The organism is Bacteroides sp. D55t1_190419_B8, assembly GCF_015558905.1.
Classification (GTDB): Bacteria; Bacteroidota; Bacteroidia; order Bacteroidales; family Bacteroidaceae; genus Bacteroides; species Bacteroides vicugnae.
Genome location: NZ_JADMOU010000001.1, coordinates 1 through 115,343 on the forward strand (window position 1 = coordinate 1; position 115,343 = coordinate 115,343).

Genomic DNA, 115,343 nt, shown 5'->3' on the forward strand with positions numbered 1-115,343 from the left:
AGATACAACGATAGATGGCTGCTTACCAGGAAAGGAGATACAGCCATTTTTTATAGTGTACTTTATCGGATGCTTACATTTAATATGATTGATCAATAAGAAGTAAATCCCAATTAGGCACCTGTATAACCCATGAATTGCTATAGTCTTGTTGAATTACTATAGCAATCAAGGGCTATCGGAGTGTTTTGGGAATTTACAATGATATTAGCCATACTAATTTTAGAAATAGAGCCCTGATATAAAAAAATCAATTGGTTCACTCATTTGTTGGCTTTTTACTTCTTGTGTTGCTTGATTTGATTGTTCACTTATTTGACTCGTTTGTTGTCCTGTAATAAACGTTTCATTTTTCTGTCCCTCTTTAGAGATATATGTTTTTAGCTGTTTTGTCGTTTTATAGAATTCTATATCTTTATCTTTTAGTATTTTAAAAAATAGATTCTTATCGAGCAAATCCATTTCAATAGGAGTTAACCAACCTTTTTTTACTCCTTCGTATGCTAATAACCAATTTTCAGACATTAAAATATCATCTTTTAATTCTGCTTCAATGTCACTTATTCTTGGACGTCCTTTTACTAAAGTTGAATTATTGATTAAATCTAAAAGAATTAAGTTTGAGACACTATCTCTTGTTTCAATGATACTATTAGCTGATTGTTCTTCAATCTCGATTTCAAATGTTTTTGCAATCCATAAAGCCCAGCTAATTTCAAAACTATGTTTAACAGGGCAGTGACTTCTGATAATTGCATTTATGAGCCTTTTTATTTTTTCTTTAGAGTCGATACTAATATAAGCTTTGTATGTAATAAATATTCGGGTAAAGATGTCTAAAATGGCAGGCTCGATTAAAGCTGTTTTGATCATTAAGTTCTCAAATGTTTCCCAACATTTTTTCTGAATTACAATAGCTGAGAACTCGAAAACTTTTAAAGCATATTTGAAGATCCAATCTGTTTTTTTAGGATTTTGTTCCGCAAATGCCCAAATTAAACTAAAATAGTGTTTTATATTATTTGATTGATTTGTTTTTTTAAAGTCAAAGGTATGTAGTATAGTAGTAAACTCATCTTCAAATGCAAATGGAAATTCACGTATCTTAATCTTGCTTTCATTTATTTCTAGCTGAAAATCTGATAAAATAAGTTGCAGACATTTTAAAACTAAATCTGCTTCGTCTTTCGATGAAACATATATATAATAATCATCATAATATCTACAGGCTTTCAGATCAATAGAACTTAGTTTACATTTTAAAATACTATCTATACGACAAGCAACTATTTCAGCTATTATATGTGAAGTGTCAGGACCTATTGGTATTCCAATTGATTGTCTTTCTTGACAAGCTCTTATGGCATTATCAACACTTTCTGCATATTTATAGAGGGCTGCATCTGCATCACCTCTTGCAATTAATGCTTCAATATTATCTTTCTGTTTGAAATAATATTTAGCTTTTTCTTTACCCAATAATGCCCAAGAGACAGAATGAGTATAAATTGACGGGTAAAATTTTGATATATCAACTCGAACCTCTATTAATTTATCAATGGATGCTTTGAGTAATGAATTCTTAAAATCAGCAACATTCCTACTGTTTGTTGAGACTGATCTTTTATCTGCTGCAATTTCAACAACTGGATAACTTTTAGAATAGTCCGAAAGTTTAAATACAGCCTCATAATTAGCCCAATAGGAAGTTATTTTCTCTGATAAAATAGAAAAATGTTTCGGATTGGGTATCTGAAGAAAACGCCTTGATAATTTCCCTTTTGAAATAGAATATATAGCAGCTCTAGAAGAACCATATTGTGACATGAAGTCATCTCTATGCTTCTTTTTCCTCTCTTTATATTGAGCTTTGCTTTCTTCAAGTAATTTAGCTACGGGAAAAGTTGGACTATTGATATTGGTGTTTAATTCAAATATTGTATTCCAGTCTGAAAGAATAGAAGTCGAATTATTTGCTAAATCTGATGTGTCAAATGATGGGGGTAATTCTTTTGGGAAATACCCTCTTCCAATTAAGTCTTTTAATACCATCTTATTTCCTTATAGTTTTTATAATATGAATTAAGCGCAAAGTATGGGTAACTTTGGCAGTTGGTGAATTTAGCTGTTATTTAACAAATAGCCAAATTATGTGTAGTGTTTTTGGCTAATAGCTAATATATGTAGTGGAAATGGTGTGATTTATTTTTTTCTTTTACTATATGTTGAATTCTAACTATAAAGTGTATAGAACTTTAAATATTAATGATTTGCATAGTATGAATTATTATACTTTTCTTCTTTCGTCTACGCTTTTGTATTTCTTTCTCAGGGTAAACATTGAGGTTCGTTCCTGATGAAATAAAAGATATAGATAAACCTGATATTTGATGTTTCTGTAGTTTAAGCTGTTTGAATGTGGAACCGTTCTTCATCGTATTGTGGTAATCAAATGATTCAGTTTGCTGCAATTGTTATTAAACAGCTTATCAAAGCCCTCTTCCGCTTGTTGGAATAAGTTAACGCGATCAAAACCTCCCGTTATCATTCCTTTTTTGGTGTTTTGTGATTGGTAAGTGGTGACAGCTTCTTTTATTTGTTTGATCTTTCCGACTCACAATCAAATGACAGTGCATATTCAGTTCGTTGCCGGAATGGCTATGGCTTATTCCTATTCTGTATTCCCCATTGCCCAAAGTTCACTTTCCGATGGGCTGATGTGGATAGCGTAAAACTTAGCATCCATTTTTATTTTTAGTAGAGTATCTTTATTGAGGATGGTATTGTAGAAAGGAGGAGAAATGTGGTATGTTCCCATTTTATCTCTATATCGATTGAAAATACGATTTTATGATACTAGTAAACTAATCGATAAGTTAAAGTAGTATAAAGTCTAGGCTCTTTTAATGGGGAATAGAATGGGGGAATAAAGAGATAAGAAAAAAGAAAAAACTCTGATAATCAGAGCTTTCATTTGTTTTTTAAGTGGAGCTGGAGGGAATCGAACCCTCGTCCAAACGAGGAAATCATAAGCTTTCTACATGCTTATCTTTGCCTAAATTTTCGTGCAGGAACAGAACCAAAGCCATCAATTCCTGCCTTATCCTCTTAAGTTTCATCAAAGGTGCGAGGCCGCCTTTGACTATCCCCGATGTAACTGCACCACTGAACCGAAATGCTTCGGAGCAACAGCTTCCGAGTGATGTCTCGTCCTGACACCTAGTGCCTGGATTAAGCTAATCTACTGTGATTCGATTAAGCAGCAAGAGCGTAATTAGTTTCGCCAGATAAAATTTTGATAACTGATATTTAAGTGGAAATTACCGACCCACTGCATGCTTACCTACCATTTCTGCCCGCTGTCAAATCCAGTCAACCCCAAATTCTTATTCGTACAGAATAGCGATTATTTAGAACGCTTTCCAAGGGTACAAAGATAGGAAATGTTTTCTAAATTACGAGAAGACGTTAGCAAATATTATATCAAAGCATTATCTTTACAGAGCTATTTTATACTTAAAATGAAAAAGCATCATGAAGAACCAACCAATAACATGCTACTTATGAAGAAGAGATTTTTATCTAAAGCATTTATATTCAAGTCATTCGCTGCTATTTGTCTATTCGGAATCAGTATCAGTAGCTGCACATCTAAAAAAAAGACTCATATGGAAACAACCGATACTACGGAAAATGAATTAACGATGTTAGTAGGTACTTACACTTCAGGAACCAGTAAAGGTATCTATAGCTTCCGCTTTAATGAAAAAGACGGAACTGCTGTCCCGTTGAGTGAAGTAGAAATAGAGAATCCTTCTTATCTTGTTCCATCCACTGACGGAAAATTCGTTTATGCAGTCAGTGAATTTAATGATGAGCGGGCTGCTGCCAATGCATTGGCTTTCGATAAAGAGAAAGGCACTTTCCAACTATTAAATTCACAAAAGACCGGAGGCGAAGACCCTTGCTATATTATCACTAATGGTAAGAATGTAGTGACTGCCAATTACAGCGGAGGCAGTATTTCTGTTTTTCCTATTGCCAAGGATGGCTCTCTCCTTCCTGCTTCCGATATCCTGAAGTTTGAAGGTTCGGGAGTAGACAAGGAACGGCAGGAAAAATCTCATTTGCACTGTATACGGATTACTCCGGATGGAAAATACCTGTTTGCTGATAATTTAGGAACAGACCAAATACATAAATATGTCATCAACCCGGATGCAGATATTACCAACCAAGAGAGCTTCCTTAAAGAAGGACAACCAGCGGCCTACAAAGTAAAAGCCGGTTCAGGCCCCCGCCATCTGACATTTGCCCCGAACGGTAACTATGCTTATCTGATAAATGAGTTATCGGGCACAGTCATTGCTTTTGAATATAAAGACGGAAACCTGAAAGAGATTCAAACGATAGCTGCTGATACTGTGGGAGCCAAAGGAAGTGCAGACATTCATATCAGCCCGGATGGAAAATTCTTATATGCCAGTAATCGCTTGAAAGCAGATGGCATCGCTATCTTCCGGATTCATCCGGATAACGGAATGTTAACGAAAACAGGCTATCAACTTACAGGGATTCATCCGCGTAATTTCATCATCACGCCTAATGGTAAATATCTGTTAGTCGCTTGCAGGGATAGCAATGTGATACAAGTTTATGAAAGAGATGCAGACACGGGATTGCTAACGGACGTGCACCGGGATATTAAAATAGACAAACCTGTTTGCATACGGTTTGTACCATAATAGTTTACTTCTTATTCTGCGCAACCCGACTATCAGGAGTGTGAGTCTTCACAACGATTTTACCCCCATTCTTGGTACACTTGATACATTCTTTCCGCAATGTTCTCTCTTTCAGGTTGAAAATCAGATTCGGATTGAAGTGCTCTCCGTTGATACGGGTTTCGAAATGCACATGTTCGGTAGTGGCACGGCCAGTACGCCCGGTTAGTGCGATAGGCTGTCCGGCTTTTACGATATCACCGCTTTTAACCAGATTCTTGAAATTGTGGCTATAAAGAGTTTCCAATCCGTTAGCGTGACGGATAACGACTAGATTCCCGTAGGCATAATATGGTTTCGACATACGTACCACTCCATCAAAAGCAGCACGAATCGTATCTTTTGCACAAGTTTTAATGTCTGTTCCCGAATGTCCTCCACGAGTTCCATAGGCGGAGATTACTTTTCCTCCGGGTAATGGAAAAGCATATTCATGGTCTTTCAAGGAGTCCAAATGCAGATAGATGTGATTTCCTTTAGCAAATAGTCCGGGAGTAGCTACCCGGACATCGCTCACTTCCCGGGCAGAGAATGAAGGTTTATTCTGTCCGTTGACAGCCAGTGGCAATAATAAAACAGTCAGTAAAATAAGTATGTTTTTCATGTGTTTTTTCTTTTTCAAGCCGGAAAAAGGAGCCGCATTATTCAAAGAACATGATTTCGCCTCCATCCGATTCTGCATAGTTTCTTAATAAAGTCTGAATCATTTCAGCAGCTTCTTTCAAGCCTTCTTTCCCGTTATAACCGTTGACTATCGCTAAAATATGAGTAGTTCCGAGATCCATTTTCGTACGTTCGTGATCGCTTGTCGGGGTTCCGATTCCTCCGAATGAATCGCGATATACGGGTAATCCTTCAATATTCAACACACCGCGCCCGATGCCTTCAAACGGTTCTCCAGCTTTACCGATACCGAGTTCAAGGTGTGTACCTTGTATTTTATCCGCATCGAAGCCACCGATAGAATGTCCCGTACGAAGAGACACGAGGTTAATCAGGTCTACCAACGTATCAATCTGATATAAAGGGATTCCGCGCATCAGGCGGCGACGCAAAGCTTCGGCTGACGGACGATAACGTCCGGGGTCTTTGCCACAACGTTTATAAGCCTCACGGGTAGCAAAGATAACAGGTTGATGTTTGATGTCTTCCATCTGTGTTGTGGAAGTCAGTTGTTCGGTGAAAGCATTGATTTCGTGCCAAAGACCTTCGCTGTAAGCAGTATTCTTCACTGCAGCATACACGGCGGCTCCGGCGAAAACCGGGCATGCGTCTTTTATTTCTTTAGATACTTTTATTTCAAACATAACTTATCATAAACTAATCATCAGTGCTATACGGTTATAGGTACTGATTATTACTTTCTAATCATTATTCCCGACAAGATACGGCCGGAGTCTATACCCAGTCTACGTGCAGAGAAGAATTCATCATGATGAATATAGGTACAGATGCCAGCTACTTCTATCTGTTCTGCAGGCACTCCGGCATTCAGTAATTCAATCCGGTTTGCTTCCCACAGGTCGATATGATACTTTCCGGTTTTCCTCTTTTTAACAGAAATAAGGGACATATCGAAACCACTTTCTTTAAAAGCTTCGTAGACCTCATCGCCTACTTCAAATGATTCGAGCGAAATACTCGGTCCGATGCAAGCTACCACATCTTCGCCTTGCGTTCCGAACATCTCATTCATGTGTTCGAGTACATTGCTGACAATATGCTCCACCGTTCCTTTCCATCCGGCATGAATGGCAGCTACCACTTGCAACTTCTTGTCATACAACAATACGGGTACACAATCCGCAGTCATGACGCAAACGCAATACCCCGGTATATTGGTAATTAAAGCATCGGCACCTCTCAAAACATCCTGCCTCATTCCTTCCGGAGCATCAAAGTACCATTTATCAATCACTATGCTCACGGCACCGTGTCGCTGCTCTGCAAAGAATAATTCTTGTATTTCCCACTTCATCAATTGAAGCAACCGATGCCGGTTACGGACAAGATTCATACACGTGTCATTCGTATAAGGCGAGCAGTTGAAAGAGGCATAAGTCCCGGTACTAACACCTCCGTGACGTGTAGTTACGAAATGAGCTACTTCGGGATATGACATGAGTGACTTATATCCCTTCAACTCTTTATTTTTTGTAAGTGAAATCATTTTTCTTCCCAATCTTCTTCCTCATATTCATAGTCGATATCATCGTCGTCATCATCAACATTGTCATCATATTCATAAACGATGTCTTCATCTTCGCCCATGTCTTTGAGCTCCTGTTGCAGACGGGTCACGTCCTTCGGACGGTGAACGATGTTCTCTATCTTATTACTTTCCTTATTCAGTTCTTCCCAAAGAATGTCTTTCAACACCGAGATACCCAAACCGGAAACAGAAGATATGAATACGTGGGGAATGCCTTCCGGCAATGTAGGTTCTATTTCGTCCATCAATTCCTGATCGAGCATATCGCTCTTGGTGACAGCCAACACACGTTGCTTGTCCAACATTTCAGGATTGAAAGTACGCAGTTCGTTCAGCAAGACTTCGTATTCCTTACGAATGTCGTCACTGTCTGCCGGAACCATAAACAGCAGCAATGAATTGCGCTCGATATGACGCAGAAAACGCAGTCCCAAGCCTTTACCCTGACTGGCTCCCTCGATAATACCCGGTATGTCCGCCATCACGAAAGACTTTCCACCGTGATAGGAAACGATACCCAGATTGGGTTCGAGCGTAGTAAACGGGTAATCTGCAATTTTCGGTTTGGCAGCCGAAATAGAAGAAAGCAAAGTTGACTTACCCGCATTCGGGAAACCTACCAGACCAACATCGGCAAGCAGTTTCAGCTCCATGATAACGGTCATTTCCTGCATCGGTTCTCCCGGCTGCGCAAAACGCGGAGCCTGACGGGTTGCCGTCTTGAAATGCCAGTTACCCTGACCACCGCGACCGCCTTTGAGCAAAATCACTTCCTGTCCGTCTTCTGTTACGTCACAAAGATATTCCCCGGTTTCGGCATTATAAACGACCGTTCCACAGGGTACTTCTATTACTTTATCCGCACCGTCTTTTCCGAAACTACGTCCTTTGCTCCCCGATTCACCATGACCGGCCATTGCATGACGGTCATACTTCAAGTGCAACAATGTCCAGTAATTACGGTTACCGCGCAAGATGATATGACCTCCTCTTCCACCATCGCCCCCATCGGGACCTCCGTTAGGACAATATTTCTCGCGCCTCATGTGCGTAGAGCCTCTTCCGCCCTTACCCGAGCGACAGTATATCTTTACGTAATCAACAAAATTCGATTCAGCCATATTCTTTTTAAGTAGTTAAAGTAGTCAGTAGTTAGAGTAGTTAAGTAGAATACTCCGGCTACTGACTGACTTATTCATTTATAATAGTGTATTGATAATTAGTAAGATTACTAAATTACAATTTATCTACTGCTTCGCAGATTTCAGCAAAGATACCTTCCATAGTACCTAAGCCGTTGATGTGTTGGTATTTCTTTTCATTCTTGTACCAGTCGATCAGTGGGGCAGTCTGTGAATGATATACGTGCAGACGTTTTTTGATAGTCTCTTCATTATCATCAGCACGACCGGAATCCTTACCACGTTTAATCAGACGTACCATCAGTTCTTCTTCCGGAACATCCAGGTCAACCATTACAGAAACATCCTGTCCTCTTTCTGCCAACATTTTCTTTAATGCTTCAGCTTGTGCAATTGTTCTTGGGAAACCGTCGAAAATTACACCTTTGCTATCTTCGAAGCTGTCGAATACGCTTGCCAGAATATCAATCATTAATTCATCAGGAATCAATTGACCTTGGTCGATGTAACCTTTAGCTGTTTTACCCAGTTCTGTGCCATTCTTGATTTCAGCACGCAATACATCTCCTGTTGAGATGTGATTGATTCCATACTTTTCTACAATACGTTCGCTCTGTGTTCCTTTTCCTGAACCCGGAGCACCGAAAATTACGATGTTCAACATTTTGTTATTTACAATTTAACGATTTACTATTTACCATTTAAACTGGTACCTATTTAATATTAACTGTTTAATCTACTACTGTATAAATATCGGGATAGTTGCGTCCGAAACCATCATAATCCAATCCGTAACCTACGATAAAGTCGTTCGGGATTTCCATTGCTACGTATTCGATGTTCAGATTGACCTTGAGTTTTTCAGGCTTCACTAGCAGAGAAGCAATATGGATTGCTTCAGGGTTGCGTGTACCCAGTGTATCCAACAGGCGTTGCATGGTCAGCCCGGTATCCACAATATCTTCCACAATAACTACTGTGCGTCCGGCAATGTCTTCATTCAGTCCGATCACTTCCTTAATCACTCCCGAGGAAGTCACTCCCTGATAAGAAGCCAGTTTCACAAACGAAATCTCGCAAGGGATGGTGATATGCTTCAACAAGTCGGCGGTAAACATAAATGAACCGTTCAACACACTAAGGAAGAGCGGATTCTTACCTGCCAAGTCGCGGTTGATTTCGTTCGCTACGCGAATCACTTCTTTCTGAATATCCTGTTCCTTAATAGAAACAGTGAACTGTTTGTCTTTTATCTGAATGGTATCCATAACCGGTAATTTTAAAAATAACCTTGCAAAAATACGATTTTTTATTCTACCCCGTGCATCATCTTCTGTAATTTCTTCGAGAGAAGGAACAGAATCAATGAAGCAACACCGGACATGACAACGAATACCATAAAGAAATCGTACATGGTAGCAATCTGATAACCAAAGATTGATTTCACTTTTCCGGCTTCCGGATAAAGTCCGCTCAACATGCCTGCAAATTTATTGGCTGTGGCAGTAGACAGATACCAGATTCCCATCATCAAAGAGGCGAAGCGTAGCGGACTCAACTTATTTACCATTGAAAGTCCGATAGGTGACAAGGCTATTTCACCCATTGTATGAATAAAGTAAAGTCCTGTCAGCCAAATCATACTTACCTTCACTCCGGGGATGGCATCTTTCACTCCGAAACAGATGAAAAGATAACCTAAAGAAAGAAGTAGCAAGCCAATCGCTTGTTTGGTAGGAGAAGCAGGTTCCATCTTTCGTTTGTTAAGGAAGCTCCACACACCCGGCATTATATATGCCAGAACAACAACAAACAGAGGATTGAAGGATTGAAACCACGAAGCCGGCATTTCCCAACCTAAAATATCGCGGTTGGTCTGTTCGGAGGCAAAAAGGGTTAAAGAGGCTCCTGCCTGTTCGTAAGCCGCCCAGAAGAAAATGACAAAGAAAGCTACTATATAGATAACAAAAATACGGCTACGTTCGATCTTAGTTAATGATCCGTCCAGCAGGATGAGGACAGGGAAAACAATGCAGGCGGTAAAAATACCGATGCTCACCCAATCACCCTCAAAAGCATAATTAAAGAAGGCTATTAAAGCAACTGTAAGAATAGTGATTACAAGGGTATTACGTATCTTGGTACGCTTATCCATCTTCGGGTGTGAGATATGCTCGGCTATCTCCTCTTTCTTTTCACGTTTGGCATCGGGAATAATACCGATTGGTTCTCCGGAGGGAGAGAAAAGATATTTATTCTTTTGAGTTTCAAAAAGTACAACGGTGAACAGTGTCATGATTCCGGCTGCAAGAAATCCCCATTTAAAGTCGTGCGGATCACCGGTATCACCCAGATAACCACAAATCAAAGGGGCGGCAAAGGAACCGACATTCACTCCCATATAGAAAATGGTATATGCAGCATCCAGCCGTCTGTCTCCCGGTTCGTAAAGTTGCCCCACGAGAGAAGAAACGGTAGGTTTGAAACAACCATTTCCCAAGATCAGGAATCCGAGTCCGCCATACATCATCCAGTGAGCAAGTTCCGTATTATCCAAAGTAGAGGCACTCATGAACATCAGGAATTGTCCGACTGCCATCATCACTGCTCCCCAAAACACAGAGCAACGGATTCCCCAATATTTATCAGCAATGTATCCGCCAATCAAAGGAGTTAAATAGACTAATCCGGTATAGCTACCGTAAATGGATGCTGCCGCTTCTTTGTCAAACAATAATGCCTGCGTCAGGAAAAGAATAAAGATCGCGCGCATACCGTAGTAACTGAAACGCTCTGCCGTGCTTGTCGCGAAAATCAGATAAAGACCTTTCGGATGCCCTTTCAATGCACTCATAAATTTATGTGTTTAGTAGTTTATGGGGTGCAAAGGTACGAAAAATAGATTAAATGCTTTAAAAAAAGAAAGTTCTTATCAAACAGGAATACAGGGGGAATAATAAAAATGAGCATAAAAAATCCTACCGGTCCACTTCATTATTTTTTTAGCTGTATAAATAACAAAATGGAGATCCATCTTACATGCAGGTTACTTACCACTTTAGCCAAAAGTAAATTCGACATTTTCGACACTGGCAAAAAGCATTCCTTCCCTCTTCCTCAAAAAGACTTTGCTTTCTCTAGCCAGCCAACCAATAGCAAGAGCTACGTCTTCGAACGTCAAACCTAATTCACGGCACAAATCGAACATGGAAAGTTCACCTTTTTCATTTAAGATGCGCCATACTTTCCCGGCATTCAAGCCAATCTTTGTCTTTTCCATCATGCAAACTTTAAAAGATTAAACAATCTATTATTTATAATCTTATTCATTGTGAGCATAGGAAAATGATGCAATACACATCACCTACCCCAAAGATAGTATTTTTATTGGAAACCGCAAATAATCAAACACTTAAATTGTTCAAAAGCAGATTTTTCCCAAAACCAAACAGACTATGTCCGATACATTTACAGATCATTCCCAATCTATTCATAACAAAGTTACTCTCTATCAATGATAAACTTACTAATGACTCATTGAAAAGTTCCCTTTCACTAACTAAAATCTATAAATGCAACTTGCATTTATAAAAACAAAGCTTGCGTTTATATAAATGAAAGCTTCATTTATATAATCAAAAGTTGCAATTATAGTTTTCTTCCTATACTCAAAAACTTTGCAACCTATAGAAAAGAACTTTGCTATGGGTCACGGACAACTTACTTCCCTATTCCCTGCAGCTCATCTCCTTATAATTAATAAGTTTTCTTCCCACAACAAACGGGAAAAGTCAGAAGAATCATGTACATTTGTAATCCGAAAACTAAAAGAACATCGCAATGAAAATATTTCCAAGCAGCAGTATCAAGAAATTGGACGCTTATACCATTGAGAACGAACCTATTGCATCAATCGACCTGATGGAACGTGCAGCAACTGCATTAACTAAAGCCATCACAGACAGATGGAATACGGAAACACCGGTCACCATCTTTGCCGGACCGGGAAATAATGGCGGAGACGCCCTTGCCGTAGCCCGCATGATGGCTGAAAAAGGGTATAAGCTCGAAGTATATCTCTTCAACCCAAAGGGAGAACTTTCACCTGACTGCCAGACCAACAAAGAACTGGTAGAAATGATGGAAGAAGTGGCATTCCATGAAATTAGTACCCAATTCGTCCCTCCTGTCCTGACACCCGATCATCTGGTTATTGATGGATTGTTCGGTTCCGGCCTGAACAAACCATTGAGCGGAGGATTCGCTGCCGTAGTGAAATACATTAATTCTTCCCCTGCCATGGTAGTAGCCATCGACATTCCTTCGGGATTAATGGGAGAAGAAAACACATTCAACGTAAAAACCAATATAATCCGTGCCGACGTTACTTTCAGTCTGCAACTGCCGAAGCTCGCCTTTTTGTTCGCAGAAAACACTGAATTTGTAGGAGAATGGGAATTACTGGATATCCAATTGAGCGAGGACGGCATTGAAGAAACGGAAACAAACTACGAGATGTTGGAAATAGAGGAGATCCGTTCACTCATCAAACCACGCAAACAGTTTGCCCACAAGGGAAACTTTGGTCATGCACTATTGATAGCCGGTTCAAAAGGAATGGCAGGAGCTTGTGCTCTCGCCGCCCGTGCCTGCCTCCGTTCGGGAGTAGGGCTGCTGACCGTTCATGCACCAATGTGTAACAACGACATCTTGCAGACTTCCATACCTGAAGCAATCGTAGAAACCGACGCCAACGAGACCTGTTTTGCCGTACCCACCGCCACAGATGATTATCAAGCAGTCGGCATCGGTCCGGGACTGGGACGAAATGAAGAAACGGAAGCTGCCCTACTGGAGCAACTGGAACACTGCCAAGCCCCTGTTGTAGTAGACGCCGATGCACTTAATATCCTTGCCAACCACCGCCACGCACTTACACATCTGCCGAAAGGCTCCATCCTCACCCCGCATCCGAAGGAGCTGGAACGTCTGACCGGCAAATGTCAGGATTCCTACGAACGTCTGATGAAGGCTTGCGAGTTGGCTCATGCCGCTCATGTCCACATTGTTTTAAAAGGAGCCTATTCCGCCATCATCACCCCCGAAGGCAAATGTTTCTTCAATCCGACCGGGAATCCAGGAATGGCAACCGGAGGTAGTGGTGACGTATTGACCGGAGTAATCCTGGCACTGCTCGCCCAAGGTTATCCAACCGAAGAAGCCGCTAAAATCGGCACTTACATTCACGGATTGGCGGGCGATGTCGCTCAAAAGAAGCAGGGAATGATCGGAATGATCGCAAGCGATATTATCACCTGTCTGCCGACAGCATGGCGACTTGTAAGCGAATAAAAGTTAAGAACTTACAGTTTTTTCAATAACTTCATTAACTTTGTTTTCAAAACCAGTTAAAAAGAACCGAATATGAAAAAGTTGATTATAGCAGCGGGACTACTGATGGCAACGTCCGCCTATGCACAAACCGAAGTACTGACGGGAGTTACCCGGGGAAAAGATTACGGAGTAGTCTACAGCCTTCCCAAAACCCAAATAGAGCTTGAAATAAAAGCCAACAAAGTCAACTATACTCCAGGAGAATTCAGCAAATACGCTGATCGTTACTTGCGATTGGCCAACGTCTCCACCGAACCCGAAGAGTATTGGGAACTGGCTAGTGTGAAAGTGAAATCCATAGGAGTACCCAACAGCGAAACTACTTACTTCGTAAAATTGAAGGATAAAACAGTAGCACCGCTTATGGAACTGACAGAGGACGGCATCGTGAAAACCATCAATGTGCCTTACAGCAAAAGCAGTTCAGACAAGAAAACAGCTCCTGCTCCCACTGTCCTCTCAAAAATAGCGAATCCCCGCGAATTCCTGACCGAAGAAATCCTGATGGCCAGCTCTACCGCGAAGATGGCTGAACTGGTAGCTAAAGAGATCTATAACATCCGCGAAAGCAAGAATGCCTTATTGCGCGGACAAGCTGACAATATGCCTTCAGACGGAGCACAGCTTAAAATTATGCTCGATAATCTGAATGCACAGGAAGAAGCCATGACTCAAATGTTCTCCGGCACTCGTGATAAGGAAGAGAAGACATTCACCGTCCGTCTTACTCCGGACAAGGAATTCAACAACGAAGTTGCTTTCCGCTTCTCCAAGAAGCTAGGCGTAGTTGCTAATAATGACCTGGCAGGAACTCCGTTTTATATCAGCTTGAAAGACCTGAAATCTGTCAAGATCCCACAGGAAGACGGTAAAAAGAAGAAAGATTTGGATGGAATCGCCTACAACGTGCCCGGACAAGCAATGATTACATTGACCGACGGTAAAAAGAAACTTTACGAAGGTGAACTTCCTATAACTCAATTCGGTGTGATAGAATATCTGGCTCCTGTCTTATTCAATAAGAATTCTACAATCAAAGTTTATTTTGATCCGAATACGGGAGGATTGTTAAAAGTGGATAGAGAAGAAGGTAAATAGTAAAATTCTAAAAGACAAAGAATATGGGTGGTGAAGGACATATGCTCGACATGATACGCCGGCTTAGCGAAGGACGGGAGGCTTCCCGTCTACGCCGTGAACGTGCCAACAACAAACTGAAGCACTTAAACCGCACCAACGAGCCTTATCCACTGCCCAACACCACTCCCGAGGAAATGGGACGTATCATCCACGACTCGGAAAAAAAGAAAGAAAAGGACAGTAATTATTTCGTTTGGGGGACGCTTATTATCATGGGAGCCCTCATAGCAACTGCTGTCATATTCTGGGCAATCTTCCTTAATTAGATAATTTATGATGATAGATGATAGATGATAGGTGATAAATGATAGATGGGAGATGGGAGATGTTTCCTAAATGATAAGGGATATTTAGTAAATAAGAAATATAAGTAACTAAAGATATTCTCAAAATATTAAAAAGGCAACTAATTCGTAATGAATCAGTTGCCTTTTTTCATGTCTTTAAACGAGATATTTAATAAACCTCCTTAGGAGGGCTGTACTACGCATATAACCAGCTATTATGCCACATAGTAACTATCATTTATCATCTATCAACTATCATTTATCAACTATCTATCACCTATCATCTAATTAAGAAAAGTTTTATAAATCCATCTTTCTGCATTTGAGAAAGATAAGCCGATACACGAGACTCGTATCCCACTTCATTTTGAAAATGCTCTGCGAGTTCTTCTATGATCTCACGAACAGTACGTTTTCCATCTATCAGTTCCCATACAGCCGTACCGTGTTCTTCCAATCGTACATGAAGTTCTTTCGACATTCCTGCCGGTACAAGGAAGCGTTGCATCCACGGATATTTAAAACGGGGAAAGGAGAGCACAATCGTCTCCCCTTCCCTTTCTGCTGTAATATGTTCACTGCGACAGGGAATAACCTCTAACAGGTTGGTTTTCTCTTTGGCAGCCATAGTTCTTATTTCTTATTTCAAAGCATTAATACTGATTCTCTTTTATTTCCGAACCTTATACTTTCGGATTTATAGCGTTACTTTGAATCACAACAGTTACTTCGAATTGTAGCAACTGTTACTTCTGGATATTTGCCTCTTCCAAACCGTATCCTTTCTTCTTGTTCTCTGCTTTCAACATCAAAGCAACAACCAGAGCAAGTACACCAAAGAGAGCAAAAATAGTCATCGGCAATGTGTAATCATAAGTCTGTGCACCGTCTACCACCGGACCTTTACAATAAGTATTCAATACCCATCCGATTAACAAAGGAACACCCATCAATCCCCAGTTCTGTACCCAGAAAATCAAAGCGTAAGCAGTACCCAACTGTTTTTCCGGAATAATCTTCGGAACAGAAGGCCACATAGCCGAAGGCACCAGTGAGAAAGCAAATCCCAATATAATCATTATAATAGTAGCAAACCACCATATATTCAATATAGGCAGGGCAAACATGGTATGTACAAAAATCAACATCAATGATCCGATCACCATCAATGTGGCTCCCTTACCGATACGGTCATATAACGAACCGAACAACGGAGTCAGGATAATAGCACCAATCGGCAATAATCCGGGAATCGTTCCCGCCAGTTTCGGATCCACATTATATTTCTGCACCATCAAGTCGGCAGCATATTTGATAAAGGGGAACACGGCCGAGTAGAACAATACACACAATAATGCGATCAACCAGAATCCTTTATTTGTGATGATATACACAATGTCTTTCATGCGGAACGGCTCTTCCGGTTCCAAGCCTTCTGCATCCAAAGAAGCATCCAATTTCTTATCGTAGAAAGTATAAAGGAAGAAAGCGATGGTACCTACACACAACATAATCAGACAAAACAGAATAGGAGCAGGAATATTGGTATGGAATGCACCACTCTCATCCGTATATCCGAAGAAGTCTGCCAAAGGAACTGTCAACACCATCGCCAGAGTTGTTCCGATACGTGCCGTAGCCATTTCAAGTCCCATAGCCAATGCCATTTCCTTGCCCTTGAACCATTTCACTATAATCTTGGAAACAGTGATACCGGCAATCTCCACACCTACACCAAAAATAGCATATCCCAATGCAGCCAAAGTCACCTGTGTTTTGAATCCGAAGAGCATGGCACCTTCCGGAAAAGTAGTAGAAATCGCATAGTATTTCAATCCACAACCAAACACCATCAATAAACAAGCTCCCATTCCAGTGAAACGAACTCCCATCTTATCCAAAATGATACCACCGAAGATCAGCATCAACAAGAATACGTTAAACCAACCGTAAGCGCTTGTGAAGAATCCATAATCAAGACTATCCCATAGTAGTTCTTTCTCAAGCATGGGTTTTAGAGGAGACATTACGTCGGTGAGGAAATAGCCGCATAACATAGTAAATGCGACCAATGCTAGAACACTCCATCGGAGTACGGCGGAGTCATTCAATTTCTGTTTCAAATGTTCTGTCATTGTTATATTCAAAAAGTAGTTAATAATCTTATACAGCCCACAAAGGTAGTTAAATCTCGTTTGTTTCTATCACAAAGAGATTGTTTTTACAAGAAAAAGTTAAGTGCGGATTACACTGACCACTCGGAACATTGAAAATCCGTGTAATCTGCGTAATCCGCACTTAAATATCAAAGAAATGCAGCATCCGTCTGCACCTTCCCTTAAATGGTTTTATCCCAAAGCCTTACCTGACGGCGGAGCAAATTACTCTGCTTTAGGAGCAGGAGTTTCAGCCGGTGCCGGAGTTTCCGTTGCAGGTGCATTGGTAGCAGGAGCATCAGTTTGCGGCGCAGCCGTACCTGCGGGTAAGTTATACGGGTTAGTCTGTTGTTCTTTCTGTGCCTGTTCCAACACTGCGTCTTTAGCAACTGCAGAACGAGGAACTACATAAGCAGTAGCAATGCTCATTACAACCATAAAGATGGCCAGGCCCCATGTTGCTTTTTCCAGAAAGTCTGTAGTCTTGCGCACGCCCATGATGGCGTTAGATGAAGAGAAACCAGAAGCAAGTCCGCCTCCTTTTGAGTTCTGAATCAGCACGATGAAACACATCAACAAGGCTGCAATAACCATTAAGATAACGAATAATAAGTACATTTTTAGTTATTTTGAATTAGCGTTAATAATCAATTTCTCCAAAAATCTGATTTGGTCTGCAAAGTAAGCATTTTTTTTTGGATATTTCAAGCTTAATTTTTTAATTATTTCAAGAGCTTTTGAATATCGTTGCTGTTTAACATAGATTTTTGCTAAAGTTTCCGTGAAACAGCTGTCGTCTTCCTCTTCTTCCTCCATCATTTCTTCTTCGCATACCTCGTCCGAAGCAGCTGCGGAAAATACCGCTTCTTCTCTTAACGGCTTCATGCAGAGGGGGGAGTCACTCTCACTCTTTTCTATAAAATCGTCAATCAGTTCGTATCCTTTGAGTTTGGGCGTTTCTTCCGATGGCTGTTCCGTAGCCGGAGTCTCCTCCAAAAGATAGGAAGTATAATCCATCGAATAGTCGAAGCCGGTCTGGGCCGCTACTTCTTCGGGGACTGTGGACAAGAAAGCGTCAATCAATGCCAATGTGCGGTCTACAGACGGCTCGTCTTTCAGTACCTCCGTGAGAGGTACTCCTTTTTTCCGCGCCTGCACATCATAGCGGTCACCTTCAATCAACTGGAACAACTGTCGTCTGTCTGCGATGTAAAGAACCGCTTTTCGCAGTTCCCCACCAAAACTAATATCATGGAGAACATACAGGTTTTTCAAATACAGCAGACGGAGCGACTGAAAATACGGATATCTCGCAAGAAGATTGCGCAGTTCGTATAAAGTATCCCTATTCAGCATCTCGGGATGCTGTATCCATTGTTGAAAGTTAACAGAAGTCATTTATATTACCAGTTTGCTACAGTTGCATTAAAAATTTGGTCGGTGATCTCTTTAGACATTTCAGCAATCAATCCGTCCTGTACGGCAGTCAGCAACTGGGTAGAGTCGTAGGTACGGAAAGCAGAAAACTGTTGTTCAAAGTCTTCGGCATGATTGGTATTGTTGACAAAGCGTACATTGACGGTGATAGTCAATTTTGTTTCCGAAGAGTAACCGTCGGCAGATACTGCCTGGTTATACTGATTGTATCCTGTGATTTCTCCGTCAATCTGCAAGTCGGCATTCTGATTCGGCTTGAGCAGTTGCAGACGGGTTTGCCGGATGAAGATATCTTTCAGGTCTTCATTGAACTTGGTCGCCAACGGAGCATACACATACTCCGACTTGATCGGGAAATCTGCTATCGAAATAGTCTTTACCTTATCATAATTGATAGACGATCCGTTAAACTTATAGGAGACAGTGCACGCAATGACTACCACCGGTAAAACGAACAGTACCAAAGGGCGTATTATTTTCTTAATCCAATTCATATTCTTTTATTTTTCTATAAAGTGTACGCTCGGAAATATTCAAGTCCTTAGCCGCACTTTTCCGCTTTCCATGATGCCTTTCAAGTGCTTTGCGTATCATTTCTTTTTCCACTTCGTCCAGTGACAAAGGAGGTTCTTCTACATATTCTTCCGTGTCTTGTATGTCATCATCATCCTTGCAAACCGCAGGCTGCATGGTATGAATGATAGCAGGTACCGAAGGCTGGTGTGTCGTCACCACCGGGGTAGTAACCACCGTTCCCACTTGTCCTACCTGCCCCACCTGTCCGGCACGTTCAGCCATCAGGTTGTGTACCATCTTCTTCAACTCCGCTACCTCCTGGCGCATATCGAACAGAACGGAATAAAGAATCTCCCGTTCACTTTCAAAGCCTTTACTTTCGCGTGTTCCCATCAGTGCGGGAAGACGTTGTATATTTTGTGCGGGAAGATAATTCTGCAAGATGGCGGCAGTGATCTCCCTGTTTGTTTCAATGATGGATATTTGCTCGGTGATGTTCTTCAGCTGGCGCACGTTACCGGGCCACGGATAAGCCAGCAATTCTTTCTTGGCATCCTCCGTCAGCTGAATAGCGGGCATCCGGTATTTCTCTGCAAAGTCTGCGGAAAACTTACGGAACAACAGGAGCACATCGTCCCCACGTTCACGCAAAGGGGGAATCTGGATAGGTACCGTATTCAACCGGTAATATAAATCTTCACGGAAACGTCCTTCGGCAATCGCTTGTGTAAGATTGACATTGGTAGCTGCAACAATACGTACATCCGTCTTTTGTACTTTGGACGAACCTACTTTTATAAACTCGCCACTCTCCAACACACGAAGCAAACGTGCCTGGGTAGGCATCGGCAACTCCCCTACTTCGTCAAGGAAAATAGTACCACCGTCGGCTTCGCCAAAGTACCCTTTCCGTTCGCCAATCGCACCGGTAAACGCACCCTTCTCATGCCCGAACAGTTCGGAATCAATCGTACCTTCCGGAATAGCACCACAGTTGACAGCAATATACTGCCCGTGCTTCCTCCGGCTATATTGATGAATAATCTGCGGAAAACTTTCTTTTCCGACTCCACTTTCTCCGGTAATCAGCACAGACAAATCGGTAGGAGCTACCTGAATGGCAACATCTATGGCGCGCAACAATGCTTCGGTATTACCTATAATACCGAAACGTTGTTTCACTTGTTGTATCTCTGCTTTTGTCATCTATTTTAAGTATTAAGCCAGTATAAAGTATTAAGTATAAAGTATTAAGTATTAACCTTGCAAATGATCGACTGTGATAATACTTAATACTTTATACTTAATACTTATTCTTCGTCTACTGTATCCAGTTTCAGTTTATCACTATCATCACGTTTCTCGTAATACTGTTTACGCAACGGATTGGCACGAGCCACCTTTTCCCGCTGACGATTACGGAACACGTCGATGGCAACATAAATTGCCTGACGGAAAGAATCTTCACAAGCCACTCCCTTGCCTGCAATATCATAAGCAGTACCATGAGCCGGAGAAGTACGTACCACCGGCAGACCTGCCGTATAGTTCACTCCGTCTTCCATAGCCAATGCTTTGAACGGAGCCAGCCCCTGATCGTGATACATTGCCAGGATACCGTCAAAATGAGTATAATTGCCTGAACCCATAAAGCCATCGGCCGCATAAGGACCGTAACTAAGGATTCCTTTCTCTTCCATTTCTTTCATGGCAGGAATAATCACTTCCTGTTCTTCCATTCCCAACAAACCACCATCTCCGGCGTGAGGGTTGAGAGAGAGTACCGCGATACGCGGAGCACCAATGCCGAAATCCTGTTTCAAGCAACGATGGAATATCATCAGCTTCTCCTGAATCAGTTCCTTGGTAATCGTAGTGGCAATCTCTCTGACAGGGATATGCGTCGTAACCAAAGCTACCCGGAAGTCATTCTTCATCAAAATCATCAATGATTTATTACCGTTACCCAGACGTTCTTCGATATATTCCGTATGTCCGGGGAATGAAAATTCTTCCGACTGAATCGTATGTTTGTTGATCGGAGCTGTCACGATGACGTCGATCAAACCTTCGCGATATTCTTCAATGGCACGTTCCAAGGCTCCCAACGCAGCTTTACCCGCTTCGGGATCGGGTTTGGAAAATTCCACTTTCACCTCATCATCCGTGCAGTTCACCACACTCAAGCGGTTGTATCCCGCTTCGGTAGCAGAGTTGACAATACTGAAATTCGTCTGTATGTCCAACGCTTTACGATGATAAGCCGCTACTTTTGGTGAACCGTAAATGATCGGAGTACATAGTTCCAACATTGTAGGGTCGGAAAATGTCTTCAGAATCACCTCATAGCCCACCCCGTTAATATCTCCCTGGGTGATACCTATTCTTATCTTGTTATCTTCCATGTTTTTATTTTTTAGTTTGTTCCGCTGCCTCCTTGGATACACCTCCCAATGGAATTTGATTCTGCTGAACTTCATTCGGAAGTTTCAGTGTATAAAGAGATGCTTCCATCTGGCGTACCAGGTTGCGTTTCATTTTATCAGGTGAATAAACAAATATTTCTGCTGTAATAATTCGTTGGTTTTTCTCGTCCAGGCGAGTGTGGGAAACGTATGGGCCACCCATAAAATCACCCTTCATACGCCACAAGCCGCGTGCTTCCATCGTGTAGCTGTTCTGTACATTGATGGGACGAACGTCAGTCAGCAAACTGTCAGTCGACATATAAACGCCTTCTTTGAATCCGGGGATATTGGCTTGCATCACAGAGTCACGCTTATGCACAAAATATTCTTTCGTAAATGTATCCTTGTCAGTATAAGGATAAGAGTACATCACAAAATTACGGTCGGCAGTACCTGTGTTGGTAGAAGCCCAGAAAAAGTTCTCACCGGTTTTAGAATTGGTCAGTTCGGAAGGCAACCAGATATTGCAGCCGAACAGGCTATCCACTTTGTTGGAGATAAAGTTACTGTGTTTTTCTTCCAATAACGTAATCTGACGGTTCATTTCCGCACGGGTAAAGAAGTCGACAATCGTCTTTTTATTCTCTTCTACAAACTTTTCAAACTCTTCTTCGTTCGGAGCCTGGATAGTCAATATCATTTGCGGATTGGCATATACGTCTTTCGCATATTTGAAAGATGCTTTCGTATATATATCCTGTATATCTACAATAATAATGTTACGTATCAGCTTCAATGTAGAATCATAGTCTTTCGGTGAAGTATACATAATCCGGAAAGAAGGTTCCGACTGCGGCAAACCGGGCATATCGGAATCGAGCGCATCATGTAAAGCCCTTCCGGCAGCACGATCCCAAACACCGTGATCTACTACAACCAGAAGCTCATAGGCACGACCACTAGAGGTGTGATTTCCTTTCAGACCACAAGAAGCAACGACAAAGGCTACCAAAGCGATGCTTAAATAAAAAAAGTACTTTTTCATGATGTTCGGTTTTATATATTAACTCTCATTATTTTCTTCCTGTTTCGCTGTCGACAACATACCACAAGCTGCAAAAATATCTTCTCCTCTTGAAGAACGGATGGTGGTGAAAAGCCCGTGTGACGTCAGATAATTACGAAAACGGGTCATCGTTTCCATGTCCGCTCCTTCGAGGTCTACTCCCGGTATGGCATGAAAACGAATCAGATTCACCCTGCAATCCAGTCCGCGAAGAAGCTTCAGTAGCTCTTTGGCATAGACCTGCGAATCATTAAGCCCTTTAAAAACAATATATTCAAATGAAAGTCGACGTTGTTTGCTAAAATCATAGTTTTTTAACAGTTCCACCATCTCGGTGATCGAATATGCCCTTTCTGCCGGCATCAATTCGGAGCGTTGAGCTGTCAATGGAGAGTGAAGACTGATGGCGAGATGGCAATCGTTTTCTTCGATAAAACGCTGCAATCCTTTCCGTAGTCCGACTGTAGAAAGTGTGATACGCTTCGGGCTCCAAGCATAGCCATAGGTAGCGGTCAGTAGTTCCAATGCTTTCAGCACCTCATCCAAATTATCAAGCGGTTCGCCCATTCCCATCATCACGACATTGGTCAGTTTGTCGCGTTCCGGCAACGAATGAATCTGGTTGATGATCTGACTGGCGGTCAGGTTGGCGGTATAGCCTTGTTTACCCGTCATGCAGAACTTACAGTTCATCTTGCAACCTACTTGTGAAGACACACACAACGTTGCCCGGTCGTCATCCGGAATATAAACCGACTCAACAAAATGATTCTCACCAACTTTATAAAGATACTTCACCGTACCATCTACAGAGCGCATTTCATCTACCGGAGCAGCTGCTCCCACCTCATAGTTCTGCTTGAGCAACTCCCGGTGTTTCAACGACAAATTAGTCATTTCATCAATCGAGGCTACCTTCTTTTCGTAAAGCCATGATGCAATCTGTTTGGCAGCAAAGCCGGGCATACCCAGTCTTTTTGTCAATGATTGAAGCTCTACAAGAGTCATTCCTAAAAGGGGATATTTAGACATTCTTCTTTCTGTTGATGGTTTATATTTGCAAATGTAAGGAAATAAAGTCGATTTCTATATAGCGAGAATGCAAAAGTTAACAAAAAAGGGAAGTAGCCCCAAGTTATGAACGAACCACATCTATATATTGAAGCAGCTTTTTCGCCATTTCCGAGTCACTACCATTCCTTTTCACTTCATGATCGTACGCCTCACGAAAACAGGACAACGCATCTTCCCGTTCATTACAAAAACTGTGTAAAACCCCTAGATTTTGACAAGCCAGAATCGTATGATCATCCTCCCATCCCAAGTACTTCTTCCGTAGTTCAAACTCTTTTAAGAAAGCATCTTTCGCCATTGGATAATTTTCCATCTTTGCATAAGCTTGCGCTTCGTAGTAACAGACCTCACTAGAAACATCAGGATCAATATCCTCGTGAATATCTAAAGTCGTTGCAATACGAATTACGTTCCCATACTCCTTATTCTCGTAATATTGTCGCATAATATCACATCTCAATGCCTCGTAACGGACAGTTAATTCAGCCAGACGCGGCTTTTCACTGAAAAACTTTTCATGCAGAAGAGACTCACGAAAAAATAAAGTAGAACTTTGTTCATCTCCACGCTCCTTCATCACCCGTTTAAACTCTTTGCACAAATGATACAACTCTTTGTGACAAGCCACGATCTGTTTCCTATTATCTATCTGTATAGCAATACCCAACGCCTCATTCACCAAACTCCACGCTTCATCATATCGCTTAATATAATAAAGACATTTTCCCTGCATACGCAAACATTTAGCCACTCCACTCGACAGTCTGCCATTCAAAGATTCGTGCATTTCAGCCACTTTCCGGAATTTCTTGGCGGCACTCTCTTCCTCATCCCTATAATAATCACAATAAGCCAAAAATTCGGAAAGTTCAATAACTTCTGCCTGACTCTTCTCGTCAGTAGAAGCCGCATGATAATTAAGCGCCCTATTCAAATAAATCGCAGCTTCATTGTATTGCTCATTGTAGTAATATGCCAGAGCCAGATTCCGACAGGTATTGGCAATCTCCAATTCCGGAGTTGGTACAATACTTTCCTGCATCACCAATGCTTTCAAGAAACAGTCGCATGCCGTTTCGTATTCTTCATTGCGGGCGTACCGGCATCCTTCATTCATCTTTAATACCGACTTGGCAATTAACGGTATCGCTTCTCCTTCCATACTTTTCTCGCTCACCTCCATTGCCGCCTTCGTCAGATGGAAAGAGCTGCTTAAGAAAGTAGCCATGTCATTAGCAATGACAGGAATCAAAAAAGAGTCAATCTGACCAAAGTCCAATTCAGCATAGGCTGCAGGCGTAAGCGAAGGGTTATCGTTCATTATCGCCTTCCAACAATCTTCTAATAGAGAATAATTAGTGCGATACAGGATTTCGAAGGTTTCCGCATCACAAATCCAATCTCTTAAAAAGTCCCAATGTTGCATCTTATAACTTTGATAAGTAATTTCCACTTGATAGCGATAAGAATCATGGTAACAAAACTGCTTCATGCGATAGTTATAATCAGCAAAAGTCAAAGGATGCGAAAGAGTATCGCTATCATCCAGAAGAGCAACAATTATTTCCTTGCGACACTCGTCTATAGACACGTCATCTTGAGCAAAACACCGTTCAATCGCCTCTATCATTTGTGTATCACAAATGCAATATCGCCCCCCTTTGTTGGTGAGCCAACTACTCATTTCCACTCTCAACTGCGACCAAAGCAGCTGATTAATACCTGTCATACTCTTTACCTCATCTTCGGTAAATCCTTCTAAAGTAAGTGAAAGCATTAAAAGCGCTCTTCCAATCCTATCGAAACCATAATCAGACGACAAACGCCGGAGCACACTGTCGTAGAATTGGGCAATCTCGTTTATCTGACAATATCCACTCATATATTCACTAAGAGTATCATATTGACCAAACGAAACTAATTCATTGAGCAATACATTTAAGCAGCGCGGTTGTTTAGCCAGCCCCCATGAGCTAAGAATATCTTCTTGCTGTGCAGACAGAGCTTTAGAATAAGTAGACAAATATTGTTTTGAAAACGACTTTGCATCAGCCTGCGAAAAGCCATTCAACCGGTAATGAACGTACCCGTTCCGGACAAAAGGCAGATATGCAGTAGATGATGCAGCAAAACTTAACACGACCTTCACATTGGACGGTATAGATCCGAATAAAGAAAACAGAGATACTTCCGTTGAATTTAGATAACTGATATCATCAATCAATAAAATGATAGCATATTTTGATCTCCCCAGCGCAGCCCATAACTGACTGAACTTTTGAATAGAATTCAAATCTTCCTCAATTTCTTTAATGTTTCGAAGTGTGTTTTCTGAAAAACCGTCCAATACATTATTCCCAAACACCATTGATTCTCTCACAATATCCAGAATCGATCTGGCTGTACCTTGAGTTGAATCTGATTCCTTTGAAACTTCAGCGGTAAACAAATCTTCTTCACCTAAAGTCTGACATTTGAGTGCATTCTGACATTTGGCAGCTAATGCCCTCACCAAAGTCTCCGGATAAGAAGACAGCGTAGTATTGTCCAGTCGATGATATATGGGAATCATCTGCGTATCATTGTTCACCCAATCACTCCAATGAGCCAGCAGAGCACTCTTACCAAGACCACGATCACCCGTTACAACCAGACACCGTTGCTCATCCGCAGCTAAGAAATCGGAAAAAGCCTGATCCGCTTCAGGTATTGGATGATAATTAAATAAGAGTTCATTACGGGTTAACTGTTCTTGCAATGCCTGGTTATCTTCCACAGTCAATACACTAGGAAACTCTTGTTCGAGCAGTTCTGTGAAAGCAGATTCTACAAATTGGCATAGCTGCTCGGGCGAATCATACTCTTGCACAGGGTAGCGATCCTGCTGCAAAAGACACTCTTTAAGATGCTGCAGCTTATGAAACTCCTCTTTAGGACAAGAGGGATCAGTAGCAGACTGTTTGATATAAAAATAGGCATGCAACGGATCGGGATTGCGCAGTACTCCAAACTGCATTTCCATCTCTGTCACACTCAAGTGGTTATTCAAATCATCTTCCACCCAACTATATTCCAAGCTATCACTGAAAGTCTGCGATAAATCTTCATAACTGGGACACCATCCATAGCGTTCACCTACCATGCCAATGAAGAAAGGCCGGGAATGCACTATTTCTTTCAAACAGATTTCGACCACCTTGCCACTTTTTGCATCTTCTTCCGTGATGCCCCAACGCAGGTCGACCAATGAAATGGTAACACCACGACTGGCAGCCTTCACTTGCAAGCCCTTAAAAAGTTTGACTAATGCAGAGCGTTCCATCTCCATGTCTCTGAACGTTGACGAAAGGAATACACGAATGATACGTGAATTTTCAGTGGGAACTGAATACTGGGCTAGTTGTTTGGTCATAATATAGATTCATATTAGTTAATGAAGTATTTCACAAAGCCAATTAAAGATTGGCAAGGTATGGAAAATTTATCAGATAACAAAGATCGTAAACGAAAATGAGAATAAAAAAGGCACGGATTACACAGATTTCGCGGTTCTCTCATAAGTTAAAACCGTGTAAATCCGTGTAATCCGTGCCTGAATATCTATTCCTATTACTTCTTTAGAAGAACAGGAAGCGTGTATCTTTTACGTTTGCTTTCAGATACAAGTCGTTCATCAGACGGCTGGCAAAACGTGCGTGCATGTTAGTCAGCGTAGCTTCTTCAGCTTTTGCGTCGAATGTTTCGTTCAACTTGTCTTTACCGTATACTTGCAATACAAATACTCCGGCGTTACCTTTAATAGGAGCACTCAACTGATTTTCCGGAGCAACAGAAGCATAAGCACCTACCAGCGGCTCGCTGCTGCGCAATGCTGACACATAAGCAGGGGCTGCAAAAGTAACCATCTTCAAAGAGTCGCTGACTGCATTAGCCATATCTTTGTACTGGTTGAATGAAGTTGCATTGGCAGCTTTCATGTCAGCCATGATCTTTTCAGCTTTCTTGTCTTTCACGATTTCAGCTCTCAACTGATCCTGTACAGCTTTTAACGGACGGTATCCTTCCGGTTTAATGCTTACCAGACCTACCACCATCAGGTGATCGCTTTCGCCACATTCGTACAAGCCGGAAACATCACCCGGTTTCGCTTTATCAAATGTCCATCTCAAAGCCTCTTTTGTACCTCTCACGCCACCGATGTTATGTTCTGAGCTGCTCAAATCCATTCTGTCGAGCAATCTGTAACCAGCTTCTTCAGCGTTAGCCACCATCTTTTCTACACTAGGGTTAGCAGCGATAAACTGGCTGAAATCATTATAAGCACGGTTGTAAGTTTCTTTGCTGAACTCTACTTCACGCTTGATAACAGCTACTTTATATTTATCTTTCACAGATTTCTTGTTAGTCACCTGAAGGATTACATTTGCTTGTCCCATCGGCAAGTTCACCAGTTCGTTCACACCTGCATTGTTGATAGCAGAGATGAATTTTAGGTTGTCACCATCTAGCTGTGCACCTTCATACTGTGCAGAAGTGATCCAGTTAGCATCACCAGTCTGGCCATATTTCTTTGCAACATCTGCAAAGTTAGCACCACCTTTAATAGCGTTATAGATACTGTCAGCCAATGTCTTTGTCTTCACTGCATCTTCTGCGTATACCTGAATCTGGCGGAATTCCACAGAGTCGGCAGCAGCAGCCTTAGCAACTACTTTGAAAGAGTTGATTGTATTGTCGGCTCCATTATAATAAGGACCATAAATAGCACCAACAGAAGCAGAGTCCAAACGTGCAACTACATCTGACGGGAAAGCTGTCTTGTTATAGAACAAGTCTACATAAGGAGCTTCCGAGCCAACCGAACGGATAAAAGAAGTATAATCATCCGTAGTGGTAGCCAACTGTGCAGTAGCTTCGTCTACTTCTTTCTGGATAGCTGCTCTGTCTTCAGCACTTGCAGTTACCTGTACATCAATATATTTGACGTCACGAGTTTCCTGATATTGCTTGAATTGTTCTTTCTTCTTGTTATACAAATCTTTCAGTTCCGATTCTTTCACTACAATTGTAGAATCTACCACAGAAGAGTAAGGAATACCAGCCATCAACACATTGTACTGGTTTACTCTTGCGTCGAAAGCATCCTGTGCTTCCACCGGGTTAGAAAGAAGAGCTTTAGAAACCAATGCCTGGTATTTTTCAGCCAGACGGCTCTGAATCAACGTTTTCTGGATGAACGACCAGTATTTATACATATTGTTGTATTGTTCAGCATACTGTGCCGGCATCTGCGACTCGCTCATCTTGGCATATTCCACGAGGAACTTGTTCAACATATCCTTGTCGAAGTTGCCTGTTTGCGGATTCTGGAAAGGAGTTTGTCTCAACAAAGGATGAACGCCAGCTTTCAGGATGTCCTGAATTTCAGCAGCAGAAACAGTCAGTCCCAGTGCTTTTGCTTCTTTTTCAACCAGTTTATTGTTTACGTAGGAACGCCATACTTCATCGCGCACCTGATTGGTTTGTTCGTCATTCAAGGCGGTCACCCCACGCATGAGTTTCACCACTTCGGTATATTCTTCTACCAAATTCTGATACTCTTGAGCGGAAAGAGCGTCTCCGTTCACCTCACCTACGTCATGTGCCTGATGCGGCTGCATCACCTTCCATGCGTCACCCGCAATGAAAGCAAACAGCGCCAAGCCGATAACAATCACCAATAGAGGTCCTTTCGACCTAATGTTTTGTAACGTTGCCATTTTGATTAATACGATTTATGTTTATTATTATTTCTTTCTTTTGTCGTTTTAGCGCACGAAGATACAAAAAATGCTAATATGCATCTATTTATTGGCTAAAAATTTCTTGATTATCGTCATTATTCCAAGACTTTTAATCGCACGAGTTCTATTTTTGTCGCTGTGACCTTAATTATCTTGAATTGATAACGTCCTACCCGCACCACTTCATGCAGCTTCGGGAAGCTCTGATATTGGTTCAGAATCAGCCCTCCTACCGTCAGATAATCGTCCGATTCGGGCAAATCAAGTCCGAACGTCTCATTGACTTTTTCTATCTCCAAGCGGGCGGACAACACATACTCGCGTTCGTCGATCTGCTTGCTGATGTAGGAAGTATTATCGTGCTCATCCTCTATATCTCCAAAGATTTCTTCCACGAGGTCTTCCAGAGATACGATGCCGGATGTTCCGCCAAATTCATCCACCACTACGGCAATCGTTTTCTTTTGCTGCATGAAGAGTTTCATCAATTTATGGGCGGACATGGTTTCGGGTACAATCGGCACTTGCTTCACATTCTCATGCCAGTTTTTCGGAGCACGAAACATTTCTGACGAATGGATATAACCCACTACATTATCGATATTTCCATCATACACAATGATCTTGGAGATTCCGGATTCGATGAAGCGGCTTTTCAACTCGTCCAGTGAAGTTGTCAGATCAACGGCCACCACTTCAGTACGGGGAACGATACAGTCACGGATTTTTATGTTCGAGAAATCCAAAGCGTTCTGGAAGATTTTCACTTCCGTATCCAGTTCTTCCTCATTCTCGGCATTATCAATACTGCTTTGCACGAAGTAATCCAAGTCTACTTTCCCAAACGCTCTATCGGACGCATCCTTGTTGACCTTCATTCCAAAGACACGAAGAAATAAGCAGGACAAACCGGAAGCCAGTTTGGAAATAGGATATAGAATGACATAACAAACAATAAGTGGAATGGCAAAAATATTCAATACCAGATTGGGATTGATTTTGAAGATTGTTTTCGGCAGAAACTCTCCGGTCACCAGAATGATAAGGGTAGAAATTATAGTCTGCGCCAGCACCATCAGAAAATGATTGTCAATGAATCCTGCCAGCAAATTATCACCGATAATCTGTGCCATCAGGATACCATAGATGACCAGGGCGATGTTATTCCCCACCAACATGGTAGAGATAAATTCATTCGGGTTCTTGAAGAAGATGGAGAGGATGCGGGACGTAATTCCCCCCTTACGTTCCATCTCAAAACGCAGTTTGTCTACCGACACAAAGGCGATCTCCATTCCTGAAAAGAAGGCGGAGAAGACCATGGTGATAATTAGAGAGATATAAATATTCATAAGTTCTGATTTACGATTAGACGATTTACGATGTACGATTGATAGTACTTCGCCTATTTCGCTGAATCTTTTTTCACTGAATCCGGCAGTGCTTTCGTTTCCGGTTGGGGCGGACCACCCGCTTCCTCATCCACATAGAAAATGCCTTCGATATTATGGATGGTATATATGGTCATTTGCTGGTTCGAGTCGAATCCATGCCCTGTAATAATTCTGTCCGGTTGTTGAATACGTATAAACTTGTCAGAATACACCTTCTGGGTAGCTTCGTTCCAGTACAGCAGTTCCGTATTAAAACGCTCTCCTTTCCGGTTCTGTATATCTACGTTCCCTATCAGCTTCCAAAGCCTTTCTTTGTCATAATAGTAGGCAGTATCCGCTTTGATACTGGCTTCTATATGAAAGATAGAGTCGAACTGTTCCAGATATACGCCTTTCTCAAAGGCCCAATAGGATGGTTTCTTACGGTCGTACACCGACCATTCTTCCGTATTCACTCTGTAGCGTGTCACTCCGGAATCGGAGATAAGGGTGGTGACTCCCAATGTTGTCATCATCGGAAGGGAATCACGTTCAGTGATGGCCTCACCCATAGCTTTCTTCTTTCCGCCACAGGAAGATAATAAAAGAAGCATAACAATCACCCCGAAGGTGATTGTTATGCTCATGCTTTTATGCAATAAACGGTTTCTTCGTTTTCGCAACATACATTTATCTAATCGTTGTAGTCTCTCCTATCCAACCGCCGATAGTGATGCGGTCGCCTTGCTTGTAACCTAACATAAATAGGTCTTTAGCTTGCGGAGTATGACCTGAATATCTACCGATCAATTTGTTAGCTTCTTCAGCTACGCTCGGATCCACTTGTTTTGCACGTTGCAGTTTATCGATCACTGCAAAGTAAGTACACTTGTTCAGAGCAGATTCGTCGCTCCAGTTAGGACTCATTGCATAAAGGTTAGCAATCAGGATATAAGGAGCACCATAATTCTCGTTGAAACCAATTGCTTTCTGGCAATAAGCTCTTGCTTGAGACAGTTTCTTGGCAGAAGCCAGTACTGCTGCAGCAGCGTATGCTTTTTCAGCCTTCTTCATATTATCTGTTTCCAGATTCACTGCTTCATCGAAGAATTTCACCGCACCGTCAATATCACCTTTCTTAAATGCCTGATAAGCACATCCGGTAGCTGCTTCTGCAGTAGGTTCTATCTTATAAGAATAGAAAGAAGCCTGTTGATAAGCGTCACTTTCAGTACATTTCATCATTTTCATGATATCGATTACTTTCTTCAAGTAAGCCAAGTCTGTTTGGTTAGCTTCTACTTTCGGTCCATAGATGCTTTGCAATGATTCACAATCAGCTGTTCCACTGTTCACAAACAAAGCAACCAAGTTGTCTTTGATACCCAGCAAAGATTTCTTTTTAGCTTCACTAGCCTCGGCTGCAATAGCAGCATCTACATATTCAGAAGCAGCCAGATAATCCTGAATGAACTGTTCTTTATGATTCGGATCCGTTTTCAGTTTATCCAAAGACATTTGCAGGAAATAGAAGATAGTTGCACCTGCCGATTCACCTTTCACAGCGTTTACAGACTGGCTCAACCATTGATAGGCCTGATTCACATCAATCTTCGGAGCAAAAGCAATATAATCTACCGCTTTGATACCCAGAGCTTCATCAACAGAAGACACTTTTGTACCTTTAGACAAGAATTCATCCGTATATTTGATACGCAGGTCATGCGTATTCATCAGTTCATTAAAATATTTCTGATAATCCGCACTATTCCGGTCTTTAATTTGTCCCATCAAGCCTTTCAGAATTTTATATCCGTCAGTAAAGGTATAGAAACGAAGCGTCGGGCAGTTTTCCAACACAGCTTTCCAAGGAGTATACGCATCTTTAAAATTACCAGCACGCACAGCTTCATGCGAAATACTACTGTTAGAGTTACAGTTAGACGCATCCTGTGCTACCACAGTGGTTGCTCCTGCCGAAAGGAACAACATAGCCACAAGCGTTTTAATTTTCATTGTATCTAAATTTTAGTTGTTATTATATAGTCGTCTATTCTCTCTCACATCGATTCATCCCATTATTCCACTCTGCGTTTGAAGAACCAACGTTCGTTGAACGTCAATCCGATACTCACGCGGAAGATATTTTCATTTACAAAAGCCGCTTCCTGTCCACTGATGCGAACAAACTGCCCGCTAATGCTAAGAATGGAACGGGAACGGGGTACAGGCAGACCGAAACCAGCAGTTACGCCATATTCACGGGTAGCCTCTTTGCCGCCGACCTTATAATACGGAGTCGTATAATAAGCTCCCAAACGGTATTTTATATGGGATAAATAGGAACGTCCAATCAAATTAGGAATGTATTCCGCACCCACTGATATTTTATGACGGTCGCAATACGTGTATGTTTCTTTAAAGTCTTCACGTACAGCTTCATCTGGTGTATTTACGTCAAATTTCGTTTTTGACCATTGTTGCAAACTATAATCCAGACCAACTGTCAGGCGTTTGTCATAGTTATATGTAAATCCGACGCCAAATGTATTAGGAACTTCAAACGTTGCATCCGGTTTCAATGTTGTAGTAGAAACCGCTGTGCCCGTAGAATTTGAAACCATTTGTGTCGTTACACTATAGTCATTACCCAATTGCAACTTCGGAGAATATATAGCTCCAATTGTCACTGAATGTTTTTTATCAATATCCAATGTATATTGTGCTCCAAAATCTAGTTTATAACTCGATACTGATGCAACCGATTGGTGATTATAATTATAAGCACCTGATACACTGGGATAATAAACGACACGTGTACGGTTTATATCTCCCCAGAAATAAGACGCATTCACACCTACCGAAAGATTTTTAAGAACCTTCACACCCAAACCGGCATATAATTGATGCAAACCTCCATCGCCAGTATAACTTCTGGCATAATCAGCCGTAGCACCGGTACTCGGATCTGTTGCAGTCTGTGTATCCGACACAGAATACCCCACATTGGAGAACGGCAGCAATCCGACACTCATCGCTATCCTAGGATGCAAACGAAATTGCATAGCCAGATAGTCAAAGCTGGAGTTTTTAGCGTTCAGTTTCACACCGCTACCGCTAATATTCATATTTTGCAGACTGACACCTCCTTCAAAGAGGAATGTCAATGAGTCAATGGCTGTATACGAAGCAGGATTCAGCGGATTGATCTGTGCTCCATCCCGAAGTCCAAAAGCAATTCCCCCCATCGCCTTGCTGTTACCGAAACTCTGATCGGACAAGTCGCCATAGCCATATCGTGTATAAGGAGAGTTTGTATTATTTTGAGCGATTGCCATTCCGGTAACCATCGTGAGCAAAAGCGCACAAAGTGTGTGTTTAAATCCTACCATTATTATAGTTTAAAATTCTATTTAATCCTTTCAACACTAAAAATCTATCTGCAAAGATGACACTTTTTACGCTGCTATCAAAAGAAAAATCATCTCCGCCCGTTAAAAAAACCAAAAGTTCAGGATATTTATGCTTCATAGACTCAATATAACCTGAAATTTCGTATTCCATCCCTTTCATCACTCCGGCACGTATAGCCGTTTCGGTGTCCCGTCCCATCGGGAGTTTGCGCCCGTTGGTATCTACCAGAGGCAAACGTCCTGTAAACTGATGAAGTGCTTTGAAACGCATTTGCATACCGGGAGAAATATTACCGCCATGATACTGACCTTTTGAGTCAATAAACTCATAAGTAATGCAAGTTCCCGCATCAATCACCAATATATCCCGATGAGGAAACTGCTCATTAGCACCCACTACGGCAGCCATACGGTCATATCCCAATGTTTCGGGAGTTTCGTACAGGTTGACAACCGGAAGCGGAGTCTGATGATTGAGCCAAAGCAAAGGAAACGGCAAAGCTGCCAAATCAGCTAATACCTTTTCGCTTAAATCAATGACAGTAGCCACAATCCCCTGTTCAACCGGATATTGGGAACAAAAAGCCTTCAAGCAACCCAACGACTGATTGGATTCAGCTACTACATCCACGATTTCTCCGCCGTCGAAGAAAGCAATCTTTGCCTTTGTATTTCCTATGTCGATTATTAAATTCAAATCTTTTGATTCTTTAGTGGGCGCAAAGGTAAAGTAAAAAAAGAAAAGTTGAAGCATAGAAGAGGAATTATCTTCTTTTTTCATTTTAGAAATCCCCAAAAACAAAAAAATCGAACTATCTATTTTTAAATAGATCAATTATCTTTTATTGTTTATTATGTATTCCACTTTGCGTTCGGCAGTCTTTTTTTATTACATCATAAACAGCTAATAAGCAATAGATTACAAGAGAAAAACAGTGTTCCAAAAAGTGTTCCACTATTTTGTAATCAATTTTCCGTTCAAGCAGAAACATTATTTCACCCCAACAGAGGCTCCATTTAAAGAAAACAGAGCCTCTGTTTAAGCTATATAGAGCCTCTGCTTGTATGAAACAGAGCCTCTATTCTGATAAAATAGAGGCTCCGTTTTCCCGAATCCAACTATTCTTCATATATTTGCCACCGAAATAAAACGAACCAGCTAATGAAACGGTTTTTCTCATACATCATCCTCTCCTTCTTCCTGTTGCTTTTGCCCGCTGGACAAGCATCTGCCAACAACAACGACTCCATCCGTTTGAGCCTGTTGACTTGTGCCCCCGGAGAGGAAATATATTCCCTGTTCGGACACACTGCCATCCGTTACGAAAATCCTTCACAAGGGATTGACGTTGTATTCAACTACGGATTGTTCAGTTTCAACACTCCCAACTTCATCTTCCGCTTCTCGCTCGGAGAAACAGACTACCAACTGGGAGCAACGGATTATGAACGTTTTGCAGCTGAATACGCATTTTTCGGACGCAGCGTATGGCAGCAAACGCTGAATCTGACCGATGAAGAAAAGACAGAACTAATCCGGCTATTACAAGAAAATTACCGTCCGGAAAACCGGGTGTACCGTTATAATTTCTTTTACGATAATTGTGCTACCCGCCCCCGGGACAAGATAGAAGAAAGCATTGCAGGAAAAGTGATTTATCCCGCAGAACCGCAGGATGGCTCCCACACTTTCCGCGACATCGTACATCAGTATTGCAAAGGACATCCGTGGGCACGTTTCGGCATCGATCTCTGTATCGGAAGTGAAGCCGATCAGCCCATCACACAACGTCAGATGATGTTTGCCCCTTTCTACCTGATGGATGCTTTCGACGGTGCACAAATTAAAGGCGATTCTATCCAGCGTCCACTCATAACGGCCAACGAACTGGTAGTCGATGCCACTCCCGAACCGGATGAAAGCAGCCGGATGCCTACTCCGCTTCAATGCTCCTTACTCTTATTTATACTGACAGCCGCCGCCACAATCTATGGAATCCGCCGGAGAACCGGATTATGGGGAATCGACCTCTTTCTTTTTGGTATGGCAGGCATTGTGGGATGCGTCCTCGCCTTCCTCGCACTCTTCTCCCAACACCCGGCAGTCAGCTCCAATTTCCTATTATTGGTATTCCATCCGGGGCAACTTTTTTTCTTGCCATACATTATATATTGTGTCCGAAAAGGAAAGAAATGTTGGTATTTAACCCTGAATCTGATGGTTTTAACACTTTTTATAGTGCTTTTTCCTGTAATTCCGCAAAGATTTGACTTTGCTGTTGTACCTTTGGCACTCGTTTTGCTGATACGTTCAGCGAGCAATCTGATTGTGACATCTAAAAAGAAATAATGAAAGGACTACTAACTTCCCTCATCACCGTACTGACTTTCACCGGGCTACAAGCCCAGTCACTGCCTGCCGCCCCTAAATTAGTAGTAGGGCTGACGATTGACCAATTACGTACGGACTATTTGGAGGCTTTTTCGTCACTCTACGGTGAGAAAGGCTTCAAACGTCTTTGGAAAGAGGGAAGAGTGTTCCATAACGCCGAATATACCTTCTGCGGTATAGACCGTGCTTCTGCCATAGCGGCTATTTATAGCGGTACGACGCCTTCCATGAACGGAATTATTTCTCAACGCTGGATGGATGCCTCTACCCTTCGCCCCGTCAACAGCACAGACGACACGGCATTTATGGGGTATTACACCGACCAGACTGTCGCCCCCACCAAACTACTGACTTCAACCATTGCCGACGAGCTTAAAATAGCGACACAAGGCAAAGGACTCGTATATGCCATTGCACCAGATTGCGATGCCGCACTTTTCGCAGCCGGACATGCCGGAAACGCTGCTTTCTGGATCAATCCCAACACCGGAAAATGGAGCGGAACCACCTATTATGGAGAGTTTCCGTGGTGGGCAAGCCAATATAACGACCGTCAAGCGATTGATTTCCGTATTGCCGGTATGACATGGGAACCTATATTTCCCCGGGGCATGTACACTTTCCTGCCAGATTGGCGGGATATGCTCTTCAAATATAAATTTGATGATGATCGCAATAACAAGTACCGCCGCTTCATCACCAGCCCTTTTGTAAACGATGAAGTGAATGCGCTTGCCGAAGAAGCATTAAACAAAAGTTCGATCGGCATGGATGACATTACTGACTTATTGGCACTCACTTACTATGCTGGAAACTATGCGCATAAATCCGTACAGGAATGTGCCATGGAAATACAAGACACCTATGTGCGTCTTGACCGCAGCATTGCCGACCTGCTCGAAGTTCTTGATAAGAAAGTAGGACTGCAAAACGTGCTTATTTTCGTCACTTCCACCGGATATATAGACAGCGAATCGCCCGATTCGGGATTGTACAAGATTCCTGGCGGAGAGTTTTATCTCAACCGTTGTGCGGCTCTATTGAATATGTACCTGATGGCTACGTATGGCGAAGGAAAGTATGTGGAAGCTCACCATAACCAGCAGATTTATCTGAATCATAAGTTATTGGAAAAAAAAGAACTGAATCTGGCAGAGATCCAACAAAAGTCAGCAGAATTCCTGATGCAGTTCAGCGGAGTGAACGAAGCCTATTCGGCTAACCGGCTATTACTGGGTTCATGGACTCCGGAAATCTACAAAATACGTAACGGCTACCACCGCAAACGTTCGGGTGACCTCGTAATCGACGTCCTCCCCGGATGGACGATCGTCAACGAGAACGGCGGCGACAACAAAGTGGTACGTCATTCTTATATTCCCTCACCGCTGATTTTCATGGGACATTCCGTGAAACCGGCCATTATCCAGACACCTGTAACCATTGACCATATTGCGCCTACACTGGCACATTTTATGCGCATCCGGGCTCCCAACGCCTGTACTTCTGCTCCTATTACCGACCTTCGGTAAAAATTTACTCACAAAAACAGGGAGCAAAACATAAATAAATCAGCATTTTAATGTAACTTTGCGGAGGTTTCTTGATATAAAGATTCCCCAACGCGGATTAACGCAGATTTATGCGGATTAAAAAAAATCCAATTTAATCTTTCCTTTAACCTGCGTAAATCTGCGTTAATCCGCGTTGAAATTGAAATAAATAATAAACTAAATAATATAACATGGGATTTAATGAATTTTTAAGCTCGATTTTCGGAAACAAATCCACACGAGACATGAAAGAAATCAAACCCTGGGTGGAAAAGATCAAAGCTGCTTACCCGGAGATTGAAAAACTAGACAACGACGCCCTCCGTGCCAAAACGGAAGAACTCAAAAAATATATCCATGAATCGGCTACCGCTGAACGTGCGAAAGTGGAAGAGTTGAAGGCAAGCATTGAAACTCTCGAACTGGAAGACCGCGAAGAAGTCTTCGCACAAATCGATAAGACAGAAAAAGAAATTCTGGAAAAATATGAAAAAGCACTGGACGAAGTACTACCTGTTGCTTTTTCTATCGTAAAGGCTACTGCCAAACGTTTTACTGAAAATGAAGAAATCGTTGTAACTGCTACGGACTTCGACCGTCAACTGGCTGCCACGAAAGATTTCGTACGTATCGAAGGTGACAAGGCCATCTATCAGAATCACTGGGTAGCCGGTGGTAATGATACTGTATGGAATATGGTTCACTATGACGTACAGCTCTTCGGTGGTGTCGTTCTGCACAAAGGTAAGATTGCGGAAATGGCAACTGGTGAAGGTAAAACACTGGTAGCCACGCTCCCGGTATTCCTCAACGCATTGACCGGAAACGGTGTACACGTAGTTACCGTGAATGATTACCTCGCCAAACGTGACTCCGAATGGATGGGTCCTCTTTATATGTTCCACGGTTTGAGCGTAGATTGTATCGACCGCCATCAGCCGAACTCCGACGCACGTCGTCAGGCATATCTGGCTGATATCACTTTCGGTACAAACAACGAATTCGGTTTCGACTACCTGCGTGACAACATGGCTATCAGCCCGAAAGACCTTGTACAACGTCAGCACAACTATGCCATCGTCGATGAGGTTGACTCGGTATTGATTGACGACGCACGTACTCCGTTGATTATCTCCGGTCCTGTACCTAAAGGCGATGACCAGTTGTTCGAGCAACTCCGTCCACTAGTGGAACGTCTGGTAGAAGCACAAAAGGTACTGGCTACCAAATATCTTTCCGAAGCAAAAAAACTGATCGCATCCAACGATAAGAAAGAGGTGGAAGAAGGATTCCTCGCTCTATACCGCAGTCACAAAGCATTGCCGAAAAACAAACCGTTGATTAAGTTCCTTAGTGAACAGGGAATCAAGGCAGGCATGCTCAAGACGGAAGAGATCTACATGGAACAGAACAACAAGCGTATGCATGAAGTGACTGATCCACTGTACTTCGTGATCGACGAAAAGTTGAATAGCGTAGACCTGACAGATAAGGGGGTAGACCTGATTACCGGTAACTCTGAAGATCCGACTTTATTCGTTCTTCCGGATATCGCCGGACAGCTTTCGGAACTGGAAAACATGAATCTGACCAACGAGCAACTGCTTGAAAAGAAGGATGAGTTGTTGACTAACTATGCCATCAAATCGGAACGTGTACACACCATCAATCAGCTGTTGAAGGCTTACACAATGTTCGAAAAAGACGATGAATACGTAGTAATCGACGGTCAGGTGAAGATTGTAGACGAGCAGACCGGTCGTATTATGGAAGGTCGTCGTTACTCTGACGGATTGCACCAGGCTATCGAAGCCAAGGAACGTGTGAAAGTGGAAGCTGCTACACAGACCTTCGCTACCATTACTTTGCAGAACTACTTCCGTATGTATCACAAACTATCCGGTATGACCGGTACTGCTGAAACGGAAGCAGGCGAACTTTGGGACATCTATAAATTGGACGTAGTCGTTATCCCGACCAACCGTCCGATCTCCCGTAAGGATATGAACGACCGCGTTTACAAGACGAAGCGCGAAAAGTATAAAGCTGTTATTGAGGAAATCGAAAAATTGGTTCAAGCAGGACGTCCGGTACTGGTGGGTACTACTTCGGTAGAAATCTCCGAAATGTTGAGCAAAATGCTTACCATGCGTAAGATTGAGCACAAGGTATTGAATGCTAAGCTGCACCAGAAAGAAGCAGACATCGTTGCTACTGCCGGTTTGAGCGGCACGGTAACCATTGCTACCAATATGGCAGGTCGTGGTACCGACATCAAACTAAGTCCGGAAGTAAAAGCAGCGGGCGGTTTGGCAATCATCGGTACGGAACGTCACGAATCCCGTCGTGTAGACCGCCAGTTGCGTGGTCGTGCAGGACGTCAGGGCGACCCGGGTTCTTCTGTATTCTTCGTGTCATTGGAAGACGACCTGATGCGTCTGTTCTCTTCCGACCGCATTGCCAGTGTAATGGACAAGCTCGGTTTCCAAGAAGGCGAAATGATCGAACACAAGATGATTTCCAACTCCATCGAACGCGCACAGAAGAAAGTGGAAGAAAACAACTTCGGTATTCGTAAACGTCTGTTGGAATATGACGACGTAATGAACAAGCAACGTACGGTGGTTTATACGAAACGTCGTCACGCTTTGATGGGTGAACGTATCGGTATGGATATCGTGAACATGATTTGGGACCGTTGCGCCAACGCTATCGAGAACAACGATTATGAAGGTTGCCAGATGGAATTGCTCCAGACATTGGCCATGGAAACTCCGTTCACTGAAGAAGAATTCCGTAACGAGAAGAAAGATAAGTTGGCCGAAAAGACTTTCAATATTGCTATGGAGAATTTCAAACGCAAAACTGAACGTCTGGCACAGATCGCTAATCCGGTTATCAAACAGGTATATGAAAATCAGGGACACATGTACGAAAACATCCTGATTCCTATCACAGACGGTAAACGGATGTACAATATCTCTTGTAACCTGAAAGCGGCTTACGAATCGGAATCTAAAGAAGTGGTGAAATCGTTCGAGAAATCAATCTTGCTCCACGTAATCGACGAAGCATGGAAAGAAAACTTGCGCGAACTGGACGAACTGAAACATTCCGTACAGAATGCAAGCTACGAACAGAAAGACCCGCTATTGATCTATAAACTGGAATCCGTGACTTTATTTGACGCTATGGTGAACAAGATCAACAACCAGACTATATCTATCTTGATGCGCGGACAAATTCCTGTACAGGAAGCTCCGGATGAATCAGCTGCACGCCGTGTAGAAGTGCGTCAGGCTGCTCCTGAACAACGCCAGGATATGAGCAAGTATCGCGAAAACAAAGAAGATTTGAGTGATCCGAACCAGCAGGCTGCTGCAAGTCAGGATACTCGTGAACAGCAGAAACGTGAACCGATTCGTGCAGAGAAGACAGTAGGTCGTAACGATCCTTGTCCATGCGGAAGCGGCAAAAAGTATAAAAACTGCCACGGAAAGAACCTTTGATTAATTAATAATTAAAAATTATAAATTAAAGGTTGGAAATTGTAGGGTAATGTGCTTTATGGCATAGTCTCTCTATATTCAACTTATAAAAGAAAGTCTCAAACGGTTAAAAACTGTTTGAGACTTTCTTTTATTCTTCCAAAGTTGTACTTTTGTTCAAATTACTAAATAGAACAAAACTATGGCAAAATCTTATTCACTGGCTTTCATCGTTTTATTCCTGCTGACTCTGGGTAGCTGTCAGAGTCTGGAACAGATCCCCATTGATTATCTGCAACCTGCCGACTTGAGCTTTCCTCCGCAACTCCGGAAAGTAGCTATTGTGAATAACACCAGCGACGCCCCGGATAATAAACTGATAACAGAGACTGAAAAAATGAAAGAAGGTACACCATTGATAAGTCGTGCAACGGCTTATGCCAATGGAGATCCTAAGACGGCCACTGAATCACTGGCAGAAGAAATTGCACAGCAGAACTACTTCGATGAGGTGGTTATCTGTGATTCTGCCTTACGTGCCAATGATAAACTGGCCCGCGAAAGTACATTGAGCCAGGAGGAAGTGCGTCAACTGGCTTCTAACCTGGGAGTGGACTTTATTATTGCACTGGAAAACCTGCAACTCAAAGCAACAAAGACGGTCCGTTATCTGGATGAGTTCAACTGCTTTCAAGGAGCGGTAGACGTGAAAGTTTATCCCACGGTGAAAGTTTATCTTCCCGAACGTAGCAGGCCGATGACTACGCTCCATCCTACTGATAGCATTTTTTGGGAGGATTTTGGAGTTACAGCCATAGAAGCTGCCACTCGCATGATTCCCGACAAGCAGATGCTGGAAGAAGCGGCAGCATTCGCAGGAACGGTTCCGGTGAAATATATTGTCCCTATTTGGAAAAAAGGAACACGGTATCTTTACACTGGCGGTTCGGTTCCCATGCGTGACGCTGCCATTTATGTACGCGAAAATTCATGGGACGACGCATACGAACTTTGGCGTCAGGTTTTCGAAGGAACCAAGAACCAAAAGAAAAAAATGCGGGCAGCTCTCAACATCGCTGTTTACTACGAAATGAAAGATAGTTTGGCTAAAGCGGAAGAATGGGCAGAAAAGGCCCAACAACTAGCCAAGAAAATAGATAAAAAGAACATCACAGATAGTCCTCAAGCTACCATTGATGACGTGCCGAATTATTATCTTACTACCTTGTATTTAGCTGAATTAAAGGAGAGAAATGCTCAATTACCCAAGTTAAAATTGCAAATGAGCCGATTTAATGATGATTTTTAAGGAAATTGTGTATCAAATCTTATTTTTTTTATACCTTTGAACTTATAAAAAGAAGGAACCCATGAAATTGAGCAAACAATCATTATCTATTATCGAATCGGCTATCCAAAAGGTAGTCGCTAAATATGCATGTAGCTGTGAACAAACAGTCGTAACCGATATCCATCTCCAACCGGATCAGGCATCGGGACAACTTAATATTTACAACGATGATGATGAAGAACTGGCAAACATCATGATCGAAGAATGGGCTACTTATGAAGGGGATGATTTCCTTGAAAACGTGGAACCTTCTCTTCGCAACATTCTTTGCAGAATGAAGGATGCCGGAGATTTCGACAAAGTGACTATTCTGAAACCTTATTCTTTCGTCTTGGTAGATGAAGAGAAAGAAACCGTAGCAGAATTGTTGTTGATTGACGATGATACCATACTGGTGAATGATGAATTGCTGAAAGGGTTGGATAAGGAGTTGGATGACTTCTTAAAGGATTTGTTGGAAAAATAAAGAGGAATTGTTGGAGAAATAAGATACCGTTCTTTTTTAAATAGAGATCTTCAAGATCCATATAAAAAGATAATCGGAAGCAATCAGGATATATCCTTTATTGCTTCCGATAATTTTATATATCTACCTTTCAGCAATGAAACTTGAGATTCCTTATAAAAAGTTCTAATGCAAATGTTATAGCCGGACATATTTCATACCCGGCTATAACATTTGCATTTCTATTCAATTATTTAGTTCTTCAATGTCTGTGCCTTACTCTTCTCTGCCCAGGCTTTCTCCATCCCATAGAAGTTTATTTCCTGTCCTGCAGGCTTCCCGTCCAGCTCCGCCTGTTTCTGCTCAAAGAAGGCTTTCCAACGCTGATAATACAAGTCTTTCAAGAGTCCGCTCCATTCCCGATGCGAATAATCATGTAGTCCGCCTTGATTGGCAGCAATGCTATCTCCCCAGACTGTGATTAATGCGGAAGCATTCCATTCGTACAATCGCTTTTCTTCTTCTGTAGTTCCCAAAGAACGAGCTGCATTCAACCAAGAGGAAACGGAAAATTCTTTCCGGGTAGATAACAAATGATCCTGTGCCAATATCAAGTCCAGGAATTGCTGTGTTTGTCTGCGGAAATTCTCTTTGTCCTTTCGGTCATAGCTATGTGATATTTCTTCAAGTAACACATTTCCTTTATCGGCATTACTCTGACGTACGATGTCTACCAAGTCATATTCAAAATTATTGTTTCCTTTATACTGGTCGGCAACGGAAGTAAATAGCCGGGCTGCCTTTGCTGTAGAATCCGGAGCATAAAATAGTTTGGAATATCCCCAAGTGGAAGTTCTATCCAGATGGAAACCCGGACGGGCACATAACAAAGACTCAATGGTTCCTTCACCCTGATAATCTTTCGGAGCATTGTAAACGGTGTGTTCCAATGCACGCCAAGCCTCCATTATTTCCGGTGAAACTTCTCTGCCATAACGAGCTTTCAAGTAAGTCTGCAACCATTCATCGGAAGAAAAGCGTTCTTCACGCCAAGGAAGTTCGTAAAGTAGTTCGAACATCACCGGATTATTCTCTATGCCCTCCGGGGTTGCTCCTACTCCATGCAACGTTTTCCCGTTAGTGTGTGCACAAGCATCATAATAACCGTTCACCAACTGATTCATCCGGCCGTGCAAGCCGACATTACCTCCAAAATTCAGCAACATACAATAGAGCCAGTCGTGTTTGCCAAAGCCTTTTTCCCGATACCACATGGAGTCCGGATCTCCCCATTGGGGACGTTTCTCGCTATATAAATCTAAAACGAGCAAATCTCCCTGATTAAGAGAAGCAATCATTTCTTCCCGAGGATTTGCCTGCCAGGCTTGAATGATCCAAACAGCCTTCGGATTGGCTTTCTTCATGGCTGCCATAATGGAAGCACCCGTTTTCGCCAAGTCGACTCCTTCCGTGTTGCCTCCCTCATGGAATGGGTCCATACTGTAATAGTTGGCTTTTCCATAAAGTCTCTCCAATTCCTCATAATACATAGCGGCAAAAGAATCGAAATGTTCATCTTCCGTAGAAAGGAAAGCCGGACGGGGGAAACCGCACCATTTACCGGGATCAGCGATCTGATAACCTAGCTTTTCACCAATGTTACGGGGAACCATTCCAGCATATCCGGGGAATACGGGTTCAATACCCAACTCCCGCATGCGGGCTACGATCTTCTTCTGAAGCGCTTCTTGTTGCTGATACCAGCTATCGGGGTTCGGTCCGCCCCAACCCTCGAGATTATTCATTTGCCACCAAGCCATAAAGGCCGGACCGGAAATAAATTCATTGACTTCTTCTGTTGTGTATCCCAAACGTTTCAGCAAATTGTACCAGACCACCTCCATTCCGGTGATGCTCAAAGGCATATTGATGCCATGCATTGCCATCCAGTCTATTTCTTTTTCCCAACGCTCCCAATCCCAGAAAGCCATGGAATAAGAATAGGTACAATAGTTCAGATAATATCTGTCCTGCATGGATGTTTCCTTACGTATCTTTTCCTGTGGAAGCGGTAGTATTTCCGGTAACTTCTGCGAAAGATTATTCCAGGAAAGATGAATACCGGCTACATATTTCAGATACCAGTTCAACCCCATAGCCAGAGACAAATCAGAGTTTCCGGTTATCAGCACTTTACCCTCTTCAGAAGATATTTCAAAATAATCTCTTAACGGATTGTTTTCATCAGCAATCATCCGAAAAAGAATACGATCTTTCGAAGTACCCTCCGTCACACGATCTGCCAATGCATTGACAGGCGACTGTTCGGTTTGGCAGCTACATATCCATGTAGCCCCCAATAATAGAATGAATAAAAGACGTGTATACATAGCTTTATTTACAATTTATCAAATATAATAATTAAGAGTCGCATTTTATATCTATTTACTACGTTTTATTCAATGAAATAAGAAGAATTGTGGACGGCCATATACATTTATATCTTTCACCTTTCCTGACAAGAATGAACCTTTACGAACTTTCACGCGAAAAGCCGAAACCTTATAAATTTCTTTCAGATCTATAATAACCCGGTGAGGATGATTAGGTTCCATAGCCGCATCCGTATGCCAAAAAGAAGAGATATCTCCATCAAACAGGTTTTCCGCTATTCCCAAGTTCTTATCAGCTTGTTCGCTGCTTACATAAACGACTTCCCATTTAGTTTTGTCAATCGGCTGTCCCTTATCATCTATCAGTTCCACTTCCGAAATGCAGGCCTGATTATCCTCTGTGTAGGAAGACAGAGTCTCTATACAGAAATGGCGGAGAGTAGTCGCAACCGGTAAATCGAATGACTGCCACTCATTAGTCTCCTGCAAAGTAGTTTTTAATGCAAGATCACCGTCTTCCAGAATCGGAGTGCCTGCCACTGCACGACGCTGGCCTTTCTGATAATTCTTATCAATACCCAGACTATCCAGAATGGGTTGATTCAATCCTTGCAAAACACGCTTACCCGTATCTTCCATTTCAAACACTACAATTTCGTTTTCTCCCTCTTTCAGCCATGGAGCGGGCAGATAGAGTGTTTGTTGAGGGCCGATATTCCAGAAACGTCCCAGAGATTTGCCATTTACCCAGACAGCACCTTTGCCCCATTGACTCATATCCACAAAGCAGTCACCTTTCTTCTCTACTGTAAACGTTCCTTTATGGAAAGCGGGAACGCCTTTGATGGTTTCGCCAAACTCCATTTCCGAAACTTTTTCTTTATACAGAGGCAATGGAGTAATAGACCATCCGGTCAACTTTTCATTTCCCCACAAAACTTGGCTGGTGATACCTTTCCGGTTAAACAGTATATCGGGGCCGTAGTTGACGCGTCCGGTATTTTCTACCAGAATCTCCAGTGTGGCAGGTGTCTTCGGCACATCCAAGGTCATACTGTTCTGATTGTAACGACGATCCAGACTGGTTACTTGCTTACCATCTATCAGGATCACAGCATAGTCACGCAAATCCTGTATGACAAGTTTCTGTTTTCCCGCTTTGGGGAGTGTTGTCTGATAATGAATATATCCGAAATCAACCCCCAAATCTTCCATCGACAGTACATTTTCCGACTGGGTAGTCTGATGAAATGCAGTCCTTAATGGAGCACTTTCCTTTAATTCGACTGTTGCAAAAGTGGTAGTCGGATTATCTGCCGGAACTTCCGGCAATACTGTTCCCGCAGGCAGGTATTTCTGAATCACTTCCCTGAATGCATGATATTTGGGATAACAATTTCCCCATTCACCCAAGGGAGCGTCATAATCATAGCTTGTGGGCTGGGGCTGATAACCGCCTCCGGTATTGGCTCCATTGGTATACTCAAAGTTTGTACCTCCATGAAACATATACATGCTGACAGAAACACCGTGGCTCAACATCCAGTCCAGCTGTTCGGCAGGACGTTCATAAGCAACAGAAGAATGTCGTCTGCCCCACTCGTCAAACCAGGCCGGATAAAACTCCGCTACAAAATAGGGACCGCCCTTTTGGTACTTATCTACCACTTTGAATATATCTTCACCAAACACTCCGTTCAATGTAGGCAGTGCGCCCTCAACATGTCCGGCTTCCACCTGTCCACCACCGTCACAGGTAAATAGCGGAACATTGAATCCTGCTTCTTTAATCATATCGCGGATAGCGGCAAGATACTCTTTATCCGCTGCATACGATCCATATTCATTCTCCACCTGCACCATAATAATATTACCTCCATTATTGATGGTCAAAGGAGACAGTTGTTTGCCTAGTTCTTTGATATATCGTTCACAATAGGACAGGAAACGCGGATCTTTACTACGATAAGTCAGATCCTTTTCTTTCAGCAGCCACGACGGGTAACCTCCGAAATCCCATTCTGCACATACATACGGACCGGGACGAAGAATCACATACAGTCCCTCTTCCTGTGCCGTACGGATAAATTCTGCAATATCAGCCTGTCCGCTAAAGTCAAATTCTCCCGGCTGACGTTCATGGAAGTTCCAAAAGACGTAGGCAGACACTGTATTCAGACCCATCGCACGCGCTCTCTTCAGGCGGTCACGCCAATACTCGTGCGGAATGCGGGGATAGTGCATTTCTCCACAAATCAACTGGATATCCTTTCCCTCGATAGTAAAAGTACCATTTCCTATTCTAACCTGTTCCTTGGGGGAGGAACAGGATGAAATTAGAAATGATACTATGATGTTAAGTATAACAAGTACGGTTTTATGATTTTTGTTCATCTTCATTCAAATAAGATGTGAATTCCGAATACTCCGACCGCAACATGAAATCCATTCCATACGGTCGGAAGTATTCATCAATTTATTTTTAGAATGTAACTGTTCCGAACAGGTTTACAGCGTATTTTTTTGCATCATCATACCAATGAGTCACATTTTCTGTTTGAGCAAACTTAATGGCATATACCGAATTGTATTTCCAATCGGCTACTTTTTCCGGCATCCAGATTCCTACTTTATAAGTCCCGCTCACACCGGCTTCCACACTTCCTTTGATAGTGTATTTCGCAGCCTGATTCGGTTCCTGATCAGTAGACGGAATCCAAGTCTTAGGATCCACATCCAGTTTAAATTCTTTCACTACCTGACCGCTTTCGGAAACCAGTACGAGATATACCTCTTTCGGATTAATCACCGTAGCAAAACCGGTATTCGTAATCGTCAGATCATATTCCAGATTTCCACCTTTTGCTTCTACTTTCGATTCACTTTGGAGATTCAGACGATAGCCCAAATGGTCGCGGACAAAATCATAGAATGAACGAACAACATCATTGCCCTCCTCATCTTTGAAGTAACTCTCATCGAACAGAATATGATTATCATTTAATAAAGCGGGATTTACTTTTACCCGTTTCCAACTCATGATATTCAAATCAAAGTTTTGTGTCACATCAAATGCCGAGTAACGGTGTTCGCGCAAAATACGCAATGATTTTATCGGACTAATCAACGCTGCCAATCCCCATTCTGTATCCTCATTATAAGGGATCTCACCGCTCATATAGAAATTGTTCGCTTTCACCTCTTCCGTTATCTGCTTGTAGTCATCCGTATTAGGAACAAAGTCATTGCCCGGTGCAAGCGGATGTTCGCCGGCTGTAAAATAATCATTCGCATATCCGATGCGTCCACGAGATCCTTCCTGTTCCAGTGTCAACGCTTTCTTATGATTCGGATAACGCATTTCTACACAATAAGGTGAAGGTAAGGCTCTCAATAAAGCACTGACGATTGCATTCTTCGCACTCTGGTCATTCATCAACGGAGAAGTATGCCACTCTCCCCAAGCACCGATAAACCCCACCTGCATGGTAGCAATTTGTCCAATGTATTCATTCAACAGAGGAGTCAGTTGTTCGATGTGCCGGAGAATCCATTGTTTGGATTCGCCACCGGAAGTATTCAGTCCGGCGTGATTGTATGCAAAACGAAGAATGGCTTTATATCCCTGCGCTTTCATCAATTCGAATATCTTGCGGATATTTGACAGAGCTTCAGCATCCAGATCCTTACTCACCCAGTTAGTTAAGTAGATATATTGCTGCACAAGAGTCAGGTTATCGTCCTTTGCATCAAATTGCTCTACTTTCTTCGTATACAAATCATTGCCATAAACCTCATAATCATTATATGGACTTTTCATTTGGTCGGCAAGCAAATTACATTCCAAGTGGAATCCCCTATCGGGATTCCTAAGCGACTCGATCGGTACAATATTTCCTGTTACCTCCGGAGTTTCCGGTTCACTCGTTCCGTCTTCTTCTCCATATTGTCCCGCATATACATCTATTGTATCAGAACAAAAGCTACACATAATACCTAATAATAAGGTAGATAATATGGTCATAGTTTTCTTTATATTGATTAACATGATTGATATACTTTTAATTTTCACCCGATTAATTTTCATTGTAGATAAAACGTGCAGGAGCACCGGTTGTCCAAGGACTCCACAATGTTGCTCCTCCATCATGAAGAATACATTGATGAGACATATCATCAGTGACCAACAGATAAGAATACGGTCCGGTATGATTAGTGATTGCATCACCGCTCCATTGACCGGAAGCACACAAATTGAATTTCCAGTCGTTCAAATGCGCCTGCCCTTTTACTGATTCATAATATTCAGGATCTTTCAATACATTCCATTGACCTTCGGCAGTTCCGGCTTCCGCAAACAAATTCTTATATTCCTGTATGGTCGGCAAACGCCATCCCTTAGGTGCTATCTTATCACGAATATCGTAATGATAATGCACTCCATAGGCTTTCACTCTACCTTCTCCGAGCGACGCAGGTGTATTTTTGAAATTATTCGCTTCAATATCTGTACCATCAGCATATTTAGTCGCACGCAGGTTATCCGCCAACCAAACCAATGACGTTTTATCACTATAAAATATACGAACAACACGGTAAGTAATCTTTTCATCTCCACGAACATCGACGAAGCGCATCATTTCTGTCATATTCAATACTCCGGAAGAACGCGATACCCATTGCCCATCATCAGTCTTCACATTCCAATACACAGAATTGGAAGTCCAACGTTTGATGGAAAGTTTATCGAGCAGTGCCTGAAGTTCTTCATGAGTCAATGATGCTTTACCATTCACAACTCCCACACTCTGTTCGGCAACCGTCTGTATCATTTCGGGATCCAGTGAGAAACAAAGCGAGTACGAGGTGGATTCAGGCCATTCCTGGGTATTCCATTCAAATTGCACAGCAGTCTCCGGGGCATTTTCAGCCAAGGAAATCTTAGTCAAATCTTCCGGCTGCACTAATTTGCTAGTCATACGTTTCACCCGAATGGTGCGTGCTTCCGAAGCTGCTGCGGTTATATTACCTGTTTCTTTGACCGTCCAATACAGTATTGCTTCCTGTCCCGCTTTAATTCCCAATTGAGAAAAACTCTGATCGGCAGTCAATGCAGATATCGTAACAGAAGTCGATTTTCCTGCATCAATTATCACCGGTTCTTTGAATTTCCTGTCAGCACAAATAAGCAGCTTTGCTCCATTTTCCAGAGGCTTCTCCCAAGAGAAACTATATTTCTCAATCGATAAATCATTCAAATCAATGATCGCTCCATCTTGAGGCGTGCTCAAGTAAATATCCGACATCGGAATGATCACATTGTACTTGTCTTCCTTACATCCGGCAAGCAACAATATTCCTAATAGACTATATAATAAATGTTTCATAATGCTATCTATTTTTTAGTAACCGGGATTTTGAATTATAATGCCTTGTCCTTCAGTTATCAGATGAGTAGGCAACGGGAATTTCTCATATTTATATTGTCCATCCACTTTCGTTTCTATTTTACCTGTCGGTTGTCCGGCAAATCTTGCTTTGGCAAGTGCTGCTTCAATAAATTTTCCATGGCGGATCAAATCCTGACGGCGCACTCCTTCAAAATAGAATTCATGTCCACGTTCTTCCAACAGTTTATCCAGAAAATCTTCTACTGATGAGAAATCACTCAGTTGATAAGCTTTCAATCCACCATGAGTAACCCGCACCTGATTCAACAGGCCAATCGCCTCTTGAGTGATACTGTTTCCATTGCGAACGATAGCTTCCGAAAGTAAAGTCAATACATCCGCATAACGATAGATGGGCATATCTATTTCGCACTTCTCTCCTATTACACCCTCAATTTTATATTTCACCGGAATTGCACCGTAGAAAAGTATACCTGTCGTACCACCGTCACGGTCAAGCGCCCGGCTATGGTGTACGCCCTCCGTACCTGTATATTCACCAATAATTCTTTCGCGTCTCTTGTCTTTTGGATCATACGATTCGTATGCAGGCCAGGAAATTTTATACCCTCCCCAGGCAGTTACCGACATTCCGGCTGGAAGAGGATAGTCTGAAGTCAGTACGTGAGCGAACCATTTCTGTTCCATCACACCGGCCTCGGCCACACATGAGAATATGACTTCCGAATTCTTTTCACCAGATAAAGAGAACAGAGAGTTATAATCGTCTACCAATTTATAACCATATTCCGGTTTTGTCAATTCACGTCCTATTTTCTCCGCCTCATCCCATTGCTTAGTCATCATGTAGAATTTCAGCAATAATGTATTGGCCAATCCTTTGGTGAAACGTCCGTAATTTGTATCTTCATACTCATAAGGCAACACATTAGCTGCATCTTTCAAGTTGGAAACAATGTATTCACGCATGGCTTCTTCCGACAAACGTGGAATAACAATCTCCGCTTCCGGTTTTTGCAAAGTCTCCAGATCAGCGATAGGTATCGGACCGTACATATCATACATCAGGAAAGCCAGGAAACCACGTCCGCATTTCAATTCCGCCATATAGCGAGCTTTCAAGGTTTCATCCATATTCACGTCCTTGATGCGATCCATTGTCAAAGTCATGGAAGCCAAATACTGGGAATAGTCATACACACGACGATAGTCACCGTCGATATGCCAGTCATTAGCTTCATACGAATTGTATACGGTAGTCCATCCCCAAGTGTTTTCCACATAATCGGTTACCATTTCCGAAGTCGTCACATAGCCTGCCGCTACTTCAAAGATCCCCCACGGAGAGAACACATAATAAGCACTCGAATTGACCAAAGCATTTACGTCTTCAGCATTTTGGGGAAACATTCCCGGATTAATTTTATTATATACTTCCTGCTCCAGCGTACAAGACGAAATGAGGAACAAGAGAGTTGCTATTGCAGTATAAATTGTCTTTTTCATATTCATCACTTATTAGAAAGATATTGATACACCAAAATTATACGAGGTTACATTCGGATATGCATAGGTCCCGTTGTCCGTTTCCGGGTCCAGACCTGTCCAGTTAGTAATCACAAACGGATTGTTCACGTCTACATATACACGGAGATTCTTGGCAATCTTCTGGCTGACAGGCACTTTATATCCCAATGTAATGCTTCCACAACGAACATAATAGATAGATTTCACATAATAGTCACCCCATCCGCTTCCACCTCTGACGAATGTCGGATCAGTGGCTGTCAGGTTATTGCTATTGAAAGCTTTCAGGGCATAAGTAGAAACATTGATACCATTGTCCATACGTGTCCAGCCCTCATAATAACTGGCTCCTCTCTTTCTGCCGGCTTCTCCATAGAAATAGATATTCAAGTCGAAGTTCTTATATCTGAACGAGTTGTTCAGACCGTAGATTATTTTGGGGTCACCATTACCCATATATACTTTATCCTCATCTCCCAATACTCCGTTTCCATCGCGGTCTTTCAGTTTCATCATACCCGGAACCAAGTCTTTTTGAGCGTCCGGAACTTTTTCTCCCGGTTGCAGGATACCAAGCGCTTCATATTCCCACCATGCACGAATCGGATCATTTTCTTTTTCATAAGGTTTGGGTTTCCAGTTCGGGTCACGTGTCAGCCAACGGTCGTTGTAATGTGACAAGGTTAATGTCGTATCCCATTCAAAATCTTTAGTAACGATATTCACCGTATTCACTGTGATTTCCACACCCTGACTTTGTGTTGATCCTATATTACCCGCTATTTTATTTATCTCATTATAAAAAGGCAATGGTTTATTTGTCACCAACAAGTCTGTAATCTTACGTTTGAAGTATTCGGCTGTCAACTTAAACCGGTTGTTGAGTATGCCTAGATCCACACCTACATTAAATTCCGTGGTCGTTTCCCAAGTCAGGCTCCTGTTACCCAAATCCGAAGCATATACTCCTGTTGATTCTGCACCTCCGATAATAGCACTTCTTCCCACTTCATAATAGTCGTAAATGCGATAACCGACATTAGAGTTACCCGTCTGTCCATAAGAAGTTCTTAACTTCAACATAGATAACCAGTTTGAAGCCCCTTTCATGAAATTTTCTTCACTTATCATCCAACCGGCTGATATGGACGGGAAATACCCCCAACGATTTTCCGGGGCGAAATTGGAAGCAGCATCAGCACGAACTGTAGCTTCCAGTAAATATCTGCCTTTATACGAGTAATTGGCACGGGCAAACAGAGAAGCAATACTGTTAATAGAAGCCCATGAACCTACAGAAGGTTTCTTGTAATTACCTGAACCCAAACTATTATATCCGAAACCATCTACAAGAAAGTCTTCATTTCCGGCACTCAATCCATCATTCTTAAATTTCTGGAATGAATAACCACCAATAGCTTTCACGTTATGATCACCAAAACTCTTGGAATATTGTGCTGTCAACTCCATCAGATAGGTAGTACTTGTTTCCTGCGAAATATCCGCTCTTCCGTTTTTGGTCTTTCCCTGCAAAGTTGTTTTAGGCAAATAGCTGGAACGTTTCTGGAAACTACGGTCGACGCCTAACTGCAACTTCACTTCCAATTCTTTCAAAGGTTTCACGGATACGAATGCAGAGCCTATGATCCGGTCTTTTACAGTGTTATCCTTTATATCCAACAGAGACACCGGATTTGCAACAAAAGGACGTTTCGGATCAATATAATAATTTCCTTCAGAATCATAGATAGGAATAGTAGGATTGGACTGGATAGCACCGGTCAATACACCGGAATATTCATTGGCATTGTCTCCCAGCGGAACATTATCATACTTATTCTGTGAGTAAGTAGCAGTCAGTCCGAAAGAAACATATTCACTCAATTCCTGATCCAGATTCAAACGGGCAGAAAAACGGCTGACACCATTATTCTTGACAATACCCTCCTGATTCATATAGTTGACAGAAGCCAGATAACGGGTTTTCTCCGTACCACCATTCACAGAAAGATTGTGCTGTTGCGTATATCCATTGCGCATCACCGCATCCAACCAATCGGTACCGCTAGCTGTCAATATTTCATCATTATTGAAAGTGGGTTTATATTGAGTAGGCGGAGTGTCCTGCTTTTCAACATATCCTTCATAGATACCCATTCCGTTCAACTTTAACCACTCTTCATACATCTGTTTATTATACATATCCATATACATACGGGTATCAAGCATCTTATAGTTGGAACGGGCTACCTGCACCGATCCCATACCGGAATAAGTCACTCTGGGCTTCTGACTCTTACCGCGTTTGGTGGTAATCAAAACAACTCCATGTCCGGCACGCGCACCATAAATAGCCGTAGAAGCAGCATCTTTCAACACAGAAATGGATTCAATGTCATCCGGATTCAATGATTCCAGTACATTATCGATATTACCCGATTCGTAGAAACCATTACCCGAACTTAAATTGGAAGTAGAAGATACCGGGAAGCCGTCGATTACAAATAAAGGTTCATTACCAGCACCTGTAGACGCCTCTCCACGAATACGGAATTTCGCTTCACCGCCCGGCTGCGCAGAAACCTGGTTCACACGGAATCCTGCTGCTTTACCTGCCAACGCACGAGATACATTCGGTACGGTATTCATCTCCACATCTCCCATGTTTACCATAGAAACGGCACCGGTCAATGTCTTCTTGCTCTGTGTACCGTAACCCACCACTACCACTTCGTCAAGTTGTTTGGAATCTTCCTGCAAAGTGATTCTCATGTTTTTTCCGGGTTGTACGGCAACCGTCTGCGACTGATAGCCGATATAGGAGATATCGAGCTGTGCCTTCGATGAAGAAACGGAGAGTTTGAAATTCCCGTCAATATCTGTTATCGTACCGTTACCCTGTACTCCTTTTTCTAACACACTGGCCCCGATAATCGGTTCCCCCTGTGCATCTGATATAGTACCGGATATGGTTATTTTCTTTTCTTGTTCCGGAGACTGTGCCTCGATGGATAATATTATCTTCTTGTCCAGTACCGAATATTTTACATTAGTACCGGAAAAGATTTCTTTCAACACACTAAAAATGTTGCTTTTATCAGCGGAAACTGATACGCGACGATTCAAATCGACATGCTTATTATTGAAGAAAAAATCGAAATCAGACTGCGCTTCAATCTCTTTCAAAATGTCCTCCACTCGCTGATTACGTACATCAATACTGATTAAAGCCTTTTGAGCGTAACTATCGGCTGCATAGCTCAATCCGATAGAACATACAAAGAACAAAACCAATAGTCTCATAGATAATGGGATTTTTTTTGAGGTTAGCCAAAGTGACTTTACCACCCACAAAAATTGGATGCTAAAATAATTTTGCATAAATTTGTAATGACTTAAAGTTAATAAAAAGTTTATCTAAGCTTGTCGCCAAACAAGCATCAAAAAGATTTACCGATTTCCATACGGGGAGATACGCCAATATCCTCCCGTATGTTTTTGTTTAAGGGGATCTGTCTTTCATTGCATTTTTGTTTTTAAGGTTAATCAATCAATATATTTCAATTTTACTCTTTTCATCTTTTATATCCGGCGAATCAAGATAACGCCAACGGATTTGAGAAGAAAGCTGGAAATATTCCAGAATACGCTCCAAGCGTTGATTAGTAAACGTACCTGTAAATGAGTCTCCTTTCAAACGGTCGTTTTTAATAATGAATTCCACGTTATACCGCTTCTCCAACATTCGCAATCCCTCTTTGAGAGGAGTATTTTTGAATATAATCTTTCCCTCTTTCCATGCTATTTCCGACTCGCCGGAGGTGGCATAAAGCTGTACTTTACTGTCTCTTGTATCATAGACCAATTTCTGTCCGGGATCCATCAGTACTTTTTTCGAACCATTGTCAGATGAATAAATAAAACCTATCTTTCCTTCAACCAATGTTGCTGCAATCCGGTCTTCTTTTTCATAAGCCTCTACATTAAAATGAGTTCCCAATACCTCGATCTGTGACTGGTGGGAAGTAGAGACTATAAATTTCTTTTCCGGATTCTTGGCTACTTCAAAATAAGCTTCTCCCTGCAATGTTACATTTCTCGTGTCACCGTCAAAGCGTGAGGGATAACTCAAAGTAGATTCGGAATTCAGGAAAACCAGTGTACCGTCGGGCAATGTCAAAGAAGTCATCATTCCCGGATTCGTCTTCACTTCCATGATTTGTACCAGTTCCTGTTCGCTTCCTCCCCAGTGTTGTACCATCAGAGTAACGAGAAGTGGAATGAACAGCACTGCTGCCGCACGTTGCGCCCATTCCCACCATGTCGTTTTCCTTTGTCTGTTACCTGTCATTCTACTTTTCACCTTTGTCAATGCTTTCTCTGTGTCGACTTTCGTCATGATGTGAACGGTATCTGTGGCAAGATAGAGAGCATGTATTTGTTTGGCCATCCGTCGGTTTTCTTCCGATTCATCCATCCACGTCTCAACTTGCAGACGCTCTTCTTCCGTTGCCAGTCCCTCACAATAACGGGGAAGCAATTTTTCTATTGTATTTTTATCAGTCTTATCCATATTCGTATTTTATTGCCTTTTACTATAAGACAAGGGAGACTTTAGAGATTCCTAAACCAAATCTCATTTTTTTTCAGAAAATCTTTGTTTTCTTATAAAAAAGCTATATTTGCAGTGAAATATCGAACTAATGCATGAAAGAAATTCACCTGTCAGACAACAATTTCCTATTATCTGCCATACAACAGGGAGACCAAAAGGCATTTGATGCACTGTTTCGGAGATACTATCCGGCACTGTGCGCCTACGGCCATCGCTTCGTCGATCTGGAAGATGCGGAAGAAATTGTGCAGGATTCTCTTTTATGGATTTGGGAAAATAGAGAAAATCTGATTATCGAAACCTCGCTTAGTTCATACCTCTTTAAAATGATATACCGCAAAGCTCTGAACAAGCTTGCACATATTGATGCCACCCAACGTGCCGACACTCGATTTTATGAAGAGATGCAGGAGATGCTACAAGATACGGATCTTTATCAAGTCGAAGAGTTGACACAACGTATCAAAAATGCCATTGCCACATTGCCGGAAAGTTACCGGGAAGCTTTTGTGATGCATCGGTTCCGGGATATGAGTTATAAAGAAATAGCTGAGATTTTGGGAGTATCTCCCAAAACTGTAGATTACCGCATTCAACAGGCACTAAAGCAACTACGTGTAGATTTAAAGGATTATCTGCCGTTATTGCTACCGATTCTATTTCCTTAAAAATAAGCCAGCCATCTATTTTCTTATCTATTACTATCTATTTACTAAAGTACTGATAGATAACTTCTGTTGCATTAGAGGTAAACTTACATTCCCCTGCTGACAAACTTCTTTTTGACCGAGAGAAAACTATAATTGCAAGCTTCATTTATATAACTGCAAGTTCCGGTTATATAAATGCAACTTGCAATTATATAATCAGAACTTGCGTTTATAGTTTCTTCTTAGTCAAAGACAACTTATCCAATAAGGGAAAGGAAGTTTGCAATAAGAGCATAGCAACTTATCTACTGATAGATTGGAGAGAAGTAAAGCACTAATTCTGCCGATAAGGTAAGGTAAACCAGAAAGTAGATCCTTTGTTTTCTTCCGACTCCACTCCTATTTTCCCTCCCAGGCGGTCTACAATCGTATGGCAGATAGAAAGTCCCAGTCCGGTACCTTGCACAAAGGAATTGTACTTCACAAACCGTTCGAATACATGGAGACACTGTTCAGGAGACATTCCACAGCCGGTGTCCGACACATAAAAATAAATCGTTTCAGGATCGAGCAAACGATACCCCATACGGATAGTACCCACCTCTGTAAACTTAATGGCATTAACAGTGAAATTGGCAAGTAACTGAATCAAACGGTTCTTATCCGTATACAATGTACATTGGGGCAGTCTTTCCGCAAATGTGAAAGTCACATTATTGTATCGCAGACGTAGCTGCATACTCTGCTCGATTTCTTCAAGCGCCTGGTTCACATCAATCAAGGCAGGGTAGAAATCGAATGTACCGGCTTCAATCTTCGACAAATCCAGAATATCATTAATCAACTGAAGCAATAAATCTGTATTTGTTTCAATAAGATCTGCATATTCGGACATTTCTTCACGGTTTTCGACATGAGGAAGCATATTCGAGAACCCTACAATAGCATTCAAGGGGGTACGTATCTCATGACTCATATTAGCCAGGAATGCGGATTTCAATTGATTAGCCTGCTCCGCTTTTTCCATCGCTTCATGCAGACGACTATATGCTTTCCGAAGAATGCTGATATAATATACAATAGCAACAATCAATATCAATAAAAAGAAAGAGCAGGAAAGGATTTGAACATAATACTGCTGGAAAAAAGTCCTGGGTTCATTGACATATACCGCATCGTCCGGATAACGGGAAGAAGGTATATTGTAGGATTTCAATACTTGATAGCAGAGATTGGCACTTCCTTGTCCTCCCACCTCACCGGGAATATTACGTGCCTGCTCTCCATCCAAAATACGACCGAGTATTTCCAACAAAGATTTACAGAACGATTCTGTCGAAACGTAATATCCTCCTGCAAAAGTATTGTTCGACAAGTCTTCGGGAGAAAGTAAAAACAATGGAGACGGAGTAAAATTGACAATCACCTCCTGAATATGATCGAAAAGATAGATATTGTCATTTTTGTTATGTGATTCAAACCAAGAATAATAAATGATCCCCGTATTCGGTTTATAACCATGTAAAGTATCCAGCAACATTTCCGTAGACAATTGAGTGGTGGAAAGTAAATCCAGACGCAAGTCCGGAAAGTTCTCCTTTACAGCTTCCTGTACATCTCTGCGAGTTTCTTCACTGATATACCGATCGTCCGAAATGAATGCCAGACGTTCCATATCAGGTATCAGTTTGTAAATTAAGTCGATTGTCTCCTTTACATAATAATGTTGCTTCAAGATGGTTATATTATATCCGCGCCTCCATTCATCACCGGAAAGGGTATTGGCTTCCGTCAACGGAACGTGAGATAACAAGACCTCAAGGGAAGCCGGTAAATGGTCGCGGGCATTTGTCACGATTACCGGAACTTCTTTCCATACGTCATCAAACAATTCACGGCAGACTATCCATCCCGGATCTCCAATCAACACAACCGCAGTGGGAGGAGTCGGATATTTCTGGCGCAAATGGGTAACCAGAGCATTCACTTCCATCTCATTTTCCAAAGCAGGTACAGAAAGCGACTCCGCTTTGACAGAGATTCCCTGTTTCTGAAGAGCATCATGAAGACACCAATAAAAGTTTTTAGCCCAAGGCAGATTGAAATTAATCGAGTTTAAAACCAGTACTTCTTTATTTGTTTTTTCGGTTCGGGCTGACGCAGGGGATAAGAATCCTTCAATGAAAAGGAATAATCCAAGGAAAAATGGGATGATCCGCAGCGGTTGTTTCATTTGTGATATTCTATAAATAGCGAAAGCAAAGATAGTATTAATTTCTTTAGCGCAAAAAAAAGGCATCCCAAAACGAGTTGAGATGCCCTTTATTATATAAATTTAAGTATCAGAGGACTATGATTTCTTCAAAGCCGCAATACTTTCTTTCAAAGATTTGATGATACTCTCCGCATCGGCCTGCTTCTTACGTTCCAGTTCAAGAACGGCAGCCGGAGCATTATTGACGAATTTCTCGTTGCTAAGTTTCTTCATCACTCCCTGCAAGAATCCTTCTTTATGCTTCAATTCGGCTTCCATACGGGCGATTTCGGCTTCCACGTCAATCTTATTGCCCAATGGCACGGCAAATTCGGTCGTTCCTATCATGAAAGAAGCAGCACCTTCTGATTTGCTTTCTACCACTGTTACGGAAGACAGGTTACACATCTTGATAATCACCGGATTCAATTTCTCCACCGGATGAGTACCTACAACCTGCAATTCGAGTTCTTCTTTCAGAGCAATGTTCTTCTGCAAACGGATGCTACGGACATTACTGATGATTTCCTTAGCTACTTCAAACTCTGCCAGGAACTGTTCATTTGCTCCGACCGGTTCAAACAGTTGAGTAACCATCAGGCTTTCACCCGGTTCACGCTCACGCAATTGTTGCCACAGTTCTTCTGTGATAAATGGCATAAAAGGATGCAGCAATTCAAGCAGACGCTCGAAAGAGCTAAGAACCATATCATAAACAAAGCCATTGACAGGCTGTCCATAAGCAGGTTTCACGATTTCCAACAGCCAGGAAGAGAATTCATCCCAGAATAGTTTGTAAACCAGCATCAACGCTTCGCTCAAACGATATTTGGAGAAGAGATCGGCCACTTCAACAGCTGCCGCATCCAGTCTTTGGTCAAACCACTGAACTGCCAGATGTGCATCGGTAGGAATCTCAATAGTGCCTTTGGCATTTGTCCAGCCCTTAATCAGACGGAAAGCATTCCATATCTTGTTGCAGAAGTTACGTCCCTGTTCGCAAAGTGCGTCATCGAAAAGAATATCGTTTCCGGCAGGAGCAGAAAGCATCATGCCCATACGTACTCCATCGGCTCCGTATTTCTCGATCAACTCCAACGGGTCGGGAGAATTACCGAGTGACTTGGACATCTTACGTCCCAGTTTATCACGAACGATACCTGTGAAGTAAACGTTCTTAAACGGCATCTTTCCTTCGTACTCGTAGCCTGCCATAATCATACGGGCTACCCAGAAGAAGATAATATCCGGTCCTGTCACAAGGTCGCTGGTCGGATAGTAATAGTTGATTTCTTCGTTACCCGGATTGTTGATTCCGTCAAACAAAGAGATCGGCCACAACCAGGAAGAGAACCAGGTATCCAGACAATCTTCGTCCTGACGGAGATCTTCCATTGTCAGGGCAGCATTGCCAGTCTTTTCTTTTGCTTTTGCCAATGCTTCTTCTGCTGTAGCAGCTACCACATAACCTCCCTCCGGAAGGAAGTAAGCAGGAATGCGATGTCCCCACCACAACTGACGGCTGATACACCAGTCTTTGATGTTCTCCATCCAGTGACGGTAGGTATTCTTGTATTTTGCAGGATAGAACTTCAGTTCATCGTTCATTACCGGAGGCAATGCCATGTCAGCAAAATGCTGCATCTTGAGGAACCATTGCATAGACAGTTTCGGTTCGATCACTACATTGGTACGTTCCGAGTAACCTACCTTATTTGTATAGGCTTCTGTCTTGTCCAGCAGTCCGGCAGCTTCGAGGTCTTTCTCTATTTGTTTACGGACGTCGAAACGATCCATACCGATATACATACCGGCAGCTTCGCTCAATGTACCGTTATCGTTGAAGATATCAATGCTAGGCAGGTTGTACTTTTCACCCAGCATATAGTCGTTTACATCATGAGCCGGAGTCACTTTCAGGCAACCTGTACCAAATTCGATGTCTACATAATCATCTTCAATCACAGGGATGGTGCGATTTACCAGCGGAACGATCACTTTCTTGCCTTTCAGCCATTCGTTTTTCGGGTCGTTCGGATTGATACACATCGCTGTGTCACCCATGATTGTTTCGGGGCGGGTAGTTGCCACTACGGCATAGCGTCCTTCCGGATCACCTTCCACTTTATAACGGAGGTAATATAGTTTTCCGTGCTCTTCTTTGTAGATCACTTCCTCGTCAGAAAGAGCGGTCAATGCCTTCGGGTCCCAGTTCACCATACGGACACCGCGGTAGATCAATCCTTTATCGAACAGGTCTACGAAAACTTTCAGTACACTTTCACTGCGTTTCTCGTCCATAGTGAAAGCAGTACGATCCCAGTCGCAGGATGCACCGAGTTTGCGGAGCTGTTTCAGGATGATACCTCCGTGTTCGTCTGTCCAATCCCAGGCATGTTTCAGGAATTCGTCACGAGTCAGGTCAGTTTTCTTGATACCTTGAGCGGCGAGTTTGTTTACTACTTTAGCTTCAGTAGCAATAGAAGCATGGTCAGTTCCCGGTACCCAGCAGGCATTCTTGCCTTCCATACGGGCACGACGAACTAAAATATCCTGAATGGTATTATTAAGCATGTGTCCCATGTGCAACATACCGGTGACGTTCGGGGGCGGAATGACGATGGTGTAAGGTTCACGGCCATCGGGTTTCGAACTGAATAAATGATGGTCCAGCCAATACTGGTACCATTTTCCCTCCACGTCAGCGGGATTGTACTTACTTGCTAATTCCATATTGTTTTATGTATATATGATAATGTATATTCTAAAAATAACGGGTGCAAAATTAATAATTTAAATTCAAATCTTACCACCCTCGGGGTGTTTCTTCCTACTTGTAGCCATCTTTTATCCGGTTTATGTTGAATGACTTTTCCTATTACACAAGTAATAAAGCCATTGTTAACAGATTTTTTGCAAATATAGAGGTATTTTTTCGCGCGACGTCTATTTAATGCATATTTTTGTTGACTGATATTAGACAAATGATGAAAAAGAAGCCAAATGTAAGATATTTAGCCCTAGGAGCAATCTTAATCCTGGTGTGGCTAACGCAATGGATTCCTGCTCTGGCAACAATCTATTCGCAAACAATCTATCCTTTTATCTCTTACGTTTTGTCGTTTTTTTCCAATTTATTTCCTTTTGCGATAGGAGACTTATTCATCTTCCTTAGCATCACGGGGGTGATTATTTATCCTATTTACGCCCGTCTCCGCAAGAAGTTGCCTTGGAAAAAAATTTTATTGCGCGACGGCGAATATCTGTTGTGGATTTATGTATGGTTCTATCTGGCATGGGGACTGAATTATTCTCAAAAGAACTTTTACCAACGAACTGAAATCCCGTATACAGCCTACACTCCCGAAATTTTTCAGGAGTTCGTTGACGACTATATCACCCAATTAAATCGTTCGTATACCCCTATAAATAGTATCAACCAGGATTTGATACGGGAAGAAACCGTACGAATCTATAATCAGTTAAGTGATAGCTTGGGCGTGCACCGACCTCCACATGATCATCCGAGAGTAAAGACCATGTTGTTTACTCCATTCATTTCCATGGTAGGAGTAACCGGTAGCATGGGGCCTTTCTTCTGCGAATTCACCCTTAACGGAGATTTGCTTCCCGCCAACTATCCCGCCACTTATGCTCATGAACTAGCCCACCTGTTAGGTATCACCAGCGAAGCGGAAGCCAATTTCTATGCTTATCAGGTTTGCACCCGTTCACAGGCAATGGGTATCCGTTTCTCCGGATATTTCTCTGTACTGGGGCATGTATTGGGAAATGCAAAAAGATTACTTTCAGAAGAAGAATATGCAAAACTCTTTCAACGCATCCGACCGGAAATTATTGAATTAGCCAAGAATAATCAAGCCTATTGGGCTGCCAAGTATAGCCCGGTAGTGGGAGCCGTACAGGATTGGATATACGATCTTTACCTGAAAGGAAACAAGATAGAAAGTGGCCGCCAAAACTACTCGGAAGTAGTAGGGTTGTTGATTTCTTACCAGGAATGGAAAAAACAGATGTAGATTGTGCCTTGTTTTGGCACATAGTATCCCGATATTTGCAACACTAATATAAAACGGATAGACTAATTTCTTTATGGCAAAAGATCTTTTTAATAAATATCTCTGGTTAGTAGATACAATCTATCGGGCCGGAACAATAACACTAGAAGAGATTAACCGTAAATGGCTGCGGTGTGAAATGAGTAACGGAGAGGAAATCCCCAATAGAACTTTTCACAATCACCGGAAAGCCATTGAAGAACTATTCGACATAAATATAGAATGCGATAGACGCAACGGATGCAATTATTATATAGAAAACACCGAAGAACTTAAAAAGGAAGGACTCAGAAAATGGCTATTAAATATATTTGCGGTCAATACAGTCCTTAACGAAAACCATAAATTAAGAGATAAAATACTACTGGAAGAATATCCTTCAGGAGAACAGTATTTGATACCAATCATTGAATCAATCGACAATCATATAACGTTAGAAATAACATATCAAAGCTATTGGCAGGATAAATCGTATACATTTCACATTGAACCTTATTGCATAAAAGCTTTTAAACAACGTTGGTATGTCGCAGCAAGAAGTCCGTATTATAACAAAGTTCTGATCTACTCCCTCGACCGGATACTTGAAATGGAGCAAACGGACTTATTATTTGAGTGTCCTCGCACTTTTAATCCTAAAGCCTACTTCGATAATAGTTTCGGGGTTATTATCGATGAAGAATATGATGTGGAAAAAATCAGAATAAAAATCTACGGGAATCAATGTAAATACTTTCGTTCTCTTCCGCTACATCACTCTCAAAAAGAGAGCGAAACACATAACGATTATTCCATTTTTGATTATATATTGCGCCCTACTTATGATTTCTGTCAGGCTATCCTATCGCACGGAGATTTTGTAGAAGTCCTGGAGCCTCAATGGTTCAGAACCCAAATCGGGACAATGATTCAAAGAATGCATCAACTATATCAATAAATATCATCATAGGTGCATTGAAATGAGTATTCATTAGTAAATATTAAAGCAGTCCGGTCATCTTTTCTGATAAGATTCTTTCAATTCTAAAAAATGTTTCTTAGTTTTGCAATATACAACCATTAAAAACAAGTAGTAAGAAACAGAGAACAAAGATTTTCAGACATATTGATTGAACGTTAAGACGTATTATCCCGTTCGCTTAAATCTCGCAAATTTAAAATGAATCTCAGGATAGTAGGTTAAAGTAGCGTTCACACCCGAATAGGGCGTGGACTGCTTTTACCTTATTTGAGATTCAGGCAATGCGAGAGCCTAAGCGAATAAATAAGGATAAAAGTTAGTTTACGCTCTTTTTTTGTACCTGTACATTAATTTAAAACTATATAAAACATGGAAAAAGTATCATTACTAATGAAAGATTCCTCCGAAGGAGATTCTCAAAAAGAAACCATGATAGACTTTATTCTTTCATGGACATTACGTAGATCTATGCAACAATACAGTAAAGAGAAACCTATCCTTTACCAATATTGCAGAAAGATTCTTGGCAAACTGATTAACATCGCAATGACAGACGAAGTGCAAGTGATCTCCGTTGAAACTTGGAAACAATGGAAATATATTGATCTTTGGGCCAATATACATATAACGTACAATGGGAAAGAAGAACTTCATACCATTTTAATTGAAAACAAAACATATACACCGACTCACCATAATCAGTTAGCACGATACAAGGCTATTTTCGACCAAGTATGTGAAGAGCACATGCCCGATGCTAAAAGGCATTATATACTAATCACCGCCTTGGATGAAATGCCGTCTATGCTGACAAACGAATGTAAAGAGAACGGATATACTCCATTTTGCCTGGGAGATTTAAATGATTATGAACAGCAAGATTCGGAAAGCGATTTGTTTAACGAGTTTTGGTTAAGATACTGGTAAATATGGGAAAGTCTTTATTAATATGCATATTTCTCTGTATGGGAGTATGCAAGACGAATGCACAAATAATGGATTTATCAAAATTGATTAAGTCTAAGAAAGATAAAACAGAAGCATTCTCTCGGCAATTACAAAACACAAAAGATTCACTTTTGAAAGTAATAGATAATAAGTTATACAAAAGTACATCTTTAGATAATATTGGAATGGCTATTGATAATCCTTACACATATAATTTTCCTATATTCTATTCAGGAGAATCAATGGAAAGCCTAAAAAGGAAATCTAAAGAATTAGAGAAAATAAAAAAAAGAATAGAGCAGGATATCATCAAGAAAGAACTCGAACTGCAAAGAACTGATTCCATTCAAAAAGTTAATGAAATCATAAAAATAGAACAAGAAAGAATAGCCGATTCTTTGTATTTAATCCGAGCTGCTCAAACATGGGAATGGTTGTACGACAAAAAAGGCAAATGGGAAAAAGTAGACCGCACATACCCTAAAGAAGAACACTATCAAGTAAATTCACTGTTTCCCCAATATCAAGTAATAAATAAAAATGCCTATTTGAATGGAAAATTAGTTGGTGTATGCCACCCAACTAAAAACGATAAGGACCAAAGCGAGCAAGACCATCTTTTTCGCATAGACATGATAAATTTTTTATGCCAGCAAGACTTTCTAAACAACAAATATGATATACAAAAAGAATCATCCAAAACCCAAGAATACATAAAAGCAAAATTAGGTCTTAAAAAACAGTCAACACCTGCCGACAGTCCTGTATATAAAGAGATGATAGCTAACGCCCAAAAATTCCGTATAGCACAAGAAAGGCTACGTAAAGGAGAAATCGATTTGAACACGTACAATAGAATTAAAATAAAATTGGGAGCCAAATCTACAGAATCCGTATATCAAGCAATGGCAGATAGTGAAAGCCCGGAAATAAATGCTGGGGAACGGTACTTGGAGCAACTGCGTGATGACAACTACCCCTTAATCAGAAGTTACACTATCAATAGAATAGACGGAACCAATTTCACCTATCAATTCAGCAATGAAAAGAAAGAAGAGACCCTTAGTGTCAAGGTTTCATTCTTTGTTAATGAGAATAAAGAAGTTCGGTATAAAATTTCTTCACTTCAAAAAAAATAAGCCTTATGGAAAAAGATATAAAAAAATGCCCTTATTGCGGGGAAGCGATCTTGGCTGTGGCTAAGAAGTGTAAATACTGTGGTGAATGGCTGGAAGAAAAGACACTGGTCACAAAAAAGATGATAACCTGCCCTGTTTGTGCAGAGCTGATAGAAGAAGGTATTGCATCTTGCCCATATTGTCATGAAGCACTAGCCTTCCCAAGCGTGTCCCAAGAAAATAAGCCCACACATCATCATGTAGAGGAAAAGCAAAAAGAGAAGGATAAATCATTGCAAACAAAGGATAACAAGGAGGTGAAAAGAACTTCATTCTTATCTCACTATTTTACCAACGTTATTCTGAAACAGTATGCTGATTTTAGTGGTATAGCAACAAGAAAACAGTATTGGCTATATATACTGTTTTATTCGGTCATACTCAGCGTTACTTCATGTGCCGACCTATTATTGGGAATAGATTTTAAACTATACGATGAGAGTCTTGGCTACGGCTGGCTGTTCACTTTTGCGTCATTGGCTCTTTTTGTTCCTTCGTTGGCAATAAGTGTACGCCGCCTGCATGATATCGGAAAAAGTGGATGGTGGTATCTAATCGTTCTTGTTCCCATAGTAGGCATGTTTTGGCTACTCGTTCTGCTATGCAAGAAAGGAAATGCGGTCAATCTGCATATTCCTTTAACCTTTACAGATAAAATAGTACTCAGTGTATCTGCAATCATTGTAGCAATTCTGGTTATACTGACCTGTTTACAACCTGCTGAAAAGTTTCAGGCATCCCAACCTCAAAACAGCAATTGGTATCTTGATGAAGACACTGCCGGAGTAGACACGTTAGACAACGTAAACTATTCCGAGAACAGACAGAATATAAATAACGGAAACGATGAAAATTTCAAAAAACAGATTATACACGACTATGCTTGCTATTATGCTATCTATACTTTCTGTTACAACATGAAACAAGCCATAACCAATGGATACAAAGGTATTGGTCTCGAAGTAGTTGGTGGCGATGAAGAAGTAAATGACGATTTGCTTTTGATATCCAATGAAGATTATCAATGGTTGTTGCAACAATTCGAATTTTCAAACTTTTCCCGTCTATTAAGAGCTTACGTAAATGGCAACAGAAAATACAGAGGTGACTTATTTGAAAGCGATCTTGGAAACATAGCAATCGATTGCCTAAATAAACATGAAGTTGTTCTAAATAGCCAATGGTTTGAAATATTCGATGGTTATCTGCCCGATAATAAATTACAGCTTAATGAATTCCACAAGTTGGGAAGTAAGAAGTTTCAAGTAACATTTGTCGACTTCAATATCAGCCCTAATTTTGTGTTCAATTTCGATTATAACGATGGACTTACTATCACCGTAAACTAAATTAATTTTATTACAATGAAATATAACAACTCACCTAAAGATTAATTCAAAGTCATAGAAAAGCTGTTTTCATTGCGTCAATCCATCAATTGCACAACAAAAGTGCAGAAATTAATAGTTTTCTGCACTTTTGTTGTGCAATTGATGTATATTTGCATATAAATATATGCCAACCATGGACAGATTATACGAAAACTTCAATAAACTCCTTAAAGCAACAAGTACCGATTTTATCCGATACAAGTATGCTGAAATAAATTGGGGCAGCCATATGCTCGGACTTGTCGGACCGCGCGGAGTAGGTAAAACCACCATGTTCCTGCAACATATCAAGCAGAACATGAATCCGAAAGATACATTATATGTTTCAGCAGACAATATGTATTTTGCCGATAATTCCCTGATTGACCTAACGGACAAATTCAGCAAACAAGGCGGCAAACATTTATTCATTGATGAAATACACAAATATCCTAATTGGTCTCGTGAATTAAAGCAGATATTCGATTCTTATCCGGATATGCAAGTTCTTTTTACCGGTTCCTCTATTCTGGATATTTATAAAGGAACGGCAGATTTGAGCAGACGTGCACCAATCTATGAAATGCAAGGACTGTCTTTCAGAGAATATTTAAGTATGTTCCATCAAATTCATGTACCAGCCTACTCATTAGAAGAAATACTGGAGCATAAAGTTGAAATTCCGGGAATAGCACATCCACTTCCGCTATTCGCTGAATATATACGACACGGCTATTACCCGTTTAGCAAAGATACCACTTTTGAAATTGAGTTAAACCAAGTAATCAACCAAACTATGGAGAATGACATTCCTCAATACGCTAATATGAATGTCTCGACAGGGCGAAAACTCAAACAATTGCTGATGATTATTGCCAAAAGCGTCCCATTTAAACCTGTCATGCAGAAACTCGCTGACATCATCGGAGTAAGTCGTAATTATTTAAGCGATTACTTACTTTATATTGAGAAAGCGGGAATGATAGCTCAGGTTAGGGATGATACAGGTGGAATCAGAGGGTTAGGTAAAGTAGAAAAAATATATCTTGATAATACTAATCTCATTTATACGTTAGGAGGAGAAAATTCCAATATCGGTAATATGCGCGAAACATTTTTTTATAACCAGATGCGAGTGAAACAGGATGTTATATCTTCCAAGATTTCTGATTTTCAAATTGGAGAAAGAACATTCGAAATAGGAGGAAAAAACAAAGGACAGCAACAGATTGCTAAAGCACAGGAAGGATATATTGTGAAAGACGATATTGAAACCGGTTATGGGAATATTATTCCGCTTTGGAACTTCGGGATGAATTATTAGTCATATCTTTGCATCAACTTTTAAATAAAGAGATTTATGTCACATACCAGACAAGAACAGATGGAAGCCTTCGGACGCTTCCTGGACATTCTCGACGAACTGCGTGTTAAATGTCCCTGGGACCGTAAACAGACAAATGAAAGTCTGCGTCCCAACACCATAGAAGAGACTTACGAACTTTGCGATGCCCTGATGAGGGATGACAAGAAAGAGATCTGCAAAGAATTGGGAGACGTATTATTGCACGTTGCTTTCTATGCCAAGATAGGTTCGGAAACAGGAGATTTTGACATCAAAGATGTTTGCGACAAGCTGTGCGATAAGCTGATTTTCCGCCATCCGCATGTGTTCGGAGAGGTGAAAGCAGAGACAGCCGGACAAGTTTCCGAGAACTGGGAACAGTTGAAACTCAAAGAGAAAGATGGCAACAAGAGTGTATTAAGCGGTGTGCCCGCTGCCCTACCCTCACTAATCAAGGCTTACCGTATTCAGGACAAAGCCCGCAATGTAGGCTTCGACTGGGAAGAACGGGAACAGGTTTGGGATAAAGTAAAAGAAGAAATCGGTGAGTTTCAGGAGGAAGTAGCCAACATGGATAAAGAGAAAGCGGAAGCTGAATTCGGCGACGTGATGTTCAGCCTCATCAATGCGGCACGCCTTTATAAAATCAATCCCGATAATGCACTGGAACTTACCAACCAGAAGTTTATCCGCCGCTTCAATTATCTGGAAGAGCACACCATCAAGGAGGGAAAAAGTCTGAAAGATATGTCTCTCGAAGAGATGGATGCCATTTGGAATGAAGCAAAGAAAAAAGGACTGTAACTTCCTTACCGGCATAAAAAAACTGAGGCTCTATTCCCACCGGACAGAGCCTCCATTTTACTCAAACAGAGCGTCTGTTCATACGAATCAGACGCTCTGTTTTTCTTTATTTCTTCTTTGAATCGTCTCCCTTGTCTTTGCTACGATTCATACCTTTTATCATTTCACGGTGAAAACGCATCTCTGCACGTTGCACGAGAAAAATCTTCTTGCTTGAAAGAATCTTTTTAAACTTACCCAAATAAGTTTTATCAAGCTGGTCGGCAGCAATACGGTTGTTGGCCACTTTCTCGTTGATTTCTGCATATTGAGCTTCCGTTGTTTTATCATCCTTGCCTTTGCGCATCAAATCCCATGACTCATCATTCAGTTTCTTCTTTTTATCCTGGAGTTCAAAATAAACGGGAAAGAACTTGGCTGCTTCTTCTTTATTCAATCCAGCCTGTTCGATAATGAAAGCTTTTTGTTTTTCCCTGAACTCCTCCCGGGATAAATGCTGATCACATCCATCAGCAGCCCAAAGAACAGGCATAAAGCCACACAACAAAACGATCCATGCGATTAGTTTTTTCATTTTCTGTATTCAATCAGTTTTTATAAATCATTCTACACTTGCGTCACTCAAATAAACATATAACGAATAATCATCCAGCATGGCACGATCCACTGCTACATCAATCATTTCGTCAGATACAACTACTTCAGTATCTACTTCTGTCACCGCTACATCATCTGCCGTAGCAGGCTTATGGTCTGTTGACGCCACCCGGATAATCAAGGCCGCCCCTACAAACATAGCTGCCATATAGAGCAATGGTTTCAGTCTTGTCCATGTGCTGACAGGTTCTTCCTTAAAAGCGACTTTCTCTTTTTCAGGAAGTTTATTCATTATCTCCGAAGTCAGGTTCTCAAAGTAACCATCGGGCACTTTGAAGGAATTTTCCTTTCCAAGCTTCTTCAATAAAATATCTTCTTCTTTCATACGTTTTTCTCCTCTCTTTTCATTAGACAGTGTCTCATTTAAAAGGTTTAATCTATTTCTTTTAAAAACTTCTCTATTTTCTTCACCGCATGATGATAAGATGCTTTCAGTGCACCGACCGACGTGCCGAAGATCTCCGACATCTCTTCGTACTTCATTTCCTGATAATATTTCAGGTTGAACACCATACGCTGCTTTTCGGGCAAAGTCTGCAAGGCTTTTTGTAAGCACATCTGTATCTTGTCGCCTGAAAAATAAGCGTCACTCTCCAGCCTTTGCACAACTACTGCTTCGGGATCGTCAATATCTACGGTAGTCATGGCACGCTGCTTATTCAGAAAGGTAAGACACTCGTTCAGCGCGATACGATAGAGCCAGGTTGACAGCTTCGCCTCGGCACGGAAATAATCAATACTCGTCCATGCCTTGATGAAAGTGTTTTGCAGGAGATCGTTCGCATCCTCATGCGACAGTACCATCCGGCGGATTTGCCAATACAATTGCTCGCTATACTGCCCCACAATCATTTCAAATCCTTTCCGCTGTGTACTCTCCTCCTGAAGGAGTTTCAGAACTTCTCGTTCGTTATAAGGGGTCATAATCTCTCGTATCTGTATGTTTATTTATGGTTTCAAATTCAGGTTATTCATCGCCTCTAGTAAAGACGGATCATATTTATAAATGTCCTCACAATACCTTAATTTATTATCGGCAGACAGGTAAACCGTCTGATAATCTATAAATAAAGGTATATATTGTTCCAAACTATAATGTTTCAATTCACGATAAGCCACACTGATGGGCAGCTTCTTTCCCTCTTCGCTCACCGGCTTGATATCCATTGCAATACGAATACGGTCTTCCAACAATTCATCCGGCTCTTTCAACAGGAAAAACGCAAAGTCGAGGGCTTTTTGAAGACGGACGCAACCGTGGCTCACCGCACGATTATTCCGTGTAAAAGCCCACCGTGAGGGAGTGTCATGCAGATATACGGAATGAGGATTGGGAAAACGGAAGATGATACGTCCCAACGAATTTCCCGTTTTGTTATCCTGTTTCACCGTATAAGGTACGCCACTTCCTGCATACTTCGCCCATTTAATACTGTGGGGATCTACCTGCGTACCATTCTTATCGTACACTTTCATGCGGTTACGGGTAAAATATGTCGTATCTCTACGGTAAGTAGGGATAATCTCTTTCCGGATAATGCTTTGAGGCACATTCCAGTACGGATTCAATTCCATATAATAAATCCTGCTTGACAATAGGGGAGTTTTATTCTTCACAGTCCCCACACAAATACGCATCTCCAGAATAGAGTCCGTTTCTTCGTTGACGGCCTGCAACATAAATGCCGCCACATTGGCTATCACATATTTCTGTCCTTTATCCAATGCATATTGCCAACGTGCCCGCTCCATGTTTACCAATAGCCGATCCCGATAATAATCCGTAGTATCTGTCACTCCCCAGCCATTCACACGAACCAACTCTTCCTGCATCTTATGATAAAGCGGAGAAGAGGGTTGCGCCCGACGAAAAGCAGCGTTAGGGTTTGCACGCAAAGAATCAAGGGCAGCCATTGCAAACTCCGTATCACAATGTTTCAGAGGAATGTGGTCTATCGAGTCGTTCCATCTGCGTTCCGAAGGCAGGAATCCAAATTTCAATTGACACACATACGAAAGATAGGCGGCTGTCAACTGATATTCCACGTCTGCCAGCAGACGGTTCATCGTCTTCCCTTCGCGCAGATTCAAGGTACGTATCTGTTGCAATTCTCCACGAATACTATCGACAGGATAATAATTCGGATTAATTCCATGCTGTGAAATATTTCCTAACCAGAATAACATCGAGTCCGCCACCTGTATGGCTGGTTTATCGGATATGAGAGAATCGTTCAGCCAAAAGAATTCATCCTTCTCCTGATAATGAGCCAACAAAACCGAATCCCACGCAGTCACCGGATTTTCGTTCAAACAGGAACGGATCATCTGATGAATGCTGTCTGCATTTATTTGATAAGCAGGATGGAACAGTTCCTTGAGGGAAGACAAAGAGTCGGGTATTGGAGATTGAGGCTTCTCTTTTTTACAGGCTGCCAAACAACCAAAGAACAGGATGATTACTCCCCAAAGCAATCGACTACTTTTCATAGACAAGTCCCTCCATCAACGTCAATACACAAATTTTCTTTCGCTAAAATGGTTTGTGGGAAAATGGCGGACGCTTCATTAAGTAAGACAGATTCATCTTCATAACGGGCGGAAAAATGTCCGATCACCAGTTGTCTCACATTAGCATCCACAGCAAGCTGTGCAGCTTGTGCAGCAGTGGTATGATAAGTTTCCCTGGCGCGTGCCTGCTCGGTCTGTGCAAAGGTAGCCTCATGGAAAAGCAAATCTACATTTTTAATCTGTTCAGCAAGGGACGGACGATAGATTGTATCGGAACAATAAGCATATTTACGCGCCGGAGCCGAAGGGCGGGTTAAACGTAAATTAGGTATTACTTCTCCCTCGGGAGTTACAAAGTCGGCTCCGTTCTTGATGCGGTTCAGCTCATAAACCGGGACTTTATAAAAGTCTACCATGTCTCTGATGATATGATTAGGACGCTGTTTTTCTTCAAAAAGGAAACCACAACAGGGAATACGGTGTTTCAAGGGAATCGTCGTTACAGTCACCGAACGATCATCGTAAATGAGCACCGGTTCCTTCGTTTCAAATTCATGAAAGAATACCTTGTAAGTCAGTGTCTTGCAAAAGAAAGCAAGCATCGGGGCAAACAACTCTTCCAATCCCCGTGGAGAATGGATGTGCAAATCGGCAGTTCTCCCCAATAATCCGAATGTAGAGATCAATCCCAGCAATCCGAAACAGTGGTCACCATGTAAATGAGAGATAAAGATATGATTCAACCGGGAAAATTTCAGCCGGGAACGGCGTAACTGCATCTGTGCCCCTTCACCACAATCAATCATAAAAAGCTTTTCACGCAAATTCACGACTTGAGAGGTCGCAAAATGTCGCGTGGTAGGCAAAGCGGAGCCGCATCCCAATATATGTAACTCGAATTTCTCCATGGTATGCAAAGATAGGACATTTCACATTTAATCTTGCAAAGGAAGAAACTTTTTTTCTATTCACCACAGAGGACACAGAGGACGCAGAGGGTAAAGAGGATATGGAGAGGATGCGGAGGAGAAGAGGGTAGTTTATATAAATAAATATATATTACCATCGCTAATTTGTTAAATCAATCCTTCAATCCTCTGTATTCTCCATATCCTTCCTGTCCTCTATATCCTCCCTACCCTCTGCGTCCTCCGTGTCCTCTGTGGTGAACAAAAAAAGCGCCCCCAAACGGGAGCGCCTTTCACTGGAAAATATTCTATTCAGATTATTTCTTTCCTTCCAACTGTTCTTTCAATGCAGCAAGAGCGTCGATATCGCCCAGCGTAGTTGAAGCAGCTTGGTTTTGGATCATCGGAGAATCTTCTCTCTTGTTGCTGGAAGATGACTTCTTAGCACCAGAAGCAGCTTTCTTTTCTGCTCTTTCTTCAGCCTTAGCTACATCTTCGAAGATACGGCTGTGAGACAGAATGATTCTCTTAGCGTCTTTGTTGAACTCGATCACTTTGAATTCAAGTTTCTCATCCAACTGTGCTTGTGAACCGTCTTCTTTTACAAGGTGTTTCGGAGTTGCGAAACCTTCTACACCGTAAGGAAGAGCTACAACAGCACCCTTATCCAACATTTCGATGATTGTACCTTCGTGTACAGAACCTACAGTGAACACAGTTTCGAATACATCCCAAGGATTTTCTTCGAGTTGTTTGTGGCCAAGGCTCAAACGACGGTTTTCTTTGTCGATTTCCAATACCTGAACTTCGATGTCAGCACCAATCTGAGTAAATTCTGATGGGTGTTTTACTTTCTTAGTCCAAGAAAGGTCAGAGATGTGGATCAAGCCGTCAACACCTTCTTCGATTTCTACGAATACACCGAAGTTAGTGAAGTTACGAACTTTTGCAGTATGCTTAGAACCTACAGGATACTTTTCTTCGATTGTTTCCCATGGATCTTGTTTCAGTTGTTTGATACCCAAAGACATCTTACGTTCTTCGCGGTCAAGTGTCAATACAACAGCTTCTACTTCGTCGCCTACCTTCATGAAATCCTGTGCAGAACGCAGGTGTTGGCTCCAAGACATTTCTGAAACGTGGATCAAACCTTCTACGCCCGGAGCAATTTCGATGAATGCACCGTAGTCAGCCATAACAACCACTTTACCTTTCACCTTGTCACCTACCTTCAAGTCAGTGTCAAGAGCATCCCATGGGTGCGGAGTCAGTTGTTTCAAGCCAAGAGCGATACGTTTCTTTTCGTCATCGAAGTCAAGGATAACAACGTTGAGCTTCTGATCCAGTTCAACCACTTCTTTCGGATCGCTAACACGTCCCCAAGAAAGGTCAGTGATGTGGATCAAACCGTCTACGCCACCAAGGTCGATGAATACACCGTAAGATGTGATATTTTTAACAGTTCCTTCAAGAACCTGTCCTTTTTCAAGTTTACCGATAATTTCTTTCTTCTGTTGTTCCAGTTCAGCTTCGATAAGAGCCTTGTGAGATACAACAACGTTTTTGAATTCCTGGTTGATTTTAACCACTTTGAATTCCATTGTTTTGCCAACGAATACATCATAGTCGCGGATCGGTTTAACGTCGATCTGAGAACCCGGCAAGAATGCTTCGATTCCGAATACGTCTACGATCATACCACCCTTCGTGCGGCACTTGATGTAACCCTTGATAATTTCTTCATTTTCCAGAGCAGCGTTAACGCGATCCCAAGAACGAGTAGCGCGGGCTTTTCTGTGTGACAGAACGAGCTGTCCTTTTTTGTCTTCCTGATTTTCGATGTACACTTCTACTGTGTCACCGATCTTCAGATCCGGATTGTAACGGAATTCATTCAATGGGATGATACCGTCTGATTTGTAACCGATGTTCACAACTACTTCACGCTTGTTCATTGCGATTACGGTTCCGTCAACAACCTCACGGTCGTTCACCTTGTTAAGCGTACCGTCGTAAGCTTTTTCAAGTTCTTCGTGGCTTGCATTGGTTACTGATTCGCCATTTTCATAAGCATCCCAGTTGAAATCTTCAATAGGAGCTACGTTCTTTAAGTTTTCCATTAATAAATAAATTGTTTAATACTTTAATTAAATAAGACATTATATTATCTATAAATCGGGCGCAAAGGTAGAAATATTTTCTTGATTGACAAAAGAATGGCAGAAGAAAAGAGAATTATATCCGTATTTTTTGTAATATTGCAATCTTTAATTTATACAGTTTTTGCCATGGACGAGAGATTGGACAAAGTCAAGGTGCAATGCGACTATTTACCGCTTATTAATTTTGCGATACAACAAAACGGTGCATCGGTCATTCATCAGCTTTCTATTGAGAATACGACACCTGCCCCACTGAAGGACATTCAGGTACAAATCACAACAGAGCCGACTTTCGGAAACGCCGTTCCGATAGCTGTGGAACAGATTCCGGCAAACAGTTCGATCTGCCTGTCATCATTCAACCTCACTTTGTCTGCCAACTATTTCACACAGCTGACCGAACGTTTATCCGGCAATCTGAAAATTGAAATTACTTCCGAAGCAGTTTCCGTATTCAGCCAAACCTACCCTATCGACATTCTGGCATACGACCAATGGGGAGGAATCAATGTATTGCCCGAAATGCTGGCCGCTTTCATCACCCCCAATCATACAGCCATTCTGCCGATCATCAAGAGAGCCGCTTCCATCCTGGGGCAATGGACTGATAATCCGTCCCTCGACGAATATCAAAGCCGTACTCCGGACCGGGTAAGGAAACAGATGGCCGCCATCTACACGGCTATCACGGAACAACAGATTATATACAGTACCATCCCCGCCAGCTTCGAGGAATATGGCCAGCGTGTCCGGCTAGCCAACTCCGTGATGGCACAGAAACTGGGAACCTGTCTGGATATGGCCTTGCTCTATGCTTCCTGCCTGGAGGCAATCGGACTGAATGCACTCATCATCATCACTCAAGGGCATGCTTTTGCGGGAGCCTGGCTAGTGCCGGAGACTTTTCCGGACCCAACCATTGACGATGTTTCCCTATTGACCAAACGGACTGCCGAAGGAATCTACGACATAACGTTAGTCGAAACGACCTGCATGAACATGGGACATTCGTCCGATTTCGACGATGCAGTGAAGCAAGCGAACGGAAAGCTGACGGATGGAAACAGTTTCATTCTTGCCATAGATGTGAAAAGAGCGAGACATTCAGGCATCCGCCCCATCCCCCAACGCATTCTGCACGGGCAGGTATGGGAAGTAGAAAAAAAGGAGACCGACATTCCAAAAAGTGCCGTTCATGCCACTCCGCAAAGTATCAATCCGTATGATTTGTCAGGCAATGAAACCCAGACCGTAATTACCAAACAACTGTTATGGGAAAGACGGTTGCTGGATTTAAGTCTACGCAACAATCTGCTGAATATCCGGATCACCAAAAACACGCTCCAACTCATCCCGGCTAATCTATCCTGCCTGGAAGATGCATTGGCCGACGGAGAAGAATTTCGCATCCTTCACCGTCCTGCCGATTGGGAGAGTCCGGCAATGGACTTCGGGATTTATTCCTCCATACCGGAATCTGATCCTGTAGTTGGTTTCGTCAACTCTGAACTTTCACAGAAAAGACTACGTTTCTATCTATCCGAAAACGATTTAGGCAAAGCACTGACCCATCTATACCGGTCTTCGCGTACCTCTATTGAAGAGAATGGAGCCAACACGCTCTATCTGGCTCTCGGACTTTTAAAATGGTACGAGACCCCCTCCAGCGAACGCCCCCGCTACGCTCCCATCCTGCTGTTGCCGGTTGAAATCATCCGTAAATCGGCAGCCAAAGGTTATGTTATCCGTTCTCGGGAGGAAGAAACGATGATGAACATCACCTTATTGGAAATGCTCCGCCAAAATTTCGGAATCGCCCTATCAGGGTTAGACCCGCTGCCTACCGACGGAAGTGGTGTAAATGTCAAACTGATTTATTCCATCATTCGCAACAGCATCAAGAACCAGCGCAAATGGGACGTGGAAGAGCAAGCGATTCTGGGTATTTTCTCTTTCAACAAATTCATCATGTGGAACGACATCCACAACAACGCCAACAAACTGGTTCAGAACAAGATTGTGTCCAGCCTCATCAACGGAAAGATAGAATGGGAAGCCGCCACAGAGGAAATAGATGCAACGGATATGGATAAGCAACTGTCGCCCACAGACATTGTATTACCCATCATCGCCGATTCCTCACAACTGGAAGCCATCTACGAAGCCGTACATGACAAGACTTTCATCCTGCACGGCCCTCCGGGAACAGGAAAATCGCAAACGATTACCAATATCATTGCCAATGCGCTTTACAAAGGAAAACGCGTCTTATTTGTTGCGGAAAAGATGGCTGCCCTCTCCGTTGTACAAAACAGACTGGCGGCTATCGGCCTGGCTCCGTTCTGCTTGGAGATTCATTCCAACAAGACAAAGAAATCCGCCGTTATCTCGCAACTGAAAGAAACTACGGAAATTATCAGGCAGACACCTCCCGAAGAATTCAGAAAGGAAGCGGAACGCCTGCTGAATTTACGGGCGGAATTGAATCAATATATCGAAGCCCTACATAAAGAATACCCGTTCGGAGTTTCATTATACGACGCCATTATTCATTATCAATCCGTGGATGTCGAATCTTGTTTTGATATTCCACAAGTTTATCTGGATACATTAGATAAAGAAACATTTGCCCAATGGGAAGATGCCATCGAGCTGTTAGTCCGGACGGCCAATGCGTGCGGACATCCTTATCAGCATCCATTAACGGGCATCTCGATTACCGAATATTCATCAGCCGTTAAAGAGGAGTCCTCCCAACTGCTCACCGGATTTGTCGACTTGTTAACCACCATCCGGCAGAAGCTGGATGTATTCTCCGTACTTCTAAAAGATACGGATATACGCCCTACACGCAAGGATTTCCGGACGATTGTCCACATCATCCGAAAAATACTCGACATTCCGGAACTGACTCCCGGATTGCTGACTCTGCCATTGCTCAACGAAACACTGAATGAATACCGGGAAGTAGTGGTTCACGGACGGAAACGGGATGAACAAAGGAAAGAGATAGAAACCGGATTCACCCAAGAAATCCTGTCCATCAACGCAAAGCAGATGTTAGCCGAATGGAACCGGGTATCCGCCCAGTGGTTCCTTCCCAGATATTTCGGGCTGCGGAAAATCAAAAAAGCAATCAACATATATGCTTTAAAAACGATTGAAACAGAAGACATCAAAGCTCTGCTTCACCGCATTATCAGGTATCAGGAAGAAACCGAAGCCGTTCAGAAATACACCGGACAACTTCCCTCCCTATTCGGACGACCCGGCAAGAACGAGGATTGGAACACCATTGAACAGATAATCGACGACATGACTTCCCTTCATTCGCATTTGTTGAACTACGCAAAAGACATTGCCAAAGTTTCGCAAATCAAGCAGAATTTGTCCGCACAACTCACTGAAGGAATTCAAACATTCAGAGACATTCATGCCCATTCCTTCAATGAACTGTATCAACTCGCAGATACACTCACAACCACCGAAAAGAAACTGTCCGGCATGCTGGGTATCTCGACTGAAGAACTTTATACCGATTCAGCCGACTGGATAACGATTGCCTTGTCTAAATCCCTGACCTGGAAAGAGAACCTCGACAAGCTCAAAGACTGGTATCAGTGGCTACAAGCCTACCAAACCCTGCATAGTCTGGGAATTGGATTTATTGCGACGGAATATAAAGAAAAGAATATTCCTACCGGCCAACTTACAGACAGCTTCCGCAAGAGTTTCTATCAGGCGGCTATCCGGTATATCATCGACAAAGAACCGACTCTGGAATTATTCAACGGTAAGATATTCAATGACATCATTGCTAAATACAAACAAATATCCGCCAAATTCGAAGAAACGACCCAAAGAGAATTGTATGCCCGGTTGGCCTCCAATATTCCGTCTTTCACTCAAGAAGCCATCCAAAGTTCAGAAGTGGGTATCCTTCAAAAGAATATCCGCAACAATGCCCGCGGCATATCCATTCGTAAGCTGTTCGACCAGATTCCCACTTTGTTGTCACGCATGTGCCCGTGTATGCTGATGAGTCCTCTTTCCGTCGCTCAATTCATCGACACGGACGCTGATAAATTTGATTTGATAGTCTTTGATGAAGCTTCACAGATGCCTACTTATGAAGCGGTGGGCGCCATTGCCCGGGGTAAAAACGTCATTATTGTAGGCGACCCGAAACAAATGCCTCCTACGAGTTTCTTCTCGGTCAACACCATTGATGAAGACAACATTGAAATGGAAGATTTGGAGAGTATCCTTGACGACTGTCTCGCCCTCTCTATTCCTTCCAAATATTTATTATGGCACTACCGGAGCAAGCACGAGAGCCTCATCGCTTTCAGCAACTCCGAATATTACGATAACAAACTGATGACTTTCCCCTCGCCGGACAACATCGAATCGAAAGTCAGGATAGTCAACATCAACGGTTACTATGATAAAGGCAAGTCGCGCCAGAACCGGGCGGAAGCTCAAGCAGTGGTGGACGAAATAGCCAGAAGATTGAGAAGCGAGGAATTAAGAAAGAAAAGTATCGGTGTAGTCACTTTCAGCATTGTCCAACAAGCCTTGATAGAAGACTTATTATCCGACCTCTTTATCTTTTACCCCGAACTGGAAACTCTGGCGTTGGAATGCGACGAACCGTTATTTATCAAAAACCTGGAGAATGTGCAGGGAGACGAACGCGATGTCATTCTCTTCTCTGTGGGCTATGGTCCGGATGCAGAAGGGCGCGTCAGCATGAATTTCGGGCCCCTGAACCGGGCAGGCGGTGAAAGAAGATTGAATGTAGCCGTTTCCCGTGCCCGGTATGAGATGATTATCTATTCCACCCTAAGGTCGGATATGATCGACCTGAACCGTACTTCTTCCATCGGAGTAGCCGGACTAAAACGTTTCCTCGAATATGCGGAGAAGGGAACCCGAAACACCATCAACAGCGTGACAAGACAACAGTCGGAAGCAACAGTCTCCATCGAAACGATCATTGCCGACAGACTGCGCTCACTGGGTTACACCGTGCATACAGACATCGGTTGCTCCGGATACAAGATAGATATAGGTATCGTCGACACCGAAAACACCTCTAACTATCAGTTAGGTATTATCTGTGACGGCAAAAACTACAAACGCACCAAGACCGCACGTGACCGGGAAATTGTGCAGAATAATGTATTGAAAGCACTCGGATGGGACATCTACCGGATATGGACAATGGACTGGTGGGAAAAGCCGGACGAAGTAATGGCAACTATCCAAGAGGCTATCGCCCGGAAAAAGAGTTCAAAAGTCGGCTCAATGACAGCAGCCGGAACCGGCTCTGCTCCGACAGAAGTGGCAGAACCTGCACCGGCTGCACAAATAACCAACAATGAACATTCATTCGTGCTCAAGGCATCGCCTGCTACTCCTGAAAAGCAAACAGCTTCCGTTCTTTCTACGCAAAACCGGATAGAGCAAAAGTACAAGTTTGCAAAGATTACCCCATACAGTTATTCGCCGGAAGACTTTTTCTTTACGGACAGTTACTCTATCCTCCTCTCCCAAATACGGAAGATTATGGAAAGCGAGGCGCCAATCAGTAAATCCCTGCTCTGTAAGAAAATCCTGTCCGAATGGGGAATCAGCCGCTTGGGAACACGGGTAGAAGCACAGATAGAAACAGCACTCGACACATTGAATATCTATCGCACAGAATACGAAGGACTTGTTTTCTGCTGGAACGACAAAGAACAATGCGCTTCCTATTCAGTCTATCGCCCGGTTTCCGACCGGGAAGCGACAGACATACCACCTGAAGAGATAGCCAATGCCATCCGGCAACTATTGACCGACTCCATCAGCCTGCCTGCAGCAGATTTGATAAAAGCATGCGCGCAACTGTTCGGCTTTGCCCGTATGGGATCGAACATAGACGCTGCCATGCAAAGAGGTATTCGCGAAGCTGTGAAAAGAAATTACGCCAAGATAGAAAATGAACGGGTAACGATTGCCAATTAGATTAATACCCTTTCTCCAAACATCTCAAACGGTTAATAGAATCGGATACATACGCATTGTCCGGTTCTATTGACCGCCAATAACAAAGTTCTCCAATCAGCCGTTTCAGATAGACAGGATCACTCGAGCCAATCCGGCGCTGATGTTCCGCCAAACCTTTCGTCAGGATAAAATAGACATTCTTCCGGATTTCTCTCTTTCTGGCTTTAGGGATTGTCAGTTTCGCACCGGAAGAGACAGATACTCCTGTAATAATCTTCCTGCCATACTCATTGATAAAACGGGTCTTCTTATGATTCGGTTCGAATTTCTCATCGCGGATAATTTGTTTGATTCGAGGAATGATTTGTTCTTTGGGAAACACATCTCCCGAAAAAGTCAGGTCATCGGCATAACGGGTGTAAGCCAGTCCGTATTCCGCTGCCAGTGCCGCTAATTTCCTATCCATCTCATACCCGACGATATTGCTCAACGACGGACTTGTAGGCGCTCCCTGCGGCAAGTGTCTGTGTAAACAACACAATGTTCCCAATACTTTAGACACATTTTCCGGATAACCGATCTTCTCAAATGTCTTTTTTACCCTCCGGCTCCGTATCGAAAAGAAAAAATCATGAATATCCATTTTCAACACATACCGTTTTCCCAAATGAGGACTGGCATTATCAACCACAGAATGACCGTTCCGGAAGCCTACTGCTGCCGGATGAATCAGTGTCACAGATGATAATATTCGAGAATTAATAGTGGTTTGAATAGATTGCAATTCTTTGTCAGGAGCAGAAATCATCCGATAACCTCCCTTTCTTTTTCTCATCCAGAACTCCCGGTAATGTTCGGAAACATCCCGTAATATTTCCTTCAACCGCACCGTTTCCACCCCCAACAGGTTGGCGCACCAGACAACAGCCGATTCATCAAACTTTTGAACATACTGCGCTCTCGGAACAGTTCCCCCCAAAGCATGCCTAAGCCAGGCTCCGTGTTCCCATTTTACCTTAGTAGTCTTTTCTTCCTTACCACTGCTTGTTGCTTTCCATCTTTTATACCCCTCCTGTTTCCTGCTTGAGGAAATCATCTTATAAACCAGGAAAGCGGTAATAACAATGATCGTTATTAAAATTCCGTCCATTTTGTATATGCATATAAAAAAAGAGAAGAGAGGATGAGTTATTTACTAAAATAAATTTAGGTATTTATACCTTAGAATTTATTTTCTAGGAAAATACCTGTGCTTACAAGGCGACTACACCTCTTTGATGCTAAATTCGGTCCTCATCCTCTCTTATACAAAGATAAGTAAAATCTTTCGATAAAACAACCGGAACAAAGAAAACTATCGGTTGAACAACTCAAACGTGAACTTACAGCCTATCCCCCCGAATTTCCAGTTTTCGCTGCTCACAAAAACTCCTACGTCAAAAATATGCGTACCGATGCCATATCCTACTTCCAGATAAGGTTGAAGGTGCGGCATAGAGAGGGCACTGATATAAATACGTTCATTCTGCACATAACGGGTGTACTTCATCAGATGCCTAAGAATGAGGAACGGAGCTTCGTAGGTGAAATGCCCCCGTACATAACGGCGGGAGGAGTTATACCAACGTGAGTCAAGCACCTGAAATACTCCGCCGATTTCATCATTCCAGCCTACGGGAAGATTATGGCGGGAAAAATTGGCAAAGTCCACAAAATACAACTCATCCTGATTGGTGAATGCTCCGAATCCGAAACGATAATAAATGTTACGCATCAATCCCATCCGGATTTGATGTTGAAGGTCAAACTCTATTCTTTCATATTCGCCCGTACTCTTGAACACTCCTTTAATACCCCGTTCATAATCAACCGAGAAAGTCGGATATAAAGAATGAAGGTTAATCTTTCGTTTTCCGTTCATATAATAATAGAGTCCCGGAGTCCACTCTATCCGGATGCGGGGAGCGAAACTGATATAAGTGTTCTTGAATTTATCCATAAATTCCGGGGGCGGCATCGGATAGTCACCGGTGATTACAAAACGTGAAGGCTCTACCGCTGTTCTTTTATGGGCGGAGAACCCCAGACCGATATCCAGTCCGTTGACTACTTCAACGGTATGTCGGAAATTGAAATACAAGTCCTTGAAATAATCGAGATGAATTAAATCGAAATTAAAGATACTGTCTGGCATAGCTTTCAGTTCGTCCAACACTTTACTACTATAAATACGGTTACCGTTACCCACATTCAACCGGAAGAATCCCCGTTTCTGCGGCCAGTATTCAAAGTCGGCATTCAGTGACCAGTAGAATTCCTTACGCGTAAAGTTATATCCGAGCTTAGGCACAATGCGAAGTAATTTATCCCCTCTGAAAAGACGGTTATAACGGAAGTCCTGTCGATAGGACAAACCGTTGCTTCCACTATAACTGAATAAGAGCGGATTGATAAACGGAGAGAACCGTACGCTTCCGATATTGGACAAATTGAATTTATAATCTTCTACCATCAAATCACCCATCGTTCCCCAAAAGGCCTGACTCTTGGATTGCTTTTGTACCGTAGTCGTGTCACGTCTAAGGGTATAGTCATGGTATAGTTTTTTCTCACTTTCATCCAAAGGGATCGGCCGCATGATAGCAAAAGTAGAAGCATCCGTCTTATATGCATTCGTATCACACTGTAAAGAGAAAGATTCCGAAAGATTATATTTTCTTTTCTCTTTCTTGCGTACTTTTTTTTCTTTCAGTTCGATGGATTTATAGTCTAAAGAAGCGGTATAATTACCATCCACCTTATTTCCGAGAAATTTAAAAAGAGCTTCTACGTCATAGCGCACCGGCAGGAATTCATTTTTCTTACCTACATCCCCCATCTTAATCCAACAGGTAAATGTTATCAGTTCCGATCTTCCCGAAAAACGAATTTCACGAACACTCCAAACGTTACTACTGACCACCATATATCCACCCACCAACTGGTCACTCTTGGTACGGGGAATAAAACGTATCCGATAATCCAGATTGTTAGGATCTCCCATCACGCTGTCTATCCGGTATTTATAATATTTCTGTCCGTTTTTAGCCAGTGGTGATAATAAGCGTTCATCATTCAACAGAGACGAAGAGTAGATATTTACATTAAAGTATTCAAGCAAACCCGGCAATCCCCTGTTTCCTCTCACAGTTCCCTGCGAGGCCTTTACTTTCTGATCGTAAATATTGGGAGCCGTATAATGAAGGTCACTGTATGTTTCAAGCAGATATTCGCGAACACCCTTTTGCAAACGAAACATAGAAGGTACATAACGGAGAATAAAATTCTTCTTCTGAATGTCCATCTTACCTTTTATATATAAGTTCGCACGATAATCGCTTACGATTGTTTCATACAAAGGTGCAAAAGTCATCACACGTTCTATGATGGAGTCAGCAGAGATTTCCTGGTGGGTATAAGGATTCATTATATAATTATTGGCTGCCCCCTTTGGAATAAAAGAGAACAGACACAATATGCATCCTATCAATATTTTATCTCTCAATCGTCGTATCTCCTTCATTAACGTAGGCAAATATAAAAAAGAATATCGAAAAGCAAGGAAAGTTAGACACTAAAAAGAGTTATCAGAAGAAAACCTTCATACAGGATGAATACATAACGGTAGATTATTAATTATAAAACATCAGACATTTGTTAGGAATATAAAAATAGAAATCTTATATTTGTGTAATCAAAATAAACATCTTTATATAACCGACGACCATGATTCGACTGATATTACTAACCGACTTCACAGAAACCTTTTCATATAATTTGCTAAAGGGTATACTCGCCTATTCAAAGAGTCATGATCCATGGGTAGTTTGCCGGATGCCACCTTCCTATAAGAACAGCTATGGCATAAAAGGAGTGTTAAAATGGGCAAAGGCTTGGCAAGCAGATGCTATTATCGGAAGATTTGACAATAATGATAATGTAGATATATTTCGCGAGAATGGTATAATTGCTTTAGCACAAGACTACAAATCAAGGTTCAACAATATTCCTAATATCACCGGCAATTACCGCGCAACAGGAAAAATGGCGGCAGAATTCTTTCTGAGTAAAGGATTTCAGAATTTCGCGTTCTATGGTTATCGAGATGCCGTATGGTCACAAGAACGCTGTGAAGGTTTCTACGAATGTATATCTGCTCATGGTTTCGGCAGTAACTTTCATGTATATCAGGATCAATCATTGGATGACTTATGGTTTTATGAATCTCCCCCCTTGCTTACATGGCTGAAATCGTTGCCAAAACCAACAGCACTCATGGCGTGTGATGATAATCAGGGAAACCGCATCACAGAAGTCTGTCGTGTGAACAATATCAGAGTGCCGGACAAAATAGCGATATTAGGGGTTGACAATGACGACATCATATGTAATCTCTCCGAACCTCCTTTGTCCAGCATCAACCATAACATCGTAAGAGGTGGATTCGAGGCTGCCGCAATGATAGATCGCTTATTAAATGATGAAGAAAGAGACTGTCGGGACGTAGTGTTACAACCGGTAAATGTTGTAAACAGGCAATCAACAGATTTCTATGCGACGACTGATGTACACATTCACACAGCCTTGACCTATATTCATCAGAATCTGGCTTCTGAAATTACTGTATCGGATATTGTCAGACAAGTACCATTATCACGCCGTTTGTTGGAAATCCGCTTTAAACAAGTTACAAAACAATCCATCCATAAATACATCTTCAATCTTAGAATGGAGCGTTTTGCGCAGATGTTACTGGCCAGCGATGCCCCTATCGCAGACGTGGCGGAACAAGTCGGAATCAGTAATTTTAAGAACTTGTCCCGCCAATTCAAAGCTTTAAAAAACGTCTCTCCCAATGAATACAGAAAAGAACACCGGATGATGAACTGTATTATCGGTGAATCAATCGGGTAAGAACAGCATACTGTCCGGCAGGGTAGTTTCCGGAACATTCCGGCCCGCATATCCTACTTCCAGTTCCTGCCCCATATAGTCTTCAAAGTACAGCAAGTGTAACTCATGAAAGCCTTTTTCAAGAGCTACCTTTCCTTCAACACGGCGAGCACTATGTCCGCCGTCATTATCAACAATCAATTTACCATCTATGTAAAGTTGGGAACCATCGTCGGAATAAGTATAGAAACGATAGACACCTCTTTCGGAGATTCTTACCAATGTACGAAAATCATAAGCAAAGTGATCGGTAACGGCAGCCTCTTTGATTGAGAAGTTACTCATTACCCCTGACTTTACTTTACTGCAAGTATCTATATCAGCAACACGCTTGCACTTTCCTTCGTAGTAAGTATATGCCACTCCGGGATTCCCGGAAGATGTTTTCACTCCCGGCAGGTAAGTCATAGTCTGTTCTTCTTCAGAATTCATGCCCGACGGGTAATAATAGGAAGCTTCGCGTCCGGCAGGTGTAGTTATCCATGTATCAAATTTAAACTGATCTTCATACAGTTTAATGATACGGCCCCCTCTGGTCAATGAGCCGTAAGCATCCGTACCGGTCACCCGTCCGTACCCCAGTACGATTCCCTTATCCATTCCAAGAAAGTCATTGTCATGATCATGTCCCACAAATACTCCCATCACATCTTTCATATCAAGAAAGGAAGAAAACATACCCGAATTAATGTTCGCTGCGGCCACTCCACCTTCCTTATCGTTTCCATAAGTTTTTCCGTCACTTCTGATTTCGTTATACTCAATGAGCGGAATATGAAAAAAAGCCAGTGCTGGTACAGGCTTTCCACCGTTAGCGACAGTGAAGCCTGCACTCTGCCTGCGATACCATTCAATCTGGTTGAAATGAATCCAATCATACGCACCATAAAGTTTATTCGGCTGATAATCATTGGAGTCCAAACAGTAAAGTAATGCTTCTACCGTTCCTTTCCTTTGCGAACCATAAACAGGAATGACACAATTGCCACATCCCATAATATCCGCCGGTCCTTTTGCTCCTACATAATAAGGGGACTTGAGAAGAAAATCATAAATATCGTCCCGTGTCATATACTCCGCATCATGGTTGCCCATAGTCACAACGAAGGGGGTTTTGGTTTCATTGAAGATATTGACTACATCCACCCAGCCTTTAAGGGCTGGATCGTCAGTCACCACATCACCGGTCAATATGGCAAGATCGGGGTGTTCGGATGCCAGAACAGCACGGATAGTGGCAGCAGTTTCAGCACATTTCGGTGATTCCGGTGTCCAGTGTAAGTCCGTAAACTGTGCTATCACAAATTTCCCGTCTTTAAAAGCAAACCGGCCCGGAGCTTGAGCCGACAGCAGAACAGGAAGAAACGTACACATCCACAAAAACAGAAAAGAAGTTTTCTTTTTCATAACACACATATTTTTAAGATCAATCTAATTCTATTTCATCAATAGCCAGTCTGCTTGGCTGTCCTTCGTGATAGTAACCTTTCGGGCACGGGCCGCCGTAGACAAATTCAAGGCAGACATATCGTGCCATTATCTCCGGAAACGAGAGCGATGCCGGAAAACAAGTGCCTTCGGTAGGCGTGAAATCATAGGTGAACTTTCCACTGTGCGCAGAAGTAAACACCTTGTTGTCCGCAGAAGTGGAAATATGCAGTTCGCTTACCGGCCAAAGCATATCATAGGGACGCCACAAAGAAGCGAAAGCTACTTTGCTTACAGGCATAGTCCTACCAAGATCGACTGTCACCCGAACAGTATCTCCCCTGAAGATGACCCAACGACGCAAATCACGTGCATAACCGCGAATCCCGTCCGTCAGGCCGATGCCCTCATTTACTTTCTCTGCTGACGGAAGTGGCTTGCATTGATAGGGACGTCCGGTAGCTTTGTTTACAACAAAAGATTGATGAACAGGCTTTCCCAATGGTTTTCCATCTCTATATACTACCGCATAAACAGTAGCATCTGCGGACAAACCGACGGGCTTCGTGTAAAAACCGGAAGAGGAGGGAGACAGTACAGAATCATTCACTGCATAATATATCTCCGCATTGGGACAGAATGTCTTCATAGTCACTTCATAAGTTTGGAGAGACTCGTTCCATGCTCCTGTGAAGTTCACTTCATAAAAGTTCCGGCAAGCATTTACCCCACAAAAATCCAGTCGCCTGAACTCTTTGTCCAACCTGCGGAGGAATGAATCGAAATTCTTATTTCCCGGTTGTGTCCATTGCACTTCAGACATCGCCAACAGGCGGGGGAAAGCCATGTATTCAAAATATTCAGGGGTCTGGATATACTCTCCCCAGATATTAGCTTGTGTACCTATGATGTAAGACTGCTCTTCGGAAGTCAGTACGGCAGGAGTCGGATCATAAGCATACACGCTGTCCAATGGAAGAAAACCGCCGATAGCCAACGGTGCAAACTCCGGACTTTCCTGATAATGGTCAAAATAACATCTATCTCCGGGAGTCATAATAACCTTGTGTTTCTGACGGGCAGCTTCAATACCTCCCTCTTCTCCACGCCACGACATTACCGTAGCATTAGGGGCAAGCCCCCCTTCCAAAATCTCATCCCAGCCAATGATATCACGCCCTTTACTATTCACGAATCGCTCCATCCGATGAATAAACCAACTCTGCAAAGCCTCTTCATCTTCCAGTCCTTCACGCTTCATCAATGCCTGGCAATGGCTGCATTTCTTCCACGCTTTCTTCGGACACTCATCGCCACCGATATGAATGTAATGACTGGGAAACAGTTGCATAACCTCTGTCAGTACATCTTCCAGAAAGGTGAATGTATTTTCTTTCGGGCAATAGACTTCATCAAAGACATCAAAATAATCGCGTACAACGTACGTTTTCCCCAATCCGCAAGAGAATTCCGGATAAGCCGCCAATGCAGCGGAAGCGTGTCCCGGCATTTCAATTTCAGGAATAACGGTAATAAAACGGTCGGAGGCATATTTCACGATTTCTTTTATATCTTCTTGCGTATAGAACCCTCTTTGTTCTTTTCCGTCGAAACGCCGCGGATAATAGTAGTCGCAATGCCCTACTTGGGTCTGGTTGCGATGAGAGCCGACTTCGATAAGTCTGGGGTATTTCTTAATCTCTATCCTCCACCCCTGGTCATCCGTCAGATGAAAATGAAACTTATTGAGTTTATACATGGCCATCAAGTCGAGAAACTTCAACACCTCTTCTTTAGGCTGAAAATTACGGCCTACGTCCATCATGGCCCCGCGATGGGGAAACCGGGGAACATCTGTCATGTTGACTGCTGGTATTTCTATCTTTCCATCATACTTCCTGCCGGCATTATAAATCTCCGCCGGCATAAGTTGCAACAGAGACTGGATAGCATAAAACAATCCTGCTGCAGTTTCATTGGAACTTATTTTTATGCCACCGGAGGAAACATCCAATGTGTAAGCCTCATCCGGCAATAAACTGTCTGTCAGAAAACAAATATCCCCCGGCTCTGTTTGAGACACACGCTTCAGGGTGACAGAAGTGTTCTTCAATGCATCAGCTAAGTAGCGGAAGACTTTCTGTGAGGCTTCATCCTCTGAGATGGCCACACTCGTTTCGCCTTGCAGAATATAGGTTCCCCGTCCCATAACCATTTCATTGGGAAGGGGAATAATGCCATTAGCCTGTATGGAAGTATGACAGCCCTCCCCACAAGAAATCAGTGTTAACAAAACGGCAATTATCCAATATACTTTCTTCATAATCTTTGTGTTAAAATATCAGGGAATTCACGAATGGTTCTGAGCACAAGCTCTCCAAACAAAGTATTCACCCATGCAAACCAAGAACGGGTGAAATCCGAAGCATTCTCCGAATGAAAAGATTCATGCATAAAACCAGTTCCTCCGTCCGTGTCACGAAGCTGCCTCAAGCAAGCCGCGATTTCTTCGCGATCGTCCGTAGTGAAAGCTTTTATTATGATGCTCATGGGCCAAATATAGTTCAGTCCTACATGAGGTCCTCCCACTCCTTCACCTGCCTTGCCTTTGAAAAAGTAGGGATTGTTATCACTCCAGATCATTTTGCGGGTATTCTGATAGATAGCATCCTTGATAGAGCAGTAACCGAGATAAGGAGCAGCCAGAAGACTGGGAACGTTGGCATCGTCCATGCAAAGCGCATTGCCGAATCCATCAACTTCAAAGGCATAAATTCGTCCGCAGACGGGATGGTTGAAAGTTCCGTATTTACGAATGGCGGCATCCACTTCGTCGGCCAACGCCGCGCATTCTTCGGCAAAGGTTTCATTCTTGCATACCTTGTGCTCTATCTCCGCCAACTGCCTCAACGATACAACTGCAAACATATTGGACGGTATCAGAAAACCGTATTGGGTAGCATCGTCCGAAGGTCGGAAAGAAGAAACGATGAGCCCGACGGGCTTGACAGGTGCTCCCCAGCCATTATTTATCTGCGAATCAGTGGGGCGGTCACAATCGCGGGTAAAGCTATAGGGTCCCAAGCCCTGCTTGCGTTGTTGTTCCTTGAAGGTTTGCACTACCAGCTTCATGGCTTCATGCCAGTTCGTATCAAACACTGAAACATCGGCCGTCAATTGCCAATAGTGATATGCCAAACGGATGGGATAGCATAGAGAGTCTATTTCCCACTTGCGCTCATGCAGTTCTTTCACCATGTGCTGTGTGTGATCCGTTTCCCAATAACTACCCAACGGACCGTCATTGAAAGCATTGGCGTAGGGATCTGTCAGTATACATTTCACCTGTCGGTTGACCAATCCTGCCACCATCCACTGAAGGTCGCTATCGCCTTTCATCAACGGCAGGTAAGGCCATACCTGTGCAGAAGAGTCACGTAGCCACATAGCGTCAATATCACCTGTGATAACAAAAGTATCGGGACGTCCATCTTTCAATCCGTGTCTGACGGTGGTGTCGAGTGTATTAGGAAAACAGTTCTCGAACATCCAGCGCAGCTTTTCATCCTTTATCTTTTGCTTTGTTTCTTCAATGGTTGCTTCTACAGCCTTGGAAACAAAATGCCTCTTCTCCTTAGGCGGACGCAAGGAAACATATTTCAAACTAGGGATTGAAGACGCGGAAAACATGGAAGAGGACTGCATGGTCATGGCTGCTAAAGCAAGCCCTCCGGTCTTCAGGAATTGGCGTCGTGACATTTTCTTTTTCATGGTCAGTGTTGGTTGTTAGTAAGTATGCTTACCGGGGGTAACTTGAATCCTCTTCTCTTTTCCACCATAGAGCACAAGCAACTCGAATTCTATATTTGAATCTACTGTGATGTGAGGTTCATCGCTTGCTGAACGGCGTGCTTCCGCCTTCATGCCAATCACTCCATCAGGACCGAAAGGATATCGTTCGATTCCGTTAGTCTCGGTCAGATTCATATCCCAGACAATCTGCTTTGTGGCATAGTCTCCCTGAATACCAATGATAAACTCTATCAATTCGGCAATGGGCGGCAGACCGGTCCATCCTACAAATTCTTTTCTTGCCATAAATCCCGGTTCGGCACTTTCCGGAGCATAATATTCCCAAAAGGTTCCTGTCTTCTTAAATACTTCCAACACCTGGGAATAGTGGTTGAGGGAAATTTCTCTCGCTAGTTTGCGATAGCCCTTCTTTACAAGTCCCTGCATCACCATGTAGTTAGTACCCGGCCATATTCCACCTTGCCAATAGCGGCCGTTATCCTTGTACTTGGGGTTATCGGCGGATAAAGAAGGAATCCGGTATTTACGTTTGAAGGTGGCGGGGTTATCCAGTTCTTTCACTAAACGATCCAATCGGGTGGTATCGAGCACATCGGTGAACAATGCCCAGTAAGCCCCTATCCCCTTCGTTTTGCAAAGTGTGCCGTCGGCATACTGGTCATAAAGGAAGCCGGACTCTTCATCCCAAAGATTGTCATGGATGTATTCTTTCAGCATCTGAGCTTCGCTTTCAAAATCTTCTATTTCTTGCCAGCGTTCAAGGTAGAACCCCATTTCGAGAAGGAGATTGGCTGTGAACAGTTGTTGCAGGTTGGTGTCCAGCCAAATCATGTGCCCATGACTGTAGATAGGGTTATAACCTGCCGGTACGCGAGGCATATTGTCCATACCAGTCCCCCATCCGCTCGACCAATAGGTTCCATTGCGCCAGGTACGGTTCAGTTTCAGCCATTTGTAATAACCGCAAAGCACCGGAAATATTTTGTGCAGGCGTTCCATATCACCGAACTGGTGATAATAGACCATTTCGCACCAGGGAATCAGATTGGGGCCGGTGCTGGTGGGGTCATAGCGTTCGAAGCAGTCGGCACCGTCCGCCTTTATTTCGCGACAGATAAAACCGTCGGGATGTTGTTTGGCATAGAAATTGTTCAATGTTTGCTGGAAAGGAAAGAAGCGGGTGCCGTAACGGGCAAACATCAGAATGAAAGAGGTATCCCACATAAAGATATTTCCGTTATAGGCGGTATCCAGATAACTGGAAACAAATCCGGAACCCGGTTGGGGAGCACGGATATTGCCGATAGCTATTTCCCATGCTCTCCAATACATCTCCAGTTCCTTCTCGTGCCCGCTCCAAATGGGACACGGCAGAATTTTCCGGGCTTCTTTAAAGCTCTTCGGTTCTATTGTCTCGGGTTTTGCCACACGGTACTCATTCTCGGTGACTAACGGTTCTTTGACATAGGTATTTTTATAAGGCAGATGATATTTGTCATCATTACCACAGCTTTGAGCATTCAGCACAGTCATTGCCGGGCAAGAAAGCAAGCATGCAAATATAATGTGTTTCAGCATGGGAAATAGTTGTTTATGAATTTATAGACCGAGTAATTTCTTTATTTTGTCGCAAACAGCAGTATTCTCATAAATACCGGTGAATTCTTCGGCTCCGGGACCAAAAGCATAGACCGGAACCATCACGCCACTATGACCACCTGTAGAGAACTTACATACAATCTTACCTTCCTGCAAGTCACCGTCCACCAACGTAAGTCCACCGGTTTCATGGTCAGCGGTAACTACCACCAACGTCTCTCCATCTTCGGCAGCCCATTTGTAAATAGCACCGATCGTACGGTCGAAATCATGCGTTTCCTGCATCAACAAGTCAAGGTCGTTAAAGTGACCGTAATCGTCCAACTGTGAGCCTTCTATCATCATGAAGAAACCATTCTTGTTCTGGTTCAGCAACTCGATGCCTTTCAGCGAAGCGCGTGCAAGGAGATCACCGCGTTCTGCCGGAAGCGGGGTGTCTACCGGATAAGGAACAGCAAATACTTTTCCGCTCTTTATACCTGCCAATTCCTCCCAACTGCGAGGAGTCTGATAACCATTGGCACGCAGTTCCTCGAACAGATTGCGACCGTCTTCACGATTTTCGAAAAGCTTGGCACCACCGCCAAAAGCGTAATCCACGCCGCAATTCACATAATCCGTCACAATCTCCGCTTCGGCATCCCTATCTTTATTGTGACAGCAGAAGTCGGCAGGAGTAGCGTCCCAAAGACGGCAGGTCACTGCTATACCGGTTGATTTGCCTTTTGCGGCAGCATAATCCACCAACGACTTCAAGGGACGTCCTTCCGTATCTACGCCTACGGCATGATAATTCGTCTTGTGTCCGGTAGCCAACGCAGTACCACCTGCACCGGAGTCAGTAATCAGTTTATTGGAGCAGTAAGTCTTAGAAAGACCTACTGTCTGGCAATTATCCAGATACAACTTTCCACGGTTGGCAGTCCATGCAGAATAAACATGCATAAGACTCATGCCGTCACCAATCATCAGAATAACATTTTTAATCTTCTTCCCTTTGGGCGGAGCTATCTTGGTTACTTCATAAGGATGTTCCAACACATACGTTTGTTCCTTGTCACGACGATCTTGCGCAAATGCGCAGGCAGGCAATAATACAACTACCAATACTGCCAATATGCAGTTTTTCCACATCTTCTTCATTGTCATTATTTTTATCAATAATTTCTTTTGTACAATTTAAAACTCTCATTCAACTGTCACTAAAACCGGTGCATGGTCTGACAGAAAAGCCTCATTTTCCGTTTCGGCGAGTACACCATATCTAAGCACATCAAATCCATTGCGAACGAACACATAGTCAATCAACGGGCGATGCTGATAAGGAATCTTGCCGAAGTCGTGAAAACTCCATGCCGGACCGTAAACAACAGGCGACGCAAGACGAGCATCCGTCAGATGTTCCGGATTAGCAGGATCAGTCACGTGCTTGATGACATCCGATTCCGGTTCCGAATTGAAATCCCCTGTAACAATCACCGGCAGTCCGCCACTCAATTGGTTCACTCTGTCCAGCATAAGGCTGATTCCTTCGCGCCGTGCCACCACGCCTACATGGTCCAGATGAGTGTTCAAGGCAAAGAATTCCTTGCCGGAAGTCTTGTCCTTCAGTTTCGCCCACGAAGCGATACGTTCGCAAGCACCATCCCATCCTTTAGAACCGGGCACTTCGGGCGTTTCGCTCAACCAAAAATATCCCGAATCAAGTAAATCAAAACGATTCTTCTTATACCAAAGAGCACTGTACTCTCCTTTCTCCTTTCCATCCTCACGGCCTACACCTACGACTCCGTACTCCGGCAAGCGCTGCTTGAGGTCTTCCAATTGATTATGAAGCACTTCTTGCGTGCCCAATACATCGACATCGTAGAATCGGACAGCATTAGCCGCACGGTCCTTCCTGAATTTCCAATTGTCCAGACTGTCTTCCGGGTTGTCATAACGAATGTTGAATGACATTACATTGATTGGTGCAGGCTTGGTAGGCTGCTGTTTCACTTGGCTGCATGATGCACCAAGTATTAGCAAAGATAAAAAAGCTATTTTTTTCATGGTAGTATTGTTTATTATTTCACATATAAAGTTGAAGCAGGAACAGGTTCAAACTCTTCTGCAGAAGGAAGTTTCCACGCCCAACTGAGATGTTCGCCTTCATAATCTTCAAAATAGTAGAGTTTGTAAGGATGAAAACCTTTTCTTAAAGCAATACGTCCGGTAGCAGGAATAGCGGCATGAGAACCGTCGTTATTCACCACCAGTTCATTGTCTATATACAAAACACTGCCGTCGTCCGAGCGTGTCTGAAAAGTATAGACTCCATCTTCGGGGACGTTGATAAGCCCAGTAAATATATAACCAAAGTGATCTTCCTGTTTGGCATCCTTGATGGAAGGTTCCGACATGATGCCCGTTTCAAGCAAAGGTGTCTTTTCAATATCCGCCACTTTCTGATATGTACCCTCGAAATACTTATAAGAAGTACCGTTTAAAGTGGGATTCACCGGAAGTGCAGCTTTCAATTCGGCTTTGGTAGCCTGAATAGACAAGACTTTGCTCGGGCGAAAACCTTCCTTAAATCCCTTTGCCTTTATCTGAGTGGTCTTATCCAACTCGAATGCTTTCTCGTAAAGCGGAGATGACTCTGTCGGCTCACTTCCGTCTAACGTGTACCGGATTCCGGCTCCTGCGGTTGCCGTAGCAAGAGTGATTTCTGTTTTATCCATAAAGAGATTCAAATCTCTATCCACATAAGGAATGGACACCACATTTTCGCGGGTATAGGAATAAGGAGCGGCCTCTGCTGAAATTCCCCGGGTCTTATCCGGTGTATCGGTTAAAGTAAAACGAAGTTCACCACCTTCCATCAGTTGTGCATAAGTGATGAAATTGGTATCTATCCGCTTGCCGTTCAGCTCTACTTTACTGATATAAATATTCTTCTTCGGGTTGTTGGCAAGAATAGTCAGCGTCTTTCCGTTTGCCAAATTGACAACCGCTTTCTCGAACAGAGGACTGGTCAGCGCAAATTCATTACTTCCGGGACATACAGAATAGATACCCAGACTGGATAGTATGTACCAGGCAGACATCTGCCCGCAGTCTTCATTACCTATGATTCCCCCGGGCACAGGCTTATACATTTCATGAAGCAACCGGCGTGTCATCTCTTGTGTCTTCCAAGGCTGTCCTACATAATCATACAAATAAGCGATGTGATGACTCGGCTCATTCCCATGAACATATTGTCCTATCAGGCCGGTAATGTCCACAAGGTCGCCTTTCACACCCGATTCTACAGTGAAAATAGAATCAAGCGCAGTGATAAACTCTTCCTCTCCTCCGAACAGTTGTGCCATTCCGTTCACATCGTGAGGGGCGAAAAAACGATATTGCCAGGCAGTAGCTTCGGTATAGGCACGTCCCACTTCAACAGGATTGAATGGCGTTTCCCAATTACCATCCATCCGTTTGGGGCGGAAAAACTTTGTAGAACCATCAAATACGTTGATATAGTTCTGCGAACGCTCCATGTACTTTTGACAAATATCTTCTTTTCCCATCTCCTGTGCCATACGTGCAATACACCAGTCATCATAAGCAAATTCCAACAGACAAGATATGGATTCTTTTTTAATGTTCGAAGGAATAAAGCCATATTTTATATAGTAATCCGCACCTTTCTTATTCTTCTCAGAAGAAACAATCATTGCTTCCAATGCTTTTTCCGCATCAAAGCCTCTGATTCCCTTCAAGTAGGCATCAGCAATAACAGAAACCGAATGGTATCCGATCATAGTTCCCGTTTCTCCGGCAGAAAGCGGCCAGATGGGAAGTTCACCTGAAGCATCGTAAATATCAAGATAAGAATCGATCATATTAGTGACCAATGTAGTATCAATCAGCGTCATCAAGGGATTCCACGCACGGAAAGTATCCCAAAGGGAAAAAGTGGAATATTGCACTTTACCTTTAGACAACTGACCTATCTCCATATTGTGCCGGCGAAATTCACCGTTGACATCACTCACGACATCGGGCACAACCATAGCGTGATACATAGCGGTATAGAAGTTCTTCAAATCGTCTATATTGCCTCCCTCCACGGTAATGGCTGAAAGCGCCTGTTCCCAAGCACTACGGGCGGCAACACGCACTGCGTCAAAATTGAAATCTTTTACTTCAGCGTCAAGGTTCTCACGCGCGTTGTCCACACTGACTATGGATAGTCCTACTTTGGCTATAACAGGCTCACTGTCTTTATCGTCAAACGTAAGAACGGCTTGCAAATCCGTGCCGGTCAATTTAGCCTCAGCAGAAAACATCTTTCTATCCTGTACAAAACCAACAGTTTGAAAAGGTTTCGAGAACCGGGCAACAAAATAAACATATTGGTTATCTGTCCAACCTCTGGTTCTTCTCATTCCTGCAATTTCATTGGAAGCCGTCTGTTCTAACTCGGCTTCATAAATATATTCATTATCAAGCAAATGAGCCAAATCTATGATAATACTTACGGGCTTGGCAGAAGGAAATGTGTACCGGTGCACACCGACATGAGCGGTTGCAGTCAACTCTGCTTTTATCCCTTCATCTTTCAGCAATACCGAGTAATATCCGGCTGACGCTTTTTCATCTTTGTGGGAAAAAGCTGTCGGTCGGCAAATACTTCCTTCTGCTGTTAAGTCCGGTCTTTGAGTGGTGGGACGAAACAGTATGTCGCCCAGATCAATACATCCCGTTCCGCTAAGATGAGTGTGCGAAAAGCCTTTTAAAGTAGTATCACTGTAATGATATCCCGCACAAGCATCCCAGTTTCCGGCACGGGTGTCGGGACTCAATTGTACCCCACCGAAAGGAACGGTTGCACCCGGATAAGTATGACCATGAAACCCCGTCCCTATAAAGGGATCGACATAGTCAACAGGGGATTGTTTACCGGACGAACAAGAACTGAAAACACAAAATGCAATGACTGCACATGTAAGAATTTTAAATTTCATCAAATTACATGTTTGAAAGTTTTATCTGCAAGGATTGCTACCTTTTGGGATGTCAATCCTTGCAGATCAGACTAATGTTCTATTTCATGATGGATATCTTTCAAAAAGAAAGATTAATTATAGCCGTCATTCTGTTTCAACTTACCATTAGACTTAGTTATCTGGTCATACGGATATGGGAATACCATCATATAATCTTTATAAGGACTCTTTACCGTATAGTCACCATAAGGTTCTATAGTAAAGCTGGATTCAGGATCAGAACGGTCTGCATACTTACGGATACGTGGCCTAGCGTTCAGTTCCCTCTCTGCCAGTTGTTTAATTTCAGCATTTGAAGAACGATGCCAACGCTTGAGGTCGAACAAATGGTCGGTATATTCAAAAGCTAATTCACAACGGCGTTCGTGATACAAATCCGCCATAGTAGGGTTTTTAGTCAATTCTGTCAGGTTAGACCGTTTGCGAATACGGTTCAAGTCCTCTTTGGCTTTACCCGGTTGGTCTGTCATCAGATAAGCCTCCGCGCGGAACAGCAACATTTCAGCAAAACGAATCAACGGAAAGTTTATACGGGCAGTCGGCCAGTTTCCATTCGTGTTTACATACCCCTCTTTATCGGCATCCTTGTGCTTAAAGGGATCCATATACTTATTGATTTGGAAACCTACATCCAAGTTCGTATCAGAATAGAACTTACGTTTTTCGCCAAAGAACTGGAATTCCTGATTATATTCCAAAATGGAACGTACCAGACGTTCATTACCTACACCGTCTTTCACCATCTCTTCATAAATATCATAAGATGGCTTAATCTGTCCCCAGCCGTTATACACACCCCAGCCTTTGTCTTCCAGAATCACACCTACAAATTCAACACCACCACCGGAAGAACCGCCGTTGGAAGGAATAGACCAAATATACTCCTTGTTCCAAAAATCTTTAAAATCAGAAGAGAATATTTCAGCAAAAGTGTCAGCCAAGTCACGGTTATAATCAGTTTCCAATGAATTAACCATAGTAATCACATTATTCCACTGGGTTGCATCCCAAGTAGCCCAATAAGCATATACTTTAGCCTTGTAAGCCACAGCGGCAGCTTTATGCGGACGCCCTTTATCGTCATCTGTATATTCCTCAAATTTAGGCAAATAAGAGATAGCTTTATCCATATCTTCTATAATATACTTATAGTCATCGATTACAGAGGCCTGCTGTGGAGGAATAGAATTATCATAGTCCCCCTCAAAATCTTCGTAGCGTACGAAAGGAACTCCCTGTTCTTTCGTTCCGTAACGGTAAGCAATCCAGAAATGGGCCATGCCACGCATAAAAAAGGCTTCGCCCAAGCTACGATGTTCTATTGCGCTCAATCCACTTTTCTTCTCTTTGTCAAGCAACTGCTTGATAATCCAGTTGGAACGAGCCATATTTTGATAGAATAAATCAAATCCTCCCTTAATAGGATCTTCATTACCGGTATAGTCAAATGTTGCCAATGAATTGTAACCGCGTGTCTTAGCCCAAACAATATCGCAGGCTGCCCCTTGTTCCCAAAACAATTCACGTCCGAAGCCCTTTTCCTGATGGATAGGCGCATAAAGTCCGTCGATGGCATCAATTGCTTGTTCATCATTCAAAAAATAGGATGTAGTAGCAGGATTTCCTTCCGGTTGCACATCCAGAAAGTCGGCGCAAGAGCATAATGACAAGGCCGATAAAGCCAATAATGGTATATATTTTTTCATAATCTCTGTTTTTATTAATAAGTTAATTTCACGCCAAAAGAGAATACCCTGGATACAGGATATTTCATAGCATCCCAGCCGCCACATTCCGGATCCATACCCGAATAATCGGTTATTGTAAAGAGATTCTCACCACTGAAGTAGACAGACATACGACTGCTGCGCTCTTTCAGATGCGACCACTTTTGCAATACGTCTGATAAGTCATAGGAAACAGTCAGGTTTTTCAGGCGCAAATAAGAAGCATCTTCCAAATACCAATCAGATGCCGTACTGAAGTTTGAATTCGGATCATTCTTTGACAGTCTGGGGATATTTGAAGAGGTATTTGTCGGACTCCAGGCGTTCAGAATTTCCTTTGTACGGTTAAAGTTACCATCTACATCGCTCAACGTCATATATTTCGCAGCATAGAATGCCTGAGCACCACCTACACCCTGAAACATAGCGCTGACAGACAGTTTTTTATAAGTAGCTCCTAATGTGAAAGCATATGTTGTCTTCGGAGTAGCACTACCGCAATATTGGCGGTCTTTATCATCAATCTTACCGTCATTGTTGTAGTCTACGAACTTTAAGTCACCGGCTTTGGCATTTGCCTGGATGCCTTTCCACTCTTTGTTACCATTAGAGTCGGTAACATAAGTACCATGCTCCTTATTCCAGGCAGCAACTTCGGCATCACTCTGGAAAATACCGGCAGTCTTAATCAAATAGTACGAATTCAAAGGTTCTCCCTCTGCAGTCTGACGAGTAAAAGGAATATTGCGGAATTTAGAATCACTATCAGTCCATACGCCAGGAGTACCATCGGCATTCTTCACACCTATGTCGGAAACCCAGTTCTTCAAATACGAAAAGTTACCTGATACAAAATAAGAGAAATTCTTGTTGATACGATCGCTCCAGTTTGCTGATATTTCAAAACCACGATTGCGAACTTCACCTTGATTAATCAACATCGGATCCAATCCGATAGTACTCGGCCAATCCATGGTCTGTTCCTGAATCAGGTTAAAAGTACGCTTATCAAAGTAGTCGAACGACAAAGACAAACGGCTATTGAACATTTCGACATCCAAACCTAAATCGTACTGTTCAGAAGTCTCCCATGTCAGATTCTTGTTCATGGCAGTAGAGTTATACACGAAATTATTCCAGGTTGTATTATTCATCACACCATATTGAGCTTGTTCCTGCCAATACGTTGTTCCCAACAAAAGCGATTTGTAATTATAGTTAATAGAGCCCAAGTTTCCAACACGTCCCCAAGAAGCACGCAATTTCAGCAAACTGATGAAATCATTTTTCTTAAAGAACTTCTCGTTAGAAATCTTCCATGCCAATGTAACTGCCGGAAAGTCACCAAAATTATTTTCTTTAGGTAAACGGCCTGCATAATCGCGCCGCCAAGAGGCCGTAGCAAAATAGCGATCATCGTAAGAATAAGCCAAACGGGCCACCAATGAGACATTGGCATCAGGACCTGTCATATAATCGGTAGCCGAAGTAGAACCTGCATATGCCAGATATTGCAAATATGGGCTTTCATCGGTAAAGTTCTTACCGTTAACATCAAGACCGCGCGTTACAAAATGATCAGCTGTAGTAGAGAACAATGCGCCTACTGTATGTCTTCCGAAAGTATTATCATAAGTCAGCGTATTCTCAGTTTTCCATGCATCTCTACGATAATTCGTTATATCCATGTTATTTGAGTTATTGGGCTTACCCGGTTCATCCTGAATAGGACGGAAATTTTTATAATTATTACTCTTCAGATTGTAAGTGAAACGGCTGGTAAACTTTAACCCCTGTAGTACATTGGCTATTTGCAAACTTGTAGTACTCCAAACATCACTGGTTCTGTTAAAACGGTTTTCCGCTTTCAACAGACGTACCGGGTTAACAGCATCACCATGGGCACCTGCAAAATTGCTTCCATACTTAGCTATGTATTCAGGATCTTCAGTAGTGGTTCCTCCCCAAGTTCCATCCAACGGATTATATACAGTAGCACTGGCTGGCATATAGATTGCTGATAAAACAGGACCTGTATATGCATCGTCTGTATCCTTTGTGCGGCTCTCCGTATTTTTCCAAACAAAATCTTCGCTGATAGACACCCATTTATTCAAGTCGAACTTACCATTGTAACGTATCGAATAATTCTTATTATAAGTATTGATCAATACTCCTTCGTCATTATCAAATGAGAAAGACAAACGACTCGAAAAATTCTCTGTACCTACATTCAACGCTATGTTATGGCGTTGATAAAAAGCTGTACGGAAAATCTCGTCCATCCAATTGGTACGAGTGGTGCCAATCCACGGATTTTTTGCCACATCCCAACCATCGGGAAGTGACATATCCGCATTGGCATAAGAGCGTTTACGCATCTCTAATTCACCCTCAGCATTCAGTGGCTCCGGCAAATTTGTAGCCTGACGAATCCCATAAGTACCTTCGTAACTAAGAGTGGGCGTACCTGCCTTAGCCTTTTTGGTAGTGACCAAAATTACACCGCCTGCACCTGACTGCGCACCATAGATAGCAGCAGAGGCAGCATCTTTCAATACTACGATAGATTCGATATCACTCATTGAAGCAATAGGAGCGCCGGGAACTCCGTCAACTACCCAGAGTACGTTATCCCCACCTTGTTCAACACCAGCAATTTTACGTTTGTAAGAACCTTGTCCACGGATAGTAATCGTAGGAGTAGCAGTAGGGTCACCACCGTTGGCTTGTACCGTGACACCAGCCAGCTGACCTTGCAGCATACTTTCTGTAGAGCTGACCGGACGAGTGGTTAATTCCTCGGTATTGCTCAATACACCTACAGCCGCCGACAAATCCTGCTTACGTGAATTCGCACCGTAACCTAACACAACTACTTCATCCAGAAGTTCCGAATCCTCTTTTAGAATAATCATTAAGGGTTTACCGGTAACCTGCACTTCCTGGTTTGCATAGCCAACATAACTTATAACCAATACGGCATTTTTATCAGTTGACAACTCGAACTTTCCATCCACATCTGTAATGACTCCGTTAGAAGTTCCCTTGATCAAAACATTGGCTCCGATTGCAGGCTCACCCGTTTGATCTTTCACTGTTCCTTTCACTGTGATTTGCTGTGCATAAGCACTTGCAGACAAGAACAGCACTAACAAAATAGTCAGAATCTTTCGATAGATCCTAAAATTTGCTTGTCTCATACATTTAAAATTTAAAGTTTATAATATTGATAATTATAAATCTGCCCCAAAGGTCACAAGACAGAATTATATTCGATTTACAAAAAGATTATACTTTGATTACTTTATCAGAACAGAAGCTCCCAACAAACTAGCATCTTTCTGATGGGAAACCTTCACCTCTACTCTATCCAATATAACTTTGTAAGGAAAAATCCGCATCTCATTTTCCATAGCTCCTCTAAATAAAGGAAATGCTGGTGCAATACCTCCTCCCAAAATAACAGCCTGCGGAGCATACACCAAAAGAACCGCTTTCATAAGGTTACCCAAATGAATTCCAAATTCTTTCCATATTTCCAATGCAGCCCAGTCTCCACTATTTGCCTTTTCAGCAGCCTCAGCACCAGTAGTATTGTACCGTTTAAAAAAGAAACTACTACAATATTGCTCAAAGTCGGAATCTAAATATGGCAATATTCCTATTTCGCCTGCTCCCATAAATTCGCCGCCATAGAGACGATGATCAATGATGACCCCTGCCCCGATACCAGTTCCTATCGTCACCCCCACCATGTTGGCATAAGGTTGCCCTTCACCGAACATTTTCACCCCCAAAGTGAAACAATTAGAATCGTTGTTGATAGCAACAGGTACTCTAAACTCACTTTCCAAAGCCTCTTTCAAATGAATTTCCTTCCAGGAGGAGATGTTTGCCACATTATAAACAACCCCTTTTTCCGAATCTACAATAGAAGGGACACCTATGCCAATGCCTTCTACATGTTCGTTCATCATTCTTTCAATAAGCTGAGATAGTAAATTGAGAATCGTAGAAGCATCTTGCTGCGATGGACAAGCAACCGATATCTTATTAAGACACCTGCCATTCTCCACTTGTGCTATCCGAACATGGGTTCCACCTAAATCTATTGACAGTTTCATAGCATTACACTTTTTTATTTTTAATTATAGACAAATGTAGGAATTGGACACCCTTTATAAAGTACCAAATGCGTATAATATTCTTCACTTTGCGCATTTCTGCTAAAAGAACTTCATAATAAAGAGATTTTGTTTGCCTCGGTAGAGTAGCCTCACTTGATATTGCTTTCAATTAAATATTCCACCAGTTCTTTACCGCCTTTATCATTAATAAAATCAATAAAAACAATGCCACAGTTCCGTTTGTGTTCCTGCTCCAGATAGTCTGCTACAGGTTGATTAATTTGGTCTGCAAAGATCTTAGGTGTTCCCAAAGGTAATCCGGTTGCACTGACAAAGCTAATACCCCACTTACGTGAAGAAGCGGGCTGGTCAGACACTACATCAATATTACGAATAATTGTTGTTATTTTCTTTCCAGCATCTTTGCCTGACTCATATTGGTACTCATCTTGAAGCAACACACGACCTTCTTTCCCATCTTTATTGCAAAGAATAAGCAGACAGGTTTTATTATCTTCCCAACCTACACAAGCAGCACCCGGATAATTAATCATTGCAGAATCCCTATGTAAAAAAAGAATCTTTCCGCGACAGTCTTTCAATGTCAGTTCAGGGTGAAAATCTGTTACGAAATAATCTTGATATACAGGATTACTCAAAGAAGCAGACACTAAAGATGCATAATCCTGCAACTCTCCGCCCTCCTTTTTCAGTGAGACAATCAATGTTTCAGAAGGATACGCCTGCAAAAAAGAAATGAAGGCGGGCAAAACATCATCTTCCCAATATAGATCCTGAAAAGCATAACTATGGAAGATACCTAATTTATTATTTTTCTTTTCCAAACGAATATCGAAAGCGCGAATTCCCAACTGCAACTGGACAGGAATGGTTTCAGACTGTGTTTTCAACATATCTCCACCTTTGGTAGTGCCACTGTCATGCGTACCGGGAATGGATATTTTGCACATTAACAGTGTATCATGAAGACACTTCATCCACGTTGTTTTTTCCACACTACCATTCAACCACATACTCGTTTCGGTACATTGAGGAGCGGCCTCAGTGCATAAGCCCGGAAAAACTAATACAAATATGGTCAAAGCTAATATATAACACATTCGTGAAAATTTTCGTCCCATAATATATTGCTTAATAGGTTATAATAAGCGCAAAGTTAAAAGGTTCATTTTTCTTATCTATTCTCAATTGCGTATTTAGTTCTTCATTTTGCGTAAACATTTTCCCCAATTACAATCAATAAAAAAATGAACTAGCTGATATCGGTTCGGAAATAAACTAAACACAATCTTCCTATCAGCTTCAGAGACCTCTTTTCTGAATTTTTCGTTTCCATTTCTCATATTCTCATAGTATCCATATAAAGCGAATATAATCAAATAGATAGATTATGAGAAATGATTTCCTAAATAGGCATTTCTCATAGTTTTTCAGCAAAACACCCCCGATTTCACCTCATTTCTCATACTCGTTGGCGGTATTTCTCATAGTATATCTGGCGTGTTTCCCATCAACAGAACTGATTGCTTCTTTCTGTGTGTACTGCTTTTATTCCTACGGCAATAGCATTTTGCAAACAAATCATTGTTTGTTTATATGAAATATACTAGTTAACAATTTATTATTCAATGGATAATACCGTTTTCTCTAAGGGAGAAGTCAATCTTTGCACTCCAGTGAACGGTTCTTTGCACTCTAGTGGAAAAAACCGTTCACTGGAGTGCAAAGGTCTATTCACTAGAGTGCAACAAACTAAATGTTGGTAAGATAATACGGCTTACTATAATGTATGCATCTTGATGCCTTCAAAGGGGTACTTCACCTAATACTACACTAAGATAGACGGAGTATAGGTATGATAGATACCCATCTTTTATAGTAAAAGTATGATAGATGTTCTTCATTATATGAAATTCCGACATGGAACCCAAACGCCCTACAGTTTTCGTAAGTGCCAAATTCCTGAGGGGGCATTATCAATAAAAAATAAGTTATTTCTAAAAATACCCCCTCAAAAATAGGGGTACTTTCAGAAAAAACATATAATTTTGCGCCATCAACCGATAAAAAATAGACCATTTATGTCAAAAATGCGTTTTTTTGCTTTACAAGAGCTTTCCAACCGGAAACCTCTGGAAGTTATTGCCCCTTCCAACAAACTCTCTGATTATTATGGTAGCCACGTGTTCGACCGCAAGAAGATGCAAGAGTATCTTCCTAAAGAAGCTTACAAAGCTGTAACCGATGCTATCGAAAAAGGTACGCCTATCAGCCGTGAAATAGCAGATTTAATTGCTAACGGTATGAAAAGTTGGGCTAAGTCACTCAACGTCACTCACTACACACACTGGTTCCAACCTCTGACAGACGGAACAGCCGAGAAGCACGACGGCTTTATCGAATTTGGCGAAGATGGCGGAGTGATCGAACGCTTCTCCGGAAAACTACTGATCCAACAAGAACCGGATGCCTCTTCTTTCCCTAACGGCGGTATCCGCAACACTTTCGAAGCGCGAGGATATACGGCCTGGGATGTTTCTTCACCAGCATTCGTAGTAGATACCACTCTTTGTATCCCCACTATCTTCATTTCTTATACAGGTGAAGCGCTGGATTACAAAACTCCATTATTGAAAGCACTTGCCGCCGTAGACAAAGCAGCAACGGAAGTCTGCCAGCTATTCGACAAGAACATCACACGCGTATATACCAATTTAGGATGGGAACAGGAATATTTCCTTGTAGACTCTTCCTTATATAATGCACGCCCCGACCTCTGTCTGACAGGACGGACACTGATGGGACATTCTTCTGCCAAAGACCAACAGTTGGAAGACCATTATTTCGGTTCTATCCCTCCACGTGTCACTGCATTTATGAAAGAACTCGAAATCGAGTGTCACAAACTGGGTATTCCCGCCAAAACCCGTCATAACGAAGTAGCCCCCAACCAATTTGAGTTGGCCCCTATCTTCGAAAACTGCAATCTTGCCAACGACCACAACCAGCTCGTCATGGATTTGATGAAGCGTATCGCCAGAAAACATCATTTTAATGTACTCCTGCACGAAAAGCCATATAGCGGAGTAAACGGTTCGGGCAAGCACAACAACTGGTCGCTCTGCACAGACACCGGCATCAATCTGTTCGCTCCCGGAAAGAACCCGAAAGGAAATATGCTATTCCTCACTTTTCTGGTGAACGCCTTAATGATGGTTTATAAAAACCAAGATTTATTGCGTGCCTCCATCATGAGCGCCAGCAACAGCTACCGTTTGGGAGCCAATGAAGCTCCCCCCGCCATTCTCTCTTGCTTCCTGGGTTCACAACTCTCGTCCACTCTTGACGAAATTGTCCGCCAAGTAGGAAACGAAAAAATGACGCCGGAAGAAAAAACCACGCTGAAGTTAGGCATCGGACGTATCCCCGAAATTTTACTGGATACCACCGACCGCAACCGTACTTCTCCTTTCGCATTCACCGGAAACCGATTCGAATTCCGTGCCGCAGGTTCTTCTTCCAACTGTGCCGCCTCCATGATTGTAATCAATGCGGCCATGGCAAACCAGCTGAACGAATTCCGCGCATCGGTAGAAAAACTGATGGAAGAAGGAGTAGGCAAAGATGAAGCCATCTTCCGCCTGCTGAAAGAAACAATTATCGCCTCCGAACCGATTCGTTTCGAAGGGGACGGCTATTCCGAAGAATGGAAACAAGAAGCCGCACGCCGCGGACTGACGAATATCTGCCATGTTCCGGAAGCCCTGATGCATTATGTAGATAATCAATCGAAAGCGGTACTCATCGGTGAACGTATTTTCAACGAAACCGAATTGAACAGCCGCTTGGAAGTGGAATTGGAGAAATACACCATGAAGGTGCAGATCGAAGGCCGTGTATTAGGCGACCTCGCCATCAACCATATCGTACCTACTGCCGTTGCCTATCAGAACCGTTTGCTCGAAAATCTTCGGGGACTGAAAGAAATATTCCCGGCTGAAGAATACGAAGTATTGAGTGCCGACCGTAAAGAATTAATTCGTGAGATTTCACACCGGGTCACTTCTATCAAAGTACTCGTGCGCGATATGACCGAAGCAAGAAAAGTAGCCAACCACATGGAAAACTACAAAGAAAGGGCATTTGCATACGAAGAAAAAGTACGCCCGTATCTTGACCAAATCCGCGACCACATCGACCACCTGGAGATGGAAGTAGACGACGAAATATGGCCGTTGCCTAAATACAGGGAACTACTATTTACTAAATAAAACGTCCACAAGATTGCACGAAAGCTCCCACTTTTGTGCAATCTTTTTATAGATTCGTTCATTTTCTCATTTTTTCTTTTTACTTTTGTGCTGTATAACACAGTTTTGTAGCACTCATGGTAAAAATGAATATGTCAGACATCGATATTTCGGAACCGTTATCCGATATGTTAGCTCCTCTAAACAATGAGCAAAAGGAGTTTCTGATGAACAATTATACGATACAAACCTACAAAAAGAATGAAACCATCTACTGTGAAGGAGAGACACCGTCTCATCTGATGTGTCTCATCAGTGGTAAAGTGAAAATCTTCAAAGATGGTGTAGGGGGTAGAAGTCAGATTATCCGCATGATTAAACCACGCGAATACTTTGCATATCGTGCTTATTTTGCCAAACAAGATTTTGTAACCGCAGCAGCAGCTTTCGAACCCTCTGTTATTTGCCTGATTCCTATGAGTGCCATCACTACTCTGATTGCCCAAAATAATGATTTGGCCATGTTCTTCATCCGCCAACTCTCCATTGACTTGGGTATCTCCGACGAACGTACCGTTAATCTGACACAAAAGCATATTCGCGGACGCTTGGCCGAATCACTCATTTTCTTGAAAGAAAGCTATGGTCTTGAAGAAGACGGTTCCACTTTGAGCATTTATCTTTCACGTGAAGATCTGGCAAATCTTTCCAATATGACTACTTCGAACGCTATCCGTACCTTGTCGCAATTCGCTACGGAAAGACTAATTACTATCGACGGAAGAAAGATTAAAATTATCGAAGAAGAAAAGCTAAAGAAAATAAGTAAGATTGGGTAAGAGAGTTTCTGCACCAATCGCTCCACCCTAAATAGTGAACATACATATAGAAAATATAATTGCAGACATAAAACGTGGTAACAAACAGGCTTTCAAAAAGCTATTTGATGACTACTATCCTATTCTTTGTGTTTTTTCATCCCACTATATCGATGACAAAGAGGTTTGCAAAGACATCGTACAAGATGCATTGTTGGTTTATTGGGAGCGAAAAGAAGATTTTGATGACATTCTGAAAGTAAAGAGCTTCCTCTATACCGTCACCCGAAATAAATGCCTGAATCATCTCAAACATGAACAATTGGATATTCCAGATTTTCCGGAACAAGAAAAGTTTGACAGCGGTTTTGAAGCTGCAATTATCGAACAAGAAACTTTCCGCATAGTTCGCAAAGCGGTAGAAGAATTGCCTACCCAAATGCGAAATATCATCTTATATTCCATGAAAGGGTTAAAAAACCATGAGATTGCTGACAAATTGCAAATTTCAGAGGGTACTGTCCATACGTTAAAGAAATTCGCCTATCGCAAACTTCGCGAAAGCCTCAAAGGCATAAACTACGCCTTATTACTATTTTTATGCAAATAAAGTAACTTTTTGATTACCCCGTTTTTTCGATTGGATTGTTTTATATACAAACAAATCCTAAAAACGATGAATTCATTCAAAGAAAACTTTAGAATTGCAAAATTCCTTGCTTCCCTATTCACTCATTCGGCTATCCCGGAGGAAGAAAAAGCCTACCGTGAATGGATTAATGAAAATCCGGAGCATCAAAAGCTAGCCAAACGAATATTGAATGAGGAAACGTATGAAAAAAACACTCAGTTAATCAAAAGTTTCTCTTCACAAAAAGCATGGGACAGAATCTACCCGCGATTGGGAGGAGAAAAAGCATCCGGTTTTCTTTCATGGAGAAAGAGCCTGAAATATGCAGCTCTTATTTTGCTTCTGATAATACCGGCTTCCTACCTTATATATAATTGGGTAGCCGGAGAACCAATCGGCGAAATCACTCCAGGAACCCATGGCGGAGAACTGACTTTAAGTAATGGCAACACCTTCAATCTTTTCGATAATGCCCTCCCGGAAGGTGCAGCTGAAATATTCATCATTGATTCTAAAGGGATCAATTATCAAACTCCTGCCAACAAGCCCAAAGTGAAAGAGATCAAGAATACGCTCCGTACACTGCATGGTATGGAATGTCACATTGTCCTTTCGGATGGAACAAAAGTACATCTGAATGCAGAATCTCAACTGACTTATCCGATTTGTTTCAACAATAAGGAACGTATCGTACAAGTTGAAGGTGAAGCCTATTTTGATGTTGCTCCGGACAAAGCACATCCATTCATCGTGCAAACACCGCATACTTCAATCCGGGTGACAGGAACCTCTTTCAATGTAAGGGCCTACGCAGATGAAGGAGTGGAAAGTACAACATTAGTGAGTGGGGCCGTAAAGATAAACAATGAAAATGAAGACTATGAATTGCTTCCAAACCAACACTTCCTTTATGACAAAAATAGCCAGAAAGGTATCGTCTCCAATGTAAATGCTGAATTATATACTTCCTGGGAGTCTGGATCATTCATCTTTATAAACATTCCTCTTGAAAATGTCATGTCATATCTATCCAAATGGTACGGATTCAAATACACTTTTGAAGACGACGCAGCCAAGCAGGTAAAAATCGGAGCTTATCTCAACCGCTATGCAAACATGAACCCTATTATCGACATGATAATGGAACTGAATATGGTAGACATCAAACAAAGGGAAGGGGTACTGCACATTGCTTATAAACAATAACTATTAATACATATTATAACTAACGCATTATGAAAAAACGAGCACAGTCCTTATCAAAGGGAGTATCTTGTGTAAGCAGACATTTCATTAAATCCTGTCTTTTATGCATATTCTCCCTTTCTTCACTTATGATTCAAGCACAAGACAATCAGCGAATCTCCGTTGATTTGAGAGGCGAAAGCCTGGAATCCACGCTTTGGTATTTGCAAAACCGCACAAAGTTCATCTTTATGTATGCAACAGAAGATATCGCTAACATAACCGATATCAGCGTAAGGGCAAAAAACAAAACGATCACCGAGATTCTGGATGAATGCTTGGAGGGCACCAACCTGACTTACGAAGTGTCAGGCAATGCCATCGTTATCAAGAAAAGAAAAACGAACAAAATCACTATCAGCGGATGGATACGTGACGCTAGTGGTGAAGCCCTTCCCGGGGCCACGGTTACCGTACGGGGTTCAAAGCACGGAGCCATCGCCGGGCTGGACGGAAACTACACTTTTAACATTCCGGCACAGGAAGGACTGATATTGACTTACTCATTCATTGGAATGGAGAAAAAAACCGTAAGATATACAGGAAAGAAAACGATTAATGTCACTTTAAACAGTTCCAGCACGGAAATCGACGAAGTAGTTGTGACCGGTTACCAGAATATTCAGCGCCGTGACTTGGTAGGTTCCATTACTACAGTAAAAGCAAAAGATATTATAATGCCTTCGTATACCACTATCGACCAAATGCTGCAAGGACGTGTAGCAGGTATGATTGTCACTAATACAAGTAGCCGTGTAGGTACTGCCCCGAAAATTCAAATCCGCGGTACAAGTACCTTACTGGGTAATCAAGATCCACTTTGGGTAGTTGACGGCATTATTCAGGAAGACCCACTGGAGCTGAATGCATCTTCTTTAATGACAGAGGACTTAAAAAACATCATCGGTAATCAGATTTCCTGGTTGAATCCTGCTGATATCGAAAGCATCAGTATTCTGAAAGATGCTTCCGCAACCGCTATCTACGGTTCGAAAGCATCTAATGGTGTTATTGAAATCACAACCAAAAAGAATACGACTGACCGCCTAAGCGTCAATTACACATCTAATTTTGTAATAGGTACGCGTCCTAACTACGGACAGTTCAACTACATGAACTCCAAAGAAAGAGTACAGTTTTCACAAGAAGCTTTTAACTGGGGAACTCCTTATGGCGCAGAACCAATCAAACAAATATATACTTATGAAGGATTATTGAATATGTATCTGTCGCATGATATATCTTCTGAAGATTTTTTGGCACAACGCAATGTTTTGGAAACACAAAACACGGATTGGTTCAAACTGCTAACCCGCCGCTCTTTCAGTCATAACCATAATATAAGTGTTTCCGGTGGAACAAATAAATACAGTTATGCAGCTTCTATGGGATATTCCAATAGTGAAGGACAGGAAATTGGAAACGACAGTGAACGTATGACCGGACGCGTTGCCATCACTATACGCCCGGTACAAAAACTGACGATTAATGCAACGATTAACGGTAGCGTAACGACGAATAATGGCTTTGCCGGGGGAGTCAACCCTATGGGGTATGCTACTACTACCAATCGCTCAATAGATCCCGATGCCTACTATCAAAAGAACGCCACATATACATACAATAGCGGAGTAAAATCATTATCATACAATTTCGTAAATGAACGGAACAATAGTGGGTCAAAATCCAAATCAAGCTTTATGTCAGCTTCATTGGACTTGAAATGGAATATTCTGGACTGGTTGACTTACCAATTCACCGGAGGATATTCTGATAATAACAGTACGAACGAAGCCTGGGAAACCGAACAAACGTTCTATATTGCTGAAACATATCGCGGCTATGATTTCAACTCTGTCTCACCAAACAGTAAAGAGTTTGGAGCAGCCTTACTCCCATTTGGAGGTGAATTATTCACAAACAACGCACAGCAGTACTCTTACAACATTCAGAATAAACTGCAATTCAGTAAAGCCTTCAATAACGAGAACCGAATTAATGCCTTAGTAGGTATGGAATTACGTTCTTCCACCAATAAAGGTGTCAGCAATACTGTATGGGGATATGCCCCGGATAGAGGAGAAGTAATAACATTGCCAACCACTCCACAGGCTTTTACACCTATTACAGGTTCTAAAGACGAAGGATGGGGGCTTTTAAAAAAGATATATGACGGTGGATGGAGAAAAGTCAATACTACAGACAATTACCTTTCCGTATTCGCCACATTGGCATATTCACTCAAAAACCGATATGTCGTTAATGCAAACATACGTAATGATGCCTCCAACCGTTTCGGTCAGGATGCTAATCACCGTATTGATCCTACCTATTCATTCGGTTTCTCCTGGAGAGCTTCAGAAGAGGACTTCATGAAGAAATATGTAAAATGGATAACAACCTTAAATTTCCGCGGCACCTATGGTATTCAAGGAAATGCAGTAACGCGGATTAGTCCGGATTTGA

At 42.3% G+C, this 115,343-nt stretch carries 77 protein-coding genes, 1 other RNA gene and 1 pseudogene (1 of these 79 running past the window's edge); 24 read left to right on the forward strand and 55 right to left on the reverse strand.

Going from position 1 to position 115,343, the window contains the following annotated elements; translation table 11 throughout:
* Window positions 1–222: 222 nt before the first annotated feature.
* The 3 genes and pseudogenes from I2I13_RS00005 to ssrA all read right to left on the reverse strand — a co-directional run bounded on the left by I2I13_RS00005 (window position 223) and on the right by ssrA (window position 3,380).
* Window positions 223–2,052 carry an RNA-directed DNA polymerase gene (locus I2I13_RS00005; RefSeq protein WP_122201280.1) on the reverse strand — a complete coding sequence of 610 codons (1,830 nt, stop codon included), beginning with the start codon at window positions 2,050–2,052 and terminating at the stop codon, window positions 223–225.
* 332 nt (window positions 2,053–2,384) lie between these two features.
* A pseudogene (locus I2I13_RS24400) lies at window positions 2,385–2,818 on the reverse strand (DUF5712 family protein); the annotation flags it as partial.
* 165 nt (window positions 2,819–2,983) lie between these two features.
* Window positions 2,984–3,380, reverse strand: a transfer-messenger RNA (tmRNA) gene (ssrA, locus tag I2I13_RS00010).
* Between the two features lie 183 nt (window positions 3,381–3,563).
* On the opposite strand from ssrA, the gene I2I13_RS00015 reads away from it, so the two are divergent.
* The gene (locus I2I13_RS00015; protein WP_195648406.1) at window positions 3,564–4,745 is read left to right on the forward strand and encodes a lactonase family protein; all 1,182 of its coding nucleotides are present in this window, start codon (window positions 3,564–3,566) and stop codon (window positions 4,743–4,745) included.
* Window positions 4,746–4,749: 4 nt separating this feature from the next.
* On the opposite strand, the gene I2I13_RS00020 is transcribed toward I2I13_RS00015, so the two are convergent.
* The 8 genes from I2I13_RS00020 to I2I13_RS00055 all read right to left on the reverse strand — a co-directional run bounded on the left by I2I13_RS00020 (window position 4,750) and on the right by I2I13_RS00055 (window position 11,421).
* The gene (locus I2I13_RS00020; RefSeq protein WP_148364410.1) at window positions 4,750–5,388 is read right to left on the reverse strand and encodes a M23 family metallopeptidase; all 639 of its coding nucleotides are present in this window, start codon (window positions 5,386–5,388) and stop codon (window positions 4,750–4,752) included.
* A 37-nt stretch (window positions 5,389–5,425) separates the two neighbouring features.
* Window positions 5,426–6,091, reverse strand: a complete 666-nt coding sequence (locus I2I13_RS00025; protein WP_195648407.1) for a B3/4 domain-containing protein — start codon at window positions 6,089–6,091, stop codon at window positions 5,426–5,428.
* Window positions 6,092–6,141: 50 nt separating this feature from the next.
* On the reverse strand, window positions 6,142–6,954 hold the full coding sequence (gene pgeF / locus I2I13_RS00030) for a peptidoglycan editing factor PgeF (protein WP_195648408.1): 813 nt from the start codon (window positions 6,952–6,954) through the stop codon (window positions 6,142–6,144).
* Complete coding sequence (gene obgE / locus I2I13_RS00035; protein ID WP_074557362.1) at window positions 6,951–8,117, reverse strand: GTPase ObgE; 1,167 nt, start codon at window positions 8,115–8,117, stop codon at window positions 6,951–6,953. Before obgE ends, pgeF begins: the two co-directional genes overlap by 4 nt.
* Before the next feature lie 115 nt (window positions 8,118–8,232).
* Entirely contained in the window at window positions 8,233–8,802 is a 570-nt protein-coding gene (locus I2I13_RS00040; protein WP_195648409.1) for an adenylate kinase, read from the reverse strand.
* Window positions 8,803–8,869: 67 nt separating this feature from the next.
* Complete coding sequence (hpt, locus tag I2I13_RS00045) at window positions 8,870–9,406, reverse strand: hypoxanthine phosphoribosyltransferase (RefSeq protein ID WP_004304676.1); 537 nt, start codon at window positions 9,404–9,406, stop codon at window positions 8,870–8,872.
* A gap of 41 nt (window positions 9,407–9,447) precedes the next feature.
* Window positions 9,448–10,992 (reverse strand): peptide MFS transporter, encoded by a 1,545-nt coding sequence (locus I2I13_RS00050; RefSeq protein WP_195648410.1) that lies wholly within the window; start codon window positions 10,990–10,992, stop codon window positions 9,448–9,450.
* Between the two features lie 204 nt (window positions 10,993–11,196).
* Complete coding sequence (locus I2I13_RS00055; protein WP_148364407.1) at window positions 11,197–11,421, reverse strand: winged helix-turn-helix domain-containing protein; 225 nt, start codon at window positions 11,419–11,421, stop codon at window positions 11,197–11,199.
* Between the two features lie 557 nt (window positions 11,422–11,978).
* Between I2I13_RS00055 and I2I13_RS00060 the strand changes: the two genes are divergently transcribed.
* The 3 genes from I2I13_RS00060 (at window position 11,979) to I2I13_RS00070 (ending at window position 14,938) form a co-directional block, all read left to right on the forward strand.
* A complete protein-coding gene (locus tag I2I13_RS00060; RefSeq protein ID WP_195648411.1) occupies window positions 11,979–13,490 on the forward strand; it encodes an NAD(P)H-hydrate dehydratase in 1,512 nt (503 codons plus the stop codon).
* A 72-nt stretch (window positions 13,491–13,562) separates the two neighbouring features.
* Window positions 13,563–14,630: a DUF4831 family protein gene (locus I2I13_RS00065; protein ID WP_195648412.1), complete on the forward strand. Its 1,068-nt coding sequence runs from the start codon at window positions 13,563–13,565 to the stop codon at window positions 14,628–14,630.
* 23 nt (window positions 14,631–14,653) lie between these two features.
* Entirely contained in the window at window positions 14,654–14,938 is a 285-nt protein-coding gene (locus I2I13_RS00070) for a hypothetical protein (RefSeq protein WP_074557353.1), read from the forward strand.
* 301 nt (window positions 14,939–15,239) lie between these two features.
* Here the strand turns inward: I2I13_RS00070 and I2I13_RS00075 are convergent, their stop codons facing one another.
* The 16 genes from I2I13_RS00075 to I2I13_RS00150 form a co-directional block, all read right to left on the reverse strand.
* A complete protein-coding gene (locus tag I2I13_RS00075; protein ID WP_195648413.1) occupies window positions 15,240–15,587 on the reverse strand; it encodes a PqqD family protein in 348 nt (115 codons plus the stop codon).
* Between the two features lie 118 nt (window positions 15,588–15,705).
* Window positions 15,706–17,094, reverse strand: coding sequence for an MFS transporter (locus tag I2I13_RS00080; RefSeq protein ID WP_074557349.1), 1,389 nt, complete (start codon window positions 17,092–17,094; stop codon window positions 15,706–15,708).
* A gap of 246 nt (window positions 17,095–17,340) precedes the next feature.
* Window positions 17,341–17,733, reverse strand: coding sequence for a preprotein translocase subunit SecG (gene secG / locus I2I13_RS00085; RefSeq protein WP_074557347.1), 393 nt, complete (start codon window positions 17,731–17,733; stop codon window positions 17,341–17,343).
* Window positions 17,734–17,739: 6 nt separating this feature from the next.
* Window positions 17,740–18,513 (reverse strand): tetratricopeptide repeat protein, encoded by a 774-nt coding sequence (locus I2I13_RS00090; RefSeq protein WP_195648414.1) that lies wholly within the window; start codon window positions 18,511–18,513, stop codon window positions 17,740–17,742.
* 5 nt (window positions 18,514–18,518) lie between these two features.
* Window positions 18,519–19,046 (reverse strand): LptE family protein, encoded by a 528-nt coding sequence (gene lptE, locus I2I13_RS00095; RefSeq protein WP_074557343.1) that lies wholly within the window; start codon window positions 19,044–19,046, stop codon window positions 18,519–18,521.
* The gene (locus I2I13_RS00100) at window positions 19,033–20,274 is read right to left on the reverse strand and encodes a sigma-54-dependent Fis family transcriptional regulator (RefSeq protein WP_074557341.1); all 1,242 of its coding nucleotides are present in this window, start codon (window positions 20,272–20,274) and stop codon (window positions 19,033–19,035) included. The genes lptE and I2I13_RS00100 overlap by 14 nt, the downstream gene beginning before the upstream one ends.
* Before the next feature lie 104 nt (window positions 20,275–20,378).
* On the reverse strand, window positions 20,379–21,473 hold the full coding sequence (gene pdxA / locus I2I13_RS00105) for a 4-hydroxythreonine-4-phosphate dehydrogenase PdxA (RefSeq protein ID WP_148364404.1): 1,095 nt from the start codon (window positions 21,471–21,473) through the stop codon (window positions 20,379–20,381).
* 4 nt (window positions 21,474–21,477) lie between these two features.
* Window positions 21,478–22,521 (reverse strand): DUF4837 family protein, encoded by a 1,044-nt coding sequence (locus I2I13_RS00110; RefSeq protein ID WP_074557337.1) that lies wholly within the window; start codon window positions 22,519–22,521, stop codon window positions 21,478–21,480.
* A gap of 18 nt (window positions 22,522–22,539) precedes the next feature.
* Window positions 22,540–23,574, reverse strand: a complete 1,035-nt coding sequence (rlmN, locus tag I2I13_RS00115; protein WP_195648415.1) for a 23S rRNA (adenine(2503)-C(2))-methyltransferase RlmN — start codon at window positions 23,572–23,574, stop codon at window positions 22,540–22,542.
* A 103-nt stretch (window positions 23,575–23,677) separates the two neighbouring features.
* Window positions 23,678–27,028, reverse strand: coding sequence for a DUF4062 domain-containing protein (locus tag I2I13_RS00120; RefSeq protein WP_195648416.1), 3,351 nt, complete (start codon window positions 27,026–27,028; stop codon window positions 23,678–23,680).
* A 205-nt stretch (window positions 27,029–27,233) separates the two neighbouring features.
* Entirely contained in the window at window positions 27,234–29,375 is a 2,142-nt protein-coding gene (locus I2I13_RS00125; RefSeq protein ID WP_099146242.1) for a peptidylprolyl isomerase, read from the reverse strand.
* 119 nt (window positions 29,376–29,494) lie between these two features.
* A complete protein-coding gene (locus I2I13_RS00130; protein ID WP_099146243.1) occupies window positions 29,495–30,751 on the reverse strand; it encodes a hemolysin family protein in 1,257 nt (418 codons plus the stop codon).
* Between the two features lie 53 nt (window positions 30,752–30,804).
* A complete protein-coding gene (gene lptC, locus I2I13_RS00135; protein ID WP_099146244.1) occupies window positions 30,805–31,419 on the reverse strand; it encodes an LPS export ABC transporter periplasmic protein LptC in 615 nt (204 codons plus the stop codon).
* A gap of 43 nt (window positions 31,420–31,462) precedes the next feature.
* Window positions 31,463–32,788 (reverse strand): hypothetical protein, encoded by a 1,326-nt coding sequence (locus I2I13_RS00140; RefSeq protein ID WP_099146245.1) that lies wholly within the window; start codon window positions 32,786–32,788, stop codon window positions 31,463–31,465.
* A gap of 62 nt (window positions 32,789–32,850) precedes the next feature.
* Window positions 32,851–34,164 carry an outer membrane protein transport protein gene (locus tag I2I13_RS00145; RefSeq protein ID WP_099146246.1) on the reverse strand — a complete coding sequence of 438 codons (1,314 nt, stop codon included), beginning with the start codon at window positions 34,162–34,164 and terminating at the stop codon, window positions 32,851–32,853.
* The gene (locus I2I13_RS00150; RefSeq protein ID WP_195648658.1) at window positions 34,151–34,939 is read right to left on the reverse strand and encodes a type III pantothenate kinase; all 789 of its coding nucleotides are present in this window, start codon (window positions 34,937–34,939) and stop codon (window positions 34,151–34,153) included. Before I2I13_RS00150 ends, I2I13_RS00145 begins: the two co-directional genes overlap by 14 nt.
* A gap of 408 nt (window positions 34,940–35,347) precedes the next feature.
* Here I2I13_RS00150 and I2I13_RS00155 point away from each other — a divergent pair, with 408 nt between their 5' ends.
* The 5 genes from I2I13_RS00155 to I2I13_RS00175 all read left to right on the forward strand — a co-directional run bounded on the left by I2I13_RS00155 (window position 35,348) and on the right by I2I13_RS00175 (window position 43,435).
* Window positions 35,348–36,535: a DUF4105 domain-containing protein gene (locus I2I13_RS00155; protein WP_195648417.1), complete on the forward strand. Its 1,188-nt coding sequence runs from the start codon at window positions 35,348–35,350 to the stop codon at window positions 36,533–36,535.
* Window positions 36,535–38,109 carry an alkaline phosphatase family protein gene (locus tag I2I13_RS00160; RefSeq protein WP_148364398.1) on the forward strand — a complete coding sequence of 525 codons (1,575 nt, stop codon included), beginning with the start codon at window positions 36,535–36,537 and terminating at the stop codon, window positions 38,107–38,109. Before I2I13_RS00155 ends, I2I13_RS00160 begins: the two co-directional genes overlap by 1 nt.
* Before the next feature lie 212 nt (window positions 38,110–38,321).
* Window positions 38,322–41,639, forward strand: coding sequence for a preprotein translocase subunit SecA (gene secA / locus I2I13_RS00165; protein ID WP_148364397.1), 3,318 nt, complete (start codon window positions 38,322–38,324; stop codon window positions 41,637–41,639).
* 181 nt (window positions 41,640–41,820) lie between these two features.
* Window positions 41,821–42,927 carry a DUF6340 family protein gene (locus I2I13_RS00170; protein ID WP_195648418.1) on the forward strand — a complete coding sequence of 369 codons (1,107 nt, stop codon included), beginning with the start codon at window positions 41,821–41,823 and terminating at the stop codon, window positions 42,925–42,927.
* A gap of 61 nt (window positions 42,928–42,988) precedes the next feature.
* Entirely contained in the window at window positions 42,989–43,435 is a 447-nt protein-coding gene (locus tag I2I13_RS00175; RefSeq protein ID WP_195648419.1) for a hypothetical protein, read from the forward strand.
* Window positions 43,436–43,668: 233 nt separating this feature from the next.
* Here the strand turns inward: I2I13_RS00175 and I2I13_RS00180 are convergent, their stop codons facing one another.
* From I2I13_RS00180 to I2I13_RS00210, 7 genes are all read right to left on the reverse strand, one after another.
* Window positions 43,669–45,804, reverse strand: coding sequence for an alpha-N-acetylglucosaminidase (locus tag I2I13_RS00180; protein ID WP_195648420.1), 2,136 nt, complete (start codon window positions 45,802–45,804; stop codon window positions 43,669–43,671).
* Window positions 45,805–45,873: 69 nt separating this feature from the next.
* Window positions 45,874–48,201: a beta-galactosidase gene (locus I2I13_RS00185; protein ID WP_195648659.1), complete on the reverse strand. Its 2,328-nt coding sequence runs from the start codon at window positions 48,199–48,201 to the stop codon at window positions 45,874–45,876.
* 88 nt (window positions 48,202–48,289) lie between these two features.
* A complete protein-coding gene (locus I2I13_RS00190; protein WP_195648421.1) occupies window positions 48,290–49,855 on the reverse strand; it encodes a DUF4874 domain-containing protein in 1,566 nt (521 codons plus the stop codon).
* Between the two features lie 28 nt (window positions 49,856–49,883).
* Window positions 49,884–51,194 carry a SusE domain-containing protein gene (locus I2I13_RS00195; RefSeq protein WP_074637620.1) on the reverse strand — a complete coding sequence of 437 codons (1,311 nt, stop codon included), beginning with the start codon at window positions 51,192–51,194 and terminating at the stop codon, window positions 49,884–49,886.
* A 15-nt stretch (window positions 51,195–51,209) separates the two neighbouring features.
* Window positions 51,210–52,724 carry a RagB/SusD family nutrient uptake outer membrane protein gene (locus tag I2I13_RS00200; RefSeq protein ID WP_195648422.1) on the reverse strand — a complete coding sequence of 505 codons (1,515 nt, stop codon included), beginning with the start codon at window positions 52,722–52,724 and terminating at the stop codon, window positions 51,210–51,212.
* Between the two features lie 12 nt (window positions 52,725–52,736).
* The gene (locus I2I13_RS00205; protein WP_195648423.1) at window positions 52,737–56,126 is read right to left on the reverse strand and encodes a TonB-dependent receptor; all 3,390 of its coding nucleotides are present in this window, start codon (window positions 56,124–56,126) and stop codon (window positions 52,737–52,739) included.
* 169 nt (window positions 56,127–56,295) lie between these two features.
* A complete protein-coding gene (locus tag I2I13_RS00210) occupies window positions 56,296–57,318 on the reverse strand; it encodes a FecR family protein (protein WP_195648424.1) in 1,023 nt (340 codons plus the stop codon).
* A gap of 134 nt (window positions 57,319–57,452) precedes the next feature.
* Here I2I13_RS00210 and I2I13_RS00215 point away from each other — a divergent pair, with 134 nt between their 5' ends.
* Window positions 57,453–58,028 carry an RNA polymerase sigma-70 factor gene (locus tag I2I13_RS00215; RefSeq protein WP_148364388.1) on the forward strand — a complete coding sequence of 192 codons (576 nt, stop codon included), beginning with the start codon at window positions 57,453–57,455 and terminating at the stop codon, window positions 58,026–58,028.
* 316 nt (window positions 58,029–58,344) lie between these two features.
* On the opposite strand, the gene I2I13_RS00220 is transcribed toward I2I13_RS00215, so the two are convergent.
* Both I2I13_RS00220 and I2I13_RS00225 read right to left on the reverse strand, forming a co-directional pair.
* Entirely contained in the window at window positions 58,345–60,243 is a 1,899-nt protein-coding gene (locus tag I2I13_RS00220; protein ID WP_195648425.1) for an ATP-binding protein, read from the reverse strand.
* A gap of 117 nt (window positions 60,244–60,360) precedes the next feature.
* A complete protein-coding gene (locus I2I13_RS00225; RefSeq protein ID WP_195648426.1) occupies window positions 60,361–62,997 on the reverse strand; it encodes a valine--tRNA ligase in 2,637 nt (878 codons plus the stop codon).
* A gap of 251 nt (window positions 62,998–63,248) precedes the next feature.
* Between I2I13_RS00225 and I2I13_RS00230 the strand changes: the two genes are divergently transcribed.
* From I2I13_RS00230 to mazG, 7 genes are all read left to right on the forward strand, one after another.
* Window positions 63,249–64,304 (forward strand): DUF3810 domain-containing protein, encoded by a 1,056-nt coding sequence (locus tag I2I13_RS00230; RefSeq protein ID WP_195648427.1) that lies wholly within the window; start codon window positions 63,249–63,251, stop codon window positions 64,302–64,304.
* A gap of 73 nt (window positions 64,305–64,377) precedes the next feature.
* Complete coding sequence (locus I2I13_RS00235) at window positions 64,378–65,280, forward strand: YafY family protein (RefSeq protein WP_195648428.1); 903 nt, start codon at window positions 64,378–64,380, stop codon at window positions 65,278–65,280.
* Window positions 65,281–65,673: 393 nt separating this feature from the next.
* Entirely contained in the window at window positions 65,674–66,231 is a 558-nt protein-coding gene (locus I2I13_RS00240; RefSeq protein ID WP_195648429.1) for a PD-(D/E)XK nuclease family protein, read from the forward strand.
* Between the two features lie 2 nt (window positions 66,232–66,233).
* Window positions 66,234–67,391 carry a hypothetical protein gene (locus tag I2I13_RS00245; protein ID WP_195648430.1) on the forward strand — a complete coding sequence of 386 codons (1,158 nt, stop codon included), beginning with the start codon at window positions 66,234–66,236 and terminating at the stop codon, window positions 67,389–67,391.
* Window positions 67,392–67,396: 5 nt separating this feature from the next.
* Window positions 67,397–68,779, forward strand: a complete 1,383-nt coding sequence (locus tag I2I13_RS00250) for a zinc-ribbon domain-containing protein (protein ID WP_195648431.1) — start codon at window positions 67,397–67,399, stop codon at window positions 68,777–68,779.
* A gap of 175 nt (window positions 68,780–68,954) precedes the next feature.
* Window positions 68,955–70,124, forward strand: a complete 1,170-nt coding sequence (locus tag I2I13_RS00255) for an ATP-binding protein (RefSeq protein ID WP_195648432.1) — start codon at window positions 68,955–68,957, stop codon at window positions 70,122–70,124.
* A gap of 36 nt (window positions 70,125–70,160) precedes the next feature.
* Complete coding sequence (mazG, locus tag I2I13_RS00260; protein WP_008775510.1) at window positions 70,161–70,949, forward strand: nucleoside triphosphate pyrophosphohydrolase; 789 nt, start codon at window positions 70,161–70,163, stop codon at window positions 70,947–70,949.
* Window positions 70,950–71,055: 106 nt separating this feature from the next.
* Here the strand turns inward: mazG and I2I13_RS00265 are convergent, their stop codons facing one another.
* From I2I13_RS00265 to rpsA, 6 genes are all read right to left on the reverse strand, one after another.
* On the reverse strand, window positions 71,056–71,523 hold the full coding sequence (locus I2I13_RS00265) for a hypothetical protein (RefSeq protein ID WP_148364384.1): 468 nt from the start codon (window positions 71,521–71,523) through the stop codon (window positions 71,056–71,058).
* Between the two features lie 27 nt (window positions 71,524–71,550).
* Window positions 71,551–71,931 carry a hypothetical protein gene (locus I2I13_RS00270; RefSeq protein WP_074557307.1) on the reverse strand — a complete coding sequence of 127 codons (381 nt, stop codon included), beginning with the start codon at window positions 71,929–71,931 and terminating at the stop codon, window positions 71,551–71,553.
* 47 nt (window positions 71,932–71,978) lie between these two features.
* Complete coding sequence (locus I2I13_RS00275) at window positions 71,979–72,530, reverse strand: RNA polymerase sigma factor (RefSeq protein ID WP_195648433.1); 552 nt, start codon at window positions 72,528–72,530, stop codon at window positions 71,979–71,981.
* A 24-nt stretch (window positions 72,531–72,554) separates the two neighbouring features.
* A complete protein-coding gene (locus I2I13_RS00280) occupies window positions 72,555–74,096 on the reverse strand; it encodes a L,D-transpeptidase family protein (protein WP_195648434.1) in 1,542 nt (513 codons plus the stop codon).
* Window positions 74,093–75,025, reverse strand: coding sequence for a ribonuclease Z (locus I2I13_RS00285; protein ID WP_148364381.1), 933 nt, complete (start codon window positions 75,023–75,025; stop codon window positions 74,093–74,095). The genes I2I13_RS00280 and I2I13_RS00285 overlap by 4 nt, the downstream gene beginning before the upstream one ends.
* 317 nt (window positions 75,026–75,342) lie before the next feature.
* On the reverse strand, window positions 75,343–77,145 hold the full coding sequence (gene rpsA / locus I2I13_RS00290; RefSeq protein ID WP_148364380.1) for a 30S ribosomal protein S1: 1,803 nt from the start codon (window positions 77,143–77,145) through the stop codon (window positions 75,343–75,345).
* Window positions 77,146–77,241: 96 nt separating this feature from the next.
* Between rpsA and I2I13_RS00295 the strand changes: the two genes are divergently transcribed.
* The gene (locus I2I13_RS00295; RefSeq protein WP_195648435.1) at window positions 77,242–83,199 is read left to right on the forward strand and encodes a DUF3320 domain-containing protein; all 5,958 of its coding nucleotides are present in this window, start codon (window positions 77,242–77,244) and stop codon (window positions 83,197–83,199) included.
* Window position 83,200: 1 nt separating this feature from the next.
* On the opposite strand, the gene I2I13_RS00300 is transcribed toward I2I13_RS00295, so the two are convergent.
* Entirely contained in the window at window positions 83,201–84,331 is a 1,131-nt protein-coding gene (locus tag I2I13_RS00300) for a retron St85 family RNA-directed DNA polymerase (protein WP_148364378.1), read from the reverse strand.
* 204 nt (window positions 84,332–84,535) lie between these two features.
* Window positions 84,536–86,743 (reverse strand): DUF5686 family protein, encoded by a 2,208-nt coding sequence (locus I2I13_RS00305; protein WP_167511727.1) that lies wholly within the window; start codon window positions 86,741–86,743, stop codon window positions 84,536–84,538.
* A gap of 203 nt (window positions 86,744–86,946) precedes the next feature.
* On the opposite strand from I2I13_RS00305, the gene I2I13_RS00310 reads away from it, so the two are divergent.
* Window positions 86,947–88,134, forward strand: coding sequence for a DNA-binding transcriptional regulator (locus I2I13_RS00310; RefSeq protein WP_148364377.1), 1,188 nt, complete (start codon window positions 86,947–86,949; stop codon window positions 88,132–88,134).
* Here I2I13_RS00310 and I2I13_RS00315 read toward each other — a convergent pair.
* The 11 genes from I2I13_RS00315 to I2I13_RS00365 all read right to left on the reverse strand — a co-directional run bounded on the left by I2I13_RS00315 (window position 88,123) and on the right by I2I13_RS00365 (window position 107,054).
* On the reverse strand, window positions 88,123–89,580 hold the full coding sequence (locus I2I13_RS00315) for a PA14 domain-containing protein (RefSeq protein WP_195648436.1): 1,458 nt from the start codon (window positions 89,578–89,580) through the stop codon (window positions 88,123–88,125). The genes I2I13_RS00310 and I2I13_RS00315 overlap by 12 nt on opposite strands.
* 19 nt (window positions 89,581–89,599) lie before the next feature.
* Window positions 89,600–91,924, reverse strand: a complete 2,325-nt coding sequence (locus I2I13_RS00320) for a beta-N-acetylhexosaminidase (RefSeq protein ID WP_195648437.1) — start codon at window positions 91,922–91,924, stop codon at window positions 89,600–89,602.
* Entirely contained in the window at window positions 91,921–93,372 is a 1,452-nt protein-coding gene (locus I2I13_RS00325; protein WP_195648438.1) for a glycoside hydrolase family 125 protein, read from the reverse strand. The genes I2I13_RS00320 and I2I13_RS00325 overlap by 4 nt, the downstream gene beginning before the upstream one ends.
* A gap of 15 nt (window positions 93,373–93,387) precedes the next feature.
* Window positions 93,388–94,992, reverse strand: coding sequence for a trehalase family glycosidase (locus I2I13_RS00330; RefSeq protein WP_148364373.1), 1,605 nt, complete (start codon window positions 94,990–94,992; stop codon window positions 93,388–93,390).
* 21 nt (window positions 94,993–95,013) lie between these two features.
* A complete protein-coding gene (locus tag I2I13_RS00335) occupies window positions 95,014–96,147 on the reverse strand; it encodes an alkaline phosphatase (RefSeq protein ID WP_370540792.1) in 1,134 nt (377 codons plus the stop codon).
* A 54-nt stretch (window positions 96,148–96,201) separates the two neighbouring features.
* Window positions 96,202–97,065 (reverse strand): endonuclease/exonuclease/phosphatase family protein, encoded by an 864-nt coding sequence (locus I2I13_RS00340; protein ID WP_148364372.1) that lies wholly within the window; start codon window positions 97,063–97,065, stop codon window positions 96,202–96,204.
* 14 nt (window positions 97,066–97,079) lie between these two features.
* The gene (locus I2I13_RS00345) at window positions 97,080–100,013 is read right to left on the reverse strand and encodes a GH92 family glycosyl hydrolase (RefSeq protein ID WP_195648440.1); all 2,934 of its coding nucleotides are present in this window, start codon (window positions 100,011–100,013) and stop codon (window positions 97,080–97,082) included.
* Between the two features lie 113 nt (window positions 100,014–100,126).
* Window positions 100,127–101,761 carry a RagB/SusD family nutrient uptake outer membrane protein gene (locus I2I13_RS00350; protein WP_195648441.1) on the reverse strand — a complete coding sequence of 545 codons (1,635 nt, stop codon included), beginning with the start codon at window positions 101,759–101,761 and terminating at the stop codon, window positions 100,127–100,129.
* 14 nt (window positions 101,762–101,775) lie between these two features.
* Window positions 101,776–104,985 (reverse strand): TonB-dependent receptor, encoded by a 3,210-nt coding sequence (locus tag I2I13_RS00355; RefSeq protein WP_195648442.1) that lies wholly within the window; start codon window positions 104,983–104,985, stop codon window positions 101,776–101,778.
* Between the two features lie 99 nt (window positions 104,986–105,084).
* On the reverse strand, window positions 105,085–105,909 hold the full coding sequence (locus I2I13_RS00360; RefSeq protein WP_195648443.1) for an ROK family protein: 825 nt from the start codon (window positions 105,907–105,909) through the stop codon (window positions 105,085–105,087).
* A gap of 152 nt (window positions 105,910–106,061) precedes the next feature.
* A complete protein-coding gene (locus I2I13_RS00365) occupies window positions 106,062–107,054 on the reverse strand; it encodes a phosphatidylinositol-specific phospholipase C (protein WP_148364367.1) in 993 nt (330 codons plus the stop codon).
* A 960-nt stretch (window positions 107,055–108,014) separates the two neighbouring features.
* Between I2I13_RS00365 and I2I13_RS00370 the strand changes: the two genes are divergently transcribed.
* The 5 genes from I2I13_RS00370 to I2I13_RS00390 form a co-directional block, all read left to right on the forward strand.
* Window positions 108,015–110,204, forward strand: a complete 2,190-nt coding sequence (locus tag I2I13_RS00370; RefSeq protein ID WP_148364366.1) for a glutamine synthetase III — start codon at window positions 108,015–108,017, stop codon at window positions 110,202–110,204.
* 116 nt (window positions 110,205–110,320) lie between these two features.
* Window positions 110,321–111,022 carry a Crp/Fnr family transcriptional regulator gene (locus tag I2I13_RS00375; protein WP_148364365.1) on the forward strand — a complete coding sequence of 234 codons (702 nt, stop codon included), beginning with the start codon at window positions 110,321–110,323 and terminating at the stop codon, window positions 111,020–111,022.
* 34 nt (window positions 111,023–111,056) lie between these two features.
* On the forward strand, window positions 111,057–111,611 hold the full coding sequence (locus tag I2I13_RS00380; RefSeq protein ID WP_148364364.1) for an RNA polymerase sigma-70 factor: 555 nt from the start codon (window positions 111,057–111,059) through the stop codon (window positions 111,609–111,611).
* A 66-nt stretch (window positions 111,612–111,677) separates the two neighbouring features.
* Complete coding sequence (locus I2I13_RS00385) at window positions 111,678–112,838, forward strand: FecR family protein (RefSeq protein WP_195648444.1); 1,161 nt, start codon at window positions 111,678–111,680, stop codon at window positions 112,836–112,838.
* A 29-nt stretch (window positions 112,839–112,867) separates the two neighbouring features.
* Window positions 112,868–115,343, forward strand: partial view of a SusC/RagA family TonB-linked outer membrane protein gene (locus I2I13_RS00390; RefSeq protein ID WP_195648445.1) — the 5' portion only. It continues 1,091 nt past the right edge of the window; only the first 2,476 of its 3,567 coding nucleotides appear in the window; it begins with the start codon at window positions 112,868–112,870; the stop codon falls past the right edge of the window.

What these genes read in the sequence shown, in the direction of transcription:
- I2I13_RS00070 (WP_074557353.1), top strand. Translation starts at nt 14,654, where the DNA reads ATGGGTGGTGAAGGACATATGCTCGACATGATACGCCGGCTTAGCGAA.
- I2I13_RS00315 (WP_195648436.1), bottom strand. Translation starts at nt 89,580, where the DNA reads ATGAAAAAGAAAACTTCTTTTCTGTTTTTGTGGATGTGTACGTTTCTT.
- I2I13_RS00065 (WP_195648412.1), top strand. Translation starts at nt 13,563, where the DNA reads ATGAAAAAGTTGATTATAGCAGCGGGACTACTGATGGCAACGTCCGCC.
- lptE (WP_074557343.1), bottom strand. Translation starts at nt 19,046, where the DNA reads ATGAATTGGATTAAGAAAATAATACGCCCTTTGGTACTGTTCGTTTTA.
- I2I13_RS00125 (WP_099146242.1), bottom strand. Translation starts at nt 29,375, where the DNA reads ATGGCAACGTTACAAAACATTAGGTCGAAAGGACCTCTATTGGTGATT.
- I2I13_RS00150 (WP_195648658.1), bottom strand. Translation starts at nt 34,939, where the DNA reads ATGCTTCAACTTTTCTTTTTTTACTTTACCTTTGCGCCCACTAAAGAA.
- I2I13_RS00305 (WP_167511727.1), bottom strand. Translation starts at nt 86,743, where the DNA reads ATGAAGGAGATACGACGATTGAGAGATAAAATATTGATAGGATGCATA.
- I2I13_RS00310 (WP_148364377.1), top strand. Translation starts at nt 86,947, where the DNA reads ATGATTCGACTGATATTACTAACCGACTTCACAGAAACCTTTTCATAT.
- I2I13_RS00360 (WP_195648443.1), bottom strand. Translation starts at nt 105,909, where the DNA reads ATGAAACTGTCAATAGATTTAGGTGGAACCCATGTTCGGATAGCACAA.
- I2I13_RS00210 (WP_195648424.1), bottom strand. Translation starts at nt 57,318, where the DNA reads ATGGATAAGACTGATAAAAATACAATAGAAAAATTGCTTCCCCGTTAT.
- I2I13_RS00205 (WP_195648423.1), bottom strand. Translation starts at nt 56,126, where the DNA reads ATGCAAAATTATTTTAGCATCCAATTTTTGTGGGTGGTAAAGTCACTT.
- I2I13_RS00275 (WP_195648433.1), bottom strand. Translation starts at nt 72,530, where the DNA reads ATGACCCCTTATAACGAACGAGAAGTTCTGAAACTCCTTCAGGAGGAG.
- mazG (WP_008775510.1), top strand. Translation starts at nt 70,161, where the DNA reads ATGTCACATACCAGACAAGAACAGATGGAAGCCTTCGGACGCTTCCTG.
- I2I13_RS00180 (WP_195648420.1), bottom strand. Translation starts at nt 45,804, where the DNA reads ATGTATACACGTCTTTTATTCATTCTATTATTGGGGGCTACATGGATA.
- I2I13_RS00250 (WP_195648431.1), top strand. Translation starts at nt 67,397, where the DNA reads ATGGAAAAAGATATAAAAAAATGCCCTTATTGCGGGGAAGCGATCTTG.
- I2I13_RS00365 (WP_148364367.1), bottom strand. Translation starts at nt 107,054, where the DNA reads ATGGGACGAAAATTTTCACGAATGTGTTATATATTAGCTTTGACCATA.
- I2I13_RS00005 (WP_122201280.1), bottom strand. Translation starts at nt 2,052, where the DNA reads ATGGTATTAAAAGACTTAATTGGAAGAGGGTATTTCCCAAAAGAATTA.
- I2I13_RS00295 (WP_195648435.1), top strand. Translation starts at nt 77,242, where the DNA reads ATGGCAGAAGAAAAGAGAATTATATCCGTATTTTTTGTAATATTGCAA.
- I2I13_RS00215 (WP_148364388.1), top strand. Translation starts at nt 57,453, where the DNA reads ATGAAAGAAATTCACCTGTCAGACAACAATTTCCTATTATCTGCCATA.
- I2I13_RS00160 (WP_148364398.1), top strand. Translation starts at nt 36,535, where the DNA reads ATGAAAGGACTACTAACTTCCCTCATCACCGTACTGACTTTCACCGGG.
- I2I13_RS00270 (WP_074557307.1), bottom strand. Translation starts at nt 71,931, where the DNA reads ATGAAAGAAGAAGATATTTTATTGAAGAAGCTTGGAAAGGAAAATTCC.
- pgeF (WP_195648408.1), bottom strand. Translation starts at nt 6,954, where the DNA reads ATGATTTCACTTACAAAAAATAAAGAGTTGAAGGGATATAAGTCACTC.
- I2I13_RS00020 (WP_148364410.1), bottom strand. Translation starts at nt 5,388, where the DNA reads ATGAAAAACATACTTATTTTACTGACTGTTTTATTATTGCCACTGGCT.
- I2I13_RS00025 (WP_195648407.1), bottom strand. Translation starts at nt 6,091, where the DNA reads ATGTTTGAAATAAAAGTATCTAAAGAAATAAAAGACGCATGCCCGGTT.
- I2I13_RS00015 (WP_195648406.1), top strand. Translation starts at nt 3,564, where the DNA reads ATGAAGAAGAGATTTTTATCTAAAGCATTTATATTCAAGTCATTCGCT.
- I2I13_RS00130 (WP_099146243.1), bottom strand. Translation starts at nt 30,751, where the DNA reads ATGAATATTTATATCTCTCTAATTATCACCATGGTCTTCTCCGCCTTC.
- hpt (WP_004304676.1), bottom strand. Translation starts at nt 9,406, where the DNA reads ATGGATACCATTCAGATAAAAGACAAACAGTTCACTGTTTCTATTAAG.
- I2I13_RS00040 (WP_195648409.1), bottom strand. Translation starts at nt 8,802, where the DNA reads ATGTTGAACATCGTAATTTTCGGTGCTCCGGGTTCAGGAAAAGGAACA.
- I2I13_RS00175 (WP_195648419.1), top strand. Translation starts at nt 42,989, where the DNA reads ATGAAATTGAGCAAACAATCATTATCTATTATCGAATCGGCTATCCAA.
- I2I13_RS00230 (WP_195648427.1), top strand. Translation starts at nt 63,249, where the DNA reads ATGATGAAAAAGAAGCCAAATGTAAGATATTTAGCCCTAGGAGCAATC.
- I2I13_RS00375 (WP_148364365.1), top strand. Translation starts at nt 110,321, where the DNA reads ATGGTAAAAATGAATATGTCAGACATCGATATTTCGGAACCGTTATCC.
- I2I13_RS00075 (WP_195648413.1), bottom strand. Translation starts at nt 15,587, where the DNA reads ATGGCTGCCAAAGAGAAAACCAACCTGTTAGAGGTTATTCCCTGTCGC.
- I2I13_RS00090 (WP_195648414.1), bottom strand. Translation starts at nt 18,513, where the DNA reads ATGACTTCTGTTAACTTTCAACAATGGATACAGCATCCCGAGATGCTG.
- I2I13_RS00145 (WP_099146246.1), bottom strand. Translation starts at nt 34,164, where the DNA reads ATGGTAGGATTTAAACACACACTTTGTGCGCTTTTGCTCACGATGGTT.
- I2I13_RS00355 (WP_195648442.1), bottom strand. Translation starts at nt 104,985, where the DNA reads ATGAGACAAGCAAATTTTAGGATCTATCGAAAGATTCTGACTATTTTG.
- I2I13_RS00335 (WP_370540792.1), bottom strand. Translation starts at nt 96,147, where the DNA reads ATGTGGAAAAACTGCATATTGGCAGTATTGGTAGTTGTATTATTGCCT.
- I2I13_RS00345 (WP_195648440.1), bottom strand. Translation starts at nt 100,013, where the DNA reads ATGAAATTTAAAATTCTTACATGTGCAGTCATTGCATTTTGTGTTTTC.
- I2I13_RS00240 (WP_195648429.1), top strand. Translation starts at nt 65,674, where the DNA reads ATGGAAAAAGTATCATTACTAATGAAAGATTCCTCCGAAGGAGATTCT.
- I2I13_RS00120 (WP_195648416.1), bottom strand. Translation starts at nt 27,028, where the DNA reads ATGACCAAACAACTAGCCCAGTATTCAGTTCCCACTGAAAATTCACGT.
- I2I13_RS00110 (WP_074557337.1), bottom strand. Translation starts at nt 22,521, where the DNA reads ATGAAAAAGTACTTTTTTTATTTAAGCATCGCTTTGGTAGCCTTTGTC.
- secG (WP_074557347.1), bottom strand. Translation starts at nt 17,733, where the DNA reads ATGTACTTATTATTCGTTATCTTAATGGTTATTGCAGCCTTGTTGATG.
- I2I13_RS00265 (WP_148364384.1), bottom strand. Translation starts at nt 71,523, where the DNA reads ATGAAAAAACTAATCGCATGGATCGTTTTGTTGTGTGGCTTTATGCCT.
- I2I13_RS00100 (WP_074557341.1), bottom strand. Translation starts at nt 20,274, where the DNA reads ATGACAAAAGCAGAGATACAACAAGTGAAACAACGTTTCGGTATTATA.
- I2I13_RS00190 (WP_195648421.1), bottom strand. Translation starts at nt 49,855, where the DNA reads ATGTTAATCAATATAAAGAAAACTATGACCATATTATCTACCTTATTA.
- I2I13_RS00320 (WP_195648437.1), bottom strand. Translation starts at nt 91,924, where the DNA reads ATGAAGAAAGTATATTGGATAATTGCCGTTTTGTTAACACTGATTTCT.
- rlmN (WP_195648415.1), bottom strand. Translation starts at nt 23,574, where the DNA reads ATGTCTAAATATCCCCTTTTAGGAATGACTCTTGTAGAGCTTCAATCA.
- I2I13_RS00300 (WP_148364378.1), bottom strand. Translation starts at nt 84,331, where the DNA reads ATGGACGGAATTTTAATAACGATCATTGTTATTACCGCTTTCCTGGTT.
- I2I13_RS00080 (WP_074557349.1), bottom strand. Translation starts at nt 17,094, where the DNA reads ATGACAGAACATTTGAAACAGAAATTGAATGACTCCGCCGTACTCCGA.
- I2I13_RS00200 (WP_195648422.1), bottom strand. Translation starts at nt 52,724, where the DNA reads ATGAAAAAGACAATTTATACTGCAATAGCAACTCTCTTGTTCCTCATT.
- I2I13_RS00195 (WP_074637620.1), bottom strand. Translation starts at nt 51,194, where the DNA reads ATGAAACATTTATTATATAGTCTATTAGGAATATTGTTGCTTGCCGGA.
- I2I13_RS00055 (WP_148364407.1), bottom strand. Translation starts at nt 11,421, where the DNA reads ATGATGGAAAAGACAAAGATTGGCTTGAATGCCGGGAAAGTATGGCGC.
- rpsA (WP_148364380.1), bottom strand. Translation starts at nt 77,145, where the DNA reads ATGGAAAACTTAAAGAACGTAGCTCCTATTGAAGATTTCAACTGGGAT.
- I2I13_RS00255 (WP_195648432.1), top strand. Translation starts at nt 68,955, where the DNA reads ATGGACAGATTATACGAAAACTTCAATAAACTCCTTAAAGCAACAAGT.
- secA (WP_148364397.1), top strand. Translation starts at nt 38,322, where the DNA reads ATGGGATTTAATGAATTTTTAAGCTCGATTTTCGGAAACAAATCCACA.
- I2I13_RS00245 (WP_195648430.1), top strand. Translation starts at nt 66,234, where the DNA reads ATGGGAAAGTCTTTATTAATATGCATATTTCTCTGTATGGGAGTATGC.
- obgE (WP_074557362.1), bottom strand. Translation starts at nt 8,117, where the DNA reads ATGGCTGAATCGAATTTTGTTGATTACGTAAAGATATACTGTCGCTCG.
- I2I13_RS00220 (WP_195648425.1), bottom strand. Translation starts at nt 60,243, where the DNA reads ATGAAACAACCGCTGCGGATCATCCCATTTTTCCTTGGATTATTCCTT.
- pdxA (WP_148364404.1), bottom strand. Translation starts at nt 21,473, where the DNA reads ATGGAAGATAACAAGATAAGAATAGGTATCACCCAGGGAGATATTAAC.
- I2I13_RS00050 (WP_195648410.1), bottom strand. Translation starts at nt 10,992, where the DNA reads ATGAGTGCATTGAAAGGGCATCCGAAAGGTCTTTATCTGATTTTCGCG.
- I2I13_RS00225 (WP_195648426.1), bottom strand. Translation starts at nt 62,997, where the DNA reads ATGGAATTAGCAAGTAAGTACAATCCCGCTGACGTGGAGGGAAAATGG.
- I2I13_RS00350 (WP_195648441.1), bottom strand. Translation starts at nt 101,761, where the DNA reads ATGAAAAAATATATACCATTATTGGCTTTATCGGCCTTGTCATTATGC.
- I2I13_RS00185 (WP_195648659.1), bottom strand. Translation starts at nt 48,201, where the DNA reads ATGAACAAAAATCATAAAACCGTACTTGTTATACTTAACATCATAGTA.
- I2I13_RS00280 (WP_195648434.1), bottom strand. Translation starts at nt 74,096, where the DNA reads ATGAAAAGTAGTCGATTGCTTTGGGGAGTAATCATCCTGTTCTTTGGT.
- I2I13_RS00325 (WP_195648438.1), bottom strand. Translation starts at nt 93,372, where the DNA reads ATGAAAAAGAAAATGTCACGACGCCAATTCCTGAAGACCGGAGGGCTT.
- I2I13_RS00340 (WP_148364372.1), bottom strand. Translation starts at nt 97,065, where the DNA reads ATGAAAAAAATAGCTTTTTTATCTTTGCTAATACTTGGTGCATCATGC.
- I2I13_RS00330 (WP_148364373.1), bottom strand. Translation starts at nt 94,992, where the DNA reads ATGCTGAAACACATTATATTTGCATGCTTGCTTTCTTGCCCGGCAATG.
- I2I13_RS00155 (WP_195648417.1), top strand. Translation starts at nt 35,348, where the DNA reads ATGAAACGGTTTTTCTCATACATCATCCTCTCCTTCTTCCTGTTGCTT.
- lptC (WP_099146244.1), bottom strand. Translation starts at nt 31,419, where the DNA reads ATGAGCATAACAATCACCTTCGGGGTGATTGTTATGCTTCTTTTATTA.
- I2I13_RS00235 (WP_195648428.1), top strand. Translation starts at nt 64,378, where the DNA reads ATGGCAAAAGATCTTTTTAATAAATATCTCTGGTTAGTAGATACAATC.
- I2I13_RS00060 (WP_195648411.1), top strand. Translation starts at nt 11,979, where the DNA reads ATGAAAATATTTCCAAGCAGCAGTATCAAGAAATTGGACGCTTATACC.
- I2I13_RS00140 (WP_099146245.1), bottom strand. Translation starts at nt 32,788, where the DNA reads ATGAAAATTAAAACGCTTGTGGCTATGTTGTTCCTTTCGGCAGGAGCA.
- I2I13_RS00170 (WP_195648418.1), top strand. Translation starts at nt 41,821, where the DNA reads ATGGCAAAATCTTATTCACTGGCTTTCATCGTTTTATTCCTGCTGACT.
- I2I13_RS00385 (WP_195648444.1), top strand. Translation starts at nt 111,678, where the DNA reads ATGAATTCATTCAAAGAAAACTTTAGAATTGCAAAATTCCTTGCTTCC.
- I2I13_RS00285 (WP_148364381.1), bottom strand. Translation starts at nt 75,025, where the DNA reads ATGGAGAAATTCGAGTTACATATATTGGGATGCGGCTCCGCTTTGCCT.
- I2I13_RS00370 (WP_148364366.1), top strand. Translation starts at nt 108,015, where the DNA reads ATGTCAAAAATGCGTTTTTTTGCTTTACAAGAGCTTTCCAACCGGAAA.